Origin of the sequence: Microbacterium azadirachtae (assembly GCF_025583665.1) — a bacterium.
In the GTDB taxonomy this organism is placed as follows: Bacteria; Actinomycetota; Actinomycetes; order Actinomycetales; family Microbacteriaceae; genus Microbacterium; species Microbacterium azadirachtae.
Genome location: NZ_CP099706.1, coordinates 2428108 through 2543450 on the forward strand (window position 1 = coordinate 2428108; position 115343 = coordinate 2543450).

General features: G+C 71.7%; 100 protein-coding genes, 1 tRNA gene and 1 pseudogene (1 of these 102 running past the window's edge). 43 read left to right on the plus strand and 59 right to left on the minus strand.

All coding sequences use genetic code 11. From position 1 onward, the window contains the following. The 3 genes in view from NFX31_RS11545 to NFX31_RS11555 are tightly spaced (at most 12 nt apart) and all read left to right on the plus strand, a layout consistent with a single transcriptional unit that may run on beyond the window. A protein-coding gene (locus tag NFX31_RS11545) for a Gfo/Idh/MocA family protein (RefSeq protein ID WP_082072365.1) crosses the window boundary here: on the plus strand, positions 1–267 show its end. 696 nt of this gene lie to the left of the window's left edge; 267 of the gene's 963 nt are visible here — the last part of the coding sequence; its start codon lies beyond the left edge, outside the window; its stop codon occupies positions 265–267. Continuing rightward, a complete protein-coding gene (locus tag NFX31_RS11550; protein ID WP_052674377.1) occupies positions 264–686 on the plus strand; it encodes a GtrA family protein in 423 nt (140 codons plus the stop codon). The genes NFX31_RS11545 and NFX31_RS11550 overlap by 4 nt, the downstream gene beginning before the upstream one ends. Before the next feature lie 12 nt (positions 687–698). After that, positions 699–1655 carry a glycosyltransferase family 2 protein gene (locus tag NFX31_RS11555; RefSeq protein ID WP_045251174.1) on the plus strand — a complete coding sequence of 319 codons (957 nt, stop codon included), beginning with the start codon at positions 699–701 and terminating at the stop codon, positions 1653–1655. Between the two features lie 42 nt (positions 1656–1697). Here the strand turns inward: NFX31_RS11555 and NFX31_RS11560 are convergent, their stop codons facing one another. Both NFX31_RS11560 and NFX31_RS11565 read right to left on the minus strand, forming a co-directional pair. After that, positions 1698–3278 (minus strand): DUF2142 domain-containing protein, encoded by a 1581-nt coding sequence (locus NFX31_RS11560; RefSeq protein WP_262955787.1) that lies wholly within the window; start codon positions 3276–3278, stop codon positions 1698–1700. A 42-nt stretch (positions 3279–3320) separates the two neighbouring features. Next, positions 3321–4877 carry a DUF2142 domain-containing protein gene (locus tag NFX31_RS11565; protein ID WP_262955788.1) on the minus strand — a complete coding sequence of 519 codons (1557 nt, stop codon included), beginning with the start codon at positions 4875–4877 and terminating at the stop codon, positions 3321–3323. Between the two features lie 85 nt (positions 4878–4962). On the opposite strand from NFX31_RS11565, the gene rfbB reads away from it, so the two are divergent. Continuing rightward, complete coding sequence (gene rfbB, locus NFX31_RS11570; protein ID WP_262955789.1) at positions 4963–5961, plus strand: dTDP-glucose 4,6-dehydratase; 999 nt, start codon at positions 4963–4965, stop codon at positions 5959–5961. Positions 5962–5969: 8 nt separating this feature from the next. Then, positions 5970–6518: pseudogene (locus NFX31_RS11575) on the plus strand (dTDP-4-dehydrorhamnose 3,5-epimerase family protein); the annotation flags it as partial. 48 nt (positions 6519–6566) lie between these two features. On the opposite strand, the gene NFX31_RS11580 reads toward NFX31_RS11575, so the two are convergent. From NFX31_RS11580 to NFX31_RS11625, 10 genes are all read right to left on the minus strand, one after another. Then, positions 6567–8996, minus strand: a complete 2430-nt coding sequence (locus NFX31_RS11580) for an FG-GAP repeat domain-containing protein (RefSeq protein ID WP_262955790.1) — start codon at positions 8994–8996, stop codon at positions 6567–6569. A gap of 87 nt (positions 8997–9083) precedes the next feature. After that, positions 9084–10154 (minus strand): glycosyltransferase, encoded by a 1071-nt coding sequence (locus NFX31_RS11585; RefSeq protein ID WP_262955791.1) that lies wholly within the window; start codon positions 10152–10154, stop codon positions 9084–9086. 59 nt (positions 10155–10213) lie between these two features. After that, positions 10214–11662, minus strand: a complete 1449-nt coding sequence (locus tag NFX31_RS11590) for an LCP family protein (protein WP_045251278.1) — start codon at positions 11660–11662, stop codon at positions 10214–10216. Positions 11663–11667: 5 nt separating this feature from the next. After that, entirely contained in the window at positions 11668–12135 is a 468-nt protein-coding gene (gene purE, locus NFX31_RS11595) for a 5-(carboxyamino)imidazole ribonucleotide mutase (protein ID WP_045251178.1), read from the minus strand. A gap of 167 nt (positions 12136–12302) precedes the next feature. Beyond that, positions 12303–13427 (minus strand): 5-(carboxyamino)imidazole ribonucleotide synthase, encoded by a 1125-nt coding sequence (locus NFX31_RS11600; protein ID WP_091479099.1) that lies wholly within the window; start codon positions 13425–13427, stop codon positions 12303–12305. Positions 13428–13603: 176 nt separating this feature from the next. Beyond that, positions 13604–14161, minus strand: coding sequence for a PH domain-containing protein (locus NFX31_RS11605; RefSeq protein ID WP_052674386.1), 558 nt, complete (start codon positions 14159–14161; stop codon positions 13604–13606). A 95-nt stretch (positions 14162–14256) separates the two neighbouring features. Then, the gene (locus NFX31_RS11610; RefSeq protein WP_045251180.1) at positions 14257–14925 is read right to left on the minus strand and encodes an O-methyltransferase; all 669 of its coding nucleotides are present in this window, start codon (positions 14923–14925) and stop codon (positions 14257–14259) included. A gap of 31 nt (positions 14926–14956) precedes the next feature. Continuing rightward, positions 14957–16027, minus strand: coding sequence for a CPBP family intramembrane glutamic endopeptidase (locus tag NFX31_RS11615; RefSeq protein ID WP_262955793.1), 1071 nt, complete (start codon positions 16025–16027; stop codon positions 14957–14959). Then, complete coding sequence (locus NFX31_RS11620) at positions 16024–17088, minus strand: DUF1648 domain-containing protein (protein ID WP_045251181.1); 1065 nt, start codon at positions 17086–17088, stop codon at positions 16024–16026. The genes NFX31_RS11615 and NFX31_RS11620 overlap by 4 nt, the downstream gene beginning before the upstream one ends. Positions 17089–17092: 4 nt before the next feature. Then, positions 17093–17503, minus strand: a complete 411-nt coding sequence (locus NFX31_RS11625; RefSeq protein WP_045251182.1) for a GntR family transcriptional regulator — start codon at positions 17501–17503, stop codon at positions 17093–17095. Between the two features lie 155 nt (positions 17504–17658). Between NFX31_RS11625 and NFX31_RS11630 the strand changes: the two genes are divergently transcribed. Next, positions 17659–18129 carry a DUF4442 domain-containing protein gene (locus NFX31_RS11630; RefSeq protein ID WP_045251183.1) on the plus strand — a complete coding sequence of 157 codons (471 nt, stop codon included), beginning with the start codon at positions 17659–17661 and terminating at the stop codon, positions 18127–18129. On the opposite strand, the gene NFX31_RS11635 is transcribed toward NFX31_RS11630, so the two are convergent. After that, positions 18110–19111, minus strand: coding sequence for a LacI family DNA-binding transcriptional regulator (locus NFX31_RS11635; RefSeq protein ID WP_045251184.1), 1002 nt, complete (start codon positions 19109–19111; stop codon positions 18110–18112). The genes NFX31_RS11630 and NFX31_RS11635 overlap by 20 nt on opposite strands. Positions 19112–19184: 73 nt before the next feature. Between NFX31_RS11635 and NFX31_RS11640 the strand changes: the two genes are divergently transcribed. Genes NFX31_RS11640 through NFX31_RS11660 form a run of 5 tightly spaced genes read left to right on the plus strand, consistent with a single transcriptional unit; the run spans position 19185 to position 25422 of the window. Continuing rightward, entirely contained in the window at positions 19185–20186 is a 1002-nt protein-coding gene (locus NFX31_RS11640; protein ID WP_262955796.1) for an alpha/beta hydrolase, read from the plus strand. Beyond that, complete coding sequence (locus NFX31_RS11645) at positions 20183–21199, plus strand: alpha/beta hydrolase (RefSeq protein ID WP_262955797.1); 1017 nt, start codon at positions 20183–20185, stop codon at positions 21197–21199. Before NFX31_RS11640 ends, NFX31_RS11645 begins: the two co-directional genes overlap by 4 nt. Next, positions 21199–22491, plus strand: a complete 1293-nt coding sequence (locus tag NFX31_RS11650; protein WP_262955798.1) for an MFS transporter — start codon at positions 21199–21201, stop codon at positions 22489–22491. Before NFX31_RS11645 ends, NFX31_RS11650 begins: the two co-directional genes overlap by 1 nt. Beyond that, a complete protein-coding gene (locus tag NFX31_RS11655; RefSeq protein WP_262955800.1) occupies positions 22488–24152 on the plus strand; it encodes a CocE/NonD family hydrolase in 1665 nt (554 codons plus the stop codon). The genes NFX31_RS11650 and NFX31_RS11655 overlap by 4 nt, the downstream gene beginning before the upstream one ends. A gap of 4 nt (positions 24153–24156) precedes the next feature. Beyond that, on the plus strand, positions 24157–25422 hold the full coding sequence (locus NFX31_RS11660) for an APC family permease (protein ID WP_045251187.1): 1266 nt from the start codon (positions 24157–24159) through the stop codon (positions 25420–25422). On the opposite strand, the gene NFX31_RS11665 is transcribed toward NFX31_RS11660, so the two are convergent. Beyond that, positions 25376–26164, minus strand: a complete 789-nt coding sequence (locus NFX31_RS11665; RefSeq protein WP_262955802.1) for a helix-turn-helix domain-containing protein — start codon at positions 26162–26164, stop codon at positions 25376–25378. The two genes, NFX31_RS11660 and NFX31_RS11665, sit on opposite strands and share 47 nt — an antisense overlap. 110 nt (positions 26165–26274) lie before the next feature. On the opposite strand from NFX31_RS11665, the gene NFX31_RS11670 reads away from it, so the two are divergent. Beyond that, the gene (locus NFX31_RS11670; RefSeq protein WP_091479112.1) at positions 26275–26799 is read left to right on the plus strand and encodes a VOC family protein; all 525 of its coding nucleotides are present in this window, start codon (positions 26275–26277) and stop codon (positions 26797–26799) included. Positions 26800–26801: 2 nt separating this feature from the next. On the opposite strand, the gene NFX31_RS11675 is transcribed toward NFX31_RS11670, so the two are convergent. The 4 genes from NFX31_RS11675 to nhaA form a co-directional block, all read right to left on the minus strand. Further along, positions 26802–27782, minus strand: coding sequence for an SGNH/GDSL hydrolase family protein (locus NFX31_RS11675; protein ID WP_262955803.1), 981 nt, complete (start codon positions 27780–27782; stop codon positions 26802–26804). Positions 27783–27852: 70 nt separating this feature from the next. Further along, entirely contained in the window at positions 27853–29136 is a 1284-nt protein-coding gene (locus NFX31_RS11680; RefSeq protein ID WP_262957208.1) for a histidine--tRNA ligase, read from the minus strand. A gap of 118 nt (positions 29137–29254) precedes the next feature. Continuing rightward, entirely contained in the window at positions 29255–29929 is a 675-nt protein-coding gene (locus NFX31_RS11685; RefSeq protein ID WP_248700471.1) for a MazG family protein, read from the minus strand. Positions 29930–29978: 49 nt separating this feature from the next. Then, the gene (nhaA, locus tag NFX31_RS11690) at positions 29979–31202 is read right to left on the minus strand and encodes a Na+/H+ antiporter NhaA (protein WP_262955804.1); all 1224 of its coding nucleotides are present in this window, start codon (positions 31200–31202) and stop codon (positions 29979–29981) included. A 123-nt stretch (positions 31203–31325) separates the two neighbouring features. Here nhaA and NFX31_RS11695 point away from each other — a divergent pair, with 123 nt between their 5' ends. Together NFX31_RS11695 and gdhA are read left to right on the plus strand one after the other, a co-directional pair. Beyond that, positions 31326–34055 (plus strand): phosphoenolpyruvate carboxylase, encoded by a 2730-nt coding sequence (locus NFX31_RS11695; protein ID WP_420847411.1) that lies wholly within the window; start codon positions 31326–31328, stop codon positions 34053–34055. Positions 34056–34209: 154 nt separating this feature from the next. Continuing rightward, positions 34210–35592, plus strand: coding sequence for an NADP-specific glutamate dehydrogenase (gene gdhA, locus NFX31_RS11700; protein ID WP_045251193.1), 1383 nt, complete (start codon positions 34210–34212; stop codon positions 35590–35592). Between the two features lie 19 nt (positions 35593–35611). Here the strand turns inward: gdhA and NFX31_RS11705 are convergent, their stop codons facing one another. Further along, on the minus strand, positions 35612–36466 hold the full coding sequence (locus NFX31_RS11705) for a helix-turn-helix transcriptional regulator (protein WP_262955805.1): 855 nt from the start codon (positions 36464–36466) through the stop codon (positions 35612–35614). A gap of 100 nt (positions 36467–36566) precedes the next feature. On the opposite strand from NFX31_RS11705, the gene NFX31_RS11710 reads away from it, so the two are divergent. Next, positions 36567–37328, plus strand: a complete 762-nt coding sequence (locus NFX31_RS11710) for an SDR family oxidoreductase (protein WP_045251195.1) — start codon at positions 36567–36569, stop codon at positions 37326–37328. A gap of 44 nt (positions 37329–37372) precedes the next feature. On the opposite strand, the gene NFX31_RS11715 is transcribed toward NFX31_RS11710, so the two are convergent. From NFX31_RS11715 to NFX31_RS11725, 3 genes are read right to left on the minus strand one after another with little or no spacing between them, the layout of a single operon-like run. Beyond that, complete coding sequence (locus tag NFX31_RS11715) at positions 37373–40348, minus strand: aminotransferase (RefSeq protein WP_262955806.1); 2976 nt, start codon at positions 40346–40348, stop codon at positions 37373–37375. A gap of 41 nt (positions 40349–40389) precedes the next feature. Next, complete coding sequence (locus NFX31_RS11720) at positions 40390–40986, minus strand: gamma carbonic anhydrase family protein (RefSeq protein WP_045251197.1); 597 nt, start codon at positions 40984–40986, stop codon at positions 40390–40392. A gap of 23 nt (positions 40987–41009) precedes the next feature. Continuing rightward, entirely contained in the window at positions 41010–41168 is a 159-nt protein-coding gene (locus NFX31_RS11725) for a hypothetical protein (protein ID WP_045251285.1), read from the minus strand. A gap of 206 nt (positions 41169–41374) precedes the next feature. Here NFX31_RS11725 and NFX31_RS11730 point away from each other — a divergent pair, with 206 nt between their 5' ends. Both NFX31_RS11730 and NFX31_RS11735 read left to right on the plus strand, forming a co-directional pair. Continuing rightward, positions 41375–42286 (plus strand): SDR family oxidoreductase, encoded by a 912-nt coding sequence (locus NFX31_RS11730; RefSeq protein ID WP_262955807.1) that lies wholly within the window; start codon positions 41375–41377, stop codon positions 42284–42286. Then, the gene (locus NFX31_RS11735; RefSeq protein ID WP_262955808.1) at positions 42283–43161 is read left to right on the plus strand and encodes an alpha/beta hydrolase; all 879 of its coding nucleotides are present in this window, start codon (positions 42283–42285) and stop codon (positions 43159–43161) included. Before NFX31_RS11730 ends, NFX31_RS11735 begins: the two co-directional genes overlap by 4 nt. Before the next feature lie 9 nt (positions 43162–43170). Here the strand turns inward: NFX31_RS11735 and NFX31_RS11740 are convergent, their stop codons facing one another. The 4 genes from NFX31_RS11740 to NFX31_RS11755 form a co-directional block, all read right to left on the minus strand. Next, the gene (locus NFX31_RS11740; protein WP_248700467.1) at positions 43171–43896 is read right to left on the minus strand and encodes an NUDIX hydrolase; all 726 of its coding nucleotides are present in this window, start codon (positions 43894–43896) and stop codon (positions 43171–43173) included. Next, positions 43893–47471 (minus strand): transcription-repair coupling factor, encoded by a 3579-nt coding sequence (gene mfd, locus NFX31_RS11745; RefSeq protein ID WP_262955809.1) that lies wholly within the window; start codon positions 47469–47471, stop codon positions 43893–43895. The genes NFX31_RS11740 and mfd overlap by 4 nt, the downstream gene beginning before the upstream one ends. Positions 47472–47567: 96 nt before the next feature. Then, positions 47568–48821, minus strand: coding sequence for a threonine ammonia-lyase (ilvA, locus tag NFX31_RS11750; RefSeq protein WP_045251200.1), 1254 nt, complete (start codon positions 48819–48821; stop codon positions 47568–47570). Further along, the gene (locus NFX31_RS11755; protein ID WP_045251201.1) at positions 48818–50014 is read right to left on the minus strand and encodes an AI-2E family transporter; all 1197 of its coding nucleotides are present in this window, start codon (positions 50012–50014) and stop codon (positions 48818–48820) included. Before NFX31_RS11755 ends, ilvA begins: the two co-directional genes overlap by 4 nt. Before the next feature lie 70 nt (positions 50015–50084). Between NFX31_RS11755 and NFX31_RS11760 the strand changes: the two genes are divergently transcribed. Beyond that, complete coding sequence (locus NFX31_RS11760) at positions 50085–51401, plus strand: winged helix-turn-helix domain-containing protein (RefSeq protein ID WP_262955810.1); 1317 nt, start codon at positions 50085–50087, stop codon at positions 51399–51401. A 13-nt stretch (positions 51402–51414) separates the two neighbouring features. On the opposite strand, the gene NFX31_RS11765 is transcribed toward NFX31_RS11760, so the two are convergent. The 3 genes from NFX31_RS11765 to NFX31_RS11775 all read right to left on the minus strand — a co-directional run bounded on the left by NFX31_RS11765 (position 51415) and on the right by NFX31_RS11775 (position 54634). Then, positions 51415–51993 carry a LemA family protein gene (locus NFX31_RS11765; protein WP_045251202.1) on the minus strand — a complete coding sequence of 193 codons (579 nt, stop codon included), beginning with the start codon at positions 51991–51993 and terminating at the stop codon, positions 51415–51417. Positions 51994–52073: 80 nt separating this feature from the next. After that, a complete protein-coding gene (locus NFX31_RS11770; RefSeq protein ID WP_262955811.1) occupies positions 52074–53387 on the minus strand; it encodes a D-arabinono-1,4-lactone oxidase in 1314 nt (437 codons plus the stop codon). Continuing rightward, the gene (locus tag NFX31_RS11775) at positions 53384–54634 is read right to left on the minus strand and encodes an alanine racemase (protein ID WP_374700567.1); all 1251 of its coding nucleotides are present in this window, start codon (positions 54632–54634) and stop codon (positions 53384–53386) included. The genes NFX31_RS11770 and NFX31_RS11775 overlap by 4 nt, the downstream gene beginning before the upstream one ends. Before the next feature lie 65 nt (positions 54635–54699). Here NFX31_RS11775 and NFX31_RS11780 point away from each other — a divergent pair. Next, positions 54700–54772, plus strand: a tRNA-Leu gene (locus tag NFX31_RS11780). A gap of 5 nt (positions 54773–54777) precedes the next feature. Here NFX31_RS11780 and NFX31_RS11785 read toward each other — a convergent pair. From NFX31_RS11785 to mgrA, 12 genes are all read right to left on the minus strand, one after another. Beyond that, entirely contained in the window at positions 54778–55071 is a 294-nt protein-coding gene (locus NFX31_RS11785; RefSeq protein WP_045251205.1) for a YciI family protein, read from the minus strand. 126 nt (positions 55072–55197) lie between these two features. After that, the gene (locus tag NFX31_RS11790; RefSeq protein ID WP_262955812.1) at positions 55198–56670 is read right to left on the minus strand and encodes an NAD(P)/FAD-dependent oxidoreductase; all 1473 of its coding nucleotides are present in this window, start codon (positions 56668–56670) and stop codon (positions 55198–55200) included. Between the two features lie 13 nt (positions 56671–56683). After that, entirely contained in the window at positions 56684–57991 is a 1308-nt protein-coding gene (locus NFX31_RS11795) for a S8 family serine peptidase (protein WP_045251206.1), read from the minus strand. Between the two features lie 10 nt (positions 57992–58001). After that, a complete protein-coding gene (locus NFX31_RS11800; protein ID WP_045251207.1) occupies positions 58002–58523 on the minus strand; it encodes a DUF501 domain-containing protein in 522 nt (173 codons plus the stop codon). A 34-nt stretch (positions 58524–58557) separates the two neighbouring features. After that, positions 58558–58992 carry an FtsB family cell division protein gene (locus tag NFX31_RS11805; protein WP_045251208.1) on the minus strand — a complete coding sequence of 145 codons (435 nt, stop codon included), beginning with the start codon at positions 58990–58992 and terminating at the stop codon, positions 58558–58560. Between the two features lie 127 nt (positions 58993–59119). Then, complete coding sequence (gene eno / locus NFX31_RS11810; RefSeq protein ID WP_045251209.1) at positions 59120–60400, minus strand: phosphopyruvate hydratase; 1281 nt, start codon at positions 60398–60400, stop codon at positions 59120–59122. A gap of 162 nt (positions 60401–60562) precedes the next feature. Beyond that, complete coding sequence (locus NFX31_RS11815; RefSeq protein ID WP_045251210.1) at positions 60563–61678, minus strand: substrate-binding domain-containing protein; 1116 nt, start codon at positions 61676–61678, stop codon at positions 60563–60565. A 75-nt stretch (positions 61679–61753) separates the two neighbouring features. After that, positions 61754–63070 (minus strand): multiple monosaccharide ABC transporter permease, encoded by a 1317-nt coding sequence (mmsB, locus tag NFX31_RS11820; protein WP_045251289.1) that lies wholly within the window; start codon positions 63068–63070, stop codon positions 61754–61756. A 5-nt stretch (positions 63071–63075) separates the two neighbouring features. Then, positions 63076–64596 (minus strand): multiple monosaccharide ABC transporter ATP-binding protein, encoded by a 1521-nt coding sequence (mmsA, locus tag NFX31_RS11825; protein WP_045251290.1) that lies wholly within the window; start codon positions 64594–64596, stop codon positions 63076–63078. A gap of 164 nt (positions 64597–64760) precedes the next feature. Continuing rightward, a complete protein-coding gene (locus NFX31_RS11830; protein WP_045251211.1) occupies positions 64761–65774 on the minus strand; it encodes a LacI family DNA-binding transcriptional regulator in 1014 nt (337 codons plus the stop codon). Positions 65775–65852: 78 nt separating this feature from the next. Next, entirely contained in the window at positions 65853–66833 is a 981-nt protein-coding gene (locus NFX31_RS11835; RefSeq protein WP_091479132.1) for a 4-(cytidine 5'-diphospho)-2-C-methyl-D-erythritol kinase, read from the minus strand. Positions 66834–66837: 4 nt separating this feature from the next. Beyond that, a complete protein-coding gene (mgrA, locus tag NFX31_RS11840; RefSeq protein ID WP_045251213.1) occupies positions 66838–67905 on the minus strand; it encodes an L-glyceraldehyde 3-phosphate reductase in 1068 nt (355 codons plus the stop codon). A gap of 228 nt (positions 67906–68133) precedes the next feature. On the opposite strand from mgrA, the gene NFX31_RS11845 reads away from it, so the two are divergent. Beyond that, entirely contained in the window at positions 68134–68799 is a 666-nt protein-coding gene (locus tag NFX31_RS11845) for a hypothetical protein (RefSeq protein WP_045251214.1), read from the plus strand. A gap of 153 nt (positions 68800–68952) precedes the next feature. On the opposite strand, the gene rsmA is transcribed toward NFX31_RS11845, so the two are convergent. Further along, positions 68953–69801 carry a 16S rRNA (adenine(1518)-N(6)/adenine(1519)-N(6))-dimethyltransferase RsmA gene (gene rsmA, locus NFX31_RS11850; RefSeq protein WP_045251215.1) on the minus strand — a complete coding sequence of 283 codons (849 nt, stop codon included), beginning with the start codon at positions 69799–69801 and terminating at the stop codon, positions 68953–68955. A gap of 36 nt (positions 69802–69837) precedes the next feature. Here rsmA and NFX31_RS11855 point away from each other — a divergent pair, with 36 nt between their 5' ends. Then, positions 69838–71166, plus strand: a complete 1329-nt coding sequence (locus tag NFX31_RS11855) for an MFS transporter (RefSeq protein ID WP_262955813.1) — start codon at positions 69838–69840, stop codon at positions 71164–71166. Here the strand turns inward: NFX31_RS11855 and NFX31_RS11860 are convergent. From NFX31_RS11860 to rsmI, 4 genes are all read right to left on the minus strand, one after another. After that, entirely contained in the window at positions 71148–72035 is an 888-nt protein-coding gene (locus tag NFX31_RS11860; protein WP_045251217.1) for a TatD family hydrolase, read from the minus strand. The genes NFX31_RS11855 and NFX31_RS11860 overlap by 19 nt on opposite strands. A gap of 10 nt (positions 72036–72045) precedes the next feature. Continuing rightward, positions 72046–73623, minus strand: coding sequence for a methionine--tRNA ligase (metG, locus tag NFX31_RS11865; RefSeq protein ID WP_045251218.1), 1578 nt, complete (start codon positions 73621–73623; stop codon positions 72046–72048). A 78-nt stretch (positions 73624–73701) separates the two neighbouring features. Next, a complete protein-coding gene (locus NFX31_RS11870) occupies positions 73702–74325 on the minus strand; it encodes a class I SAM-dependent methyltransferase (RefSeq protein ID WP_262955814.1) in 624 nt (207 codons plus the stop codon). A gap of 141 nt (positions 74326–74466) precedes the next feature. Further along, positions 74467–75282: a 16S rRNA (cytidine(1402)-2'-O)-methyltransferase gene (gene rsmI, locus NFX31_RS11875; protein ID WP_045251291.1), complete on the minus strand. Its 816-nt coding sequence runs from the start codon at positions 75280–75282 to the stop codon at positions 74467–74469. 23 nt (positions 75283–75305) lie between these two features. Here rsmI and NFX31_RS11880 point away from each other — a divergent pair, with 23 nt between their 5' ends. From NFX31_RS11880 to NFX31_RS11890, 3 genes are read left to right on the plus strand one after another with little or no spacing between them, the layout of a single operon-like run. Further along, a complete protein-coding gene (locus tag NFX31_RS11880; RefSeq protein WP_262955815.1) occupies positions 75306–76880 on the plus strand; it encodes a dolichyl-phosphate-mannose--protein mannosyltransferase in 1575 nt (524 codons plus the stop codon). Position 76881: 1 nt separating this feature from the next. Then, positions 76882–77844: a magnesium/cobalt transporter CorA gene (gene corA, locus NFX31_RS11885; RefSeq protein ID WP_045251220.1), complete on the plus strand. Its 963-nt coding sequence runs from the start codon at positions 76882–76884 to the stop codon at positions 77842–77844. 4 nt (positions 77845–77848) lie between these two features. After that, entirely contained in the window at positions 77849–78067 is a 219-nt protein-coding gene (locus NFX31_RS11890) for a hypothetical protein (protein WP_045251221.1), read from the plus strand. 24 nt (positions 78068–78091) lie between these two features. On the opposite strand, the gene NFX31_RS11895 is transcribed toward NFX31_RS11890, so the two are convergent. The 6 genes from NFX31_RS11895 to NFX31_RS11920 form a co-directional block, all read right to left on the minus strand. Next, positions 78092–78565: an Lrp/AsnC family transcriptional regulator gene (locus NFX31_RS11895; protein WP_045251222.1), complete on the minus strand. Its 474-nt coding sequence runs from the start codon at positions 78563–78565 to the stop codon at positions 78092–78094. A 1-nt stretch (position 78566) separates the two neighbouring features. Continuing rightward, positions 78567–79982, minus strand: a complete 1416-nt coding sequence (locus NFX31_RS11900; protein ID WP_091479146.1) for an amino acid permease — start codon at positions 79980–79982, stop codon at positions 78567–78569. Beyond that, a complete protein-coding gene (locus tag NFX31_RS11905; RefSeq protein ID WP_262955816.1) occupies positions 79979–81142 on the minus strand; it encodes a histidinol-phosphate transaminase in 1164 nt (387 codons plus the stop codon). The genes NFX31_RS11900 and NFX31_RS11905 overlap by 4 nt, the downstream gene beginning before the upstream one ends. Positions 81143–81356: 214 nt before the next feature. After that, complete coding sequence (locus NFX31_RS11910; protein ID WP_262955817.1) at positions 81357–83126, minus strand: thioredoxin domain-containing protein; 1770 nt, start codon at positions 83124–83126, stop codon at positions 81357–81359. A gap of 74 nt (positions 83127–83200) precedes the next feature. Next, complete coding sequence (locus tag NFX31_RS11915) at positions 83201–84040, minus strand: aldo/keto reductase (protein WP_262955818.1); 840 nt, start codon at positions 84038–84040, stop codon at positions 83201–83203. Between the two features lie 83 nt (positions 84041–84123). After that, a complete protein-coding gene (locus NFX31_RS11920; protein WP_262955819.1) occupies positions 84124–84753 on the minus strand; it encodes a TetR/AcrR family transcriptional regulator in 630 nt (209 codons plus the stop codon). Between the two features lie 104 nt (positions 84754–84857). On the opposite strand from NFX31_RS11920, the gene NFX31_RS11925 reads away from it, so the two are divergent. The 10 genes from NFX31_RS11925 (at position 84858) to NFX31_RS11970 (ending at position 100263) form a co-directional block, all read left to right on the plus strand. Beyond that, positions 84858–85643, plus strand: a complete 786-nt coding sequence (locus NFX31_RS11925) for an SDR family NAD(P)-dependent oxidoreductase (RefSeq protein WP_045251227.1) — start codon at positions 84858–84860, stop codon at positions 85641–85643. Positions 85644–85770: 127 nt separating this feature from the next. After that, a complete protein-coding gene (gene hrpA, locus NFX31_RS11930; RefSeq protein ID WP_420847412.1) occupies positions 85771–89820 on the plus strand; it encodes an ATP-dependent RNA helicase HrpA in 4050 nt (1349 codons plus the stop codon). Between the two features lie 79 nt (positions 89821–89899). After that, positions 89900–90847, plus strand: a complete 948-nt coding sequence (locus NFX31_RS11935; protein WP_262955820.1) for a quinone oxidoreductase family protein — start codon at positions 89900–89902, stop codon at positions 90845–90847. Between the two features lie 82 nt (positions 90848–90929). Next, on the plus strand, positions 90930–92291 hold the full coding sequence (locus tag NFX31_RS11940; protein WP_258955411.1) for an O-acetylhomoserine aminocarboxypropyltransferase/cysteine synthase family protein: 1362 nt from the start codon (positions 90930–90932) through the stop codon (positions 92289–92291). Between the two features lie 43 nt (positions 92292–92334). Then, a complete protein-coding gene (locus NFX31_RS11945) occupies positions 92335–93153 on the plus strand; it encodes a shikimate 5-dehydrogenase (RefSeq protein WP_258955412.1) in 819 nt (272 codons plus the stop codon). 142 nt (positions 93154–93295) lie between these two features. Continuing rightward, complete coding sequence (locus tag NFX31_RS11950) at positions 93296–94819, plus strand: Mur ligase family protein (protein ID WP_052674398.1); 1524 nt, start codon at positions 93296–93298, stop codon at positions 94817–94819. Between the two features lie 90 nt (positions 94820–94909). Continuing rightward, the gene (locus tag NFX31_RS11955) at positions 94910–95545 is read left to right on the plus strand and encodes an RNA polymerase sigma factor (RefSeq protein ID WP_156156797.1); all 636 of its coding nucleotides are present in this window, start codon (positions 94910–94912) and stop codon (positions 95543–95545) included. Beyond that, on the plus strand, positions 95535–96005 hold the full coding sequence (locus NFX31_RS11960; RefSeq protein ID WP_091479151.1) for a hypothetical protein: 471 nt from the start codon (positions 95535–95537) through the stop codon (positions 96003–96005). The genes NFX31_RS11955 and NFX31_RS11960 overlap by 11 nt, the downstream gene beginning before the upstream one ends. A gap of 31 nt (positions 96006–96036) precedes the next feature. Continuing rightward, the gene (locus NFX31_RS11965; protein WP_262955821.1) at positions 96037–97752 is read left to right on the plus strand and encodes a S8 family peptidase; all 1716 of its coding nucleotides are present in this window, start codon (positions 96037–96039) and stop codon (positions 97750–97752) included. Positions 97753–97794: 42 nt separating this feature from the next. Beyond that, complete coding sequence (locus NFX31_RS11970) at positions 97795–100263, plus strand: CHAT domain-containing protein (RefSeq protein ID WP_262955822.1); 2469 nt, start codon at positions 97795–97797, stop codon at positions 100261–100263. Positions 100264–100456: 193 nt separating this feature from the next. Here the strand turns inward: NFX31_RS11970 and NFX31_RS11975 are convergent, their stop codons facing one another. Beyond that, positions 100457–101314, minus strand: coding sequence for a sulfurtransferase (locus NFX31_RS11975; protein ID WP_262955823.1), 858 nt, complete (start codon positions 101312–101314; stop codon positions 100457–100459). A gap of 80 nt (positions 101315–101394) precedes the next feature. Here NFX31_RS11975 and NFX31_RS11980 point away from each other — a divergent pair, with 80 nt between their 5' ends. The 4 genes from NFX31_RS11980 to NFX31_RS11995 all read left to right on the plus strand — a co-directional run bounded on the left by NFX31_RS11980 (position 101395) and on the right by NFX31_RS11995 (position 104924). After that, entirely contained in the window at positions 101395–102417 is a 1023-nt protein-coding gene (locus tag NFX31_RS11980; protein WP_262955824.1) for a Gfo/Idh/MocA family protein, read from the plus strand. Positions 102418–102437: 20 nt separating this feature from the next. Next, the gene (locus tag NFX31_RS11985) at positions 102438–103352 is read left to right on the plus strand and encodes an NYN domain-containing protein (protein ID WP_262955825.1); all 915 of its coding nucleotides are present in this window, start codon (positions 102438–102440) and stop codon (positions 103350–103352) included. 57 nt (positions 103353–103409) lie between these two features. Beyond that, positions 103410–103808, plus strand: coding sequence for a hypothetical protein (locus NFX31_RS11990; RefSeq protein WP_262955826.1), 399 nt, complete (start codon positions 103410–103412; stop codon positions 103806–103808). A gap of 138 nt (positions 103809–103946) precedes the next feature. Continuing rightward, a complete protein-coding gene (locus NFX31_RS11995; protein WP_262955827.1) occupies positions 103947–104924 on the plus strand; it encodes an epimerase in 978 nt (325 codons plus the stop codon). 4 nt (positions 104925–104928) lie between these two features. Here NFX31_RS11995 and NFX31_RS12000 read toward each other — a convergent pair whose 3' ends face one another. The 4 genes from NFX31_RS12000 to NFX31_RS12015 are packed head-to-tail and all read right to left on the minus strand — an operon-like array spanning position 104929 to position 108674. Then, the gene (locus NFX31_RS12000) at positions 104929–105918 is read right to left on the minus strand and encodes an epimerase (RefSeq protein WP_091479159.1); all 990 of its coding nucleotides are present in this window, start codon (positions 105916–105918) and stop codon (positions 104929–104931) included. Beyond that, entirely contained in the window at positions 105915–106286 is a 372-nt protein-coding gene (locus tag NFX31_RS12005; RefSeq protein WP_262955828.1) for a PLD nuclease N-terminal domain-containing protein, read from the minus strand. Before NFX31_RS12005 ends, NFX31_RS12000 begins: the two co-directional genes overlap by 4 nt. A 43-nt stretch (positions 106287–106329) precedes the next feature. Continuing rightward, positions 106330–107259, minus strand: coding sequence for an aldo/keto reductase (locus NFX31_RS12010; RefSeq protein ID WP_045251239.1), 930 nt, complete (start codon positions 107257–107259; stop codon positions 106330–106332). After that, positions 107256–108674 carry a DUF2252 domain-containing protein gene (locus tag NFX31_RS12015; RefSeq protein ID WP_262955829.1) on the minus strand — a complete coding sequence of 473 codons (1419 nt, stop codon included), beginning with the start codon at positions 108672–108674 and terminating at the stop codon, positions 107256–107258. The genes NFX31_RS12010 and NFX31_RS12015 overlap by 4 nt, the downstream gene beginning before the upstream one ends. 226 nt (positions 108675–108900) lie before the next feature. Here NFX31_RS12015 and NFX31_RS12020 point away from each other — a divergent pair, with 226 nt between their 5' ends. The 4 genes from NFX31_RS12020 to NFX31_RS12035 all read left to right on the plus strand — a co-directional run bounded on the left by NFX31_RS12020 (position 108901) and on the right by NFX31_RS12035 (position 112946). After that, positions 108901–110391 (plus strand): amino acid permease, encoded by a 1491-nt coding sequence (locus NFX31_RS12020; protein ID WP_248700474.1) that lies wholly within the window; start codon positions 108901–108903, stop codon positions 110389–110391. A 105-nt stretch (positions 110392–110496) separates the two neighbouring features. Then, entirely contained in the window at positions 110497–110877 is a 381-nt protein-coding gene (locus tag NFX31_RS12025) for a VOC family protein (RefSeq protein WP_045251241.1), read from the plus strand. 94 nt (positions 110878–110971) lie between these two features. Next, complete coding sequence (pgi, locus tag NFX31_RS12030) at positions 110972–112651, plus strand: glucose-6-phosphate isomerase (RefSeq protein ID WP_262955830.1); 1680 nt, start codon at positions 110972–110974, stop codon at positions 112649–112651. 10 nt (positions 112652–112661) lie between these two features. Then, on the plus strand, positions 112662–112946 hold the full coding sequence (locus NFX31_RS12035; protein WP_262955831.1) for a hypothetical protein: 285 nt from the start codon (positions 112662–112664) through the stop codon (positions 112944–112946). Between the two features lie 55 nt (positions 112947–113001). Here the strand turns inward: NFX31_RS12035 and NFX31_RS12040 are convergent, their stop codons facing one another. After that, complete coding sequence (locus NFX31_RS12040; RefSeq protein ID WP_045251244.1) at positions 113002–113208, minus strand: DUF6458 family protein; 207 nt, start codon at positions 113206–113208, stop codon at positions 113002–113004. A gap of 178 nt (positions 113209–113386) precedes the next feature. Between NFX31_RS12040 and NFX31_RS12045 the strand changes: the two genes are divergently transcribed. Beyond that, positions 113387–114487 carry a serine hydrolase domain-containing protein gene (locus NFX31_RS12045; protein WP_262955832.1) on the plus strand — a complete coding sequence of 367 codons (1101 nt, stop codon included), beginning with the start codon at positions 113387–113389 and terminating at the stop codon, positions 114485–114487. 9 nt (positions 114488–114496) lie between these two features. On the opposite strand, the gene NFX31_RS12050 is transcribed toward NFX31_RS12045, so the two are convergent. Next, on the minus strand, positions 114497–115255 hold the full coding sequence (locus NFX31_RS12050) for a patatin-like phospholipase family protein (protein WP_262955833.1): 759 nt from the start codon (positions 115253–115255) through the stop codon (positions 114497–114499). Positions 115256–115343 lie beyond the last annotated feature (88 nt).

Consider the following 115343-nt stretch of genomic DNA (forward strand, 5'->3'; position numbering starts at 1 on the left):
CGCCTCATCGAGGTCGACCTCCTGCGCCGCAACCTCACGATCTACCGCCACGTCTCCGAGGCGTCCGTCGACGATGGTCCGAGCTACCGTCAGCAGACGATCATCGAGATCCCGGAGATCCCACCGGCACCGGAGCCGCTGACCGCGCAGTTCGCGCGTTTCCTCGAGGTGATCGACGGGCGCGTGGATGCCGCCGCCGAACGGCGCAGCATCCTGCCCTCGCACCAGGTGATCGACCACGTCATCGCGGAGCGGGCATCGGCATGACGGCCGCCCCGCCTCCGCGGACAGGTGCGTGGATCTCGTCCAGCCGTCGCAGCGCGATCCGATACCTCGTCGCCGGCGGTCTCGCCTTCCTCGTCGACCTCGGCCTGCTGGCCCTGTTCCATCAGGTGTTCGGATGGCCGACCTGGCTCGCAGCAGGGAGCGCCTTCGTCCTGAGCTTCGCGTTCACCTACACGATCCAGCGCTACTTCACATTCGAGTCGAACGCCCCGCATGGGCGCACGCTCCTGAAGTACACCGCGCTCGTCGTGTTCAACACGCTCGCCACGGCGGCGATCGTCGCGTTGATCGACATGACCCCGGCCGGCTGGGCCGTGGGCAAGGTCGTCGCGACAGCTGCAACCACCATCTGGAACTACTTCGCGTACCGGTACTGGGTCTTCGCCGACCGCAGCCGCTGAAAGAGAGTCAACGTGTATCAGGGAGCACGCATCGCTGCCGTCGTCCCGGCGTACAAGGAAGAGAAGATGATCTCGACGGTCATCTCGACCATGCCGGAGTTCGTCGATCACATCGTCATCGTCGATGACCACAGCCCCGACCGCACGAGCGAGGTCGTGACAGAGATCGCAGACCCGCGCGTGACTCTGATCCGGCATGAGGTCAACCAGGGCGTCGGAGGCGCGATCGTGACGGGCCACAAGGCCGCGATGGACCTCGGCGCCGACGTCAACGTGATCATGGCAGGAGACGCGCAGATGGATCCGGTGTATCTGCCGGACCTTCTGGATCGCGTGACCAAGGACGGTTACGGCTTCGCGAAGGCGAACCGGTTCTTCTCCCCGGAGTCCTTCGAGGGGATGCCGGGCTACCGGATCTTCGGCAACATCGTGCTGTCGTTCATGACCAAGCTCGCCTCCGGGTACTGGAACCTCTTCGACCCGCAGAACGGCTACACGGCTGTCCGCACCGAGGTCCTCAAGCGGGTTCCCCTCGACCGTGTGTCGCCCCGGTACAGCTTCGAGAACGATCTGCTGATCCACCTCAACATCCTCCAGGTCGGCGCGGTCGACGTTCCGATCCCCGCCGTGTACGGCGAGGAGGTGTCGAGCATCCGGCTGTCGAAGGTCATCCCCGAGCTGATGAACCTGCTCGTCCGCGGATTCTGGCGGCGGATCTGGTACCGCTACGTGCTGTGGTCGTTCTCGCCCGTGGCGCTGCTGCTGTTCGTGGGCATCCTGCTCTCTCTGGTGGGCGTGGTCATCTCGATCTGGGTCTGCTTCCAGATCGCCAGCTCGGTCGTGGCCACGGCCGCCACGGTGATGCTGGCCGCGTTCCCGCTCATGATCGGCATACAGATGCTGATCAGCGCCCTCCAGCTCGACATCCAGGCCAGCCCGTCCCGGCCCGAGTACGAGCCGTTCCACTGACCTCCGATCGTCCGCCCCGCCGGAGTCGTGCGGGGTGGACGATCAGGAGGCGCCGGCCTGCGCGACGCGGGCCTGCGTGCCTCTCTCCTCAGCCTCATCGACCAGCTGAGCCTGCTGTCCTCGCTGTGTGGTGAGGAGGTGGTGGGTGAGGAGTGCGAGGGCCGCGGTGAAGGCGATGATCCCGCCGGCGAACACGATCGACGGCTGGGGGACGCCGGAGCCCCACCACCAGCTCCCGGGGCCGCTGAGCGACACTCCCGGGGCCCCGCCGAGCGTGTAGCGGCGGATGTTGCTGTACAGGGACACCGCATTGGCAGCAGACAGGACGGCCACGACCAGCCATGCCTGCAGAGGAGTCACCCGCACCCACCGGGTACCGATCGGGAACAGCACGAACCCGACGAACATGATGAGCAGCGGAAGCAGATAGCGCGGGTGCACCAGCCCGCCGACCTCGGTCAGGCTGCGCTGCAGCAGATACAGCGGCAGCGAGACGAGCGCGATCACGGTCGCCCCCACCACGAGAGCCTTGCGACAGCTCATCGTCGCGAGCCCGGTGAAGACCGCCGCCGCGAACACGAACAGCGTGCCCACCCACACCACCGGCGGAATCGTCACATCATTCCACCCCAGCGGCCAGGAGCCCAGGGAGCCGAACACGAGCGTCGGGACGTTGAGGAGGTTGTGCAGCAGCAGGCTCCAGCCGTGCCGCGCCGTTCCCCCGCTGCCCGGAGCGACGCCGTTCTGCCACACACCGACCTGCTGCGCGGTGAGGAAGAGCACGAAGCAGACCAGCGACAGCACGACCGGAAGGATGACGGACACCCAGAACCGCCTGCCCCCTCCGCCCCGCATCGCGAGGAACACCGCAGCGACCATCCCGATCACCGCATACACCGCCATATCCGAACGCGCCCCCGCGCCCATCACCGCGGTGACCACCGCCAGGACTCCGAGCACCACACGACGCCACCCCGCGCTCTCCAAGAACCCGAGAACCGCCAGCCACACCGTCCCGCCCGCCAGGACCGCCCAGCCGCTCGGATTGACCGACGCGATCAGGAACACGCCCCACGGCACCACCGTGACCGCCAAGGACACGACCAGCAGAGGACGCCGCCGAGCCGGGAGCACCCAGAACAGCACCGACACGATCACCACGAACAGCAGCGAATTGACGATCCGGATCGCGATCACCGACGCCCCGACATCCGCCGACGCGAAAGGACTGAGCACCGCGTAATACAACGGCGAGTAGTAATGCGCGACCGAGTTCACATGCTGCGTCGTCACAAGACGATTCGGATCCGCGCCCAGCGCCTTCACCTGACACGTCGCCGCGACCTCGGGCTGGAAGTGGTAGCACTCGTGCGAGGCGATGGTCGCCCACGGCACCCGCTCACCCGCACCACCCGAGGCACTCTCACACAACCCGGGACGCTCCCCCGCACCACACCAGATGCTCGCCAAGTGATAGTTGTCGTCGGGCGAGCTCCCCGCAGGCGAAGAGACCGTCCAGGAGGAGAGCGCGACCAGCAGCAGCAGCGGCACCAGAAGAAGGAGAGACGGGAGGCGTCGCGCAGTGCGCTCCGCGGGGGCCTTGCTGTTGCCTGTTTCTACCACCCGGCGAGTATATAAGGGGCCCGCCGGCCGATCCGCGCCGCCTCAGACCGATGCGACCGGGACGCCGGATCCCCGCCGCACGGAGTCGGGTACGGCGCGTTGTGTGGTGAGGAGGTGGTGGGTGAGGAGTGCGAGGGCCGCGGTGAAGGCGATGATCCCGCCGGCGAACACGATCGACGGCTGGGGGACGCCGGAGCCCCACCACCAGCTCCCGGGGCCGCTGAGCGACACTCCCGGGGCCCCGCCGAGCGTGTAGCGGCGGATGTTGCTGTACAGGGACACCGCATTGGCAGCAGACAGGACGGCCACGACCAGCCATGCCTGCAGAGGAGTCACCCGCACCCACCGGGTACCGATCGGGAACAGCACGAACCCGACGAACATGATGAGCAGCGGAAGCAGATAGCGCGGGTGCACCAGCCCGCCGACCTCGGTCAGGCTGCGCTGCAGCAGATACAGCGGCAGCGAGACGAGCGCGATCACGGTCGCCCCCACCACGAGAGCCTTGCGCCAGCTCATCGTCGCGAGCCCGGTGAAGACCGCCGCCGCGAACACGAACAGCGTGCCCACCCACACCACCGGCGGAATCGTCACATCGTTCCATCCCAGCGAAGACGTTCCGAGCGAGCCCACGATCAATGTCGGGACGTTGAGGAGGTTGTGCAGCAGCAGGCTCCAGCCGTGCCGCGCCGTTCCCCCGCTGCCCGGAGCGACGCCGTTCTGCCACACACCGACCTGCTGCGCGGTGAGGAAGAGCACGAAGCAGACCAGCGACAGCACGACCGGAAGGATGACGGACACCCAGAACCGCCTGCCCCCTCCGCCCCGCATCGCGAGGAACACCGCAGCGACCATCCCGATCACCGCATACACCGCCATATCCGAACGCGCCCCCGCGCCCATCACCGCGGTGACCACCGCCAGGACTCCGAGCACCACACGACGCCACCCCGCGCTCTCCAAGAACCCGAGAACCGCCAGCCACACCGTCCCGCCCGCCAGGACCGCCCAGCCGCTCGGATTGACCGACGCGATCAGGAACACGCCCCACGGCACCACCGTGACCGCCAAGGACACGACCAGCAGAGGACGCCGCCGAGCCGGGAGCACCCAGAACAGCACCGACACGATCACCACGAACAGCAGCGAATTGACGATCCGGATCGCGATCACCGACGCCCCGACATCCGCCGACGCGAAAGGACTGAGCACCGCGTAATACAACGGCGAGTAGTAATGCGCGACCGAGTTCACATGCTGCGTCGTCACAAGACGATTCGGATCCGCGCCCAGCGCCTTCACCTGACACGTCGCCGCGACCTCCGGATGGAATGCATAGCACTGCGAGGCGATGGTCGCCCACGGCACCCGCTCACCCGCACCACCCGAGGCACTCTCACACAACCCGGGACGCTCCCCCGCACCACACCAGATGCTCGCCAAGTGATAGTTCTCATCCGGCGATCCGCCGACGGGCGTCGCCACGGCCCAGGCGCTCAGCGCGACCAGCAGCAGCAGCGGCACCAGAAGAAGGAGCCGCACTCCCCCGCGTCGTCCAGGGCGATCGAGAGGTGCGGTGCCATCCGGGGTAACTGCCACCCGGCGAGTATATGTGAGCGAGGAGCGGCTCCTGGGTGCCCCACCGGCACAGGGTCGGCTCATGAGCGCCCGGTATCATTGCGGGATGCGCAGACTGCTTGTCACGGGCGGAGCCGGCTTCATCGGCTCCAATTTCGTTCACTACGTTCTCGAGAACACGGATGACAGTGTCACAGTCCTCGACAAGCTGACGTACGCGGGAAACGTCGCGTCGCTGCAGGGCCTCCCCTCCGATCGGTTCCGGTTCGTCGAGGGCGACATCTGCGATGCGGAGCTGGTGGGCGGCCTCTTCGACGAGCACGATGCCGTCGTGCACTACGCGGCGGAATCGCACAACGACAACTCCCTCAGCGGACCGGCACCCTTCGTGCAGACCAACCTCATCGGCACCTTCACTCTTCTCGAAGCCGCTCGTCGCAGCGGGATCCGGTTCCACCACATCTCCACGGACGAGGTCTACGGAGACCTCGAGCTCGACGACCCGGCGCGCTTCACCGAGCAGACGCCCTACAACCCCTCGAGCCCCTACTCGTCGACCAAGGCCGGCTCCGACCTGCTCGTGCGCGCCTGGGTCCGCTCCTTCGGAGTCCAGGCGACGATCAGCAACTGCTCCAACAACTACGGCCCGCGCCAGCACGTCGAGAAGTTCATCCCGCGGCAGATCACCAACCTGATCGACGGCGTCCGCCCGAGGCTCTACGGCGACGGACTGAATGTGCGCGACTGGATCCACGCCGACGACCACTCGTCTGCGGTGCTCCGCATCCTCGACGCGGGAACGATCGGCGAGACCTACCTCATCGGCGCGGACGGCGAGAAGACCAACCGACAGGTCATCGAGCTGATCCTCCAGGAGATGGGACGATCCGCCGACGACTACGACCTCGTCACGGACCGCGCCGGTCATGATCGCCGCTACGCCATCGATTGGACGCGTCTGCGCGACGAGCTCGGCTGGACGCCGCAGTTCTCCGACTTCTCGGCGGGCATCGTCGACACCGTCCGCTGGTATCGCGAGAACGAGGACTGGTGGCGACCGCAGAAGTCCGCGACCGAGCGCAAGTACGCGGAGACCGGCCAGTGAGCGGCGGGATCCGCTTCGGGCTGCCGCTCGCCCTGCACACGTCGCCCATCGACGGTCTCGTGGTCCTCGACCTCCCCGTGCACGGGGACAACCGCGGATGGTTCAAAGAGAACTGGCAGCGGGAGAAGATGACCTCTCTGGGGCTTCCGGATCTCGGGCCGGTGCAGAACAACATCTCTTTCAACAAGACCCGCGGAACCACGCGCGGAATCCATGCCGAACCCTGGGACAAGTACATCTCGGTCGCGACAGGCAGCGTTTTCGGCGCATGGGTCGACCTCCGCGAGGGCGACGGGTTCGGCACGGTGTTCACGACCGTGATCGACCCCTCGGTCGCCGTGTTCGTCCCCCGCGGAGTGGGCAACGCCTTCCAGACGCTCGAAGACTCGACCGCGTACACGTATCTCGTCAACGAGCACTGGTCGCCCGAGGCCGAGTACACGTTCCTCAATCTCGCCGACGAGACGGTCGCCATCGAGTGGCCGGTTCCCCTCGAGCAGGCGGAGCTGTCCGCGAAGGACCTGGGACACCCGCGGCTCGCCGACGTCGCGCCGATGCGCTTCTGAACCCGACTCCTCCACGGCTCCGCGGAGAACCGCCGGTGTTCAGCCGATCTGGCTGAACACCGACCAGCCGGACCCGATGATGGTGCTGCCCTTCCAACCGCCTGCACCGTCGCCGCGATACAGCATGAGGCCGCCATCGGGAAGACGCGCGATCACGTCCGCGGCGCCGTCACCGTCGAAGTCACCGGTGGAGAAGACCGCGGTCATGATGGACCAGCCTGTTCCGATCTGCTTCGCGGACACCCAGGATCCCGCACCATCGGTTCCATAGAGCCAGAGGGAGCCGTCCGCCCGACGCGCGATCAGGTCGCCCCGACGGTCGCCGTCGAAGTCGCCCGCGTAGAAGACGGCGTCGAACACGCCCCACCCGGACCCGATCCTCTCGCCACGGCCCGTGATCCAGCCCCCGGCGCCGTTGCCACGATACAGAAGCAGATCGCCCGCACTGTTGCGCATCAGGACATCGGTGTTGCCGTCGCCGTCGAAGTCCATGCTCCCGACGATCACCTGTTTGGGATCCCATCCGGAGCCGATGACGATCGGATCCGCGAAGCCGCCGGCTCCATCGCCCTTCCACAGACGGAACGTCCCCGAGGCGTCGACGCTGCCGACGTCGCGGAACCCGTCGCCGGTGAAGTCGCCGAGCGGGATCAGCCGCGCCTGACCGGCCCAGTCGGTGCGCGCGTAGGAGACCGCGCCCCACCCGCCGGTCCCGTTGCCGCGATACACGGTCAGAGCGCCGGCGGACGTCAGCGCCACGACATCGGCGGCACCGTCCCCGTTCAGGTCTCCGGCACCAGCCGGAAGAGCTCGCGCCTTGGTCGCGGGAGCTCCCGGTCCGCTCAGAGAGGTCATCACATCCCAGCCGCCGCCGACGATCGTGCCACTGGAGAACGCGCCCCCACCGAGGCCGGCGTAGAGGAGCAGCCGGCCCTGCCCGTCACGGGCGAGAAGGTCGGCGGTGCCGTCGGCGCCGAAGTCGCCGGGGCTGAAGATCGCGCTCATCCCGTTCCAGCCGGAGCCGACCACGCGTTGCCCCGCCCAGCCTCCGCGCCCGTTGCCGAAATAGACGACGAGGCTTCCGCCGGACGTGCGACCAATGAGATCCGGCACCCCGTCGCCCGAGAAGTCCACTCCTCCGACCAGCGCCGTGAAGCCCTGCCAGCCCGACCCGACCGGAATGCCCTCGCGGAGTCCGCCCTGGGCGGTTCCCCGCCACAACAGGAGCGTCCCGTCCGCGCGCGTCGTGAACATGTCGGGGATCCCATCCCCGTCGAAGTCGCCTGCGGGCGCGATCAACGCGGCTCCCGACCAGTTCACGGGAAGGGTCCTGACGGCGTCGTATCCGGTGCCGGTTCCGGAGATGACGTCGACGGTGCCGTCGGAGCGGACGTCGATCGCGTCCCTGTTGCCGTCCCCGGTGAGATCGCCGACGCCGAACACCTTGCGGCCCGCGAATCCGGATCCCACCTGGATCGGCGCACCCCACGTGACGTTCTTGAACGGGTAGGCGAGCAGTTGCCCGGCCGCATTGACAGCGAGCACATGCCCCGACGTGTTGATGGGCTGGAGGGTGACCGGCGGCTGGGCGGGCGTCGACGTCTGGGTCGACCCGAACCAGTCGGTGAAGTAGTTGTAGAAGTTCCTGTTGCCGTAGGCGGAGCAGGAGTCGCCCTCGCCGTAGCCGGCTCGCAGGGCGGCGGCGTTGGGCTGGTACGGCGTGTAGTAGTACAGGGCCGCCGTGGCCTTGTTCGCGATGTAGACCGGGCCGGAGCCGCACCCCTGGTTGGGGTTGTACAGGATGTTCCAGGTGTTGCCCGGGGCGTACCAGGTGAACCAGCGACCCTCCATGTAGATCTGCATCTGACGGGCCGCGCCGTAGATCTGCTGGAAGAAGCCGACGTACGTGGGGTCGCACGGCGCATCATCGGGACAGCCCTGTCCGAGAGCGCTGTCGTAGCGCCAGCTGCTCGGCCAGGTGTGCGTGACGAGACCCTGCTCCTTCTGCAGCATCACGATCAGCACCTGCGGGTTGATGTTGCAGGACTGGGAGACGCGGTAGATGATGCTCGCGGCGCTCTCGTTGGCCGTGCCCGAATAGCCACGGCAGTATGCATCCGCCGGACGGTCCTGCGAGGTGACACGGAAGTCCTTGAGGCAGGTGTACCCCGCTTGGCAGGACACGACCTTGGCATTGAAGAAGCTCTGGATCTGGTCCGCGCTCATGGTCGTCTTGTTCGTGAAGACCGCATCGCTGATGATGTTCCCGGCATTCCACCCGTCGAGCGTCATCGGGCGGACCGAGGTCGTCGCGGAGGATGCCAGGGAGGTCTGGACGGCCGATGCCGGTGGACCTCCGGCGATCGCCGGCGCGAGCACGGAGAGAAGGACGGCGGCGATGACGAGCATGCCGATCATCCTGCGTCGGGGCACGGCGGCGCGCACAGGACCCGGGGCATGTCCAGTCATGCTGATATTCTGCGGGACGCCACCCCGGATGACGCCGCGGACACGCACGAAGCTGCCGAACAGCGCGACTCACGCGTCGTCGATGCGTCAGAGCTCCGCGTGCAGCGTCCAGACCCGCTCGGCCGAACCGGTCCAGGAATAGGCGCGCGAGCGATCCGCGGCGAGCACCGACAGGCGCCGCGCGCCCTCCCCCGCCGCATTCCGAACCGCGTCGGCGAACCCGTCCGGCCCCACCAGCAGGCCTCCCTCGGCCAGCACGTCCCGGTGCACGCCGCTGTCCGCGGCGATCACCGGAACCCCGAGCGCGAGCGCCTCGATCATGCGCCACGGCCATGCCGGCGCCGGGTCGGCGGCGGCGAGCGCGAGCGCACCCGCGAGCAGAGCGGCACGATCCGGCGCGTCGAGCCGCCCGATCACGTGCACCCGCGGCGCGGGCAGCCCGGCGGCCGCGGCGGCCCCCGCGATCGCCGAGGCCGCGGCGTCGGGGGCGTCGAGGACGAAGACATCGGCGTCGACGGCGAACGCGGCGGCGAACACCGGCTCGAGCACGGCGGCCCCGCCCGTGGCGACCAGGTACCGCGCCGGGGCGCCGAGAGCGATGCGACGCTCTGCCGCGTCGGGCGGGATCGTGAAGCCCTCGGCCGCGGCTCCCGGGATCACGCGGATCCGGTCCCCGAAGCGGCCCAGGTCCGCGAGCTGCTCGGCCATGGCGTGCGTCGGCACGACGATCGCGTCGGCGTGCTTGACGGCGCGCTTGAGCATGCCGCGGTGCCACAGCACGCTCGCGCGGGACAGCTGCTCGGGTGCCACCCAGGGACTCAGATCCCACACCGTGACCACGGTCTGGTCGTAGTCGTTGGCCCGGTCGTGCTTCACGAGCGGGGCGAGGAGACCGGGGGCATGGATCATGCCGCCGCCGACGCCCGCGACCACGCCCAGCTGCCACGCCCCGGCGAGCTCGCGACGGGCGAGCCCGAGGCGATGCACCGTGTCAGCGCCCGCGACCGTGCTCTCGCCGCCGGCCGGCACGATCGCCTCGATCTCGCACTTCGGCGGCGCGGTCGCCGCGAGCGCCCGGACGAGGGAGAGCGCCGCATCGGCCTGATCGGGCTCCACGACGTCGTTCACCTGATCGAGCACCACCCGCAGCACAGCCATGCGACGAGCCTATCCAGCGCCGGGGCATCCGCCGCTGAGGCGCTCCCGGCCTCTCGCGATCAGCCGGTCGGCGTCGGCGAGGGCGTCGGATGCAGGGCGGCCTTGACCTTCGCGTGGATGTCGTTCCAGTCGGGCTCGAACTCGTCCACGCCGTTCGCCGGGGTGAGATCGATCGTCGTGAGCCCCTGCTGCTTCGCCTTCACCATGAGGTCGAAGAACTCCGGCAGCTTGTCCTGCGGCAGGTCGGTGTCCACCGCCGACGTGCCCGCCGCCGCGATCTCGTTGAAGTGCGTGAGCACGTTCTGCGGCGTGAACTGCTTGAGCAGCGCGTCCTGCAGCTCGCGCTGGCGGCGCATCCGGTCGAAGTCGCTCGTGGTGTACCGCGAGCGGGCGTACCACTGCGCGGTGTCGCCGTTCATGTGCTGCTTGCCGGGCTCGATCCAGCCCGTCGCCCACTCCTCGGCGTTGTCGGGGCCGCCCCACTCCGGCACGTTGCCCTCGGGGAGCCGCTCCTTGACCGTGATGTCGACGCCGCCGAGCGCATCGATGAGCTTCGCGAAGTCGTTCATGTCGAGGAACACGTAGTACGGAATCTTGATCCCGAGCACGCCCTCCGCCGCGTCCTTGGTGGCCTCGACCGCGGGGCGGGATCCGTGCTTGGTCGCCTCCGGGTAGAGGGATGGACCGGTGTGGCACGTCTCGACCGCGTTGGTGAGCTGGTTGATCCCGCTCCCCCAGCCGCATTCGGCGTCGTCGTGCGCCTGCAGGCCGTCGGGGTACAGGTCGTGCATCGGTCCCGGCGCGAACGGCACATGCGGCATGTCGCGCGGGATGCCGAAGATCGTGGTCTTGCCGGTCTCGGCGTTGACCGAGACGACGGAGATGCTGTCATAGCGCATCGAGTCGCGTCCGAGCCCGCTGTCGGCGCCCAGCAGGAGCACGTTGTAGTAGCCGTCGCTCGGCGGCAGGCTCGGCCCGCCCGAGCCGAACAGCGTGCTGATCGCGTTGCGGCTGGATCCGACGATGTTCGCAGCCGACGCCGTGGCGCTCCCGCACAGGCCCAGCACCAGCACGGCTACGAGCGGGATCGCGATCTTCGCGTAGTCCCTGGTGCGGACCAGGCGCACCAGGCGCAGCGTGTCGAAGGTGAGCACGATCCACAGCACGATGTACGCGAAGCACAGGACCTGGATGAGGCTCAGCACGAGCCAGCTCACCCAGCCGCCGCCGACCGTGAGCCACAGCAGCGCCTGGTGCCAGAGCAGCGCGGTCACGCCGCCCACGACCACCAGGGTCCACATCAGCAGCGTCGCGCCGAGCCCGAAGCGGCCGAGGCGCCGGTTGCCGGCCAGCACCTGCGCGGAGCCGGGCACCAGCACGTTGAGCACCACGAGCCACCAGCCGCGGCGCGTCATCACCTGCGGCGAGCCGAAGTCCGGGTCGCGCATCGGGCGCGTGCGGATGAGCCCCGCACTCGATGCGGAGACCGCTCCGGGCCTGGTGAGCATCTGGGTCACAGGCTGTCCTTCAGCCGCCGGTTCTTCTCCTCGACCTGCGCCTCGAGGTCGCGCGCATAGGACTCGATCCGATCGGCCAGGGCGGGATCCGCCGTGCCGAGGATCCGCGCCGCGAGGATGCCCGCGTTGCGTGCTCCGCCGATCGACACCGTGGCGACCGGGATCCCCGCCGGCATCTGCACGATCGAGAGCAGCGAGTCCATGCCGTCCAGGTAGGCGAGCGGAACCGGAACGCCGATCACCGGCAGCGCGGTGACGGAGGCCAGCATTCCCGGCAGATGGGCGGCTCCGCCGGCGCCGGCGATGATCGCCTTCAGGCCGCGCTCGCGCGCCTCGGTGCCGTAGCGGTGCAGCTTCTCGGGCGTGCGATGGGCGGAGACCACCTCGACCTCGTGCGGGATGCCGAACTCGGTCAGCGCCTCGGAGGCGGCGCTCATCACGCGCCAGTCGGAGTCGGATCCCATCACGACGCCGACGAGGGGCGCGGCGGATGCGTGCAGTGTCCCAGTCACCCGTACAGGCTACGGGCGACGCCTGGGAGAACCCCGCTGCGGCGCGCCCCCGGAGCCGAGAACGACCATCCGGCCGCCCGCTTCGCGGGGCTCGCGCCGGGCGTCCGTCGAGGCGGGCGTCAGGCGAACGCCGCCGCAGCGGCGCGCGCCTCGGCGAGCACGGCCTCGAGGTCGGATCCACTCGCGTTCACGTGCCCGACCTTGCGCCCGGGGCGCGGTGCCTTGCCGTAGGTGTGCACCTTCGCGTTCGGGCTCGCGGCGAGAGCGGCGGGCACGCGATCCAGCATCCCGGCGTCGGCGGGGCCGCCGAGGATGTTGATCATCACCGACCACTCGGCATGCGGGGCGGTGTCGCCGAGCGGCAGGTCGGCCACCGCACGCAGGTGCTGCTCGAACTGGCCGGTCACGGCGCCGTCCTGGCTCCAGTGCCCGCTGTTGTGCGGGCGCATCGCGAGCTCGTTGACCAGGATCCGCCCGTCCTCGGTCTGGAACATCTCCACGGCGAGCATGCCGGTGACGTCGAGCCCCTCGGCGATCCCGCGGCCGATGCGCGCCGCCTCCTCGAGGTGTGCGGCGTCGACCCCCGGGGCGGGAGCGATCACCTCGGCGCACACGCCGTCCTTCTGCACCGTCTCCACGACGGGATACGAGACCGATTCGCCGCCGGGGCGCCGGGCGACCTGCTGGGCGAGCTCGCGCACGAACGGCACCAGCTCCTCGACGAGCAGCGCGTCGCCGGCGCCGAGCGCGGCGAACCAGTCGGCCGCCTCCTCCGCGCCCGCGACCACGCGCACGCCCTTGCCGTCGTAGCCGCCGCGGGGGGTCTTGACCACGCCGCGCCCGCCGTGCGCATCGAGGAACGTCTGAAGCTCGGCGACGTCGGCGACACGGGCCCAGTCGGGCTGCGGGGCGCCGAGCTCGGCGAGGCGGGCGCGCATGTCGAGCTTGTCCTGCGCGAACCGCAGCGCGTCGGGTCCGGGGTGCACGGCCACGCCGTCCGCCACGAGCGCGCGCAGCACCTCCTGCGGCACATGCTCGTGGTCGAACGTGATCACGTCGACGTCGGCCGCGAACCGGCGCACCGTGTCGAGGTCGCGGTAGTCCCCCACCGCGGTCGCGGCGAGCTGCGCGGACATCCCCTCGTCCTCCGCGAGCACGCGGATGTCCAGCCCCAGCTCGACCGCCGGAGCGATCATCATCCGCGCCAGCTGTCCGCCGCCGATCACACCCACACGCAACGCCATCGGATCTCCGTTCCTCAGCGTCCATTCTTCCGTACGCGAGGAGTCGGATCCTGCGCCGCCCGGATCCGGCGTTCCTTTCCCTCCCCCGGCTGCGTTTCCCTCCCCGCGCACGCACAAGCACGGGGAGGGAAACACGGCGAGGGGAGGGAAACGTGCCTCCGTGCCCCGTCTTCGGCTCAGGCGCCGAAGCTCGCGGCCTGCGCGTCGCGGTGCGCGAGGATCTGCCCGACCTCGACCTGATCGGCCAGGGTCTCCTGCACGAGCACCACATTCGGGACGTCGCGCAGCCGCAGCGGCGCGTCCACGCCGTTGGAGAGCAGGATCGTCCCGGCGCCCACCATGCGCTGCAGCGGCCCGCGGCGCACCGTGATCGTGTAGCCCCGGGCGTGCGACATCTCGGTGCTGCTGCGGGATCCGATGCCGTCGCGCACGATCACACGGCGCGTCGTGATCGTGAACCGGCGGGAGATCCAGGTCACGAACGGCACCACCACGAGCAGGAGCACCACCGCTCCCGCCGCTGCCCACAGCATCCAGTCCTTCGCCCATCCCGCGATCGGCGCAGGGAGGTTGCCGGTGAAGTACCCGGTGGCGCCGGCGACCGCGATGAGCACGAGCGCCGACCAGACCAGGTGGCGGGCGTGCGGATGGAACCGGGCGACGAGGCGCTCCTCCGCCGGCACGCCGGGCGGCGGCGTCAGGGGCCGCCCGCTCAGACTCACCGGTTGCGTCACGCGTCCATTGTGACCCGTGCCGTGGACAACCGCACGGCCCGGCGCGGGTGTGTCCGGATGCGGTCGGCCCGGCGGGCGGATCCGGGCGGGTCCGCTCAGACGACGAGTGCGATCGCGACGCCGTCCCAGCCCTTGACGCCGACGGTCTGCAGGGCCGTCGCATCGAAGCGCGGGTCCCGTCCGAGCATCTCGAGGCCGGCACGCGTCCCGGCGACCTTCGGATCCGTGGAGGCCGGATCGACGATGTCGCCGTCACGGCCGATGTTGTCCAGGACGACCACGGTGCCGGGCCGCCCGAGGCGCGCGGCCCAGTCGAGGTAGATCGTGTTGGACTCCTTGTCCGCGTCGATGAAGACGAGGTCGAACGGTCCCGGATCGGCGAGCGTCGGCAGCACGTCCGCCGCCCGTCCGACGAGGATCTCCACGCGGTCCCCCACGCCCGCGGCGTCGATGCTCGCCCGCGCGACGGCCGCGTTCGCCGGCTCCGCCTCGATCGTGACGACGCGGCCGCCGTCGCCCACGGCGCCCGCCATCCAGATCGTGGAGTAGCCGCCGAGCGTGCCGATCTCCAGCACCCGCCGCGCACCGGAGATCCGAACCAGCAGGCTCAGCAGCTTGCCGCTCACCGGCGCGACCTCGATCGCGGGCATCCCCGCGGCCCGCTGCGCCGTCAGCGCCGCCTCGAGGGCCGGGTCGTGCCCGACCAGCGTCTCGGCGAGGAAGTCGTCAGCGGCGCGCCAGTGGGCGGGAGTCGGTTCAGCCATGGGCCCAGCTTCACGGCTTCGGACGCCGGGATCAAGTGCCCGTCGGCGTCGACGGCTCCCCGGATCCGCCCCGGGTCGGAGGAGCCGGCGCGGAGGGATCTGCTCCGACCGGCGGCAGGGTCGACGGCAGCGTGCGCGGACGGTCCGCGGCGAGCGCCGGCTGCCGGCGGAACTGGCCGGTGGCGATCAGCACGACGATCACGACCGCGCCGACGATCCAGCCGGCCACGCCGAGAGGAAGGACGAGGGCCGGATCCGGATCCGATCCCGCCGCGTAGAACCAGAGGTACATCGCCGCCGAGGCGTTGAAGGCGCCGTGCGCGAACACCGCGGGCCAGATCGACGCGGAGCGCAGCCGCAGCCAGCCGAAGAGCACCCCCAGCACGACGCAGCCACCGGTCATCAGCAGCACTCCGCCCAGGTCGGCGCGGCCGAAGTTGTAGCCCAGCAGGATGATCGGCGCGTGCCACAGCCCCCAGATCGCACCGCTGACGAGCAGGGCGGGCCAGGTGCCCCAGCGGCGCAGGGCGGGGACGAGGAATCCTCGCCAGCCGAGCTCCTCCCCGAAGGCGGCGACGGCGTTGACCGTCGCGCCGGCGACGGGGATGCTCGCCGCCTGCGCGGCGATGAGCACGCCGGCCGGCGGCAGCGGCGTGCCCGCGGGCACCTTCGCCGCGAGCAGCTCGGCGAATCCGGAGAAGCCGACGAGATCCACCCTCAGCCACCCGCACAGGACCGCCACCGCCGTCGAGGCGAGCACCAGCAGCGGCGGCACCAGCAGTCCGATCACCGACATCCCCACCACGCGCCGCACCGGGCGCAGCGGCCACAGTCCGAGGAACCGCAGCCGTGCGCCGCGCGGGATCGGCCGCAGCACGACGAGCACCAGGAGCACGGCGATCGCCGGGGTGTACATCATCACCGACATCAGCGGCACGGCGTATGGCTCGCGCAGCCCGGCGCCGAGCCACAGGGGCAGCACCACCAGCCAGGCGAGGCCGAAGGCCAGCACCAGGTAGGTGAGGACCGCGCCCGCGCCGATCCGCGGTGCTTCCGCCGCCGGAGCGGCCGTGCCGGCATCCGGGTTCCTGTTCTCGGTCATGCGGCGCCTCCCTCGGGATCGGCCGGCGCCTGCGCGCTGTCCAGATAGGCCTGCAGGACCGCCGCGCCGACGGCCGCGCCGTCGACCGTGACCACGAGCGGACGCCTGTCGCGGCGCTCGACCTCGATCGCGGGCCCCTTGCGCAGCACGATGCCGGTGCGCCCGTCGAGGCCGAGCCGCCAGCCGAAGCCGCCGAACTCGCCGAACGGGTTGCACTCGACCGCGCGCACCGAGACGACGTCGGCGAGCGGCACGTGCACGCGCGGAAACCCGATCATCGAGCGCACCAGGAGCCCGTCCGGCCCCACGCGCACCCGGAAGGACGCGGAGCTCGCGAAGGCCACGCCGACCAGCAGCAGCGTCAGCGCCGGGATCCACATCCGATCGGTGAACCGGATCGCCATCACGGCGGTGACGCCGACGATGACCACGATGAGCAGCGAGACGAGGATCACGGCGGCGCGGGACATGCTCGCCGTCGCCAGCCACACCACCCGCTGGCCCCGCCCGATGGCGTCGACGTGCACCGGCTGCAGGGGCGCGGCCGGCGCGGGCCGGACGTGCGGCTGCACCAACCAGCCGAGGCCGATCAGGGCGACGAACACGGCGAAAGCGGCGACCATCTGCCCGCCGATGTCGGAGACGTGAGAGGCGTCGGCGACGCCTCGCTGCAGGCTCACCCCGCTGAGGGCCACGACGGCGCTGAGCCCCGAGATCCCGAGAGCCATCGCCGCGAGGAGCCGCGCGGCGCCGCCCCAGTGGTCGCGCACGCCCAGCAGCGTGCCGACCGTCATCACCGCGGGCAGCACGAAGCCGAGCAGGACCGCCATCCACGCGAACGTCTCGGGAGGCCCGAAGCCGTCGGCACCGGACGGCCCCCAGTGCGTGACCGCGGGAGACGGCAGTTCGGGCAGCCACGACAGGACGAGCCCGAGCACCACTGCGGAGAGGACGAGCGGCACCGCCACCCCGACGATCAGCGCGATCAGCCGGGCGCGACGCAGCTCCTGCGGCGGGATGGCCGTCACGTGCTGCGCCGTGGAATCCGTGCGGTCGTTCATGATGTCACCTTTCCTGCCCGGCATCCGGGCCGTCGACAGCCCCGGGACCTCGTCGATCCCCTGTCGCGGACTCGTGCGCGGCGATCAGGGCGGCGAGCGTCGCCGGTGTGACGCCGAGGGCGGCGCCGCGGCGGACGAGGACCGCGATGTCCTCTCCGATCTCCGCGAGCGGGGCGGCCGCAGCCGCGAGCACGGCCCCCCTGCCCCGGCGCAGATCCACCAGCCCCTCGTCGCGCAGGTCCTGATAGGCCCGCAGCACGGTGTGCACGTTCACGTCGATCGCCGAGGCCAGCTCGCGCGCGGCGGGCAGCCGGTCTCCGGGGCGCAGGCGTCCCGCCAGCACCTCCGCGCGCACCGAGGCCGCGATCTGCTCGAACAGCGGACGTGCGCTGTCGGTGTCGATCCGGATCAGCATCGCGCACCTCCCGTCGTGGTTCACCTGCACGATTATTCTATGACAACTAGATCAATTGTGGAAGGGATCCCGTCGATTCCCGCATCGGCGGGAGCAATTGTGGAAGGGATCCCGTCGATTGCCGATCCGGGCGCGACAGCGGCGACACTGGGCGCATGCGCATCACTCCCCGCCGCCTCGCCGTCGGCATGAGTCTGTGGATCCCCAACCTCTTCAGCGGCATCCGCGTCCGCCGGTTCAGCGCCGACTGGACGCACGCCACCGTCGAGCTGCACGTGAACGTCTTCACCCGCAACTACGTGAAGACCGCCTTCGGCGGATCCATGCAGGCCATGACGGATCCGTACTTCTTCATGCTCGTCATGCACCAGCTCGGCCGCGACTACGTCGTGTGGGACACCCGCGGCGAGATCGAGTTCCTCAAGCCCGGCCGCGGCGTGCTCACCGCGCAGTTCGACGTGCCGACGCACCGGGTCGACGACATCCGCGCCCGCGCCGAAGGCGGCGCGAAGGTGCTCGAGTGGTTCGAGACCGAGATCACCGATCGCTCGGGCGACGTCGTGGCGCGCGTGCGCCGCGAGGTCTACGTCCGGGAGAAGAAGCGGGTCACCGCCGCCCGGGTGTGACCCCGCGCAGGCTCGAGGCGCGCTCGACCAGCGTCGGCGCGAGGCGCACAGTGTCCCGTGAGCCCGACGTGCCCGCGACCAGGCCGAGCGCGAGCTCCAGCGCCGTGCGACCGCTCTCCTCGAACGGCTGCCGCACGGTGGTGAGGCCGAGCCCCTCGGCCAGCTCGCCGTCGTCGTAGCCGATCACCGGCAGTCTCTCGCTCTCCGGTCGGGAGCGCTGCAGCTCGAGGACGGCGGCCGCGAACCGGTCGTGATTCGCGACGACGGCGGTGGCCCCGGCATCGCGCGCGGCCTGCAGCACCCGCTGGTCGATCTCGGCCGGCCCGTCCACCGCCGTCGGCACCACCGAGACGTGCCGCTGCAGCCCCTCGATGCGCAGCATCCCGGCCGACACATAGGCCGGCGAGCGCTGCGGCTCGTGCACGAACAGCGCCGTGCGGTGCCCGAGCTCGACGAGGTGGCGGCCGATCTGCTCGCCTCCGTCCCGATCGTCGACCAGGACGACGGGGCCGCCGACGGCGCCCTTCGCCGGCACGACGTCCACGTAGACGACAGGGATCCTCGCCGCCCTGCTCGCGCGACGGGCGGCGCCTCCGAGAGGCACGCCCATGACGATGAGCCCCGACGCGTCGGTGCGCGCCGGCAGCACGTCCAGCAGCGGCTCGTCGGCCGCGGCCGCCGAATCCAGGTCGTAGGGGATGATGTCCACCGCGACGTCGCGCGCCCGCCGCAGCATCCCCGAGAGCCGGCGCAGGTAGGAGGGGTAGCTCGTGAAGGGGGCGGCGACCGCGATCCGGGATGCGCCGATACGGCGCCCCTGCGTCATCCGGTAGCCGAGCGCGGTGGCGGCCGCGACGATCCGCTCGCGCGTCTCCGGGCGCACCCGATGCGGCGCGCTCACCGCCAGCGAGACCGTCGAGATGCTCACCCCGGCACGCGCGGCGACGTCGTAGATCGTGACCCTTCCTGGACGTGCGCGCATCGCTCGGATCCCCTCTTCATCGAAGTTCTTCGATTGCTCAGACTAGTCCGCAGCCCGTCGAAGGAGATGACCGATGCCGAGAGGCTCCCGCTACCGCCGCCCGATGCTCGACCGCGCCGTCGCGGCGCATGAGGCGAAGACCGCCGCCCTTCTCGCGCCCGAGCCGAAGGATCCTGCGGGGCGGCGCCGCGTCGCCGGCGAGAACGACACCGCGGTCAGCGCGGCCCTGGGAGTCTCGCCCCTTCACACCGCCACCGCCGAGCACACCGTGCCCGTCGCCGGCCATCCGGACGTGCGGGTGCGCGTCTACTGGCCCGGCCCCGAACCGGCCCCGCGGGACGCGGGACTCCCGATCCTCGTGTACTTCTACGGCGGAGGCTTCACGATCGCCGGCATCGACTGGGTCTCGTGGGATGCGCGGTTCCGCGAGCGGGCGCGCGACGCGGGGATCATCATCGTCGCCGCAGACTACGCACACGCGCCGGAACGGCGATTCCCCACCCAGCCGGAGCAGTGCTGGAGCGCCTGGGAATGGACGCATGCCCGCGCGGAGGAGCTGGGCGGATCCCGCGACCGGCTCGCCGTGGGCGGCGCGTCCTCCGGGGGCGACCTGGCCGCGGCGGTAACGCTCATGAACCGCGACCGCGCCGCGCATCCGATCGCCCTGCAGCTGCTGGAGAACCCGGCGCTCGACCTCACCATCGGGCACGCCGACGCGCGCGGCGTCAGCGCGAGGATGCCCGGCGTCATCGTGCGCAAGGCCGGCCGGATGCTGGTGCGGCAGTACGTCGGCGACGACACGAAGGCGGCCCGAGACCCGTACGCCTCGCCGCTGCTCGCCGACTCCCACGCCGGCCTCCCTCCGGCGCTCATCATCACCTCCGAGCTGGATCCCCTCCGCGGCGACGGCGAGGCGTACGCCAGGGCGCTCTCCGACGCCGGAGTCGATGTCACGGCCGTGCGGTTCATCGGTCAGACGCACGGGTCCCTCGGTGCGACCGGCTTCGTCCCGGCCGCCGACGTCGCCCACCGCCTGATCGTGACCGAGCTGCGCCGGCTGCGGGCGGACTCATGAGCACCGCCGACACGCTCGCACTCGACGCGCCGGTGCGGGCCTGGCTCCGCCGGATCGGGGAGATCGTCGTCGATCTGCCGGACTACGACTCGCCCGATCCCGCCGCGCATCGTCGGGCGGCCAGGATCCTGAGCGATCGGCTGGCCGCCGAGTTCACGGAACCGACTCCCCTGGGCGTGGAGGCCGAGGAGCTGCGGCTCACCGGCGCCGCCGGATCTCTCCGCGCCCGGCGGTTCCGCCCTGCGGGCTCGTCCGGCCCTCTCCCGACCATGCTGTGGCTGCACGGCGGAGGCTGGATCGCGGGCACGATCGACGAGGTCCTCAACGAGAGCACCACGGCGGACCGCGCCCTGCGCTCCGCGGTGCAGATCGTGTCGCTCGAGTACCGCCTCGCGCCGGAGCACCCCTTCCCCGCCCCCGTCGACGACGCCGTCGCGGCCCTCGCCGACCTGCGCACGCGGGCGGGCGAGCTGGGCATCGACCCGGACCGCCTCGGCATCGGAGGCAACTCCGCCGGAGCCACGATCGCGGCCTCCGCCGCCCTCCGGGAGAGGGATGCCGGCCGCCTGCTGCACCATCAGGCGCTCGAGGTGCTGCCCGCCACCCTGCGCCCTCTCGACGGCCTGTCCGAGCAGCGACGCCGCGCCTCCGGCATGGACGGCGCCGAACTGCTCGCCGGCCTCTACCGCGCGGGCGCCCCGCTCGCGGAGTGCTCACCGCTCGACGCCGCCGATCATCGAGGCCTCGCTCCGGCGCTCATCCTCGCCGCCGAGTTCGATCCGCTGCGCGACGGCGCCGTCGCCTACGCCCGCGCCCTGCAGGACGCGGACGTGCCCGTGATCCTCCGCATCGGCGCGGGTCACGTGCACGGCTCCCCGGGACTCACCGCCTGGCAGGGCGCCCGCGACTGGCGCGACGTGTTCGTCGGCGAGCTCGCCGCCGCCTACGCATCCGGACCCCCGCACCCGCACCCGCACCCGCACCCAGCCACCGACCCGAGAGGGAGACGATGATGTCCACCCATGCCGCAGATCCCGTGATCCCCCTGCCGTCCGCACCCGGCGACGACGGCGTGCCCGGCGAGCGCCAGACCCGGTGGTTCTGGATCGCGTTCGTCCTCACCTGGCTCGCGACCGGCATCGCCCAGGGCGTGGCGGGCGTCGCCGTGCCGCAGCTCCTCAAGGAGTGGGATCCCGGCCAGGCGACGGGCAACCTCAGCATCGTGCTCACGGCGGGCGGCGCGGCGATCCTCGTCACCACGCCGATCTTCGGGCGTCTCAGCGACCGGTCGCTCTCGCGTCTCGGCATCCGCCGCCCGTGGATCGCGGCGGGCGTGCTCATCGCCGCGATCGGCTATCTCCTGCAGGCGTTCGCCCCCTCCCTCCTCGTACTCGGAGCGGGCGTCGTGCTCGTGCTGATCGGATGGGGAGCGGTGTCGATGACGATCCACACCCTCTTCGCGGATCAGATCCGCCGCCGCATCCGCGCGATCATGTCCGCCGTCACAGGCGCCGCGTCGACCATCGGCATCTTCGGCGGCGTCGCGCTGGCCGGCGCGGTCGCGGGCACGGGACAGGTCGGAATGTTCCTCATCCCGGGCGGAATCGCCGTCGTGCTCGCACTCACGCTCTTCTTCGCCCTGCGCGACCTGCACCGCACGGTCCCCGCTCCTCCGCTCGACTGGCGCGGGGTGCTCGAGACGTTCTGGCTGAGTCCGCGCCGCTACCCCGACTTCGCGTGGGCCTGGATCTGCCGCTTCTTCATGACCGCCTCGATCGTGTCCGTGACGAGCTACCTCTACCTCACGATCTCCAGCCGCTTCGGCATCGATGACCCGGCGCGGATCGCCGGCATCCAGACCCAGGCCACCGCGGCGTTCACGATCATGAACCTCGTGCTGGCGTTCGTCTTCGGCGTCATCTCCGACCGCACCGGGCGGCGCAAGCCGACCGTGGTGATCGGAGCGCTCACGAGCGCGGTCGGACTCGTCGTCGCCGTCGCGGTCGGCGACATCACCTTCTTCCTGATCGGGATCGGCATCGTCGGCGCCGGGCAGGGCGCCTACATCGCCGCCGACGTCGCGCTCATGACCGAGTGCCTGCCCTCGACCGAGGACGCCGGCAAGGACCTCGGCATCGTGGCGCTCGCCTACCTGCTCCCGGGCATCCTGGTGCCGGTGTTCGCCTTCTTCGTGACGCGCATCGGCTCGCCCACGGGGGAGAACTTCGTGGCGCTCTACGCGGGTGCGGTCGTGATGGCGCTGTTCGCGGCCTTCGCCGTCACCCGGGTCAAGGCCGTGCGATGAGCAGGGACGATCGGCTCCCCTGGACGGCGCGCGCCGAGTACCGCCGGCTGCGCTCCGCTCCCGGCATGCCGCCGCAGACCCACACGGGTGTGCGCCGGACCTCCGGCATCGCGGTGCCCGCGGACGACGGCGTCGCGCTGCTCACCGACCACTGGGCGGCCGAGGACGCGGGCCCGCACACGGTGCTCATCCGCACGCCCTACGACCGGAACGGCGTCGCCGCCGTGGCGCGCTTCCTCGCCGAACGCGGACATCATGTGGTGGTGCAGAGCTGCCGGGGCACCTTCGGCTCCGGCGGCGACTTCCGGCCTCTGCACGACGAGGCCGCCGACGGGCAGGCGACGCTGCGGTGGCTGCGCGCACAGCCGTGGGCGACGGGTCTCGTGCATTCCTGGGGCGGCAGCTACTTCGGGGTGACGCAGTGGGCGTACTGCGACGGCGCGCTCCGGCCCGACGCGATGGGCATCGCGGTGTCGGCGCGGCGCTTCGACGAGGCGATCCTCTACCTCGGACGCGGCTTCTCGATCGACACGCCGCTCGCGTGGGCGTACGCGCTCGGCGTGCAGGAGCGCCGGCTGCCGGCCCGTCTGTGGAGGCTGCTGGGCGCACGCGGGGCCCTCGCACGGGGAGCGCGGACGGTGCCGCCGTCCGAGGCCGTGCCCGCGGCGCTGGGCGACGACCCGCAGTTCTTCCGCGACTGGGTCGAACACAGCGATCCGGGCGATCCCTGGTGGGATCCGCTGCACTTCGCCTCCGATCCCGCAGCGGTGCCGCCCGTCGCGCTGATGGCGGGGTGGCAGGACCTCTTCCTCGTCGGCCAGCTGCAGGACCACGCCGCGCTGCAGGGCGCCGGGGTGCGGACGCGCCTGATCGTGGGCGACTGGATCCACGGGGCTCCCGAGATCACGGTGATCGGCGTGCGGGAGGCACTGCAGGCCCTCGAGGGCGAGCCCGAGGCCGCCCCGGTGCGCGTCGAGATCAGCGGGGGCGGTGGCTGGCGGGATCTGGCCGCCTGGCCGCCGCCGAGCACTCCGCATCCGTGGGAGCTGACCGCGGACGGCCGTCTCGTCGCGCCGGGGACCGCCCGCGCGGAGGGCGCGCTCACGTCGCGCTACGACCCCGCCGATCCCACTCCCGATGCCGGCGGCCGAACGCTCAACCCGTTCAGCGCCGGGCGCCGCGATCAGCGCCGTCGCGAGAGCCGCGAGGACGTGCTGCTGTTCACGGGCGAGCCGCTCCCGGATCCGCTGCTGGTCATGGGCTCGGCGGAGATCGGACTCACGCTCGCCTCCACGAATCCCCGGGTCGATGTCTTCGTGCGCCTGTGCGAAGTGGACGCGCGGGGGATCTCCCGCACCGTCACCGACGGCTATCTGCGGCTCTCCCCGGAGGCCGCGCCCGGCGAGCCGCGCTCGGTCCGGGTCGTGCTCGCACCGATCGCGCACCGCTTCGCCCCGGGCAGCCGCCTCCGCGTGCAGGTGTCGTGGGGCGCGCACCCCCTGCACCTGCGCAATCCGGGCACGGCGGATCCGGTGCGCGACCACTCGCGCCTGGTGGCCAGCACGCAGACGCTCCTCCTCGGCGGTGCGACGCCCGCGGTGCTCTCGCTGCCCGTTCCGACGGACGCGGCACCCGCCGTTCACCCGGGCGTGCCACGATGACGGGATGCCCCTCGCCCGCCGACTGACCCTCGCCGACGCCGTCGCGATCGGCCTCGGATCCATGATCGGCGCCGGCGTCTTCACCGTCTGGGGCCCGGCGCTCGGAGCCGCCGGATCCGGCGTGTTCGTCGCGCTGCTGCTGGCCGGGATCGTGGCGTTCTGCAACGCGACCTCCTCGGCGCGCCTCGCCGCCGCGCACCCCGTCTCGGGAGGCGCCTACGCCTACGGTCGTGCCGAGCTGGGGCCGTGGTGGGGCTTCATCGCCGGGTGGTGCTTCGTGATCGGCAAGCTCGCCAGCTGCGCGGCGATGGCCATGACGGTCGCCGCCTACGTCGCACCGCCCGCGTGGCAGAGGCCGGTCGCGATCGGCGTGGTCGCTCTGCTCACCGCGGTCACCTGCTTCGGCGTCACGCGCACCGCGCGCCTCACCCAGGCGCTCGTGGCGGTGACGCTGCTGGGCCTCGCCGTCGTGCTCGCCGCGGCGGGCACGGCGCTGTCGTCCTCCTCACCCGTTCCGCTCCCGGACGGCACCGCATACGGCGTCCTGCAGGCCGCGGGCCTGCTCTTCTTCGCGTTCGCCGGCTACGCGCGCATCGCGACCATGGGCGAGGAGGTGCGCGATCCGGCGCGCACGATCCCGCGCGCCATCGGGATCGCGCTCTCGGCCGTGCTGATCGTGTACATCGTCGTCGGTGCGGCCGTCGTGCTGACCCTGGGCGGCGCGGCGACGACCACGACCGCACCGCTCGTCGGCGTCGTCGAGGCCGCCGGATGGTCCCCCGCAGCGCCCGCGATCCGGGTCGCCGCAGCGGCCGCAGCGACCGGCGCGCTGCTGGCCCTGCTGTCGGGGATCGGGCGCACCTCGCTCGCGATGGCGAGGGAGCGCGATCTTCCCCCGGCCCTGGCCGAGATCGACCGCCGCCACCACGTCCCGCGCCGCGCGCAGCTGGCGGCGGGGATCGTCGTCGTGGCGGTGGTCGCCGTGTCCGATCTGCGCGGCGCGATCGGCTTCTCCTCCTTCGGCGTGCTGCTGTACTACCTGGTCGCGAACCTCAGCGCGTTCGCGCGCTCGCGCAACGCGCTCCGTGAGACGCGTCGGCGCGTGCCGTGGCTCGTCCCGGTCGCGGGCGCGATCGGCTGCGTCGTCCTCGCGGCGACGCTCCCGCCGCTCTCCGTCCTGATCGGCGCCGCCGTGGTCGCGGTCGGGGTCGCCCTCCGCGCGCTCAGGATCGCCCGGGATCGGCGCCCGCGCGATACGACGACGCCGTGATGCCCAGCACCGCGCGGAAGTCGTTCGCCAGGTGGGCCTGGTCGGCGTAGCCGAGCTCGGCCGCGACGGTGGCCAGATCCGTGTCCGGATCGGTGCGGATCCGCTCGGCGGCCTCCTGCAGCCGGCGACGGCGGATGATGGCAGCCGGCGAGAGCCCGACGTGCCGATGGGCCATCCGCTGCAGGGTGCGCACCGACACGGCCAGCCGGGCCGCCGCGTGCTCGGGGGTGCGCACGGAGGGATCCGACATGAGCAGCCGCGCCATCGCGTTCGCGTGGCGCTGCGGCGCCGTCACCTCGCCCACGCGGTCGCGCAGCCAGGCGCACAGCACCGCGACGGCCCGCTCGCGATGCCCCTCCCCCGGCGCCATCGCGTGGGCGACCGCCTCCGGCAGACCCGGCGCGTCGAACGGCTCGACGCGGTCGAGCAGCGCGATCGGCGTCTCCGTCAGCGCCGCGACGGCGGCCGGCCGCAGCAGCGCGCCGACGGCCCACCCGCGCCCGGTCAGATCCCGGGAGCTCGCCCGCGTCGTGGCGCCGGACAGCACCGTGCCGCTCCCCTCGACCACGAGGTTGAGCGCCGGGAACGAGACGAGCTCCTGCCGGGAGGAGCGACCAGGCTCGATGACCCACTCCGGGATCCAGCACCACTCCACGAGCTCCGCAGCATCGGCCGGCGGCGGCAGCCGATGGAACTGCGGCAGGCGCGCCGGATAGAGCACACCCCGCGTCGGCTCGACCATGCCTCGAGCGTAGGAGACGGCGCCGACATCCGGGCAGCCGCCGGAACGACCGCGCACATGTGGCGCGAATCTCCAAGCGCCGCCGCGCGAGCGCGACCTAGCCTCGAGACATGAGCGAAGAAACCCCCACGACAGGCACCACCGGCGTCACCGGCCGGTACACCACGAACGGCCGCCCCAACTCGGCCACCTCCCTCACCCCGTTCCTCGCGATCCCCGACTCCCGCCGTGCGATCGAGTTCTACCGCGACGTCTTCGGCGCCCGCGTGGTCGACATCACGGAGTTCGGCGGGGTCGTCGCGCACGCCGACCTCGACTTCGGTCTGGGCGTGCTGCAGCTCGGCGACCCCAACCCGGAGTACGGGCTGATCGCCGCGCCGGGCGGCGACGCGGACTGCTATTCGATGGGTCTCTACGTCCCCGATGTCGACGCCGTCGTCGAGCACGCGGTCGCCGCCGGGGCGACCGTGCGCGAGGCCCCGTCCACCTTCGTGTCCGGCGACCGCTACGCGAGCATCCGGGATCCGTTCGGCGTGCGCTGGTCGATCATGACGCGCGTCGAGGACCTCTCGGAGTCCGAGAGCGCGGCGCGCGTCGCGGAGTGGGCGGCGTCCTTCGGCGGCTCGGAGAGCTGAGCTCAGCGCGTCGGCGCGCCGAGCGGTTCGGCGGTCACGGTGGTTCGGCGATCCGTCGCGGCCGCCGAACCCTCGGCCAGCGCGTCCTCCGACAGAGCCTCCTCGGCCGCCGCGGAGACCGCGGGCAGCAGCGCCTCGGCGGTGCGGCGGTAGCCGAGGGCGCTCGGGTGGAACCGGTCGAGGCTGAACATCTCCTCCGGCTCGTCGAAGAACATCGTCCCGACCGCCCGGCGCAGATCCACCGCCGTCGCGCCGTGCTCGATCGCCGCCTGCGCCTGCGCCGCAGCCAGCCGCCGCGACATCCGCGAGGCGATCGCGCGCAGCGGCTGCGGCACGGGCCGCAGCGCCCCGAGGTCGGGACACGTGCCGACCACGACACCGGCGCCGAGCGCATGCAGCCACCCGATCGCGTCCTCCAGGTGCTGCACCGAGAGGGACACCGGGATCCGGTGCGTCACGTCGTTGCCGCCGACCACGATCACCGCGACGTGGGGCAGATAGTCCGTCTCGAGGGAGGCCAGCTGCGTGTCCAGATCCGTGGACTCGGATCCGACGATCGCCACGGTCCGCAGGCGCACCGGGCGGTGCAGACGGCGGGCGAGCCCCTTCGCGAGCCGTCCGCCCAGGGTGTCCTTGCGCCGCTGGGCGCCCAGACCCGCCGCCAGCGAGTCGCCGAGGAGCAGCAGCTCCACGGGGTCGCCGTCCAGGCGCGGCCGCCACACCCGATCCGCGGGGACCGCGTCCTCGCCGAGCGGCTTCCCGATCCGGCGGCGGGCGATGCGCGCCTGACGCCCGATGGCGAGACGCACCGCCAGCGCGGTGCCCGCGACAGCGATGCCGGCAGTGCCCAGCACGCCCGCCCACGGCACACCCGGCCACTCGCCGGCGTCCCGCGGACCCCGGTCGCCGGGACGGCCCGGCCGCCGACGGACGGGAGCAGGAATGCTCGAGGATCGGGTCTGACCGCGGTCGGCAGCGTCCATACGCCGATCAGACCGCATCGACATGAACGGCGCGTGTCCGGCAGCGGACCGACCGGCGACGTGCGCGTCGTCAGGCGAGCGGCTTGACCTCGAGGGCGTCCGATGCGTCGCCCGCGCGCACGGCCGCGAAAGCCGTGTAGCCGTCGGCCGCGGCACGCTCCAGCAGCGCCTTCAGGTTCTTGGTGCGGCGTTCCAGTCGCACGCGCGCCCCGTCGGCGATGAGCGCGGCCTTGTGCGCCACGAGCTCGGCGACGGGCACGTCGGCATCGTGCACGAGCACGACGGCCTGCCCGGCCGCGTCGTCGGCCCACTCGAGCAGATCCACGATCCGCTCGAAGCCGATCGAGAACCCGACCGCCGGCACCTGCTGCCCGAGGAAGCGCCCGATCATGCCGTCGTAGCGCCCGCCCCCGCCCAGCGAGTAGGCGACTGAGGGGTGCGCGAGCTCCATGATCGTGCCCGTGTAGTAGCCCATGCCGCGCACGAGGAACGGGTCGAACTGCAGCGGGATCGGGTCGATGACATGCTCGGTCTCTGCGCCTGTCGACGGGCGGGCCGCGGCGACCGCCTCGCCGAGGCCGACGAGGTGGGCGACGAGCTCGTCGGGCGCGTTCTCGGGCAGCGCCTTCCGGATCTGCTTCTCGCCGTACGGGTTGTACTCGAGGGTCTGCGGGCGGTGGAGGAAGGCCGCGAACGCGTCGACGGCGGAGGCCGTGGCCCCGCGCTCGCGGAGCTCTGCGACGATGCCGTCGGACCCGATCTTGTCGAGCTTGTCGATCGTGATGAGCACGCCGGGGCGCTCGCCCTCCGCGAATCCGAAGGAGTCGAGCATCCAGTCCAGCGCACGGCGGTCGTTCACGCGCACCATGCCGCCGGTGAGGCCGAGCGCATCGATCGTGTCGAGCGAGGCGACGATCAGCTCGGCCTCGGCGCGCGCCGAGTCGTCGCCGATGATGTCGATGTCGCACTGCACGAACTGGCGGTAGCGGCCCTTCTGCGGCCGCTCGGCGCGCCAGACCGGGCCGATCTGGATGGAGCGGAACACCCCGGGGAGCTGACCGCGGTTCGTCGCGTAGAACCGGGCCAGCGGCACGGTCAGGTCGTAGCGGAGCCCGAGGTCGCTGAGGGCGGCGGGATCCTCGGCGGCGGCGCTGATCGCCTCGGCGTCGAGTCCGCGGCGCAGGATGTTGAACGACAGCTTCTCGTTGTCGCCGCCGATCCCGGCGTGCAGCCGGTCGTACTCCTCCACCACGGGCGTCTCGATCTCGTCGAACCCGTGCGCGCGGTAGCGCTCGCGGATGACGGAGAGCACGCGCTCACGACGCGCCTTGTCGGCGGGGAGGAAGTCGCGCATCCCGCGCGGAGGATTGACCGTTGCCACGTGACCATTGTTCCAGGTCCGTCACGCCCGCCTGTGCGGCGGTCGAGGAGCGGTGTCCGCTCCGATCCGCAGCGAACATCGCGCCTCGACGTCAGTTCCCCGCCTCGGCGGCGCGCACCTCGTCCTCCAGGATCCGCACCCGCTCACGCAGCGCGCGCTCGGCGTCCCAGCCGTGCGCGCGGGCCGTCGCGACCAGCTCGAGCAGGCGCTCGCCCAGCGCGGACTCGTCGACCGGCGCGTCATCGAGCGCGGGCGCCGGCGTCGGTCCGACGATCGCGGGCGGCGGCTCCTCCTCCGACGCGGAGGCGTCCGCGGCCGGGGATCCGCTGATCCCGGCACCGACCTTGGCGGCCCGGCCCAGGATCTTCTGCGCGCGGGCGAGCGCGGGCATCCCCGGCGGGATCCCGTCCAGCACGCTGCGGCGCTCGCGCTTCTCCGCCGCCTTCGCGGCGTTCCAGTGGACGAGCACCTCCTCGGGCGTGCGGGCGACCGCATCGCCGAAGACGTGCGGGTGGCGCCGGGTCATCTTCTCGGTGAGCGTGCGGGCGACGTCGTCGATGTCGAACGGGTCGTCCGGATCCTGCGCCGCGATGGCGGCGTGGAAGAGCACCTGCCAGAGCAGGTCTCCGAGCTCTTCGCGCAGCTCCGCACGGTCCTCGCGCTCCACGGCGTCGATGAGCTCGGCCGACTCCTCCACCAGGTACGGCACGAGCTCCCGGTGCGTCATGGCCTGCGACCACACGCACTTCTCGCGCACCTGCCGCATGACCTCGGCGGCCGCGCGGAGCGGATCCGGCCGCGACGGAGGCTCGGGTTCAGCGCTCACTCCAGGGCTCCTCTTCCTCGTCGTCCTCGTCCGGCTCGGACTCTCCCTCGGCATCGCCGGCGGCGCGGTGCGCCCTGGCGCGCCAGGAGACCAGGATCGCGGCGACCACGAGCGCGATCACGGATCCGAGCAGCACCGCGAGGATGGCCTCGTCGCGCACGTCGGGGTGGGCGGCGAACGCGAGGTTCGCCAGCAGCAGCGACACCGTGAAGCCGATGCCGCCGAGCGCGCCTGCCGCGAGCAGGTCCGGGAAGCGGATCGCGGGCGGCGTCCCGGCCGGGCGGATCCGCTGCGCGACCAGGCCGAACAGCGAGATGCCGAGCAGCTTGCCCACGGGCAGGGACACCAGGATCGCGAAGAACGCCGGGGAGAGCGCCGAGACCGGCACCTGCGGGATCACCACGAAGGCGGCGACGAACGCGAACAGCGGCAGCACCAGCCCGTTGACCCAGGGCTCGAGCACGTGGCGCGTGCGATCGGCGGCCCGCGGCGCCATCACGAGCCCCAGCATCACGCCGGCGATCGTCGCGTGCACGCCGGAGGCGGCGAACAGCCCCCAGGCCACGACCCCGACGATCACCATGAGCACGATCAGCACCGGGCGCGACCAGCCGTCGCGCCGCACCAGACGGCTCAGCACCGCGAACACGACCACGGCCACCAGGCCGAGGGCGAGCAGCACCAGATCCAGCCCGTGCGCGAACAGCACCGCGATGAACACGATCCCCACGATGTCGTCGAGGATGGCGAGCGCGAGCAGGAACGCCCGCACGGCCGACGGCAGCCCCCGCCCGAAGACCGCCAGCACGCCCAGGGCGAAGGCGATGTCGGTGGCGGTCGGGATCGGCCAGCCCGTCGCACTCGGACCGCTCCCCGCGATGAGCAGGTAGAGCGCGATCGGGACGAGGATCCCGCCGGCCGCGGCGATCGCGGGCTGGATCGCGGCGCGGACGCTGTTCAGCTCGCCGCGCGTGAGCTCGTACTGCAGTTCGAGCGCGACGACGAAGAAGAAGATCGCGAGCACGCCGTCGGAGACCCAGTGCGCGATCGAGAGATCCAGGCCCGTGCCGGGCACGGCCAGGTGCGCGTCGAGGATCCCGGCGACGGCGTCGTGCGCAGGCAGGTTGGCCAGCAGCAGACCGAGCCCTGCGGCCGCGAGCAGCAGGATCGCGGGGAACTGGGCGGATCTCAGAAGGCGGCTCGGACGACTCATCCCCTCCACCGTATCGCGCGGTCGCACGCGGCCACGAGGGCGGGCGGGGCACGAATGGCATACCGTGGCGCGCACGCCGTCACGCTGGTCATCGGGCGCGCGGCGTCGGTTTACGCTCGAACCGTGACCCCCGACACGACCCATACCGAAGCCATCCGCATCGTCGGCCGGTTCGAGGCAGGGCGCGAGCTGCCCGAGGCGATGCGCGCGGACGTGCGCATGCTCGGCGCACTGCTCGGCCAGGTTCTGCGCGAATCCGGCGGCGACGATCTGTTCGACGACGTCGAGCGCCTGCGCCAGGCCACGATCGAGGCCTACACCGACGAGTCCTCGGAGGCGTTCGATCGCGCCACCCGCATCGCCGAGGAGTTCTCCGTGCAGCGGGCGGACGAGGTGGCCCGCGCATTCACCGCCTACTTCCACCTCGTGAACCTCGCGGAGGAGCACCAGCGCGTGCGCGTGCTGCGTGAGCGTCCGGAGCCTTCGACCGGCACCGGGAGCGAGAGCAGGACGGACACCGTCGCCGGCGCCTACGCGCAGCTGATCGCCGAGGTCGGCGAGGAGGAGGCCCGTCGCCGGCTGAGCGGCCTGCGCTTCCACCCCGTCTTCACCGCGCACCCGACCGAGGCGCGCCGCCGTGCCGTGTCCTCGAGCATCCGGCGCCTCGCCGAGCTGCTCAGCGCTCACGACGAGGCGACCCCGGGCGGCGCCGAGGCGCACCGCGCCCGACGTCGCATGCTCGAAGAGGTCGACACCCTCTGGCGCACCGCGCCGCTGCGCGCGCAGAAGCCCGAGCCCACCGACGAGGTGCGCACCGTGATGAGCGTGTTCGACGAGACGCTCTTCACCACCGTGCCGCACGTGTACCGCCGCATCGACGACGTCCTCCGCGGCGAGGAGTCGGGATCCTCGGCACCCATCGTGCCCGCCTTCGTGCGCATCGGCACCTGGGTCGGCGGCGACCGCGACGGCAACCCCTTCGTGACGGCCGCGGTGACGCGGGAGGCGGCCTCGATCGCCGCAGACCACGTGCTGCGCGGGCTCGAGCGCGCCCTGGAGCGCATCGGCCGCACGCTCACGCTCGACGCCGAGGGCACGCCCCCGTCGGCGGAGGCGACGCGGCTGTGGGAGTCGCTGCAGGCCGCGCACCCCGAGGTGGCGGGCGAGGTCGCCAAGCGCTCCCCGGGAGAGCCGCATCGCCGTATCCTGCTGCTGCTCGCCCACCGCGTGGACGCCACCCGCCGCGGCGACGAGGGCGGCTACACGGATCCGGAGCAGCTGCTCGCCGATCTGCGCGTGGTGCAGTCCTCGCTCGATGCGGCGGGCGCGCACCGTCATGCCTTCGGCGGCGTGCAGCACCTCATCTGGCAGGTGGAGACGTACGGCTTCCACCTCGCCGAGCTCGAGGTGCGCCAGCACTCCCAGGTGCACGCCAAGGCCCTGGCCGAGCTCGGGGCCCGCCCGGACGGATCCGGCGACGGCGGGACGGTGAGCGCGCAGACCGAGGAGGTGCTGGCGGTCTTCCGCACCATCCGGGAGATCCAGCGCACCTACGGGCCGCGTGCCGCCGGCCGCTACGTCGTGTCGTTCACCCAGTCGGCGCAGGATCTCGCGAACGTGCACGCCCTGGCCGCGCACGCCTGCGGCGACGACCTGCCGGTGCTCGACGTGGTGCCGCTGTTCGAGACGTTCGCCGACCTGCAGGCGGCCCCCGGCATCCTCGCCGAGATCGTGGAGCACCCCGCGTTCGCCGCGCGGCTGGCCGCGACCGGCCGGCGCCTGGAGGTCATGCTCGGCTACTCCGACTCGTCGAAAGACGTCGGCCCGGTCGCCGCGAACCTGGCGCTCTACGAGGCGCAGGCGAAGATCGCCGCCTGGGCGCAGCGGGAGGGCATCGAGCTCACCCTCTTCCACGGTCGCGGCGGAGCGCTGGGACGCGGGGGCGGGCCGGCGAACTCGGCCATCCTCGCCCAGCCACCGCACTCGGTCGACGGCCGGTTCAAGCTCACCGAGCAGGGCGAGGTCATCTTCGCCCGCTACGGCGAGCCCGCGATCGCGATGCGGCACATCGACCAGGTGACCGCCGCGACGCTGCTCGCCTCCTCCCCCGGCGTCGAGCAGCGCAACAGCGCCGCGGCCGCCCGCTTCGCCGAGGTGGCCTCGACCATGGACCGCGCCTCCCGGGAGCGCTTCTTCGCCCTCGTGAAGGCTCCGGGCTTCGCGCCGTGGTTCGCGACCGTCACCCCGATGGAGGAGATCGGCCTGCTCGCCCTGGGCTCGCGCCCCGCGCGCCGCGGTCTCTCCGTGGAGTCGCTCGAGGACCTCAGGGCCATCCCGTGGGTCTTCGCCTGGACGCAGGCGCGCATCAACCTCGCCGGCTGGTTCGGTCTCGGCAGCGCCCTGGAGGCCGTGGGCGACGAGCAGCTGCTGCGCACCGCCTACCAGGAGTGGCCGCTGCTGCGCACCATGGTCGACAACGTCGCGATGAGCCTCGCGAAGACGGATCCGCGCATCGCGCGCCGGTACCTCGAGCTGGGCGACCGCGACGATCTCGCCGCCCTGGTGCTCGAGGAGATGGAGCTCACGCGCTCGTGGGTGATCCGCCTCACCGGCGGCGAGCGCCTGCTGGAGAACAAGCCGATCCTGCAGCGCGCGGTGGCGATGCGCAGCCCCTACGTGGATGCGCTCTCGCTCCTGCAGCTGCGCGCGCTGCGCGGTCTCCGTGATGCGGATGCGGCAGCTCCGGAAGGGTCCTCAGCGGCTCTGGAAGGACCGGCACCCGATCCCGATCTGCAGCGGCTGCTGCTGCTGTCGGTGAGCGGCGTGGCCGCAGGCCTTCAGAACACGGGCTGATCAGAAGCCTTTTTTGCGGATTCCTCATTCCCGTCATGACCACGGGGGTGAGGAATCCGCTGTATTAGAGTGAGGTTTCCGCCGTACCCGGCCGTCTGCGCACGACACGATCACCCGCGCCCCACTCCGCATCCCCCTCCGAAGGCATCCCCGCGTGACCGACACCCTCAGCGACCCCTCCCTCACCGACTTCCATCCGCTCTCCCCGCTCGCCCAGCCGGTCTTCGACCGCGTCCTCGCACGGGATCCGTACGAGCCCGAATTCCACCAGGCCGTGCACGAAGTGCTGCACTCGATCGGTCCCGTGCTCGAGCGCCATCCCGAATACGTCGAGGCCGGAGTGCTGGAGCGCATCGTCGAGCCCGAACGGCAGGTGATCTTCCGCGTGCCGTGGGTCGACGACCAGGGCAGGCTCCAGGTGAACCGCGGCTACCGCGTGCAGTACTCCTCGGTGCTCGGACCGTACAAGGGCGGCCTGCGCTTCCACCCCTCGGTGAACATCTCGATCGTCAAGTTCCTCGGCTTCGAGCAGATCTTCAAGAACGCGCTCACCGGCCAGGGCATCGGCGGCGGCAAGGGCGGATCGGACTTCGACCCGCACGGCCGCAGCGACGGCGAGATCATGCGCTTCTGCCAGTCGTTCATGAACGAGCTGTACCGGCATCTCGGCGAGCACACCGACGTCCCCGCGGGCGATATCGGCGTGGGCGGCCGCGAGATCGGCTACCTGTTCGGCCAGTACCGCAAGATCACCAACCGCCACGAGTCCGGCATGTTCACCGGCAAGGGCGTCGGCTGGGGCGGCGCCCAGGTGCGCACAGAGGCGACCGGCTACGGCGCGGTGTTCTTCGCCCAGGAGATGCTCGCAGTGCACGGCGACTCGCTCGACGGCAAGCGGGTGGGCGTCTCCGGATCCGGCAACGTGGCGATCTACGCGATCCAGAAGGCCGCGCAGCTCGGCGCCTCCGCGGTGACCGCGTCCGACTCCTCCGGCTACGTCGTGGACGACGCCGGCATCGACGTGGATCTGCTCCGCCGGATCAAGGAGGTCGAGCGCGGCCGCATCGTCGAGTACGCGCGGCGCCGGCCCGGCGCGCGCTTCGTCGAAGGCGGCTCGGTCTGGGAGGTGCCGGTGGACATCGCCGTGCCCTCGGCCACGCAGAACGAGCTGGACCGGGACAGCGCGGCGGCGCTCATCGCGAACGGCGTGCGCGCCGTCTCCGAGGGCGCCAACATGCCCAGCACCCCCGAGGCCGTGGCGGCGTTCCAGCACGCGGGCGTGCTGTTCGCCCCGGGCAAGGCCGCCAACGCCGGCGGCGTGGCCACGTCCGCTCTGGAGATGAGCCAGAACGCCGCCCGCCAGCGCTGGGGCTTCGACGACAGCGAGCAGAAGCTGCGCGACATCATGGCCGACATCCATCGGGCCGCGTTCGACGCCGCCGAGCGCTACGGCGTGCCGGGCGACTACGTGGCGGGCGCCAACATCGCCGGCTTCGAGCGGGTCGCGAACGCCATGCTCGCGCAGGGCGTGATCTGAGGCGCTCCGCACGCCGGGCTCAGGCGCCGGTCCTCCCGTCGAGGGCCGGCGCCTCGGTGTGCGCGGGGCCGGTGGCCGCCCACGAGCCGAGCGTGCGCAGCGCGTCCCCGGTGCGCTCGTCGGCGGCCGTGTACGTGACCAGCATCTGTGCGGGCTCGTCGGGGAGCGTGAGCGTCTCGTAGTCGAGGGAGAGCCGACCCACCTCCGGGTGGTGGACGAGCTTGTGCCCGTGCGTCTTCACGACGACCTCCTGCCGCGCCCAGATCCGGACGAAGTCGGCGCTGGAGATCGTGAGCTCGCCGATGAGCGCGGTGATCGCCCGATCGCCGGGCAGCAGCGCCACCATCCGGCGCAGGTGCGCCGCCGTCTCCCTGGCGACCTTCTCCCATTCCGGGTAGTAGTCGGCCGAGGTCGGATCCAGGAAGACGTGACGGGCCATGTTGCGCGGACCCGCGGGCAGGGCGATCAACGCCTCGCCGAGCAGGTTCGTCGCGAGCACGTCCATCCCCGCCCCGAGCACGAAGGCGGGGACCTGCAGCATCGCTTCCAGCAGGGCGATCAGCCCCGAACGCGGGGCGGCCGGGTCCGGCGCGGCGGTCGCCGGCGCCGGGCGGGCGAGCAGCCGCAGATGACCGCGCTCGACGTCGTCCAGGGCGAGCACGCGCGCGATCGCATCGAGCACCTGGTCGGATGCGGCGCGCGCCCTGCCCTGCTCCAGGCGCACGTAGTAGTCGGGACTGATCCCGGCCAGCAGGGCGACCTCCTCGCGGCGCAGCCCCGGCACACGGCGCTGGCCGCCGGCCGGCAGGCCCCGCTCCTCGGGCGCGATGCGCTCCCGCTTGGCGCGGAGGAAGTCGCCGATCTCGGATGTCATGCTCCCAGTATCACCGGGCACCGTCGCACGAGGGTGGTCCTGCCGGACCCAGGTTCACCGGGGCGTTCCGCGAGCCCGAGGGCGCCGGGAGGCTGGCCCCATGAACACCGAATCCTCCCTTCCCCTCTCCGGACGCATCGCCCTGGTCACCGGTGCCGGCAGCGGCATGGGCGCGGCGATCGCCGCCCACCTCGCGGCCCTCGGCGCCTCCGTCGCCGTCGTCGGCCGGCGCGAGGACCGCCTCCAGGCCGTCGCCGAGTCCGCTGTCGCGTCCGCCGGGCGGATCCTGCCCGTGCCCGCCGACGTCACCTCCGACGCCGATGTCTCCGCAGCGCTCGACCGCGTCCACGCGGAGCTCGGCCGCGTCGACCTCCTCGTCAACGCCGCCGGCGTGATGCTGCCGAACCCTCTCGCCGACGGCCGCGCCGACGAATGGGAGCGCATGATCGACACCAACCTCACCGGGCTGCTCCGCGTCACCCGCGCGGTGCTTCCGGATCTCCTGGACGGCACGGGCGTCCGCGACATCGTCAACGTCTCCTCGATCGCTGCCCACGCGGTGTTCCCCGACTACGCCGTCTACGCGGCGACGAAGGCCGCCGTCACGGCGCTGTCGGCCATGCAGCGCACCGAGCTCGCGCGGCGCGGCGTGCGCGTCACCAACGTCGAACCGGGTCTGACCGCGACCGAGCTGGGCACGCACATCGGGAACGAGCGCCTCGCCGCCGAGCTCGCCGCGATGTTCGCCGCGATCGAGGCCGTCTCCGCCGACGACATCGCCGACCTGGTCGATTTCGTCGTGACGCGCCCCGCGCACGTCAACCTGCGACAGGTCGTGATCCTGCCGACCCAGCAGGCGTGAGACCGCCCTGTCCGGGCTCCGTGCTGCGGAGCCCGGACAGGCGTTCACCAGCCCTCGGAGAGCACCCGGTCCAGGGCAGCGACGACGAAGTCCGCGCTCGCGGCCGTGAGGCACAGCGGCGGCTTGATCTTCAGCACGTTCGAGCGCTCGGAGGTGGTGAGCACGATGACGCCCAGCTCCCGGAGCCGCTCGCAGATCGCCGCCGCCTCGCTCGCGGCCGGCTCCATGCTCTCCCGGTCGCGGACGAGCTCGACCCCGAGGTAGAGCCCCTCGCCGTGCACCGGTCCGATCAGCGGATGGCGCTCGGCGAGAGCGCGGAAGCCTTCCGCCAGACGTCCGCCGACGACACGAGCGTTCTCCTGCAGCCCCTCGGCCGCCATCGCGTCGAGCACCGCGATGCCGACGCGGCAGCTGAGCGGGTTGCCCCCGGCCGAGGAGAAGAACTGCCCCTGGCCGGCCAGAGCGTCGGCGATCCGCTGCGAGGTGATGACGCCGCCGATCGGGAAGCCGTTGCCCATCGGCTTCGCGATCGTGATCAAATCGGGAACGACCCCGGACTGCTCGAAGCCCCAGAACGAGGATCCCATCCGACCGAACCCGACCTGCACCTCGTCGGCGATGCAGAGGCCTCTCGCCGCGCGCACGCGGGCGTACGCGTCGGCGAGATAGCCGTCGGGCAGCAGCACGCCGCCCGCGTTGCCCAGCACCGACTCGCAGATGAATGCCGCGATGGGCCGCCCCTCCTCGGCGAGCCGGTCGAGGTCCGCGCCGAGATCGGCGGCGTACCTCACGCCGGCGCCCTCGCCGCGGTAGGTGCCGCGGAACCGGTTGGGCACGTCCGCGACGTGCACCCAGTCCGGGCGCGTGGCGAGCGCATCGGGGTTGTCGTAGGCGCTGGTGGTCACCGCGTCGCTGGCCATCGTCCAGCCGTGGTAGGCCTCGCGCAGCGACACCACGGTCTGCCGTCCGGTGGCGGCCTGCGCCACCCGCAGGGCCAGATCCACGGCCTCGGATCCGCTGTTCACGAGCAGGACCGTGTCCAGGGCGTCGCGATCGGCGCTGCCCTCGCGGGCGTCGTCCGGCAGCAGAGCGAGCAGGCGCTCGCTGTACTCGGCGAGCTCGCGGTACAGGAACCGGGAGTTGGTGTTCAGGATCCGGATCTGCCGGTTCACCGCATCCGCGACGCCCGGATGCCCGTGCCCGAGCCCCGTGACGTTGTTGACCATGTCGACGTAGGCGCGCCCCGTCGTGTCGACGAGGTGGTGCCGCCAGCCGCGCTCGATCTGCGGCGGACGCTCGTAGTACCGCTCCTGCGCGCTCGCGAAGATGCGCTCTCTGCGGGCGAGCTCGGCGGGAGCCTCGTCGGCCTGGGCAAGCGCCGGGAGTCCGAGCCAGGGCGCCGGGTCGGCACTGAACCGGCGCCACGCGGGGACGACGTCGGGCAGCACGAGCGGCGCGTCGTCGACCGTCGGCACCTTCCCCGGGGCGTCGCGGCGGAGGATCGAGACCACGAGGGTCCGTTCGGTCTCGCTCTCCGGGAGCCAGCTGACGCCGTCGCCCGTCTCGACCTCCGTGCCGAGGTCGGGGGCGGACTCGGCGCCGTGGATCTCGCACACCCAGCCGTCGCCGAACGAGATCCGTACCATGCCGTACCCGGATCCCTCGATCCGCCCGGCGACCGGGGCGGTGATCAGCAGGCGCCCGCCCGCGGGGAGGTGGATCGCGGTCGCGAGCGGCCAGGTCGGCACCGCGTCCGCACTGTCCACGCGCGTGCGGGTGAGCCGGTAGACGCCGTACGGCATGACCGCGGCGGCCGCTCCCCCGGCGAACGCCGCGCGCACGAGCGCCCGCTCGGCATCGGGCTCGAGCCAGGCCCCCGCCGCCAGGTCCTCGGACTCCACGCCGGGGTCGAGGATCGCGACCTCGCCCTCCAGCCCGGGAAGCAGCGCGGCCAGAGGGGCACCTGCGGACGTCGGCGCGGGCGGTGCGGCGGCCGCGAAGCCCAGCCGGTCCAGGACGAGCTCGGTCGCCTCGGCGAGCGGCACCGCCGTGGCCGCGTCGAAGATCGCCTGCTCGCCCGCGATCCGCTCCCGGGCGTAGTCGTTGCCGCCGTCGATCTCGAGCTGGCGCCAGCCGCTCGCCACGAGCAGGGCCGCGCGCAGCACGATCAGCGCCCAGACCGCGCGCGCCTCGGACTCGCTGAGCGGTGCGTCGGCGTGGAAGGCGACGATCGTCTCGAGCACCCGCAGCGGGCGCTCCGGTTCGTGATGGAGCATCGACGACGCGCACACCGCGAGCTCCGCCACCCGCCAGCCGAGCGCGAGATCACCGAGGTCCAGGACCGTGCGCGGGTGCAGGCGGGCGTCGTCGCCGTGCTCGCCCATGACGTTGTCGTCGGTGAGATCGCCGTGGACGGCCTGCACGGGAAGCTGCGCGGCGACGGCGGCGAGCAGCCGCTCCGCCTGCACGATCGTCCCTTCCACCCGCCGGCGCAGCGCGGAGTCCTCGATCGACGGCAGCAGCCCGCGCGCCTCGTCCGCCGCGACCCGCATGTCCCACATGTGGGCGCGGTCGAGTCCGGGATGCGCGAGCGCCGACAGCGCGTTCACCGAGGCGGCGGCCAGCGTCCCGAACTCCCTCAGCACGACCGGCGCGAAGTAGCCGGCGTCGACCATGGGCTCGCCCTCGGCGAAGGCGCTGCGCCGCACGGAGAGCCCCCGCCAGCGCTGGGTGAGGGACCCGTCCCGGCCCGGGAAGGCGGCCGGCACCGCGACTCCGGCGCGGCGGTAGGCGTCGAGCGCGGCGTGCTGTGCATCGCGCGCGCTGTCGGGGAAGACGGGATTGTCCACGCGGAGCACGCTGCGGGTGCCGTCTGCCTCGGTCAGCAGGAAGTTGCGGTCCTGGTTGCTGCCCAGCTCGGACGCGGTGGCCGTGATGCCCCAGTGCTCGCGGGCGATGGCGACGGCGTCGGACACGGAGACGTCGGGGCGCACGAGACCCCCGGTCGGCTGTTCGGGCACAGCGATCCCTTCGTTCGGAGCGTAAGGTGCGGCGTCGGCGCTCAGAGCGCGCGGTCGTCGCTGTGGCGGGCGAGCGAGCGCGCGTAGCGCTCGGTCAGCTGCACCATGAGGTCGGGCGTCGAGCGGTCCACGCCGAACACGTAGCCGGGGAAATCGAGCTCGTGCTGGGCCTCCCAGATCTCCTCGTGCCTCTCGGGCGAGAGGATCCGCACCGGATCGCCGACCGCCACCCAGCCGATCGGCACGACGGACTCCGGAGGGAGCGTGGTGCGCAGATGCACGACCGCGTTGATCCGCACCTCGCTGCGCTCGCCGATCACGGCGCCGTTGAAGATCCTGGTGCCGGTAGCGAGGAAGACCTCCTCGGCGATCGTCGCTCCGGAGATGCTCGCCATGGGTCCGACCAGCACGTGGTCGGAGATGTGCACGGGGTTCGCGGCGGTGGCGCGGATGAGCGCGTTCTCCATGACGATCACGTGCTCCCCGAGGGTGATCGGACCGCCCTCGGCAGTGATCACCGCACCGTGCAGCACCTGGCAGTTCGGTCCGACCGTGACGTCGCCCGAGATCACGGCGGACGGTGCCACGACGGCCGTGTCGTGGATGCGGGGCCGAGCCCCGAGGTGCTCGTAGATCATGCCGCCAGACTAGCGGCGCTTGCTCAGGTGCGGTTGCGGGCGCCGCGGATCAGCCCGATCACGAGGGTCGCGAGGAAGAGCACGATCCCGAGCACGGCGAGCCAGACCAGGCCCTTGACGACGAAGCCGAGGATCGAGAGCCCGAGCCAGACGATGAGCAGGATGATCAGCAGTGTCCACATGCGATCAGCCTCGCGCGCGCGGCGCAGGGCGGCCACCCCATTGACGCACGGCATCGGGTGCGGTACGGCGCCCGGCGCTTGCCGTTCCCGATCCGCTCTGGCAGGGTGGGCCGCATGCAATGCCGATGACCCGGATCCTCTCCCCGCCGCCGCCGCTGACATGCGCGACCGTGACGCGGCCTCCCTCCGATCGGAAAGTCATCGCCATGCCCTCTTCTGCCTCTGCCCCCTCGTCCGCCGCGGAGACGCGCCCGCTCACCGGCCGGACCGCGTTGATCACGGGCGTCTCCCGAAGGCGCGGAATCGGCTACGGCGTCGCGACCGCTCTCGCGGCGCTCGGCGCCGACGTGTTCCTTCACCACTACCGTCCGCACGACCTCGCCCAGCCGACCGGGGCCGATGATCTGGATGCGGTGCGCGCGGGCGTCCGCGCCGTGCAGGTGCCGGGCGCCCGGCTCGGAGACCGGTCGGCGGATCTTCGCGACCCCGACACGATCGAACCCCTGCTCGACGCGGCCACCGCCCTCACCGGACACCTGGACATCCTCGTATGCAACCAGGCGATGAGCGGCACGGACGGGAGCATCTACGACATGACACCGCACCGGCTGGACGCGCACTGGCAGGCCAACGCGCGCGCTTCCCTGCTGCTCACCGCGGGATTCGCGCGGCGCCGCAGACGGGAGCTCGGAGGCGACGGTGCCGTCGCAGCCCGGCCCGGGGACCGCGGCGGAAGCCTCGGACCCTTCTCGGCGCCGACCGGTCACGTGATCTGGATGACCTCGGGTCAGGCGCACGGTGCGATGCGCGGCGAGGTCGCCTACGCGACGAGCAAGGCCGCGCTCGCGGGCATCACCCGCACGGTCGCCGCCGAGCTGCTCGAGGTGGGCCTCGTCCTGAACACGGTCGATCCCGGTCCGGTGAACACCGGTTACCTCGATCCCGAGACGACCGATCGCGACCTCTCGGAGCACCTCGCCTGGGTGCCGACCACGCCCTTCGGCCGCGTGGGCCGCATCGAGGATCCCGCCCAGCTGATCGCCTGGCTCTGCAGCGATGCCGGATCCTGGGTCGTGGGCCAGGTGCTCACGACCGATGGCGGCTTCTCGCTGGGATGACGGGACGCGACGAGAAGAAGAGACCGATGAATCCCCCAGCCCATGAGTTCGTCCCCTTCCGCCCGCTCCCTCTGCCCGACGCCGAGCTGCGCTATGCCCACGGCCCCGGCTCGCATCCCCATCAGGAAGTGCCGGCAGGCGAGATCTTCGCCTTCGACATCCAAGACAGCCTCATCTACCCGGGGACGACGCGCCGGATCTGGGTGCACAACGCCGCCGATCATGACGCCGGGACCGCGGCACCCGTCATGATCTTCAACGACGGATGGTGGTACCTGGATCCGAACGGCGAGGTTCGAGCCGGCATCGTGCTCGACAACCTGATCGCGCAGGAACGCCTGCCTCGTGTCGTTTCCGTTTTCGTCGCCCCTGGAGTCTTCCCCGATCGCCTCGACTCGAAGAACCGCAATGCGGAGTACGACGCGGACGATGCCCGCTATGCGGACTTCCTGCAGCAGGAGGTACTGCCCCGGGTCGCGACCCGTCGAATGCTCACCGACGATCCCGGGCAGATCGGGATCTGCGGAGGCAGCTCAGGCGGGAACGCGGCTTTCACTGCGGCATGGCGACGCCCTGACTTTGTAAGACGCGTCATCGCTTTCAACTCGAGTTTCGCCCAGATGCCCGGCGGGAATCCCTACCCGGCTCGCATCGCGAACGAGGAGCGTCGGCCACTTCGGGTGTTCCTGCATGCCGCACATCGGGACCTGCACTGGAACGAGCCCGAAGAGAATTGGTTCGCCGAATCGCTGGAGACGGCGGCGGCACTCGTGCGCCGAGGTTACGACCTGCGACTCGTCGTGGGAGACGGTGGACACAGCCCCAACCACGGCGGCGTTCTGCTGCCCGACGCGTTGAGCTGGCTCTGGTGCTGACCGCCGCGATCAGGCGCCGATGGGCGGGAGCAGCCCCTTCACCGCCGCCATCGTGCGGGCGATGAGCAGGGTGGGATCCGTGATCTCGCCCTCGACGAGCAGCTGATCGAAGTCGACGCGCGGGATCCGTGCCAGTTCGACCCTCTCGCTCGGATCGTCGATCGGGGCGCGGCCCGGGCGCACCCCGGTCGCGAAGAACAGGTGCGTGGCCCAGACGCTGCGGCCCGGGTTGGCGAAGAATCGGTGCAGCGGGATGAGCTCGGTCGCGACGAGGCCGAGCTCCTCCTCGAGCTCGCGACGCGCCGCCTGCTCCGGAACCTCGCCGAATTCCGCGGCACCGCCCGGAAGATCCAGGATCCAGCGATCGATCGGATAGCGGTACTGCCGGGCGAGCAGCAGATCGGCGCCGTCCTGCACCAGCACCGCGACCGTGAACGGCACGCTGCGGTCGACCTCGAACGTGGTGCGCTCGCCGGTCGGGAGCTGCACCTCGTCCACATCGATGCGCACCCGCCCGCGATGCGTCTCGCGGGTCGAGATCCAGCGCCACCGGGGATCCGCCGCCGGCTCCGGGCGCACCCGCGAGCGCCGCGACGGATCGGGCGCCGCGGAGCGACTCTCCGGGTGCAGCGCCGCGCGACGGCTCTGCGACAGCTGCTCCGCCACGAACGCGCGTCCCTCGGCCGCGGACAGCGCGCGGCCGCGCCGCCGTGCCGCGGCGAGCTCGGCGCTCACGACGCCGCTCCCGCGGCGACGGGCGCCTCGGCCGGCGCCGGCTCGGGGAAGAGCGCGGTGAGGAGCTGGCCGGTCCACTCGACCGGATCCGCCCTGTCCGCCCCGGGCATCGGCACGACGAGCGCCTCTCCCCCGGCGACGAGCTTCGCCTGCGGATACAGCCGCTGCAGGCGCACCTTCATCGAGTCCTCCAGGCGCGCCGGCGCCACCCGCAGGTTCGACCCCATCGCGACGACGTCGGTGAGCCCGGCCCGGGCGGCGCGACGGCGCAGCCGCGCGATCGCGATCAGTCCCTCCACCTCGGCGGGAGGCGTGCCGTAGCGGTCCGTCAGCTCCTCGACGACGTGGTCGATGGCCTCGTCGGGCGCGGTCGCGGTCGCCGCGCTGGACAGCTTCTGATACGCCTCCAGGCGCAGTCGCTCGCTGTCGATGTACGCCTCGGGGATCCGCGCGTCGACCGGCAGCTCGAGCCGCAGCTCCGCCCCGGTCTCGGTCTCCTCGCCGCGGAACGTCGCGACGGCCTCGCCGATCATGCGCAGGTACAGGTCGAAGCCCACGCCGGCGATGTGACCGGCCTGCTCCGCGCCCAGCAGGTTGCCGGCGCCGCGCAGCTCCAGATCCTTGAGCGCGACCTGCATCCCGGATCCCAGGTCGTTGTTCACCGCGATGGTCTGCAGCCGGTCGGCGGCGGTCTCGCTCAGCGGCTTGCTGTCGTCGTAGAGGAAGTAGGCGTAGGCGCGCTCGCGGCCGCGGCCCACGCGTCCGCGGAGCTGATGCAGCTGACTCAGGCCGTAGCGGTCGGCGCGGTCGATGATGATCGTGTTCGCGTTCGAGATGTCGAGGCCGGTCTCGATGATCGTCGTCGAGACGAGCACGTCGTACTTGCGCTCCCAGAAGTCGTCGACGACCTGCTCCAGCTGGTGCTCGCCCATCTTGCCGTGCGCGACCGCGATCCGCGCTTCGGGCACCAGCTCCGCGAGCTCGGCGGCCACGCGCTGGATCGACTGCACCCGGTTGTGCACGTAGAAGACCTGTCCTTCGCGGAGGATCTCCCGACGGATCGCGGCGGCCACCTGCTTGTCGCTCTTCGGGCCCACGAACGAGAGGATCGGGTGCCGGTCCTCGGGCGGCGTCTGCAGGGTCGACATCTCGCGGATGCCCGTCACCGCCATCTCCAGCGTGCGCGGGATCGGCGTCGCACTCATCGCGAGGATGTCGACGTTCGTCTTCATCTTCTTCAGCGCGTCCTTGTGCTCGACGCCGAAGCGCTGCTCCTCGTCGATGATCATGAGACCCAGGTCCTTGAACATCACCTGGTCGGTGAGGATCCGGTGCGTGCCGATCACCATGTCGACGGATCCTTCGAGCAGGCCGTCCAGCGTGAGCCGCGCCTCCTTGTCGGTCTGGAACCGCGACAGCGGCCGCACCTTGACCGGGAAGCCGGCGAAGCGCTCGGTGAAGGTCTCCAGGTGCTGCTTGACGAGCAGCGTCGTCGGAACGAGCATCGCGACCTGCTTGCCGTCCTGGATGGCCTTGAACGCGGCGCGCACGGCGACCTCGGTCTTGCCGAAGCCGACGTCGCCGCTGAGCAGGCGGTCCATCGGGATCGGCCGCTCCATGTCGGACTTGATCTCGTCGATGGTCTGCAGCTGATCGGGCGTCTCCGCGAACGGGAACGCCTCCTCCAGCTCGCGCTGCCACGGCGTGTCCTTGCCGAAGGCGTATCCCTTCGCCGCCATGCGCGCGGAGTACAGCTTGACGAGCTCGACGGCGATGTCGCGCACCGCCTTGCGCGCCTTGCCCTTGGCGGCGGCCCAGTCGCTGCCGCCCATCTTCGACAGCGTGGGAGCCTCGCCGCCGACGTACTTGGAGAGCAGGTCGAGCTGATCGGTCGGCACGTAGAGCTTGTCGCCCGGGTAGCCCCGCTTGGTCGGCGCGTACTCGAGCACGAGGTAGTCGCGCGTGGTCTTGACGGCATGGCGGCCGCCCGAGGACACCTCGCGCTGGGTCATCTCCACGAAGCGCGCGATGCCGTGCGTCTGGTGCACGACGAAGTCCCCGGCCTTGAGCTGCATCGGATCCACGACGTTCTTCCGTCGCGACGCAAGCTTCTTCACGACCCGGGTGTCCCCGCCGATCGTGCGTCCGTAGAACTCGTTCTCGGTGATGACCGCGATCTTCGCGTCCGCGATCTGGAAGCCGGACTCGATCGCGCCGGTCACGAGCGTCGCGATCCCCGGATCCGGGCTCTCCGGCAGAGACGCGACCACGCGCGCCGCGATGCCGCGATCGGCGAGCACGTCGCGGGCGCGGTCGACCAGGCCCGCCCCGGAAGAGACCAGCACCACCCGCCACCCGTCCGAGACGCGGCCCGCGGTGAACTCGATCGCGCCGTCGACGTTGCCGTGGAACGACGGGATGGGCGCGGCGCGCACCCCGTCGGCGCCGTGGTCGAAGGCCGCATCGTCGGCGCCCGCGTCGAAGGCGCTGAGCCGCCACCACACGCCGTCACGATCGTGCACGGCGGTGCGCAGCTCCGAGATCGAGAGGAAGTCGCCGGTCTGCAGGTCGATCGGCGCGGAGGCGCCCGCGGTCGCGGCGCTCCAGGCCGCGTCGAGGAACTCGCGGTTCGTCTCGCCGAGGCTCGCGGCCCGGGCTCCGCTGCGCTCGGGATCGACGAGGGCGACGGCTGCGCCGTTCGGGAGGTAGCCGACGAGGGGCACCACCGGGCCGGCCACCACGGGCAGCAGCGACTCCATGCCCTCGACCGGGATGCCCTCCGCCATCTTCTGGAGCATGCCGGCGATGCCGGGGAAGGCCTCGACGAGGGACCCCGCGCGCTCGCGGACCTCGGCGGTCAGCAGCAGCTCGCGGCTCGCGGGCAACGCGACCGCGGTGGGTGCCGCAGGCAAGGAGCGCTGGTCAGCCACCGAGAACAGACGGATCTGGTCGACCTCGTCGCCGAAGAACTCGACGCGCGAGGGGTGCTCCGCGGTCGGAGGGAAGACGTCGAGGATGCCGCCGCGCACCGCGAACTCGCCGCGCCGCGACACCATGTCCACCCGGGAGTACGCGCGCTCGACCAGGGAGGCCGCCACGCCGTCGAGGTCGTAGCCGCGCCCGCCGACGGCGAGCTCGAGCGGCTCCACATCGCCCAGTCCGGCGGCGACCGGCTGCAGGGCCGCCCGCACCGACGCGACGACCACGAGCGGACGCTCGCCCGACCAGATCCGCATCCGGCGCAGCACCTCGAGGCGCCGACCGACCGTGTCGGGGCTCGGGCTCAGGCGCTCATGAGGGAGGGTCTCCCAGGCTGGGAACGAGAGGATCTCGGCCTCCGGCAGGTACGATCCCAGCGCTGCCGCCAGGGACTCCGCCCGCCGGCCGGTCGGGGCGACCACGAGCAGGGCGGCCGGCCGGTCCGCGGCGGCACGGCGCTCGAGGAGCCCGGCCAGCATCGGCGCGTCCATGCCGGCGCTCGCGAGCAGGTCGGCATCGGTCTGCGCCCAGGTCAGGGCGTCGCGGAATCCGGACGCCTCCTCTTCCAGAGCGCGGATGATCCCCTGCACAGTCACCGGAAGAGTCTACGTGGAGTCTCGGACACTGCGGGGCTCGGCCTCCGTCCTCGCGCTCCCCGGCCCCGGTCCCGTCCGGATCGCGGCGGACGCGCCTCAGTCCTGCACGACCACCGGCTCGAAGCCCGCGGCGCGCAGCGTGTCCAGTGTGAGCTGCGAGTGCTCCGGACCGCGCGTCTCCACGCTGAGCTCGAGGATGACGTCGTTGATCTGCAGGCCGTGCCCGTGCCGTGTGTGCATCGCCTCGATGACGTTCGCACCGGCGTGCGCGATGAGCTCCGACACCCGGGCCAGCTGGCCGGGGCGGTCCGGGAGGGGGATGCGCAGAGTGAGGTAGCGGCCCGACGCCGCGAGCCCGTGCGAGACCACGCGCTGCAGCAGCAGAGGGTCGATGTTGCCGCCCGAGAGCACCGCGAGCGTGTTGCCCGTGTCGTGCACCTTCCCCGCGAGGATCGCCGCGACGCCGACCGCGCCGGCCGGTTCCACCACGACCTTGGCCTGCTCGAGCAGCAGCAGCAGTGCGCGTGCGATGTCATCGTCACTCACCGTCACGACCTCGTCGACGAGCTCCTGGATCATGGCGAACGGCACGTCGCCGGGACGCGCCACCAGGATGCCGTCGGCGATCGTCGGCTGCGTGACGATCTCGACCGGGTGCCCCGCGTCGAGCGACGGCCCCATCGCGGCCGCGTTCTCCGCCTGCACGCCGATGACGCGCACCGTGCGCCCCTGCTCCGCGGCCCGCGCCTTCACCGCTGCGGCGACTCCCGCGATGAGACCGCCGCCGCCGATGCCGACCAGGATCGTGTCGACGTCGGGCACGTCCTCCATGAGCTCGAGGCCCAGCGTAGCCTGACCGGTGACGATGTCGCGATGATCGAACGGCGGGATGAAGACCGCGCCGGTGCGCTCGGCGAACTCCGCCGCGAGACGCAGCGAGGTCGCGACCGTCTCGCCCTCGAGCACGACCTCGGCACCGTACCCGCGCGTGGCGAGCAGCTTCGGCACCGGCACGCCCATGGGCATGAAGATCGTCGCGGGGATGCCCAGCGCCTGCGCCGCGAGCGCGACGCCCTGCGCGTGGTTCCCGGCGGAGGCGGCCACGACGCCCCGCGCGCGCTCCTCGGCGGTGAGCTTGGAGAGGCGGTGCACCGCGCCGCGGATCTTGAACGAGCCGGTGCGCTGCAGATTCTCCAGCTTGAGCGACACGGGCGACCCCAGCACCTTGGTCAGCGCGACCGAGGGCAGCGTCGGGGTGCGCACGATGACGCCGTCCAGGCTGTCCGCCACCCGCTGGATCTCGGCCAGCGTGGGGATCCCGGCGAGGGTGGTCGTCGTCTCGTTCGTCATCGCCTGCTCCTTCTCCGCGCCCGCGGCACGGTCCGCCAGATGTAGTCGCCGTCGGGGTCGGCGCCGGTGCGCCAGGCACCGGAGTTGATGGTCACGGCCGCCACGTTCACGAACGCGGCGAGCGGCACGGCGAACAGCGCCCCGGGGATGCCCGCGATGAGTGCGCCGCCGGCCACCACGAGGACGACCGCGAGCGGGTGCACCTTGACCGCCGACCCCATCAGGATCGGCTGCAGGATGTGCCCCTCGATCTGCTGGACGGCGAGCACGACGACCAGCATCCACAGCGCGATCCAGGGGCCGTTGTACACGAGCGCGAGGAACACCGCGAGGGTTCCGGTCACCACCGCCCCGACGATCGGGATGAACGAGCCCAGGAACACCAGCACGGCGACGGGGACGGCCAGGGGCACGCCCAGCAGGAACGCGCCGAGGCCGATGCCCAGCGCGTCGATGAACGCGACGAGCATCTGCGTGCGGGCGTAGTTGATCACGGTCGCCCAGCCGTTCTGCGCCGCGGCGTCCACCGCGGGGCGCGAGGCCTTCGGGAAGAGCTTGAGGGTCCAGGCCCAGATGCCGCCGCCGTCGGCGAGCAGGCAGAGCAGGATGAAGAGCGTCAGCACGGCGCCGGTGGCGACGTGGCCGAAGGTGGAGCCGACGGCGATCGCGCCCGACTTCAGCAGCTCGCCCTGCTCGCTGAGGAAGGTGCCGGCCTGGTCGAGCAGATCCGTGATCTGCGTCGGGGTGAGGTGCAGGGGCCCCTCGATGAGGAACTGCTGCAGCTCCCCCCACACCGCCACGGTGCGCGCCTGGACGCCGCCCCACTGCTGGGTGATCTGCCAGATCGCAAGCCACAGCAGGCCCCCGACGATCGCGACGGTGCCGAGGAGGGCGACGACGATCGCGAGCCAGCGCGGCCAGCGGGCGCGCAGCATGACGCTGAACGCGGGCCAGAGCAGAGCCGTGAGCAGGATCGCGATCATCAGCGGGATGACCAGGATCTTGAACAGCATCACCAGCCAGATCACGACGCCCAGGGCGGCCGCGATCACGAGCAGCCGCCAGGAGTACGCGGTGGCGATGCGCAAGCCGGACGGCAGTGCGCGCTGCACGTCGTCGCGCACGTCGACGCGGCCGGTGACGGATCGCTGCCGGAGGAGATCGCGCAGCCGGGGTGTGCTGTCCTCGCTCATCGATCCAGTCTACGGGGGCGCCGGAGCGCCCCCGGCGCCGGTGTCGGCGGCGGTCGTTACGCTGACGGACGTGACAGGATCTCCGCCCGCCCCCTCCCCCGTCGACACGCTGAGCGCCGGTGAGGCGCGGCGGGTCGCGCTCGCGGCGCAGGGGTTCTCCCGCCGCCGTCCCGCGTCGCCGGGCGTGCGGCACCTGCACGCGGCCATGGCGCGCATGGGCGTGCTGCAGATCGACTCGGTGAACGTCTTCGCGCGCTCGCACTACCTGCCGCTGTTCTCCCGGCTGGGCGCCTACGATCCTGCGGTGCTCGAGCGCGCGTTCCTGTCCCGGCCCAGCGCGGCGCGCACCGGCCGCTACACCGAGTACCTCGCGCACGAGGCCACCTTCCTGCCGGTCGAGGACTGGCCGCTGTGGGGCTTCCGTCGCGAGGCCTTCCGCGCCAAGCGCGGCGCGTTCTGGGGGCAGAGCTCGTCGGCGCGCACGCTGGACTGGGTGCGCGCCGAGCTGCGCGACCGCGGCCCCTCCCGCCCGGCCGACATCCGCGGCGACGCGCCGGGCGGCCGGGGCGGCTGGTGGGAGTGGGACGAGGTCAAGCACGCCCTCGAGTACCTGTGGCGGATCGGCGATGTCGCGATCGCCGGACGTGACGGCTTCGAGCGCCGCTACGCCCTGGCCGAGGATGTCGTGCCCGCGGACCTGCTCGGCCGCGACCGGGACCGCGCGGCCGCGATCGGCGAGCTCGTGCGCCGGGCAGCCCGGGCGCACGGCGTGGCGACGGCCGCCGACATCGCGGACTACTACCGCATCAAGGACCGGGCGCTGGTGCTGTCGGCGATCGCGGATCTCGTCGACCAGGGCGAGCTGGCGCCGGTGCGCGTGCGCGGGTGGGAGCGCGGCGGGCGTCCCGTGCCCGCGTGGCGGCACACCGAGGCGGTCCTGCCCCGGCGCATCGACGCGACCGCGATCCTCACCCCCTTCGATCCGGTGGTCTGGTTCCGCGACCGCGCACTGCGGACGTTCGCGCTGGACTACCGGATCGAGATCTACACGCCGGCTGCGAAGCGGCGATACGGCTACTACTCGCTGCCGGTGCTCGTCGGCGACCGCATCTCCGCGCGCGTGGACCTGAAGGCGGATCGCGCGACGGGAACCCTGCGCGTGCAGTCGGCCTGGTGGGAGCCGCAGGCCAGGCCCGCCGCCGATGTGGAGCGCATCGCGGCAGAGCTTCGCACCGCCGCGGCCTGGCAAGGACTGGAGCACGTCTCCGTGTCCTCATGGGGCGATGCATCCGACGATCTCGCCGCCGCGCTCGACGCCCACCCCGAGCGGGCCAGGCGTCACGACGCCGGCCGGATGGATCAGATTCCGCTGGGGACGGGCGGCTGAGCGGGATCCCGTGTCAGAACTGGACGCGGGGAGGTTCGGCGATGGCCGCGCCGTCGGCGACCTCGAAGAACTCGCGCTCGGTGAAGCCGAGGTTGCGGGCGAACAGGTTGTTCGGGAACACCTTGATCTTGGTGTTGAGCTCGCGCACGCCGCCGTTGTAGAACCGGCGCGACGCCTGGATCTTGTCCTCCGTGTCGACGAGCGCGGACTGCAGCTGCAGGAAGTTCTGGCTCGCCTGCAGCTGCGGATAGGCCTCGGCCACCGCGAACAGGCTCTTCAGGGCCTGCTGCAGATGTCCCTCGGCCGCGCCCGCCTCACCCGGAGTGGAGGCGGACAGCGTCTCCGCCCGGGCGCGCGTGACGTTCTCGAACACGGCCTTCTCGTGGGCCGCATAGCCCTTGACCGTGTCGATGAGATTCGGGATCAGATCCGCTCGTCGCTTGAGCTGGACCGTGATGTCGCTCCACGCCTCGTCGACGCGGACCCCCAGCTGCACGAGCGAGTTGTACGTGGCCCACAGATAGATGCCGACGGCAGCGATCAGAACGACGATCACTCCGACGACGACGAGCACTGGAACAAGAACATCCACGGACGACGACCCCCTTGCAGACGCGATTGCGCCCATCCTATCCCGGCATGCTCCGTGTTCGCCGGGCTGCCAGGGAACGGTCAGGCGCCGAGCACGCGCTCCAGATAGCGGTTGGAGAAGCGGCGCTCCGGATCCAGCCTGTCCCGCAGGGCGAGGAAGTCGTCGAAGCGGGGATAGCGCTCCCGCAGCTGCTCCGCGTCGAGCGAGTGCAGCTTGCCCCAGTGCGGGCGCCCGCCGTGGGCGAGGCAGATCGCCTCGACCGCGTCGAAGTACTCGCGCGGATCGTGCCGCCAGTAGCGGTGCACGGCGATGTACGCCGACTCCCGGCCGTGCGCCGTGGACAGCCAGCGGTCGTCGGCCGCGGCGAACCGCACCTCGATCGGGAACTCGATCCGCCATCCGCGCTGGGCGATGAGCGCCTGCACGGCGCGGAACACGGGCACCACCTGATCCTGCGGCACGGCGTACTCCATCTCCCGGAACCGCACCGTGCGGCTCTGCGTCAGCACGCGGTGGGAGAGGTCGGTGTACTCGCGGTCACCCGTGAGCTTCACGGCGAGCCTGCTGAAGGACGGCGTGATCGCGGGCACGACGACGCCGGCCGCGCACACCGCGCGGTAGACGCCGTTGGAGAGGAGCGTCTCGTCGATCCACTTCCCCACCTTCGGCAGGGGGCGCCGCACCGCCGACTCCGGCAGCCGCTCGGTGGTCTTGGTCAGGGCGACGTCGGTGTGGGGGAACCAGTAGAACTCGAAGTGGTCCGCGGCGCCGACGCGCTCGTGCACGGAGTCCAGCACCTCGTCCAGCGGGGCAGGCGCGTCGACCGCGTGCATCACGAAGGCGGGCACGCACTGCAGGGTGACCTCGACGAGGATCCCGAGGGCGCCGAGTCCGAGCGCGAGCGCGGGCAGCAGCTCGGCGTTCTGCGTCTCGTCCACCCGCAGGAACTCCCCCGCGGCGGTGATCAGGGTGACGCCGACGACCTGCGCGGCGATGCCGCGGAATCCGGCGCCGGTGCCGTGGGTGCCGGTCGAGATGGCGCCGGAGATCGACTGCCGGTCGATGTCGCCCAGGTTCTCCATCGCGAGTCCGTAGGGCGCGAGGAGCGCCGGGATGCGGTGCAGCCGGGTGCCCGCGAGCAGCGTGACCCGCCCGCGCGCCTCGTCGGCGGACGCCAGCCCCTGCAGATCGTCGAGCTCGAGCAGCACGTCGGGAGCCACGGCCACGCCGGTGAAGCTGTGGCCGGCGCCGACCGCCTTGACCCGCAGGTTCTGGGCGGCAGCGGCGCGCACGGCCCGCTGCACGCCTTCGGGCGAGCGCGGCCGCTCCACGCGGATCGGCCGGATCGCGGCGGAGCGGCCCCAGTTCTGCCAGGTTCCTCCGGGTCGTGTCACAGGAAGGCCTTCCCCTCGCCGCGGTACGTGGGCAGTTCGCCGACGACGCGATCACCGTCGACGAGGTGGTAGCTCAGGATCCGCTCCGCCGGCTCGCCGCTCTTCGCATGGCGCAGCCAGACGCGGTCCCCGATCCGCAGGGTGCGGGCGGCTTCCCCGCGCAGCGGTGTCTGCACCTCTCCGGCGGCTTCGCGCGGCGCCGTCTGCAGACCCTGCGGCCACACCGGCCGCGGCTGCCGCGACGAGACGGGCGGCCCGGACGCGATCCACCCGCCGCCCAGGATCGTCGCGATGTCGGCGGCGGGACGGCGCACGACGTCGAAGGCGAACGCGCTGGCCGGCGCGAGGTCGAAGGAGCGGTAGCCGTCGAACAGGTGTCCCGCGAGCAGGCCGCTGCCCGCGGTGATCTCGGTGAGGGCCGGATCGGATCCGGTGTACTCGAGAGAGCCGGTGCCGCCGCCGGTGACGAAGTCCAGCGGCACGAGCGCGCGCACGGCTTCGGCGATGCGCGCCCGGCGCTCCCGCAGCTCCAGACGCGACTGCGCCTGCACCGTGCGGATCAGGGTGTCGCCGCTGCCGGTGTCGTCGCCCTGGCCGGCGATCTGCGCCTCGTACATCTGCAGGCCGACGAGGCGGAAGCCGTCGCGCTCCGCGGCGCGCCGGGCGAAGCGCGCGACCTCCTCGGGGGCGTGCAGCGGCGAGCGGAACACCCCGATGTGGCCGAGTCCCGGAGCACGCCACGAGGCGTCGGCATCGATCGCGATGCGCACGCGCGGACGCTTCCCGGGCGCGGTGATCGCGTCGATGAAGTCCAGCTGCGATTCGTCGTCGACCATCAGGGTGATCCGCGCACACGCCTGCTCGTCGCCGAGCAGGCGCTGCAGCGACGCTCGATCGGCCGTGGGGTACGCGAGCACGATGTCGTCATGGTCCTCGGCGAGCCAGAGCGCCTCCGCCAGCGTGAAGGCGAGCAGGCCCCGGTAGCCGGGCACCCGCAGCGCCGCGTCGATGACCTCCCGCACGCGTACCGACTTCGTCGCGATCCGGATCGGCAGCCCCCCGGCCCGCACCACCATGTCCATCGCGTTGTAGCGCAGCGCCTCGAGGTCGATCACGGCGACGGGCGCGGGAAGGTGCGCGGTCGCCTCGGTCAGCCGCGGCCACCATCGGGCGGGATCCTGCCAGGGCTGGGCGCGGTGACGGGTCGGGGCGGCGACACGGCCCTGATCGGCGATGAGCTCGAGCACGACTCCACCCTATTGGCTCGGAGTCAACATCGCGCAGGGTGCCGCGCTCGCTAGGCTCGGAGCAGGCCCCCGTAGCCCAACGGCAGAGGCAGGCGACTTAAAATCGCTTCAGTCTGGGTTCGAATCCCAGCGGGGGCACCCGGTCACGCGCCGGGGCGGCCGTCGAGCCACACCGCGTTCCAGTCCAGGATCCGCGCGTCCGCGAGCCCCTCGGTCACGAACGGGTCGTCCGCGATGAAGCGCTCTGCGGCCTCCCGCGTCGCGAAGACCCCCATGGATCCGGCGGCCGCGTCGGCCGTCGCGAAAGGACCGAGCGCGATCAGCTCTCCCCCGGCCTCGTGGAAGGCCCGGTAGTAGGCCTGATGACGCGGGAACACCTCGCCCACGCGGGCGCGGTCCACGCCCTCGCGCAGACGGTAGAGCACGACGAAGTCCACAGACGGATCGTAGCGTCCGGCACAGGATCCGCGGCCCCTCCGGCACATCCGGAGGCGATCGGATCCGGGAATGCGGAACGCCCCCGATCGGCTCCGTCGAGCGGGATCGGGGGCGTTCCGAGGGCGTTACTTGGCCGCGGCCTCTGCGGGCTTCTTGGCGGCGGGGCGCTCAGCGGCAGGCTTGGCCGTGTCGGCCTTGGCCGCCGGAGCCGCGGCGGCCGGCGCCGCCGGAGCCGCCTCGACCGCCGGACGCGGGCGCGCGGCGAACTCCTCGAAGACGGCGCGCGGCGTCTGCACGGCCTCGAGGCCGACGATGTCGCGACCGAGCCACAGGTTGTTCCACCAGCCCCACAGCACGCGCCACTTGCGCTCCCACGACGGCATGGCCAGGCCGTGGTAGCCGCGGTGCGCGAGCCAGGCGATGAAGCCCTTCAGCGCGATCTTGCCCGACTGGAACACGCCGTTGTAGAGGCCGAGACCGGCCACGGCGCCCAGGTTCTTGTGGACGTAGTCCTTCGGCGTCTCGCCGCGCAGCACCGCGACCAGGTTCTTCGCGAGCAGCTTCGCCTGACGCACCGCGTGCTGCGCGTTCGGCACGCACATGCCGCCCACGCCGCCGCCCGAGAGGTCGGGAACGGCCGAGACGTCACCGGCAGCCCAGGCGCCCTCGACGAAGGCGTCGGCCGTGCCCACGCGCAGGTCGGCGCGGGTCTGGATGCGACCGCGCTCCTCGACCGGCAGGTCGCCGCCGCGCACGACGGTCGGGTTGGCCATGACACCGGCGGTCCACACGATCAGGTCGGACGGGATGACCTCGCCCGTGGAGAGCTCGACGTTGCCGTCGACGGCGCCCTTGACCTGCGTGTCGAGGTGCACGTTCGCGCCGCGCTTGGCCAGGTCCTTCAGCACCCACTCGCTCGTCTTGAGCGAGACCTCGGGCATGATCCGGCCCATCGCCTCGATGAGGTGGAAGTGGGTGTCGTCGAAGGACAGCTGCGGGTACTTGGCGATCAGCGCCGACGCGAAGGAGCGCAGCTCGGCGAACGCCTCGATGCCGGCGAATCCGCCGCCGACCACGACGACCGTGAGCAGGCGGTCGCGCTCGGGGCCGGCCGGGATCGACGCCGCCTTGTCGAAGTTCGACAGCAGCCTGTCGCGCACGGCGACGGCCTCTTCGATGGTCTTCAGTCCGATCGCGTTGTCGGCGATGCCCGGGATCGGGAACGTGCGAGAGACGGCACCGGCGGTGACCACGATCTGGTCGTACGCGAACTCGTACGGCTCGCCCACCGAGGGCGTGATGGTCGCGACCTTCTCGGCGTGGTTGATGCCGGTGACCTTCGCGGTGACCACGTTGGTGCGCGAGAGGTGGCGACGGTGCGCGACCACCGCGTGGCGCGCCTCGATCGATCCGGCGGCGACCTCGGGGAGGAACGGCTGGTACGTCATGTACGGCAGCGGGTCGACCATGGTCACCTCTGCCTCGCCCTTGCGGAGGTGCTTCTCGAGCTTCCATGCGGTGTAGAAGCCGGCATAGCCACCGCCCACGATCAGGATCTTGGGCGCGACGGCGCTCTTTGCCACGGTGCTCTCAGTCACGGAGGCTTACTCCTCAGTCATCGGGATTTTGGCGTGCAGATGCGCGCGCCGAACGGATGCGCCGGGCAGCAGCAGTGACGCCAAGCGCTATCAGGATACCAGGCAGCGTGAGCGCGACGAGCGGCAGGGTACCGTACAGCAGTGAATCGGGGCTGGGGATCAGCGGCGAGACCGCTTTCGCCGGCGCATCGGCCTTCGGCAGAGGGGGGATCGGGACCGGCGTGGACGTCGCCGGGGTCGGCGCGGGAGCCTGGGCGCGGCGGTGCAGACGCACCCAGTCAGCGAGGTCGCCCAAGGGGTTCTGGTCGACCGGGGGCTGCACGGTGCTGACGGCGGCGGCCGCGTCGACCAGCCCGTACCCGTACAGCGGGTCGGGATGCGCGGTCGCCTGCGGCGCGCGACGGGCGGTCTGGATGATCTGGTTGATCACGTTGTTCGCGTCCATGTCCGGATGCGCGGCGCGCACCAGCGCGACGACGCCCGCGACGATCGGCGCCGCACCGCTCGTGCCGTTCCAGGTCTCGACCGTGCCGTCGGCGTCGACCCCGAGCAGCGACTCGCTCGGCGCGGACACGGCGATCGAGATCCCCTGCGTCGACGCCGCCTTGCTCGCGACGCCCCGCTGATCCACTCCCCCGACGGCGAGCACGCCGGGGATGGTGGCCGGCGCGCCGACCATCGCGGTGCCGCTGCCGCGGTTCCCGGCGGCCACGACCACCACGACGTCGTGCTCGAAGGCGTAGAGGAACGCGTCGTCCCAGCTGCGGTCCCAGTCCAGTGTGTTCGTCGTGAAGGACAGGTTGATGACGTTCGCGCCGTGGTCCACCGCCCACCGCATCGCGTCCGCGACCTGCTTCGTGAACGGCACAGGGGCCGTGGTGCCGAAGCCCAGCGAGATCGAGAGCAGCTTGGCCTCCGGAGCGACCCCGATCATGCCCGTGCCATCGGCGTTCGGCCGCCCCGCGGCGAGCGACGCGACCCGGGAGCCGTGGTCGCTGTCCAGCGGACCCAGCGGGGTGCGGCCGTCCTCGGATCCGATTCCGGACACGTCGGTGCCGTCGGAGACCGCACCCTGGAAGGCGTTCGGTCCGTTCGCGATGCCGGTGTCGATCACGGCGATCGTCACGCCCGCGCCGCGCGTGGTCTTCCAGGCGGCGTCGATGTGCGCGCCCTCGATCCAGTATTCGGCGGCGCGCACGGGATCGGGCGTCGGCGTCGGGGTCGCCCCGATCGCCAACGGAGCGACGAGCGCGAGGGCCAGCAGCGCGACGGCGGCGCGGAGCCGCCGGGCGCGGGGGGAAAGGGCGCGAGGCGCGGTCATCGGACTCGGTTCACCGTCCCAGTGCGGCTCCCGGCTCGACGCACTCGCAGCGCTCGGCCGACCACCGCGAGCGACGCAGGGCCTCGTCTCCGATGGGGTTGACGCCCTCGCCCGCGGCCAGCGCATGGCCGGCCAGGGCGTGCAGGCACTTCACCCTGGTGGGCATGCCGCCGGCGGAGACCCCGGCGATCTCGGGGACGTCGCCGAATTGCGCACGGTCGGCGAGGTACGCCTGGTGCGCGCGCAGATACGCGGCGGCGACGTCCTCGTCGTCGAGCAGCAGCGCGAGCTCCGGCATCACGTGGTCGGCCTCGAGGGTCGACATCGCGGCCGCCGCGGCGGGGTGCGTGAGGTAGTAGAACGTGGGGAACGGCGAGCCGTCGGACAGCCGCGGCAGGGTCGCCACGACCGTGGGGTTGCCGCAGACGCAGCGCGCGGCGATGCCGACGACTCCGCGTGCCTCGCGGCCGAGCTGTGCGGAGACGACCGCGAGCTCGGCGTCGGTGGGCGGGGCGAAGGGCGGCGTGGTCACCCCTCCAGGGTACGGGGTCGAGCCGCGGGGATCCTCAGCGCCCGGCCGAGCCGGCCGCCGTCTTGGCGAGTCCCGCCTCGGTCACGCTGCGCAGCAGCTGGCCGGCCCAGTCCGAGGACTTCTCCTGGACCGTGTCGCTGATCTTCGCCTGCTCGAGGGGACGGGCCGCGGGATCGATGTCGTTGTCGATGAGGTAGACGACCTCCCCCGGCTTCACGTAGAACAGCCGCTGCCTGGCCTGGGCCGTGATGTAGGCGGGGTCGTTCCAGCGCTCGCGCTCGGCCTTGAGGCCGTCGATCTGCTTCTGGGTGACCGCGACCGACTGCTCGAGTGCGGCGATGCGCTGGCGCTGATCCAGATAGGTGCCGAGCGTGGGCACGAGCACCCAGGCGCCGAGCACGACGAGCGACAGCATGATGACCATGAACCCGCTGAGCCGGATCCCGCCGACCCAGCCCCGCACGTCCACCGCGCGAGCCGACCCGGGCCGCGCGGCTCGCGTCTCGGCGCGAGCGTCCGTGCTCGCTCGCCGAGACGACGAAGGAGGAGTCCGCCGTTCGGTCATGACTCCTCCTTCGATTCAGCGGATGCGCTGATCAGCCCTTGAAACGCGGGAAGGCGGAGCGCCCGGCGAAGACCGCGGCATCACCCAGCTCCTCCTCGATGCGCAGAAGCTGATTGTACTTGGCGACGCGCTCCGACCGAGCGGGCGCGCCGCTCTTGATCTGGCCCGAGTTCACGGCGACGACGAGGTCGGCGATGGTGGTGTCCTCGGTCTCGCCCGAGCGGTGCGAGAGCATCGTGGTGTAGCCGGAGCGGTGCGCCAGGCTGATCGCGTCGAGGGTCTCGGACAGCGTGCCGATCTGGTTCACCTTGACCAGCAGCGAGTTGGCGACGCCGAGGTCGATGCCCTTCTGCAGGCGCTCCGGGTTGGTGACGAACAGGTCGTCGCCGACGAGCTGGATCGAGGATCCCAGCTTCTCGGTGAGGGCCTTCCAGCCGTCCCAGTCGTCCTCGGCCAGCGCGTCCTCGATCGTGACGATCGGGAAGTCCTTGACCAGGCCCACGTAGTAGTCGGTGAGCGAGGCGGCGTCCCAGTCCTTGTCGTCGAGGCGGTACACGCCGTCGTTGTAGAACTCGGTCGCGGCGGCGTCCAGGCCGAGCGCGATGTCGGTGCCCGGCGTGAAGCCGGCCTTCTCGATCGCCTTGACCAGGAACTCCAGCCCCTCGCGGTTGCTGGGCAGGTCGGGGGCGAAGCCGCCCTCGTCGCCGAGGCCGGTCGCGAAGCCCGCGGCCTTCAGCTCGCCCTTGAGCACGTGGTAGACCTCCGTGCCCCAGCGCAGCGCCTCGGAGAAGCTGTCGGCGCCGATCGGGGCCAGGAAGAACTCCTGCATGTCGATGCCGTTGTCGGCGTGCGAGCCGCCGTTGATGACGTTGAACAGCGGAACGGGGAGCAGGTGCGCGTTCGGTCCGCCGAGGTAGCGGAACAGCGGCAGGTCGGCCGAGTCCGCGGCGGCCTTCGCGACGGCGAGGCTCACGCCGAGGATCGCGTTCGCGCCGACGCGGCTCTTGTTGTCGGTGCCGTCGACCTCGATCAGGATCTCGTCGATGATGCGCTGCTCGCTGGCCTCGACGCCCTCGATCGCGGGCCCGAGCTCGTCGATGACCGCCTCGACGGCCTTCAGGACGCCCTTGCCCCCGTAACGGCTCTTGTCGCCGTCACGCAGCTCGTACGCCTCGAAGGCGCCGGTGGACGCACCGGAGGGGACGGCGGCGCGCTGCACGATGCCGTCGTCGAGGAGCACCTCCACCTCGACGGTCGGGTTGCCGCGGGAGTCGAGAATCTCGCGTGCGCCTACAGCCTCGATCAGTGCCACAGGGTGCTCCTTGTTCAAGAGGGAAGTGGGTTGGTGGAGCGACGTCGATCCGCCGCCCAGTCTAGTCGGAGCCGCCCTCGGCCCGCTGAGGATGACGCACCGCTCCCGGGGACGGCGAGGGGCCGCGCGATGCTGTCCGCGCGGCCCCTCGTGGTGCGGGTGTTACTTGTTGTACGACTTCACGACGTCGAGCAGGTTCGGGACGTTGGCGTACGCCTCGGCGGCGTTCTCCTTGGTCACGATGACCGGCGCGAGCAGGAACGACGGCACGACCTTCACACCGTTGTTGTAGGACTTGGTGTCGTTGACGTCGACCTTGTCGCCCTTCTGCAGCTCCTGCGCCATCTTGATCGCCTGGGCGACCAGCAGCGTGGTGTCCTTGTTGATCGTGGAGTACTGCACGCCCTCCATGATCGACTTCACCGACTCGACCTCGGAGTCCTGACCGGTGACCACCGGGACCGGCTTGCCGGCCTGCTGCACCGAGGTGATGATGGCGCGGGCGAGGGTGTCGTTCGGGCTCAGCACGCCGTCGATCGTGGCGGAGCTGTAGTTGGCGGTGAGCAGGGCGTCCATGCGGCGCTGCGCGTTCTCCGCCTTCCAGCCGTCCGTCGCGGTCTGGGTGATCTCGGTCTGGCCCGAGACGACCTTGAGCGTGCCGTCCTTGATCTTCGGCTCGAGCACGTCCATCGCGCCCTTGAAGAAGACCGCCGAGTTCGCGTCGTCCGCCGAGCCGGAGAACAGCTCGATGTTGTACGGCGCCGGGTGGCCGGCGCGCTTGGCGAGACCGTCGAGCAGGGCCTGGCCCTGCAGCTGGCCGACCTTGAAGTTGTCGAACGCGACGTAGTAGTCGACCGCGTCGGTGTTCTCGATCAGACGGTCGTAGGCGATGACGGTCGCGCCGGCGTCGTGCGCCGCCTTGACCTGGGTCGACAGCTGCTTGCCGTCCTTCGCACCGATGATGATGACCTTCGCACCGCCGGTGACCATCGCCTGGATCTGGTTCTGCTGCTCGGCGACCGTGTTGCTGGCCGGCGCGTACTGCACGTCGGGCTTGAAGCCCGCCTTGGTCAGCCCGTCGGTGAACAGCTTGCCCGCCAGCACCCAGTTCTCACTGGTCTTGTCCGGCAGGGCGACACCGATCTTCGCATCGGCCGCGAAGCCCTTGGCGCTGCCGCCGCTCGCAGCGGGCGTGCCGCCGCGCTCGGACGAGCACCCGGTCAGGGCGAAGGCACCCGCGACGACGATCGCTGTCGCCGAAAGGAGGATCTTCTTCATTGGGATCTCTTTCTCTCTTGGTGTTGCATCTCAGGTGAATGCAGGATCGTGCCGCACGCGCGGCCCGGACCTCTTTTACTTGCCGCTCGCGCTGCCGGCGGCGGTGGGGAACGGCTCTTCCGAACGGGAGAACCGGCGCGTGATGAAACCGGTGAGGGACGGACGGCCCTGCTGCTTGTTCCAGACGTCGACCGCGACCGCGAGCAGGAGCACGAGGCCCTTGACCATCGAGACGACGTCGGCGCCGAAGCCGAGCAGCGCCATGCCGTTGTTGAGGAACGCCATGACCAGACCACCGATGATCGAGCCGATCACGGTGCCGATGCCGCCCGAGACCGCCGCGCCGCCGATGAACACCGCGGCGATCGCGTCGAGCTCCCAGCCGTTGCCGTCCTGCGGGCCGGAGGCCGTGGCGCGGGCCACGTAGATCATGGCCGCGACCGAGGCGAGCACCGACATGTTCATCATCACGAAGAAGTCGGTCCAGCGGTCCTTCACGCCGCTCAGGCGCGCGGCCTGACGGTTGCCGCCGACCGCGTAGAGGTGGCGGCCGAACACGGTGTTGCGGGTGACGAACGTGTAGACGATCACGAGCAGCAGCAGGATCACGCCGGAGATCGGGAAGCTCGTGCCCGGACGACCGGTGGCGAACAGCCAGCCCGCGACGAGGATCAGCGCGGACAGGATGACGACCTTGACGACGCTCACCCAGACCGGTGCGACCTCGGTGCCGGCCTTGCGCTGCGAGCGGCGCAGGAACACCTCGAAGACGACGACCCAGACCACCGCGAGCACGGCGAGCACCATCGTGAGCACGTTGAAGGCGAGGGGCACGGCGAGCTCGGGCAGGTAGCCGGCGCCGATCCACTGGAAGTCCGCGGGCACGGCGACGGAGGTCGACTGACCGAACCACTGGTTGGCACCGCGGAAGAACAGCATGCCCGCCAGCGTCACGATGAACGCGGGCACGCGCACGAACGCGACCCAGAAGCCCTGCCAGGCGCCGACGAGGGCGCCGAGCGCCAGGCCGAGGAGGATCGCCGCCCACCACGGGAAGTGCCAGTTCGCCATCGACTGCGCCACGATGATGCCGACGAACGCGGCGACCGAGCCGACCGACAGATCGATGTGGCCCATGATGATGACCATCACCATGCCGATCGCGAGGATCAGGATGTAGGAGTACTGGCTGACGACGTTGATCAGGTTGCCGGGCGAGAGCGTCAGCCCGCCCGTCCAGATCTGGAAGATGATGATGATCACGACGAGGGATCCGAGGATGCCGAACTGACGGCTGGTGGACTGGCCGCCGCCCATCATCTTGCCGAGGTCGCGGAAGCGGAAGCCCTCCTCGGGCGCCGGCGTCGTCGACGGCGGGGTCTGAGTGGTCATGGTGCTCATGCGGACGCCTTCTGAGTCAGGGAGGTCATGCTGCGCATGAGCGCCTCCGGGGTGGCTTCGGATGCAGGGAGGCAGTCGGTGACGCGCCCCTCGAAAACGGTGTAGATGCGGTCGGACATGCCCAGGAGCTCCGGGAGCTCGCTGGAGATCACGATCACGCCCTTGCCCTGGGCGGCGAGCTCGTTGATGATGCCGTAGATCTCGTACTTCGCGCCGACGTCGATGCCGCGGGTGGGCTCGTCCAGGATCAGCAGATCCGGATCCGTGAACATCCACTTCGCCAGCACGACCTTCTGCTGGTTGCCGCCGGAGAGCGTGCCCACGCCCTGCTCGACGGTCGGCGTCTTGATGCGCAGCGACTTGCGGTAGCGCTCCGCGACCTGCGCCTCCTCGACGTCGTTCACGACGCCGTTGCGGGAGATCTTGGACAGCTTGGCCGACACGATCGACCGCTTGATCGTGTCGAGCAGGTTGAGCCCGAGCACCTTGCGGTCCTCGCTCACGTACGCGAGTCCGTGCCGGATCGCGCTGCGCACGTCGGGCAGCGCGATCTCCTGGCCGTCCTTGATGATCGTGCCGGACAGGTACTGACCGTAGGAGCGGCCGAAGATACTCATCGCGAACTCGGTGCGGCCGGCGCCCATGAGGCCCGCGATGCCGACGACCTCGCCGCGGCGCACCTCGATGCTGGAGCCCTTCACGACCATGCGCTCGGACACGCTGGGGTGACGCACCCACCAGTCCTTGACCTGGAAGAACACCTCCCCGATCTCCGGCGTGCGGTCGGGGTAGCGGCTCTCGAGCGAGCGCCCGACCATGCCGCGGATGATGCGGTCCTCGTTGATCTCGCCGCGGCCCACGTCGAGCGTCTCGACCGTGCGGCCGTCGCGGATGATCGTGATCTCGTCCGCGATCTGCTCGATCTCGTTGAGCTTGTGGCTGATGATGATCGACGTGATCCCCTTGGCCTTGAGGCCGAGGATCAGGTCGAGCAGATGCTGGGAGTCGTTCTCGTTCAGCGCGGCGGTCGGCTCGTCGAGGATGAGCAGCTTGACGTCCTTGTTGAGCGCCTTCGCGATCTCGATGAGCTGCTGCTTGCCCACGCCGAGGTGCTTGACCGCGACGTCGGGATCCTCCCGGAGGCCGACGCGGGCGAGCAGCTCGACGGTGCGCTGCTTCTGCGCGGTCCAGTCGATGCGCGCGCCGCGGCGGATCTCGTTGCCGAGGAAGATGTTCTCGGTGATCGAGAGCTCCGGGATGAGCGCGAGCTCCTGGTGGATGATCGCGATGCCGGCGTGCTCGCTGGCCGCGATGTCCCGGAAGCGCTGCTCCTGCCCGTAGAGCAGGATCTCGCCGTCGTAGCTGCCGTACGGGTACACGCCCGACAGCACCTTCATCAGGGTCGACTTCCCCGCGCCGTTCTCACCGCAGATCGCGTGCACCTCGCCGGTGCGCACGGTGATCGACACATCCGAGAGGGCCTTCACGCCCGGGAACTCCTTCGTGATGCTGCGCATCTCGAGGATCGGTCCGGCCACGGTGGGCAACGCCGTCGTCTCGCTCACGGATCTCCTTCGATACCAGGTCCGGTGATGTTCCGGTCAATGTTACCGTTCACATCGGGTTACATGGTGCAACGCCTGAACGGACAGTGTCAAGTCGCACCGACCATTTCGTGTCCCTACCGTGACGCGGCGGACTCTCTCCCGCACAGCACCGGGACGACGGGCCCGAACTCCGGCACGGCCTCGCCGCGCAGCTGAGCGAGCAGGATGCGCACGGCGCGCCGGCCCAGCTCGGCGAAGTCCTGGTGCACGGTCGTCAGGGGCGGGGCGACGTGCGCGGCGACCGGGATGTCGTCGAAGCCGACCACACTGACATCGATCGGCACCCGCAGCCCCGCATCGCGGAAACCGTGCATCAGGCCGATCGCCATCAGGTCGTTCGCCGCGAACACGGCCGTGAAGTCGCGGCGGCGGGCCAGCTCCTGCCCCGCGAACCAGCCGAAGTCCGCCGTCCAGTCGCCGCGGATCGGCGGAATGGTCGGCAGATCGGCGTCGCGCATCGCGTCGAGGTAACCGCGCATGCGCGACTCCGCCTCGATCCAGTCCTGCGGTCCCGCCAGATGCAGGATGTCGCTATGCCCCAGCCGGATCAGGTACTCGGTGATCATCCGCGCGCCGGCCAGCTGGTCGGCGGAGTGGCTGAACCCGTCGGAGCCGGAGGCGGTCTGCAGGCTGACGAACGGCACGGACACCGCCATCCCCCGCAGCACGTTGAAGACGCGCACCTGCGGGGCGAGCACGACGATGCCGTCGACGGCCTCCCGCACGAGCTGCCGCACCGCCGCGCCGATCACCTCGGGCGTCGTGTCGGGCAGGTTCAGCGTGCTCACGGAGTAGCCCTCGGCGCGCGCCGCATCCTCGATCGCGGCGATCGAGGAGGTCGGCCCGAACTCCCCCGTGGTCGCCGACAGGATGCCCAGCATGTTCGACCGGCTCGTGGCGAGCGCGCGCGCCGCGACGTTCGGCCGGTAGTCGAGCACGCGGATCGCGTCGAGCACGCGCTCCTTGGTCTCCGGGCGGATGCTGGGGTGATCGTTGAGCACGCGCGAGACAGTCTGGTGCGAGACCCCGGCCAGTCGCGCGACGTCGCGGATGCTCGGCATGCGGGCGCGATCGGAGGAGGTGGACATGCAGAGCCTCCTCGATGTGCACGGTCACATGGATCTACCCCATTATGCGGGCCGAGTCCGGGCCGCGCACGTCGGGCGTCAGGATTCGGTCGACACCACGTGCGCGCCGCGCACCGGTCCGTGCGCACGCAGCGCCGTGCGCCCCTGCTCGCGCAGGCGCTCGGCGACGGCGTCCGCCCCCGTCGCGCTCTCGCAGAGGAACGCCACGGTCGGACCGGATCCCGAGACGATGCCGCCCACCACGGCCGTCGAGTCGCGCACCCGGTCGATGAGCTCCTCGAGCTGCGGCCTCAGCCGGAACGACCCCGCCTGCAGCTGATTGCGCAGGCTCTGGCCGAGTGCGAACGGGTCGCCCGACAGCAGCGCCTCGAAGAACGAGGGCGGCACCTGCACCGGATCCGCGCTGCGCCGCTGCGCATGCCCGGCGGGATCGGCCTGCAGATCCTCGGCCATCACCAGGTCGAACGCGCGGTACACGGAAGGCGTGGAGAGCCCCTCGTCGTCGAGCACCAGCACCCATTCGTACCGGCCGCGGGACAGCGCGGGAGTGAGCACATCGCCCCGCCCCGAGCCGACCGCGGTGCCGCCCATGAGGGCGAAGGGCACGTCGGCGCCGAGTCGCGCGGCGAGCTCGTGCAGCCGTCCGTGGTCGACGCCCGTGCGCCACAGCTCGTTGCACGCCACGAGCGCGGCTGCGGCGTCAGCGGAGCCTCCGCCCATGCCCCCCGCGACCGGCACGCTCTTGCGCACGTCGAGATGCACGCCGCCGTCGTATCCGGTGGCCGCGGCGAGCACCTTGGCCGCGCGCATCGCGAGGTTGCGGTCGTCGAGCGGCACCGCGTCGGGATCGGCCACGCCGGAGACGGCGATCGTGAAGTCGTCGGCCGGGGTGGCGATCACGTCCTCGTACAGCGAGACGGCCTGGAACACGGTCGACAACTCGTGATAGCCGTCCTCGTCGAGGTCGCCGACACCGAGGAAGAGGTTGATCTTGCCCGGTGCGCGCACGTGCACGCGCCGCACGTGCTCGTCGCCCGGCCGCTCCTCCGCGATGCTCATCCGGTCACAGCTCCGAGGAGACCGACCACAGGTCCACATCGAGTCCGGCGCCGGCGATGCGATCGATGCGCGCGATCTCCTCCGCGGTGAGCGCGGGGGCGTCGAGCGCTGCGAGGTTCTCGTCGAGCTGCGCCGGCCGGGAGGCGCCGATGAGCGCCGAGGCGACCACGCCGTCGCGGAGCACCCACTGCAGCGCGAGCTGGGCGAGGCTCTGCCCGCGCTCGCGGGCGAGGTCGTTCAGCGCCCGGAGGATCGCGAGGCCCTCGTCGCTGAGCGGCTTGTCCGGCAGGGATCCGCGCTTCTGGGCGCGCTGCGCGGTGCCGTCGCCGAGGTACTTGTCGGTGAGGAGTCCCTGCGCGAGCGGCGTGAAGGCGATCGCCCCCATGCCCTCCTCGCGGAGCGTCTCGGTGAGGCCGTCCTCCACCCAGCGGTTCAGGATGGAGTAGGACGGCTGGTGGATGACGAGGGGCGTGCCGAGCTCCCGGGCCACGTCCGCCGCCGCCTCCGTGCGCTCCGCGCTGTACGACGAGATCCCGACGTACAGCGCCTTGCCCTGGCGGACCAGCGTGTCGAGCGCCCCGACGGTCTCCTCGACGGGCGTCTCCGGATCCACCCGGTGCGAGTAGAAGATGTCGACGTAGTCCAGCCCCATCCGCGTCAGCGACTGCTCCGCACTGGCCAGGATGTACTTGCGGCTGCCGAGGTCTCCGTACGGCCCGGGCCACATGTCCCAGCCGGCCTTGGACGAGATGATCAGCTCGTCCCGGTAGGGCCGGAGATCCTCGGCGAAGATGCGTCCGAAGTTCTTCTCGGCCGAGCCGTAGGGCGGGCCGTAGTTGTTGGCCAGGTCGAAGTGAGTGATCCCCCGGTCGAAGGCGTGCCGCAGCAGCGCGCGCTGCTGGTCGAGCGGGATGTTGTCGCCGAAGTTCCACCACAGCCCCAGCGAGATCGCCGGCAGGTAGAGGCCCGAGGAGCCCACCTGCCGGAAATGGGCCCCCTCGTACCGGTCCGCCGCGGCGGTGTAGGGGCGGTGGATGTCGAGGACGTCTGGGCGGAAGCGCGGCTCGGTCACCGTCCCAGGTTAGCGGCGCAGCGCGACATCGCCTCCCCCTCTTCGGCGGTTTCCGGGGGCGGTCCGCACCTGTCGCAGACACCGGGGCGCTCGCCGATATCTCGGGAACTCGCTAGGATGATCGGCCAACCGCGGACCGAGCCCGATCCGCGTCCGATCACGCTCACCCCAGTGCGGATCACCACCCGAACAGTGCATTCGCCCGAGCGTGCGGCGACAGGAACTGTCATGCACTGGCCCCGGCGTACCCCTCTCGTCCTCCTCGCGGCGGGCGTGCTCTGCGTCTGCATCTCCGCTGCAGCGCTGACCACCTCCGACCCGCGATGGTGGCTGTCCTGCTTCAGCCGGCTCGGCGCGATGCAGGACGGATCGAGTGCGCTCTTCAACGGCGGGATGATGCTCGCCGGCGCCGTCATCGCCCTGAGCGCGTGGCCCGTCCGCCGGGGCCTCAAGGCCGCTTCCGCCGCGGGATTACCGGCGAACGGCGCCGTCCCCGTCGTCGTCCCCCTGCTCATCGTCGGCCTCGGACTGAGCCTGGCCCTGGTCGGCGTGCTGCCCCTGTCGTTCAACGTGTTCGCCCACGAGCGCGCGGCGAACGGGGCGCTCGCATCGTCGGCCGGGCTCCTGCTCATGCACCGGCTGCACCTGCGCGGCCTGTCGCGAACCCTCGACCGCCTGTCCCTCGGGGCGATCGTCGTCCTCGTCGTGGGGATGACGGCGCTGATCGCCGGACTGATCACGCTCACCGTGTTCGAGGCGCTCGCCTTCGGGTCGGTGATCGCGTGGCTGCAGACGCTCCAGAGCCGCGTGGAGCACCTCCGTCCCGTCGCCTCGCGCCCTTTCTCGGCAAACTCTCAGCATTTGACCTTGTCCCCCATTTGGGGGACAAGGTGATCCGGTGTTATTGTCAAGATCTCAGCTGAGGATGTCGATCGAGATCTGGGGACTCGGTCGACGTGAAGGTACCTCCAGTCGAAGTGACTGTGCCCTCTCGGGAACCCGAAACCCGAGGGGGCACAACTTCGTGGAGACGCGGATCCGGTCCGCTCAGTCCTGTCGCGCGGCCCGCGCGATGCGCTGGTAGTCGTCGACCGTGAGATCCTCTCCGCGCGCGGTCGGCGCGACTCCGGCGGCCTCGAGCACGGCCGATGCCTCCGCCGAGCTGCCGAACAGACCGGACAGCGCCTGACGCAGCATCTTGCGACGCTGGTTGAACGCGGCGTCCACGATCTCGAAGGTGCGGATCCGCTCCTCCTCGGTGCCCCGCGGCTCCGGGTCCCGCCGGAAGCCCACCAGCAGGCTGTCCACGTTCGGCACCGGCCAGAACACCTGCCGGGAGACCGTGCCGCACAGGCGCCACGGGCCGTACCAGGCGGCCTTCACGCTCGGTGCGCCGTAGATCTTCGATCCGGGCTTCGCCGCCAGACGCTCCGCGACCTCGGCCTGCACCATCACCACGCCCCGGGCGAGGTACGGGAAGGTCTCCAGGAAGTGCAGCAGCACGGGCACCGAGACGTTGTACGGGAGGTTCGCGACGAGCACCGTCGGCTCCCCCGGCAGCGATGTCACGCGCATCGCATCGGCGTCCACCACGGTCAGCGCGCCCTCCGGCACCCCCCGGTCCACGACGGTCTGCGGGAGCCGCGCGGCCAGGCGGTGATCGATCTCGACCGCCGTCACGCTCGCCCCGGTCTCCAGGATCGCGAGGGTGAGGGATCCGAGGCCCGGGCCGACCTCGACGACGCGCTCCGAGGGCTGCACCTCCGCCGCCTGCACGATCTTGCGCACCGTGTTGGCGTCGACGACGAAGTTCTGGCCGAGCTTCTTGGTGGGCGTCACGTCGAGTTCGGACGCGAGCCGGCGAATGTCGGCGGCGCCGAGCAGGGAGACGGTCATCTGACCATTGTCCCCCACGCTCGATAGTCTTCTCGGATGCCCTCGATCGGTGAACTCGTCGCGCCACGGCGCATGGGCAGGGACTTCCGCTGGCTCCTCGCCTCCAGCTGGACCAGCAACGTCGGCGACGGCGTCGCCCTCGCCGCCGCTCCCCTGCTCATCGCGTCGATGACGTCGTCGCCGATCCTCGTCGCCGCAGGCGCCATCCTGCAGTTCCTGCCCTGGCTCGTGTTCGGCCTCCATGCCGGGGCGATCGCCGACCGCTTCGACCGCCGCCGGCTCGTGATGGCGGCCAACGCCGCGCGCGCCGTCGTGCTGCTCGCCCTGTGCGCCTTCCTCGTGACCGGCACGGCGAACATCTGGATCGTGCTGGCCTCCGCGTTCCTCTACGGCACCGCCGAGGTGTTCGTCGACACCGCCGGATCCACGCTGCTTCCCATGCTCCTGAAGCCCGCGGATCTCGGTCTCGGCAACGCCCGGCTGCAGGCGGGCTTCCTGGTCGCGAACCAGTTCGCCGGCCCTCCGCTCGGCGCGTTCCTGTTCGCCGCGGGGCACGCCTGGCCGTTCCTGCTCGAGGCGGTCTGCGTGAGCCTGGCGGTCGTGCTCATCTCCCGGATCGCGCGGACGCCGGTACCTCCGCGCTCCACGGCCGGGTCCGGCGACGACCTCGGCGGCGCGGAGGCGGGCACGCGCGGGTCCGGCGCGAAGGTGCACACCGACACTTCGACAGGCTCAGTGCATCGCATCGCCGAGGGGCTGCGCTGGCTGTGGCGCAACCCGCCGGTGCGGACGCTCGTGCTCATCATCCTGCTGTTCAACGTGACCTGGGCGGCGCCGTGGGGCGTGCTGGTGCTGTACGCGACCGAGCACCTCCACATGGGCGCCGTCGGCTACGGCATGCTCACCACGGCGTCCGCCGCGGGCGGCCTGCTGGCCACCCTGAGCTTCGGCTGGCTGGAGCGCCACGTGTCGTTCGCGACCATGATGCGGGTCTGCCTCTCCCTCGAGGTCGTCATGCACCTCGCGTTCGCCCTGACCACGCAGGGCTGGATCGCCCTGACCATCATGTTCGTGTTCGGCTTCTACGCGTTCATCTGGGGCACGATCTCGACGACCGTGCGACAGCGGCTCGTCCCGCACGAGCTGCAGGGACGCGTGTCCTCCGTGAACTCGGTCGGAGTGTTCGGCGGCATGGTGATCGGGCAGGCGCTCGGCGGCGTGATCGCGCAGACGTGGGGGCTCACCGCGCCATGGTGGTTCGCCTTCGCCGGCGCGGCCGTCACCCTGCTCTTCGTCTGGCGGCCGATCTCGCAGATCGTCTCCGCCCGGCCCGTGGTCGACGAGGTTCAGGCGAACGAGCCGTAGACCTCGAGCGTGTTCGCGGCGATCTGCGCGCCGAGCTCGTCCGGCTCGACACCGAGCTCCGCGGCCATGAACCGCACCGTGAGCGGAACGAGGTACGGCGCGTTGGGACGCCCGCGCAGAGGCACCGGCGTGAGGAACGGCGCGTCCGTCTCGACGAGGATCCGCTCCCTCGGCGTGACCTCGAGCGCATCGCGGAGGTTCTGCGCGTTCTTGAACGTGACGTTGCCGGCGAACGACAGGTAGTAACCGGCGTCGGCGCAGATCCGTGCCATCGCAGCGTCGCCGGAGAAGCAGTGGAACACCGTCCGCTCGGGCGCGCCGACGCGCTGCAGCGTCTCCAGCACGTCGTCGTGCGCATCGCGGTCATGGATCTGCATCGCGATGCGGTGCTTCTTCGCGAGGGCGATGTGCGCTTCGAAGGACGCGTGCTGGGCGGCGCGTCCCGGCTCCTCGGTGCGGAAGTAGTCGAGCCCGGTCTCCCCGATCGCGCGGGTGCGCGGGTGCGCCGCGAGCTCGTCGATCACGGAGAGCGCCTCGTCGAGCCGCCCCGCCTCGGCGTAGGCCGGCGCGTCGTTGGGATGGATCGCGACGGCCGCCAGCACCCGCGGATCCGCCTCGGCCGCCGCCACCGCCCATCGCGACGAGTCGATGTCGCCCGAGGCCTGCACGACGCCGAGGATGCCGACCGCCTGCGCGCGGTCGAGCTGCTCGGTGAGCGTGAGCGACTCGTCGCCGTCCGCGATCTCGAGGTGGCAGTGATTGTCGTACACCGGCACCGTGAGAGGCTCGGGCAGCGGCGGATACCGCAGGTCCTTCCGCCCGTCCGCGGCGCGTTCGCGCACGTACGTCTCGGGAATGGCGTCGCTCATGCGGATCGGCTCAGGCCGTCGCCTCGATGCGCGGGAACAGCGGGGCGAGGGCCTGCACCTGCGTGCCCGCGGGCAGCTGCCCCCAGCGCCCCGCGTCGCGCAGCGGCTGCGCCGTGAGCGCGCCGAGGCCCGCGGAGGCGCCCAGGGCGTCCCACAGCTTCGCGGTCGACTGCGGCATGACCGGGGAGAGCAGCACGGCGAGCGCGCGCAGCCCCTCGGCGCACGTGTACAGGACCGTGCCGAGGCGCTCCTTCTGCTCCTCGTCCTTGGCGAGCGACCACGGCTCGTTCTCCGTGATGTACCCGTTGAGCGCGTCCACGATGGTCCACACGTCGGCGATGGCCTCGTCGATCCGGAACCGCTCGACGGCGGCATCGGCGTCGGCGGCGGCCTTGGCCACGATCTGCTGCACGGCGAGATCCTGCGCGGCGTACTCGCCGGCTGCCGGCACGACCCCGCCGAAGTAGCGCTCGATCATGGCGATCGTGCGCGACGCCAGGTTGCCGAACCCGTTCGCCAGCTCGGCCTGATAGCGCGCCGACAGGTCCTCCCAGGAGAAGGATCCGTCCTGCCCGAAGGCGATCGCGGAGAGGAAGTAGAACCGGTAGGCGTCGGATCCGAACACGTCGGTGATCTCGGTCGGCGCGATACCGGTGAGCTTCGACTTCGACATCTTCTCGCCGCCCACGAGGAGCCAGCCGTGCGCGAACACGCCCTTGGGGACCTCCAGGCCCGCCGCCATCAGCATGGCCGGCCAGATGACCGCGTGGAAGCGCAGGATGTCCTTGCCGACCACGTGGTAGGCCGGCCAGCGGCGGGCGAAGAGCTCCTCGTCGGAGCCGTAGCCGACGGCGGTCGCGTAGTTGAGCAGCGCGTCCACCCACACGTAGATGACGTGCGACGTGTCCCACGGCAGCGGGATGCCCCAGTCGAACGTCGAGCGCGAGATCGACAGATCCTTCAGCCCCTGCGAGACGAACGAGACGACCTCGTTGCGCGCCGAGTCGGGACGCACGAAGTCGGGCTCCGTCTTGTACAGCTCGAGCAGGCGGTCCTGGAACTCGCTGAGCTTGAAGAAGTAGTTCTTCTCCTGCAGCAGCTCGAGCGGCTTCGAGTGGATCGCGCACACCTTGAGGCCCTCGAACGGACCGGTGCCGTCGACGATCTCCGACTCGGGCTTGAACTCCTCACAGCCCACGCAGTACAGCGCCTCGTACTCGCCGGCGTAGATGTAGCCCGCGTCGTAGAGCTTCTGGAAGAACACCTGCACGTTGCGCTCGTGCCGCTCCTGCGTGGTGCGGATGAAGTCGTCGTTGGCGACGTCGAGCGTCGTGAGCAGCGGGAACCAGCTCTCGCTGACGAGCTTATCCACCCACTCCTGCGGCGTGACGCCGTTCGCGGCCGCGGCGCGCAGCATCTTCTGGCCGTGCTCGTCGGTGCCGGTGAGCATCCAGGTGTCATCGCCCGACTGGCGGTGCCAGCGCGCGAGGGTGTCCACGGCGACGCTGGTGTAGCCGTGCCCGATGTGGGGCACGTCCGACGGGTAGTAGATCGGCGTGGTGATGTAGAAGGACTCGCCTGCGGGCATGCGTTCGATTCTAGGCGGGATGCGCGGGCCGGTTCGGACGATGACGACGGGCAGGCCTGCAGCCCCCACGCCTCCGGCTCAGACGCTCGCCCTTCGTTCGGCGATCACGGCGCCGTGCGGACGGACGCTCCCCGCGGCACCGGGCTCGCGCTCGCGACGTTCGGCGTGCACGACCGCGAGCCCCGCGTCGCCGAGCAGGACGGTGAGCGCGTCGGCCGACCAGTAGTGCGCCGTCGTGATCGCGTGCGCGAAGGGCTCGCCCGGCGGGCCGTCGAAGAATCCGATCAGCATCCGTCCGCCGGGGGCGAGCACGCGCCCGAGCTCGGCGATCACCGCGGGGAGCTCGTCCGGAGGCAGGTGGATCAGCGAGTACCAGGCGAGGACCCCGCCGAAGGCCTCGTCCGCGAACGGCAGGTCGCGGACCGAGGCAGCCTCGAACCGGAGAGCCGGATGGCGCTCCCGGGCCGCGGCGAGGAACTCCGCGGACACGTCGAGGCCGATGACGTCCCGCCCGGCCCCGGCGAGGAACGCGGTCCACAGCCCTGGCCCGCAGCCGGCATCCAGCAGCGAGCCCGGGGTCTCGTCCCGCCAGCGCGCGATGAGCGCCACGTCGGCGCGCTCCATCTGGTCGAGGCTCCCGATCAGCGCGATGTACTCGGCCGCACGCGCGTCGTACGCGGCCGCCACCTGCTCGTCCCGCATCCCCACAGCGTGCCCCGCGCCCCGGACGCTCGGCCTGCGCCCCGCCGTCAACACGGCGTTCGCGCGGTCGAAACCTGCTGACGCGTCGCAATACGGCGCAGCGCCGACAGGAATGAGCAGCGCGAGCGGACGCACCGCGAGTCAGCGGGCGGCGAGCGCCGCCTGGTACAGGTCCCGGGAGCCGAGCCCGGTGGCGGCGGCGACCTCCGCGCACGCCTCCTTGAGGCGCACCCCCGAGGCGACCAGCGCCTGCACCTGCGCCAGGGCATCCTCCGCCGACACCTCCCGCGGAGCGGCTCCTTCCACGACCACGACGATCTCGCCCTTCACGCCGTGCTCCGCCCACGCGGCGAGCTCGGCGGCGCCGCCGCGGCGCACCTCCTCGTAGAGCTTGGTGAGTTCGCGGCACACCGCCGCGCGCCGGTCGTCGCCGAACACCGCGGCCATGTCGCCCAGGGTCGCCGCCAGACGCGACGGCGACTCGAAGAAGACCATCGTGCGGGGTTCCGTCGCCAGTGCGGTCAGGGCCGAGCGCCGCTCGCCCGGCTTGCGCGGCAGGAAGCCCTCGAAGGTGAACCGGTCGGTGGGCAGCCCGGACACGGCGAGCGCGGTGACGACGGCGCTGGGCCCGGGGATCGCCGTCACCGTCACCCCGCGCTCGGCCGCCGCGGCGACCAGCCCGTAGCCGGGATCGCTCACGGTGGGCATGCCGGCGTCGCTGAGCACGACGAGATCCTGCGACTCGGCGAGCTCGGCGAGCTCGCCGGCCTTGGCCTTCTCGTTGTGGTCGTGCAGGGCGATCAGACGCGGCCGGTTCGCGATGCCGAGGGCCTGGAGCAGCCGCTGCGTGGTGCGGGTGTCCTCCGCGGCGATGACCGTCGCGTTCTCCAGCACCTCGACGAGGCGGCGGGACGCGTCGCCCAGATTTCCGATCGGAGTGGCCGCGAGGATGATCACCCGCCCCAGCATAGGCTGAGCGGGTGACCGCGCCCCTGCTGCCGGCCCTCGACGGCCGGCACGACGACCGCCCGACCGCCTGGGAACGGCTGCGCGACGCGTGGCTGGAGGATCCGGCGCGGCTCCGCCTGATCAGCTGGCTCGCGCCCGTCCTCGTCACGCTGCTCGCGGCCGTGCTGCGGATCGCGGGGATCGCGCATCCGCACACGATCGTCTTCGACGAGACCTACTACGTCAAGGACGCCTGGTCGCTCTGGGTGCACGGCTACGAGGCCACCTGGGGCGACAAGGCGAACGAGCTGTTCGCGACCGGCGACACCGGTGCCCTGCAGACCGCCGGCGCCTTCGTGGTGCACCCTCCGCTCGGCAAGTGGCTGATCGCCCTCGGCATCGCGGCGTTCGGTCCCGGTTCCAGCTTCGGCTGGCGCATCTCCACGGCGGTCATCGGCACGCTCACGGTGCTGGTGGTCTACCTGCTGGCCAAGGCGCTGACCCGGTCGGTCGCGGCGGCCACGCTCGCGGGTCTCCTCCTCGCCGTCGACGGGCTGGGCATCGTGCTCAGCCGGATCGGCCTGCTCGACGGGATCCTCACCTTATTCGTCGTGCTCGGGATCCTCTTCCTCGTCTACGACAGGCAGCGGGTGATGCCACGGCTCGAGGAGCGCGCCTCGCATGAGCGCGGCGACGCCCCGACGCTGTGGGGCAGGGTGTTCTGGCGCCGTCCCTGGGTCGTGATGGCGGGCATCGCGCTCGGTGCCGCGACCAGCGTGAAGTGGTCGGGCGCCTATGTGCTGGCCGCCGCCGGCATCTACCTCGTGATCACGGACGCCCTCGCGCGTCGCCGCGCCGGTGTCGCCCTCTGGCCGACCGACGCGGTGCTGCGCCAGGGACCGGCGAGCTTCCTGCTTCTCGTGCCGGCCGCCGCGGCCGTGTACCTCGCGTCCTGGAGCGGATGGTTCCTCACCGGAGGCGGCTACGATCGCAACGCGGTGGCCGGCAACGCGCTCGCCTCCTGGGCCAAGTACCACTCCGACATCCTGGCGTTCCATGTCGGGCTCACGTCGTCGCATCCCTATGCGAGCCCCGCCTGGCAGTGGCCGCTGCTGATCCGTCCGACCGCGTTCTGGGTGGGCGGGCAGGACGCCCCGTGCTTCGGCACCGACCACTGCATCGGCACGATCACCTCGATCCCGAATCCGCTCATCTGGTACCTCGGCGTCGCGGCCGCGGTGTACCTGCTGGTGCGGTTCGTGCGCGGGCTCGTGCGGCGATCGCCCATGCCGTGGAGCTACGCGATCCCGCTCGTGGGTCTCGCCGCGACGTACCTGCCGTGGCTGGCCTTCCCCGAGCGCACGATCTTCCAGTTCTACACGGTGGTGATGGCGCCGTTCCTGATCCTCGCGCTCGTGCTGGCGCTGCGCGACATCGCCGGGATCCGGAGCGCGCCGCGCCATCGCCGGCAGGCCGGCCAGCGCACGGTCGTCGTGATCGTGGTGCTGATCGTGCTGCTCAGCGCGTTCTACTACCCGCTCTGGATCGGTCTGCCCGTGCCCTGGTGGTTCTGGCAGGCCCACAACTGGATGATCACCTGGATCTGACATGCGCATCCTCGACACCGTCGACGAGACCCTGATCGCCCAGCTGCGCGCGCAGGGCGAGTTCTTCTGGCTCGACCTCGTCTCGCCCTCCGCCGCGGAGGTGCAGCAGCTCGGCCAGCTGCTCGGCTGGCATCCGCTCTCGATCGAGGACACCCAGCGGATGGGCCAGCGGCCCAAGCTCGACGTCTACGGCGAGGGCGCACTGCTCGTGCTTCAGGCCGCCGTCGAGGTGCATCCGGAGGACGAGAACGACCACCCGCTCGAAGAGGTGCACTGCCACCTCAGCGGCGAGTTCATCGTGACGGTGCACGGCGAGCGCTTCCAGGATCTGCGTCAGGTGCGCACCCTCCTGGAGCGCTCGACGGCGCCGAAGACCGAGCGCTACTACGTCTACAAGATCATCGACGTGATCGTGGACAGCTATTTCCCCGTGCTCGCCGACCTCGACGAGGAGATCAACGACCTCGAGGACGCGATCGTCGCCGGAGCCGGCCGGCACGAGCTCGAGGAGACCTTCCGCCTGAAGCGGCTGCTGCTCAAGCTGCGCCGCGCCGTCGTGCCGATGCGCGACCTGTTCGCTCGGCAGGCCGAGGTCATCACGGATCTGGCGGGGCTCGAGGCCGACAGCCACGACTACTTCCGCGACATCTACGACCACCTCATCCGGATCACCGACGAGCTCGACGGCTACCACGAGATGGTCGCCGGATGCACCGACCTGTATCTGTCCACGGTCGCGAACCGTCAGGGCGAGACGTCCAAGCAGCTGGCGATCGTCGCCTCGATCTTCCTGCCCCTGAGCTTCCTCACCGGTTTCTTCGGCATGAACTTCGACTGGGCGATCGCACACGTGCTGAGCGGGCCGTGGTCGTTCTTCCTGCTCGGCCTCGGATCGATGGCGCTGTCGGCCGGCCTGATGTGGTGGTGGTTCCGCCGCAAGGGCTGGACCGGGAACGACGAGTAGCCCGATGGCGGCACCGTCCGGATTCTCGTACTCCCTCCGCGGCGACGACGTCGTGATCGCGCATCGCGGCGTCACCGCGGCGGTCCTGCGCGGACGCCGCGCCGTCGAGTTCCTGGATCAGGTGCAGACGGAGGAGCCTCAGTTGCTCATGGCCCGCATCACCGGGAACTACCGGCGCGGCAACGAACGCGCCGCCCGGCGGCATCCGCGCAACGCGGGCTGAGCCCGTCCGGGCGGCGCCCCGCCGTCACCCCCGCGCCGCGTGCTCGACGAGGGGCAGCACGCGCCCGCTGAGGTGCGTGCGCATCGCGATCGAGCTCGCCGTGCGCGCGACGCCGGGCACGAGCGCGATCCGGTCCAGCACCTCCTGCAACTGCTCCGCGCTGTGGGCGACGAGGCGCAGCTGCATGTCGCTCGCCCCGGTCACCGTGTACATGTCGACCACCTCCGGGATCGCCGAGGCGAGCGCTTCCGCGACGTCGTCGTGGCCGACTTTCTGATCGATCTCCACCTGGCAGAAGGCGGTCAGCGCGTAGCCGAAGCCGCGCGGGTCGATGCGCGGCACGATGCCCTCGATCACGCCGTTCTCGTGCAGACGCGCGAGCCGGCTGGTGACCGTGCCGCGCGCCACGCCGAGCCGGCGGGCGCACTCCAGCACGGGCAGCTGCGGCTCATCGGTGAGCAGCCGGATCAGGGCCGCGTCGAGGGCATCGATGCGCATGTCAGCTCCGGAACACGTCGTCGGCGGAGTCCTTGAGCACGCCGGGCCGCGACAGCCCGCGGGTGAGCCGCGCCACCACGAGCAGCACGACCGTGAGAGCGATCGTGAGGAGCAGCTGGGTGCGCGCGCCCGCATCGAACATCGTCAGCACGATCACCGCGCCGAGCAGCACGAGCGTCACGATCGACAGGCCGGGGAAGCCCCACATCCGCATCGGCAGGACGATGCCTGCGGCATCCGCACGCCGACGCAGGATGAACTGCGCGAGCGCCGTCGCGGTCCACATGATCAGCAGCGTGGATCCGACCACGTTCAGCAGCGCCGGGAGCACCTGCTCGGGCCAGATCCAGTTGAGGATCACCGTGGCGAATCCGAACGCGACCGAGCTCAGCACGGCGACGCGCGGCACGCCGGCGACGCTCGTGCGGGTGAGGGCGAGCGGGGCCAGACCGCGCTCGCCGAGCGAGAACGCCATGCGGGAGGCGCCGTAGATGTTCGCGTTCATCGCCGAGAGCAGCGCGATGATCACGATGAGGTCCATCACGAGCCCGACGCCGGGAACCTTCAGCGTGTCCAGCACGGCCGAGAAGGGCCCCGCCAGCACGTCCTTCGAGTTCCACGGCAGCACCGCGACGATCACGAAGATGGATCCGACGTAGAAGACCAGGATCCGCACCATCACCTGGCGGACGATCCGGCTGATGTTGCGCGACGGGTCGTCCGACTCGGCGGCGGCGATCGCGACGACCTCGGTGCCGCCGAACGCGAACACCACGATCAGCAGGGCGCCCGCGATGCCGGCGATCCCGGTGGGCGCGAAGCCGCCGTGGTCGGTGAGGTTGCCGATGCCGGTGGCCGGCGTCCCGGGGATGAGCCCGACGATCGCGAGCACGCCGACGACGAGGAACGCGATGATCGCGGCGACCTTGATCGCGGCGAACCAGAACTCGAACCGCCCGTAGTTGCGCACGCCGAGCAGGTTCACGACGGTGAGCGCGAGCATGAACAGCAGCACCCACGCCCACTCCGGCAGCCCGGGGAAGCGGTGGGCGACGATGCCCGCGGCGCCGGTCGCCTCGGCCGCGATCACGACGACGAGCTGGATCCAGTACAGCCAGCCCACCGCGCTGCCGACGCTGCGTCCCATGGCCTTCTGCGCGTACGAGCTGAAGGCGCCGGAGGACGGGTTGGCCGCGACCATCTCGGCGAGCATCGCCATGACGAGCACGACGATGGTGCCGGCGACGAGGTACGAGACGATGACGGCGGGGCCGGCGATGCCGATGGCCTGTCCCGAGCCGACGAACAGGCCGGCCCCGATCGCGCCGCCGAGGCCCATCATCGAGATCTGGCGGCGGGTGAGCCCGGGATGCAGGCCCTTGGTCGTGGTGGTGGTCAGGGGCACTTCGGTGGTCATGCGGTCGCCTCCTCGCGAACGGCTGCGGTGTCGGGGATCTGGTCGATGACGGGGACCGCGCGGAGCGCGGCCGCGACGCGGTCCACGTCCTCCGCGGAGCCGGCCGAGATGCGGACGCCCTCGCCGGAGAAGGTGCGGGCGACGACGCCGCCGGTGTGCAGGAGCTCGTCGAGCTCGACCGAGCGCTCCCCCGCCGGCACCCAGACGAAGTTCGCCCGGGAGGCGACGGCGGGCCAGCCCGCGTCGACGAGGATCCGCTGCAGGCGGTCGCGCTGCGCGGTGACCTCCGCGATACGCAGCGCGAGCTCGTGCTGCGCATCGAGGGATGCGACCGCGGCGGCCTGGGCGAGGTCGGTGACCCCGAACGGCACCGCGACCTTGCGCTGCGCGGCGGCGATCGCCGCCGGCGCGATCGCGTAGCCGATGCGGAGGCCGGCGAGCCCGTAGGCCTTGGAGAAGGTGTGCAGCACGGCCACGTGCGGGTAGCGGCGGAACAGTTCCAGCCCGGCACCGCGCCCGGGATCCGTCGCCGTCGTCGCGGGCCCGAAGTACGCCGAGTCATCGAAGTGCACGTACGCCTCGTCGATCACCACGAGCACGTCCCGCGGCACGGCGTCCACGAAGCGCTCCAGCTCCTCGGGTCCCACGACCGTGCCGGTGGGGTTGTTCGGGTTGCACACGAAGATCAGCCGCGTGCGGTCGGTGATCGCCGCGAGCATGGCGTCGAGGTCGTGGCGGTGCTCACGGTCGAGCGGCACCATCACGGGGGTCGCGCCGGCCACGCGCACGAGCGAGGGATACGCCTCGAACGAGCGCCAGGCGAACATGACCTCGTCGCCCTCGCCGGCCGTGGCGTGGATGAGCTGGGCGGCGAGCTCGACCGAGCCCGCCCCCACCGTCACCAGATCCGGGGCGACGCCGTAGCGCTCGGCGAGGCGGCCGATGATCTCGGGGGCGGTCATCTGCGGATAGCGGTGGAGGGATCCGAGGCGGTCGGCGATCGCCGCGACGACCGACGGCAGCGGCGGGTGCGGCGACTCGTTGGAGGAGAGCTTCGAGGCTCCGGCCGGAGCGGAGCGGCCCTGCCTGTAGGCGGGCACCGCGTCGAGACGCGGATGCGGCGACGGCGTGGTCGAGGTCGGGGACACGGGAGAGGTCATCGTCGAGAGTGCGTCCTTGCTGCGTTCGGTCGTGCCTGCGGAGGGCGCACGTCGGGCGGCAGGGCCGAGCGGCGACGTCGCCGGGGGTCGGGCCACTGTATCCACAGTCCGACGTGCTGGACAAACGGTGCAGCCGGATCTGCGCAGTGCGCACAGTCTGTCCGCCACATCTCGGGATCATCTGAGCAGACTGTCCAGCCCGCGCGTGCGAACCTCAGCGCTCCACAGGCACCAGCGCCGGATCCGAGACAGGCAGCCGGCATACGAAGCCTCGGCAGTCGTGCACCACCTCGGCGACCTCGTCTCGCTGCTCGAACAGGGTGAAGCCGGCCGCGGCGAAAGCCCGCACCTGGGCCGGGGCGAGCACCGCCACGACGTCGGCGTCGGCGCGCCGTGCGGCGGCGGCGAGCGCGCCGCGGCCATCGGCGGTGACCGCGACGACCTGACGCGGCTGCCGGGCGAGGCCGGCCGCCACGCGCAGCAGCGCTCCATACCCGAACGGCTGCTGGAGGGCGCGCTGCGCCCTCGCCTCGACGAGCGCGACGGCCCGCTCCCGGTGCCGCTCCCCCGCGCCCAGCCGCCAGGCGGTGAGCTCGGCCGCGGCGAGCGCGGCCGCACCGGACGGCAGATCGCCGTCGCCGTCCTCGGCGGAGACCGGGATGGCGTGACCGGCGAGCACGGGATCGGCCTGCGCCGGTGCCGCGAGCACGTCGAGGGCCTGCACGGCCCATCCGGCGTCGCCCGTGGCCAGCGCGAGCGCGAACAGCCCCTGGGCGAGGAGCCCGAGGTCGGCCTCGGTGGCGACGGCCGCAGAGGCGGTCCCGTCGAGGGACGTGCGCACCAGGCGCCCCGCGGCGTCGCGGTTGACGGCGAGGACGACGTCGGCGGCGCGCGCGGCCGCCGCGACCCAGGACGGTTCGCCGAGGGCGTCGCCGGCGCGCGCGAGCGCCGCGATCGCGAGTCCGTTCCAGCCGGTGATCACCTTGCCGTCGACCGCCGGGGGCTGCAGCCCGGCGCGCTCGGCGACGGGGCGCCGGTAGTAGCCGCCCTCGCTGCGCTCGCCGTCGATCCAGGACTCCGAGTCCTGTGCGGCGCCGAAGCCGCCCTCGGGGCGCTGCAGCACGGTGAGCAGGAACTGCGCCGCACCGCGGGCGACGTCTTCGCGGCCCGCGTCGAGAGCGGTGTCGAGCAGCTGGGCGTTGTCGGCGAGCATGCGCTCGTAGTGCGGCACCGACCAGTCCTGCTGCGTCGCGTAGCGGAAGAAGCCGCCGTCCTCGTCGCGCAGCTCGGACGCCGCCATGGCGTCGAGCGCGCGATCCACGACGTCGCCGCGTCCGACCGCCTGCAGGAAGCGCAGCGTGGTGGCGACGGGGAACTTCGGCGCCGTGCCGAAGCCGCCGTGGCGCCGGTCCTCGCGCGCGGCGATCGCCGCGGCGGCCGCGGACAGCTCGGCCTCGCCGGGCAGCGCGGTCGGCTCCGCATGCACGAGCGACGCGAGCGCGTCGGCGACCGCGCCGGCCTGCGCCTCCACCTCCTCACGGCGATCGGTCCACGCCTCGCGGACGGCGGCCAGCACGGTGCGGAACGCCGGGATCGGGCCCCGTGGGACGGGCGGGAAGTAGGTGCCCGCGTGGAACGCGCGCCCGGTCGGTGTCGTGAAGACGGTGAGGGGCCAGCCCAGGTCCCGGGTGAAGGCCGACGCGGCCGCCAGGTACGCGGCGTCGACGTCCGGGTGCTCCTCGCGGTCTACCTTGATCGCCACGAACCCTCGGTTGAGCTCCTCCGCCGTCGCCGGATCCTGGAACGACTCCCGCGCCATGACGTGGCACCAGTGGCAGGTGCTGTAGCCGATGGAGATCAGCACCGGCACGTCCCGACGCCGCGCCTGCGCGAACGCCTCCTCGCCCCAGGGATACCAGTCCACGGGGTTGTCGGCATGCGCACGCAGGTAGGGGCTCCCTGTGTCCGCGAGGCGGTTGCTCATGCCTCCACGCTACGCCGCGCGGATCCCTGAGGCCCGTCCAGCGAGGGGCGCATCGACGGGACGAGGCGCGGGCGTCAGTTGACCTCGTCCGGGTGGGACGCGACGCGACCGGATCCGTCACCGGGATCGAGCGCGGAGATCGCGGCGAACTCGACGTCGCTCAGCGCGAAGTCGAACACGTCCAGGTTCTCGCGCAGGCGCTCGGCGCGCACCGACTTCGGGAACACGATGTTCCCCTTCTGCAGGTGCCAGCGCAGCACGACCTGCGCCGGGGACTTGCCGTGCGCCGCCGCCGCGTCCGCCACGGCGGGCACGCCGAACAGGTCGTACTTGCCCTGGCCGAGCGGTCCCCAGGCCTCGATCTTCACGTCGTGGTCTCGGGCCCAGGAGGCGACGTCGCGCTGCTGGTACGCCGGGTGGAGCTCGATCTGGTCCACCGCGGGAACCACGCCGGTCTCGGCGACGATGCGCTCGAGGTGGGGCACGAGGAAGTTCGAGACGCCGGCGGAACGAGCAAGGCCCCGGTCGCGGATCCCGACGACCTTCTCCCAGGCGTGCACGTAGTTGTCGCGCGCCGGGGTGGGCCAGTGCACGAGGTAGAGGTCGACGTGGTCGAGGCCGAGACGGTCCAGGCTCTCCTGGATCGCGGCGTCGGGCTCGTCGCCGTCGTGGCGGTCGTTCCAGAGCTTGGTCGTCACGAACAGCTCGTCGCGCGGGATGCCGCTCTTCGCGATGGCGGTGCCGACGCCCTCCTCGTTGCCGTAGATGGCGGCGGTGTCGATGTGCCGGTAGCCGATCTCGAGCGCCTCGCTCACCGTGCGCTCGGTGTCGGCCGGGTCGACCTTGAAGACGCCGTAGCCGAGCTGAGGGATGGTGTTGCCGTCGTTGAGCAGGATTCCGGGAATCGTCGTCATGCCCCCAGCCTAGGATCCCTCCGCGGCGCGAAGGGCCGGGTCGCCGGACGTCGCCGTGCCGACCGCCTCCTTGCAGGGCGGCCTCAGTGGGCGGCGTGCGTCTCGGTCGCCTCTCCGAGCGACGGAGCGAGCGCCGCATAGGCACGCGTGGCGAGGGCCGCGGGCGATCCCGCGCCGTGCACGCCGGCGGTGGATCGCGCCCATTCCTCGAGGCCGATGCGGATCGCCTCGGTCGCCGCCGCGGCGAGGATCCGCGCCTCGAGCCGGTCGTGGCCGCCGCGCTCGGAGATGAGGGCGACGAGCCGCTCCTCGGACTCGTGGTTCACCCGGTGCCACACCGCGCGGAGCTCGCGGTCGTCGTCGAGCGCGCGCAGCAGCGGGCGCATGCGGGCGAGGGCGTCGGCGTCCTCCGGCGAGCCGGGTGTCAGCTGCGCAGCGAGCACGCCCGGGATCGCCGTCGCCGGATCCTCCTCCGCCGCGCGGAGGGCCGCCTGCCAGCGCGCCGCGCCGATCTCGAGGAACGGGGCGACCGCGTCCTCCTTCGTCGCGAAGTAGCGGTAGAACGTGCGCAGCGACACGCCGGCGGCCTCGGCGATCTCCGCCGCCGTGACGCCGGCCACGCCCCGGTCGGCGAACAGCCGGGCGGCCTCGGCCGCGATCTCGTTCGCGGTCTCGGCCTTGCGGCGGGACATGAGACCGGGAGGCGTCTGCATGGTCCGAGCGTACGGGAATACCTTCCGTTTCATGGTGTTGTGTGTCAATATGACACGTTGTGCCATTTAGGCACGACGAGACTCCAGAGGAAGAAGGATTCGACATGAACCGCTACGAGGGACGCCGCGCACTGGTCACCGGCGGCGGATCCGGCATCGGACAGGCCACGGTGCTGCGCATGCTCGCCGAAGGCGGGCGTGTGGTCGCCGCCGACGTCAGCGCCGCCGGACTCGCGGACACCGTCGCCAAGGCCGGGGATGCCGCGGATCGCCTGACGACCGTCGAGGTGAACATCGGCGACGAGGCGTCCGTGCGCGCCGGGGTGGCCGCCGCGGTCGAGGCGCTCGGCGGGCTCGACGTGCTCGTGAACGCCGCGGGCATCCTGCGCTCCTCGCACACTGCGGAGACGACGCTCGAGCAGTTCCAGCAGGTGATCCAGGTCAACCTGGTCGGCACGTTCCTGATGATCCGCGAAGCCATCCCCGCGCTCCTGGAGGGCACGGACGCCGCCGTCGTGAACTTCAGCTCGACCTCGGCGATGTTCGCGCATCCGTACATGGCCGCCTACGCGGCGAGCAAGGGCGGAGTCCAGTCGATGACGCACGCCCTGGCGGCGGAGTACGCGAAGCAGGGCATCCGCTTCACCGCCGTGCAGCCCGGGTCGATCTCCTCCGGCATGACCGACGGATCCGGCCAGAGCAAGCAGAGCCAGGGTCCCGGCCTGCCCGAGGACGCCGACATGAGCCTGTTCATGAAGCTCGCCCCGGCCATCGGTCAGGGGTTCGCGGGCCCCGAGTCGGTCGCCGGCGTGGTCGCGATGCTCGCCAGCGCCGACGGCGCCTTCATCACCGGCACCGAGGTGCGCATCGACGGCGGCACCCACTTCTGACCCGGGCTCTCGACGCTCGCTCGGGGGACGGGTCCCCCTCGGTCCCCCGGGCGGGCGCAGCGAGACGACGGGCGCTCGCGAGACCGGATCCGACTCTCACCCGTGCGGCGCGTTAGGCTGGAGGGCTATGTCCGCGCCCGTCATCTCCTATCCGCCGGAACTTCCGGTCAGTGCGGCGCGCGACGAGATCGCCGCGGCCGTCCGCGACCACCAGGTTGTCGTCGTCGCGGGCGCGACCGGATCCGGCAAGACCACCCAGCTGCCGAAGATCCTGCTCGAGCTGGGCCGCGAGCGCATCGCGCACACGCAGCCGCGCCGTCTCGCCGCGCGGACGATCGCCGAGCGGATCGCGGAGGAGCTGCGGGTGCCCCTCGGCGGACTCGTCGGATACAAGGTGCGCTTCACCGACCAGGTGTCGGACGAGACCCGGATCGCGCTCATGACGGACGGGATCCTGCTCAACGAGATCCACCGCGACCGGCTGCTGCGCCGCTACGACACGATCATCATCGACGAGGCGCACGAGCGCTCCCTCAACGTCGACTTCCTGCTCGGCTACCTGCACCGGATCCTGCCCGAGCGCCCCGACCTCACGGTGATCATCACCTCGGCGACGATCGACCCGCACAGCTTCGCGAAGCACTTCGCGGACGCCGAGGGCGAGCCCGCGCCGGTGATCGAGGTCTCCGGCCGCACCTATCCGGTCGAGATCCGCTACCGTCCGCTGGTCGACGACGCCCCCGCCTCGGAACACGACGCAGGAGATTCCGGGCCCGGATCCCCCTCGACCGGGCGAAACAGCCCGGCTCTCCTGCGTTCTGCGCGGGGGAAGCGGGAGGCCGAGCCCGAGGACGAGGTCACCGCGATCGTGCGCGCCCTGCAGGAGCTCGACCGCGAGGAGCGCGGCGACGTGCTCGTGTTCCTCCCCGGCGAGGCGGAGATCCGCGACGCCGCCGACGCGATCCGCGGGGCCTACCGCTCGCAGACGGCGCCGGTCGAGGTGCTGCCCCTGTACGGGCGCCTCTCGGCCGCGGAGCAGCACCGGGTGTTCGAGCCGTCCACGGTGGCCGGCCTGAGGCGCCGCGTCGTGCTTGCCACGAACGTGGCCGAGACGAGTCTCACCGTGCCGGGGATCAAGTACGTGATCGACACCGGCACGGCCCGCATCTCGCGGTACAGCAGCCGTTCCAAGGTGCAGCAGCTGCCGATCGAGGCCGTGTCGCAGGCGTCCGCGAACCAGCGCTCCGGCCGCGCCGGACGCACCAGCCCCGGCATCGCGATCCGTCTCTACGGCGAGGACGACTTCGACAGGCGCCCCGAGTTCACCGAGCCGGAGATCCTGCGCACCTCGCTCGCCGCCGTCGTGCTGCAGATGCTGAGCCTCGGCTTCGGCGACATCGCGGATTTCCCGTTCCTCACACCCCCGGAGTCCCGCGACGTGCGCTCCGCGTTCGACCTGCTCGTCGAGCTCGGAGCCGTGCGCGTCGGACGCGGCTCCGACGAGCCGCCGCGGCTCACCCGGATCGGGCGCGACATCGCCCGCATGCCGATCGATCCCCGTTTCGCGCGCATGCTCGTCGAAGCGGTGCGGACGGACGTGACCGCACCCGTGCTCGCGATCGTCGCCGGGCTGTCGATCCAGGACGTGCGCGAGCGCCCCTCCGCCGACGCACCACAGGGGGTGCGCGACGAGGCGGAGCGGATGCACGCCCGGTTCGCGGATCCGACCAGCGACTTCCTCTCGATCCTGAACCTGTGGAACCACCTGCGCGAGCAGCAGCGCGAGCTCGGATCCAGTGCGTTCCGCCGACTCTGCCGCGCCGAGCACCTGAACTACGTCCGGGTGCGCGAGTGGTTCGACGTGCACCGCCAGCTGCGCACCCTCGTGAAGGCCGGGCGCGAGGCCGACACCGGCGCCGCCGCTCCCGAGGCGGTGCATCGCGCGCTGCTCGCCGGACTGCTCAGCCACATCGGGATCCTGGACGAGCGCACCCTCACCAAGGGGCCGCCGGCCAAGGGCGGGCAGAAGGACCAGAAGCGTCGGGTCGCCGAGTACCGCGGCGCGCGCGGGATCCGGTTCTCGCTGTTCCCCGGGTCGGCCCTGCGCCGTTCGGGACGCCTCAAGGACCAAGCCTCGGGGACCGGGGCGCCGCGCGCGGTCATGGCGGCCGAGATCGTGGAGACGTCGCGCACGTTCGCGCGCACCGCGGCCGCGATCGACCCGGCCTGGGCCGAGGCCCTCGCCGGCGATCTCGCCAAGCGGCAGATCTCAGAGCCGCACTGGTCGAAGGAGGCGGGCGCCGCCGTCGCGTTCGAGAAGGTGACCCTGTTCGGCGTGGAGCTCGTCGCCCGCCGCCGGGTGCAGTTCGCCCGGATCGACCGGCCGGCCGCCCGCGAGCTGTTCGTGCGCCACGCGCTCGTCGAGGGCGAATGGGATCCGAGCCGGATCGACAAGCGCGTCTCGGCGTTCTGGCGCAGCAACGCCGAGCTGCGCCGCCGCCTGGAGAAGCTCGAGGAGCGCGAGCGGCGGCGTGACATCCTCGTCGGCGACGAGGCGGTGTTCCGCTTCTACGACGAGCGGATCCCGGCCGAGGTCTTCGACGTGCGCTCGTTCGAGGCATGGTGGCGCGAGGCGCTCGCCACCACCCCGAAGCTGCTCATGATGCGCGAGAGCGATCTGCTCGACGACGACGAGCGCGCCGACCAGCGCGACTTCCCCACCCGCTGGACGCAGGCGGACCAGGTCCTGGGGCTCGCCTACCGGTTCGAGCCGGGCGCGCCCGACGACGGCGTCAGCGTGGTCGTCCCCCTCGCCCTGCTGCAGCAGGTGAAGGACGCGGGTTTCGACTGGCAGGTGCCGGGACTGCGCGCCGAGCTCGTGACCGCCCTGCTCCGCGCCCTTCCCAAGGCGATCCGTCGGCACGTCGTCCCCGCTGCGGACTGGGCCGAGAGATTCGGCGCGGAGCTCGCCCCCGACGCCCCCGAGGCGCATTCCGGCCTGCCGCCGCGGAGCCTGCGCGAGGCGCTCGCACGGCTCATCCAGCCTCTCGCGAACCAGCCGATGTCGGCCGCCGACTTCGATCTGGAGCGCGTGCCCGCGCACCTGCGGATGAACTTCCGCGCCGTCGACGAACGCGGCCGCGTCGTGGGATCCGGCCGGGAGCTGGTCGCGCTCCAGCGCGACCTCGCCGATCGCTCCCGGGCGAGCGTCGCCCGCACGATCGAGCGCGGCCCGGACGCCGGCCGCCCCGCACGGGGCAGAGCCGCCGCGGACGTCGCCCGTGCCGCCGATCCTCCCGCCCCCGCGGCGCGCGACGGCCTCACCGCCTGGGACGTCGGAGACCTCCCGGAGGTGCTCGACACCCGGGTGGCCGGCGGCGTGGTGCGCGGCTACCCGGCCCTCGTCGATCAGGGGAAGACCGTGTCGCTGCGCGTCGAGGCGACCGCCGAGGCAGCCCGGGCCGCGACCCGCGGCGGCGTGCTGCGCCTGGTGCTGCTCGGCATCCCCTCCCCCGCCTCCTACGTCCAGGATCACCTGACCAGTCCGGAGAAGCTCGCGCTCGCCGCTTCGCCCTATCCGAACGTCGCCGCCCTCGTCGAGGATGCGCGCGCCGCGGTCGCCCGGGCGGCGATCGACCGGCTCACCGGCGGATCCGGGATCGTGCGCACCGAGGCGGAGTTCACCCGGGTGCGCGACGGCGTCTCCGCGATCGTCGTGGACGAGCTTTTCGCGCTCGTGTCGCTCGTGGCCCGGATCCTGACGAAGGCGCGCGAGGTCGAGCGGGCGATGAAGGGGCAGAACTCCCTCGCCCTGCTCGGAACGCTGAACGACATCCGCGGCCAGCTCGCCGGCCTCCTCCCGAACGGCTTCATCTCGAGCGCGGGAGCCGAGCGCCTCGCCCACTACCCGCGCTATCTGGACGGGATCCTCGATCGCCTGCGCACGCTGGCCGACGCGCCGGGCAAGGACCGCACCCGGCTCACCGAGTACGAGCGCATGGCGCAGCAGTTCGCGGACGCCGGCGGCACGATCCCGCTCGCGGCGGACGCGGAGCCCCGGCTGACCGAGGTGCGCTGGCTTCTCGAGGAGTATCGGGTCAGCCTGTTCGCGCAGCGCCTCGGCACCGCGCAGCCCGTCTCACCGCAGCGGATCGTGAAGGCGCTCGCCGAGCGCTGACCCCGCCGTCCCCGCCGCGACCGTTGCGCCCGATGACGGACACGGCCCCGCCGCATCGGGCCCGTCGTAGCCTGGATCCATGGCTCAGGCGATCGTGCAGACCGAGATCGGCGGACTCGAGGTCCTCACCCTGGTGGAGGTGCCGGATCCGGTTCCCGCGCCCGACGGAGTCGTGGTGCGCATCGAGGCGGCGGGCGTCAACCCCATCGACGTCAAGCAGCGCAGCGGGCTGCGACCGCTGCCGCCGATCACCGAGCCGCGCCATCTCGGGTTCGACGGAGCGGGCGTGGTGACCGCGGTCGGCGCCGACGTGACCGACGTCGCGGTCGGCGCGAGGGTCGCCGTCCGCGACACCCGCGGCACCTACGCGACGGCGCTCGCCGTGCCCGCCGCGCACCTCACCGCGCTGCCGGACGCGGTGACCGCCGCCCAGGGCGCCTCGCTGGGCATCCCTGCGGGCACCGCCTACCAGTCGCTGCGCTCCCTCGACGTCGGTGCCGGCGACCTGCTGCTCCTGCACGCGGGATCCGGCGCCGTGGGCCAGGCCGCGATCCAGTTCGCGGTGGCCTGGGGCGCGTCGGTCATCGCGACGGGCGGCCGGGCGTCGCAGGAGCGCCTGCGGGAGCTCGGCGCGATCCCGGTCGAGTACGGCCCCGGTCTGGAGGACCGGATCCGCGCGGCGGCCGACGGGCGGGAGATCACCGTGTCGCTCGACGGCGCGGGCACCGACGAGGCCGTCGCCGCGTCGCTCGCGCTCGTCGGCGACCGGCAGCGGATCGCGACGATCGTGCGCGGCCCCGACGCCGCGGACCTGGGCATCCGCGCGTTCAGCGGCGGCAGCCCCGTCCCGCTGAGCGCGCAGGAGCTCGCCTGGCGCGCGGAGGCCGTCCCCGTCGCCGTCGCGCTGATCGCGGAAGGACGGTTCTCGATCGAGTTCGGCCCGGAACTGCCGCTCGCGGACGCCGCCGAGGCGCATCGTCTCATCGAGGACCACACCGCGCACGGCAAGATCATCCTGCGTCCCTGACGCGCGGAACGTCTGGGACGATCGCCGCGCAACAGTCGGAAACATGCCTGCGCAGCACGGCGGTGCGCCGCAGGATGGGTCCGTGACCGATCCCGCCGCCTCCGCCCCCGACACCCGTTTCGCGACGAAGCAGGTGCAGGCGGCGTACATCCCCGGCACACCGCAGAACACCGCGGTGCCGCCGCTGTACCAGTCCGCGGCGTACCAGTTCGCGAATCTCGCCGAGGCGCGGGACCTGTTCGCCCTGCGCCGGGCGGGCAACATCTACAGCCGCAACGCCAGCCCCACGCAGCAGGTGCTCGAGGAGCGCGTGGCCGCGCTCGAGGGCGGCGTCTCCGCGATCGCGGTGGCGAGCGGCCAGGCCGCTGTGGCGGTCACGATCCTGGCGCTCGCCGGACGCGGCGGCCACGTGGTCGCCGCCGACCGCCTCTACGGCGGCACAGTGGACCTGCTCCAGGACACGCTCGACGACTTCGGCATCGCGGTCACCTTCGTCGACCAGGACGATCCGCAGGCGTGGCGCTCGGCCGTGACCGCGCGGACGCGCCTGTTCTTCGCGGAGTCGGTCGCGAACCCGGTGGCCCAGGTGCTCGACGTGCGCCAGGTCGCCGACATCGCGCATGCCGCGGGAGTCCCCCTCGTGATCGACAGCACCGTGACCACGCCGTACCTGCAGCGTCCCGGCGAGCACGGCGCCGACTTCGTCGTCCACTCGGCGACGAAGTACCTGAGCGGCCACGGCGGATCTCTCGGCGGCGTCGCGGTCGACCTCGGATCCTTCGACTTCGGCGCGGACCCCTCCCGCTGGCCGCAGCTCACGGCTCAGCACGACCGGTTCGGGCCCGTCTCGCTGTGGGAGCGATTCGGCCAGGGCTTCGCCTTCGGCGCGCTCGTCAAGGCGAAGTACGTGCACGACCTGGGGCCGTCGTTGTCCCCCTTCAACGCCCACCAGATCCTGCAGGGCATCGAGACGCTCGACCTGCGCGTCGCCCGGCAGAGCTCGTCCGCGCTGGCGATCGCCGAGGCGCTCGCCGACCACCCCGCCGTCGCCCGGGTGCATCACCCGGGGCTCGCGGGGAACCCGTGGCATCCTCTGGTCGCGCGCTACCTTCCGCACGGCGCGCCCGCGGTCTTCTCGATCGACCTGGTCTCCACCGGCGACGAGGAGCGCGACCAGGAGCGGGTGGAGCGCTTCGTGGACGGGCTGCGCGTCGTCCGGCTCGTGGCGAACATCGGCGACGCGCGCTCCCTGGTCGCGCACCCGGCGTCGATGACCCACTCGCACCTGAACGCCGCGCAGCGGGCCGCCGCCGGCATCAGCGCGACGACCGTGCGCCTGTCGATCGGCATCGAGGATCCGGCCGACATCCTCGCCGACCTCGATCAGGCGCTCGTGCGCGCCGTCGGCGAGACGGTCGCCGAGCCGGCCCTCGCGTCGGCCTGACCTCCCCCCGCCGCGGCCCGCGCGCGCTCGGTACTCTGGGTCGGTGCCGATCCTGAACAAAGACATGACCCTGTGCATCTCACTGTCCGCGCGACCGAGCAACAACGGCACCCGGTTCCACAACCACCTCTACGAGGCGCTCGGGCTGAACTGGATCTACAAGGCGTTCGCGCCGACCGACCTCGCACAGGCGATCGCGGGCGTCCGGGGCCTCGGGATCCGCGGCTGCGCGATCTCCATGCCGTACAAGGAGGACGTGATCGCGCTCGTGGACCGGATGGATCCGTCCGCCACGGCCATCGACTCGGTCAACACGATCGTGAACGACGACGGCGTGCTCACGGCGTACAACACGGACTATTCGGCGATCGCGCAGCTCATCGCACGCAACGCCCTGGATCCGGCGTCGTCGGTGCTGCTGCGGGGGTCCGGCGGGATGGCGAAGGCGACCGCCGCAGCCTTCCGCGACGCGGGCTTCGCCGACGTCACGGTCGTCGCGCGCAATGAGGAGGCGGGGCGCGCCCTCGCCGGCCTCTACGGCTTCGGCTGGACGGCCGACGTCGACGGCCGCACCGCGGACATCCTCGTCAACGTCACGCCGATCGGCATGGCCGGCGGCGCGGAGGCGGACGCGCTGTCGTTCCCGGAGATGGCGATCCAGGCCGCGACCGCGGTGTTCGACGTCGTCGCCCTCCCTGCGGAGACCCCGCTCGTGCGAGCAGGGCTCGCCGCCGGCAAGACCGTCATCAACGGCGCCTCGGTCGCCACGCTGCAGGCGCTCGAGCAGTTCGTGCTGTACACCGGCATCCGTCCGACCGACGAGCAGGTGCGCGCCGCCGAGGAGTTCATGCGCGCCCCGTGACGCGCCGCGGCGCCTCCTGTTCCGAACCCGGCCTTCTCCGAACACGACGCAGGAGAATCCGCCGCTTCTGGGCTCCTCCGTGGCCCACCAGCCGGGATCTCCTGCGTTGTGCGCACCGGCGCCCCGGTAGACTCGGACGGTCATGCCCTCCGTGTCGAACTATCCCGCCCCGCGCCTGGATTCCCGCCCTGTCGAGACGTTCCGCGCGACTCTCGGCGACCTCGCCGCGCACCTCTCCGCGCCGGCGCCGGAGCGGGCCGACACGGTGTTCACGGGCGCTGCGCTGTCGACGGATCACGTCCGTCCCGGCGACCTGTTCCTCGGCATCCCCGGGGCGAACGCGCACGGAGCCCGGTTCGCCGCCAAGGCGGTCGAGGCCGGCGCGACCGCGGTGCTCACCGATGCCGACGGCGCCGCACTCGTCCCCGACGGCGTCCCGACCCTGATGGTGGAGAGCCCGCGCCTCGCCGCCGGACCCGCGTCGGCGTTCCTCTACCGGGACCCCGCGTCGTCGATGACGTCGATCGGCATCACGGGCACCCAGGGCAAGACCACCACCGCCTTCTACGTGGCCGCGGCCGCCGGGATGTCCCGCTCGGGCACGATCGGATCCATCGGCACGACCGTCGGCGACGACTTCTTCCCGCCGGTGCTGACCACCCCCGAGGCGCCCGAGCTGCAGGCCCTGTTCGCCGTGATGCGCGAGCAGAGGCTCGAGACGGTCGCCGTCGAGGCGTCCAGCCACGCGCTCACGCTCGGCCGCGTGGACGGCTTCGCCTTCGACGCGGGCGTCTTCCTCAACCTCGGGCACGACCACCGCGACTACCACCCCACGCAGGCCGACTACTTCGCCGCCAAGGCCCTGCTGCTCACGCCGGAGCACGCCAGGATCGGCATCGTCGACATCGACTCGCACTGGGGCCGCGTGCTCGCGGCGCAGGCGACGGTGCCCGTGCGCACGACGTCGGCGAGCGGATCCGAGGCGGCCGACTGGCGCGCCGAGGACGTCGAGCTGCGTGCGCACGGATCCTCGTTCACCGTGCGCGCCCCCGACGGCGAGCGCGTGCGCTTCACGACGCAGCTCACCGGCGCCTTCAACGTGAACAACATCCTCGCCGCAGTCGCCGCCCTCGCGGAGACGGGCAGGGATCTCGCGGAGCTCGCCCCCGGCATCGCCGCCCTGCCCAGCGTCGAGGGCCGGCTGCAGCGGTTCGACTTCGGACAGCCGTTCACCGCGATCGTCGACTCGGCGCACAAGCCAGAGGCGATCAACGCTGCCCTCCGCGCGATCCGCACCACGACTCCGGAGGGGCGGCTCATCGCCGTGCTCGGCGCGAACGGCCACCGCGACACGGCCAAGCGCCGCATGATGGGCCGTTTCGCGGCGATGTTCGCCGACGTTCTCGTCATCACCGACGACAACCCCTACGACGACGATCCCGCCGAGATCCGCGCCTCGTTGATCGACGGAGCCCGCTCCAGCGTCGTCGAGATCGTCGAGATCGCCGACCGCCGGGAGGCGATGGCGGCGGCCGTGCGGATGGCCCGCCCGGAGGACACGGTCGTGGTCCTCGGCAAGGGGCACGAGCGCTATCACGCCCTCGCGGACGGCGAGATCCCCTGGTACGACCCCGACGTGCTCCGCGAGGTCATCGCCGCTCTCTGACCCGCTGGCGGCGATCTCAGGATCCGTGCACGGATCTTGTATCAGGAAGCCACTATCGCTCTCCTGCCCCGTGTGGAGACAATGGGCGCCATGACGGCCATCGACCGAACGCAGCCGTTCGGGGAGCGCGACGACGCGGCGGGCACGGAGTCGCCGCGCTGGGAGCGCGCAGCGGCGCTCTTCGTGCGCTGGCGCGGCGGAGAGACGCGCGCCATGGACGACCTCGTCCGCCTGATGACACCGGTGCTGTGGCATGTCGCGCGTGCCTACGGGCTGGACCGAGCGCTCGCCGAGGACGTCGTCCAGTCGACATGGATGGCGCTCGTGCGCCGGCACGCGGCCATCGAGGAGCCGCGGGCGATCTCCGGCTGGCTGACGCTGTGCGCCCGGCGCGAGGCGTGGCGCGTGAGCCGGCTGCAGCGCAGGGCGGATCCCATCGACGCCGAGCTTCTCGAGCCGCTCCTGCCGCGCGGGGAGTCGGCGGAGCGCCAGGCGCAGCGCGGCACGGAGTCGGGGGCGCTGTGGCTGGCGGTCGGCGCGCTGAACCCGCGCTGCCAGAGGCTGCTGCGGGTCGTCGCGTTCGACGAGAGACCCGACTACGCCCGCATCGCCCAGGATCTGGCGATGCCGATCGGCTCGATCGGGCCGACCCGGCAGCGATGCCTGGGCAAGCTCCGGGCGCTGCTGCAGCAGGACGGATGGGAGGAGGACGAGGATGACCGTTGAGGACGACGCCGCCGACGCGGCGCTGCTCGCACGGCTGCGCGCGATGTGGGAGACACAGGACCAGGTGCCCGCGGGGCTCGAGGACCGGATGGTCGCGGCCGTCGCCGTGGAGGACCTCGGCCGCGAGTACGCCCTGCTGACGCTCGTGGAGCAGGAGGGGCTCGCCGCCGTGCGGGGCGAGGCCGACACGGCGACGCTGCAGTTCAGCGACGGGCGCACGGGGATCGTGCTCCACATCTCCGCGAGCGATGCGGGGCTGCGGCGGGTCGACGGCTGGGTCGACGGCGAGGCTCTCGCGATCCGGCTGGCACAGGGAGATCGTGAGTGGGGCGCCGAGGTCGCCGCGCCGGGACGGTTCGCGTTCGAGGGGATCCCGGCCGGGCTCTCCTCGCTGCGGCTGGTGCTCCGCGGGCCGGACGGCGAGCCGACCGAGTTCCGCACCCCGCGGTTCGAGGTGTGATGCAGGCTGACGGTTCGATCAGGAGGCGCAGATGGCACGCGACGGCGACGAGCGACGAGGGGGCGGCGGTCGGACCGGCCGACCCGATTGGCGCGAGCGGGAGCGCGCGGCGCGCGTGCGGGGGGCGGTGCTGGACGTGAGCCTGCAGCCCGCTCAGGGGCCCCGCGCGCACACCACCGTGTACGAGCCGGATGTGCTGCTGGTGCGCCCCGACTTCTTCGCAGTGGACGAGACCGGGCGGCGCGGCGACGAGCGCCTCGCCGAGCTCGCCCAGGCTCTCGGCTGGAGCGTCTCCCCGGAGCGGCTGGAGGATGCGGTGGGCGCGCGGCCGGGCGCGCGTCCTGCTCCGCCCCAACAAGCACAGGGCGAGCGCCCGGAAGCGCCCCGGGGTCCCGCGCGCGCGGGGATCGCGGACTCGTCCCGCATGCGCATCACCGTCGCCGCCGGCGCCGCGCGCGACGGGCGACCTGTGCACGCTCCGGACGCCTGGCGGCTGCTCGTGGCGGCCCGCGACGACGGGATCCGCGGCCTCGCGCTGAACCACGTGCTCGGGATCCATCCGTTCACGGGAAACCCCTTCACCGGAAACCCCTTCACGGGAAACCCCTTCACCGGGAACCCTTTCACCGGGAACCCTTTCACCGGCAACCCGTTCACCGGCAACCCCTTCACCGGGAACCCCGCAGGGCTCGCCAGCTACGCCTACCCCGGCTTCGGCGGACGCACCCCGGTGGCGTGGACCGGACCCGCTCCCCTGCGTACGCCGCTCCCCGCCGGAGCACGGCGACCGGTGATCGCCGTGCTGGACACCGGCTGCGGTGCGCATCCGTGGTTCGGGAACCTGCCCGGAGCGGCGCCGGGCGCGGACCCCGTGCTGATCCACCGCACCACCCACAGCGGCGAGCCGCTCGGGCTGGACGATCCCGCGACCGATCCCGAGACGCACCCCTCGCTGACCGACCCGCTCGACGGACGGCTGGATCCCGTCGCCGGGCACGGCACCTTCATCGCAGGGCTCGTCCTGCAGGCGTGTCCCGAGGCGCAGATCCTTCCGGTCCGCGTGTCGGACGGCAACGGCACGATCATGGAGAACGACCTGCTCGGGGCGCTCGGCCGCATCGTCGAGCTGCTCGAGAGCGGGGCGCTGCACCTCGACGTCATGACCCTGTCGTTCGGGTTCTTCCACGAGTCCCCCGGCGCCGAGGAGACGCTGAGCGAGCTGTACGGCCTGCTCCGGCGCGTGCGCGGCGCGGGATGCGTGGTCGTGTGCTCGGCCGGCAACGACGCCACCGACCGGCCGTCGTCCCCCGCGGCACTGTTCGCCTGGGGTGCGGAGTCGGGCATCGATCCGGAGGACGAGAAGGATCTCGCCCCGCAGGTCTCGGTCGGGGCGCTGAACCCGTCCGGGCGCTCGGTGGCGCTGTTCTCGAACATCGGGCCCTGGGTGCGCACGTACGCCGTAGGCGTCTCCGTGCTCTCCACCCTGCCGGTGGCGTTCGACGGCGGGACGCAGGCCGGCACGCGCGAGGACGCGGAGGACCGGCGGCGCGAGACGCTCGACCTCGACGACTTCGCCGGAGGGTTCGCCGTGTGGAGCGGCACCTCCTTCGCCGCCCCCGTCGTGGCCGGACGCATCGCGCGGGAGCTGGGATCCGGCGCTCCCGCCGTCCGCACCCCGTCGACGATCGCGGACGCCGTGCGCACCGTGCTCGACCGCTGCGCCAGGGAGGATGCGTCGCGCACGTAGAAAGCACTCCCGCGGCGCGCGCCCGCGCGCCATGCTGTGAGGGTGACGCTGACAGCGGAGGAGCTGTACCGGCGCGGACGCGCGCAGCTGAACGCCGGCCGCAACGCGGCGGCCCGGCAGGCGCTGCTCCGCGCGCGGACCCGCACCGAGGATCCCAACCTCCGCGCGCGGATCGCCGGATCCCTCGCGGCGATCACGATCCGCCAGGGCGACCGCGCCTCGGCGGAGGCGATCTGCCTCGAGGCGCTGGCGTGGACCGGGCTCTCCCCCGCGACCACGGCGATGCTGTGCGGCCAGCTAGGGCTCGTGGCGCTGGAGCGCGGGGACCTCGACAAGGCGATGTCGCTGCTGGACCGCGGCATCGCGGGCATCGGCGACGAGGTGGAGCACCGCGCGCCGATGCTGCTCAACCGCAGCGTCGTGCACATGCAGGCAGGGCGCCTGGCGGCGGCGATCGCCGATCTGGACCGCGCCGTGCCCGACTACGCCGCGACCGGCGACGAGGTCTCCCGGGCGATGGCCGTGCACAACCGCGGCTACGCGGCGCTGCTCGCCGGCGATCTCGTGCCCGCTCTGGAGAGCATGGGGGAAGCGCGCACCGTCCTCAGCACGGCGTCGGCGGTGAACGCCGCGATCTGCGACCGGGATCGCGCGGAAGTGCTGCGGGACGCCGGTCTCACGCGCGATGCCGAGCACGCCCTGGAACGCGCGATCCGGGTGTTCGGCGCGCATCGGATGCGGCAGGCGCGCGCCGAGGCGGAGTTCCAGCTCGCGCGGTCGCTGCTGAGCCACGACCCCGAGCGCGCGGCGCCGATCGCCGCGGCCGCCGCGCGACGGTTCCGCGCCGTCGGCAGCGAGTCCTGGAGCGTGCGGGCGGAAGCCGTGCGGCTGCGGGCGCTGCTGACCGTGGAGGCCGACGGCCGGGCCACCTCGGTGACCCCGCCGTCCGACGGCGCCGTGGACCGGGTCGAGACGCAGCTGCGGGCGCACCGGCTGCGCGCCGAGGCGGCGTCGCTGCGGCTCACCTGGCAGCGCCGCCGCGCGCAGACCGGCCCCGCGGACCCGGAACGGGAGTCCCGCATCCGCGTTCCCGCCGACGCGCCGCTGCCGGTCCGCCTCCTCGCGCAGGAGGTGCGCGCCGCGCGCGCTGCCGCATCCGGGGATGACGCGAGGGCCCGGCGGATCGCCGCCGCCGGGCTCGACGAGCTCGCGGGGTGGCAGGCATCGTTCGGGAGCCTCGACCTCGCCACCGCTCTCGTGATGCACGGCGCGGGGCTGTTGTACGCCGGGCTCGGCGCCGCGGTGCGTTCGGGACGGCCGGAAGTCGTGTTCGACTGGTCGGAGCGAGCCCGCCACCTCAGCCAGCAGACCGTGCCGCTGCGTCCTCCCCCGGATCCGGCCCTCGCCGCCGATCTCACGGAGCTGCGGATGCTGCGTGCCGAGGCGGTCTCCGGCGACTGGCTCGCCGAGCCGCGCGCCGCGGCGCTGAGCGAGCAGGTGCGGGAGCGCGAGTGGTCGTCGATCGGCCGCGCGGGCGGCCGTCGGCGCCTCACGCTCGCCGAGCTGCAGGCCGACCTGGACGGAGACACCGCGTTCGTCGCGTACGCGTTCCAGCGAGACGGCCTCGTCGCGGTCGCCGTCACGGCCGACGACGCCCGGATCGTCGACATCCCGCGCTGGCCCGTGGTACGTCGCGCGCTGGAGGGTCTGCGGGCCGACCTCGACGTCGCCGCGACGGTGCGCAGCGGCCCGATGGGCGATGTCGTGCGCCGGTCCCTCGACGAGCGCCTCGACGCCCTCTCGGAGGCTCTCCTCGCCCCGGTGCTCCCGATCGTCGGGGATCGACGGCTCGCCCTCGCCGCCGCGGCGATCCTCAACGGCGTGCCCTGGGCGATGCTGCCCGCGATGCGCGGGCGGGTCTTCACCGTGACCGACTCCGCGACGCAATGGCGGGAGCCGCGCGAGCCCGCCCCCTTCCGCGGCGTGGGCTTCGCCGTCGGGCCGCGCGTGCCCCGCGGCCCGGAGGAGGCGGCGCGGGGTGCCTCCGCCTGGCCCGGAGCGAGGGTCCTGGAGGGCGACGAGGCGACCGTCGGCGCGGTGACGGAGCTGACAGCGCGGGTGAGCGTGCTGCACCTCGCCGCGCACGGCAGGCATGCCGATGGGAACCCGATGTTCTCCGGCCTGGAGCTCGCGGACGGGGCGCTGTTCGGATACGACGTGGACCGGGTGACGCCCGTCCCCGACACCGTGGTGCTGTCGGCCTGCGAGGTCGGCCGCTCCTCGGTGCGCTGGGGGTGGGAGGCGATCGGCATGACGCGGGTCTGGCTGCACGCCGGCACAGGATCCGTGATCGCGACGCCGGTGATCGTCGCCGACGACGACGCGTGCGAGCTGCTCGGATCCGTCCACACCGGCCTCGCCGCGGGGCTCCCGCCGGCGCTCGCGCTGGCGCGCGCCGAGGAGCGCACCGGGCTGCGCTCCTCGTTCCAGGTGCACGGGCGCGGATTCTGAGACCGATGTATCAGCGCGGCCGCTGCGCGCTCTTCTTCTCCGGATCGACATGGTGTGGCCGACGTGAGCGCCGGCCGCTGGGGCGCCGTGGTGCTGGGGATGTGCGCAGTCGGGTTGACGCACAGCGATCCGGGTACAGGGGGTGTCGCCGAGGGGACCGGCGGCACCCCCTCCTCACGGTCCGACGCGGTGCTCAGTCCTCCAGCGGATCCTCCTCCGCGGGGACCGCTCCGGTCTCGACGGGGAGCCCCGGCGTGTTCGACCAGGCACTCCAGGATCCGGGATACACCGTGACCTCGCGTCCGATGAGGGCCCCGGCGAGCGCGAGCTGCGCGGCGGTGACGCCGGATCCGCAGTAGGCCGCGATCGGGACCTCCTCCCCTGCGCCGACGGCCTCGAACGCGGCCTCGATCTCGGACGGGCTGCGGAAGCGTCCGTCCGCCGTCAGGACCTCCGCGATCGGCAGGTTGCGAGCGCCGGGGATGTGCCCCGCGACAGGGTCGATCGGCTCGGTCTCGCCGCGGAACCGCTCCGGCGCACGGGCGTCCAGGAGCACTCCGGTCCACGCCGCCACCGCGTCCGCGTCCAGCACGCCGGTCGATCCAGGACGGGTCAGCACGACGTCGCCCGGCGGGGGCACGACCTCGTCCCGCTCGACCGCGCCTCCGGCGTCCCGCCAGGCGGCGAGTCCGCCGTCCAGGACGCGCACGTCGGCGACCCCGGCCCGGTGCAGCGCCCACCACGCCCGCGATGCGGGCAGCGAGCGCGCGTCGTCGTAGACCACGACGGTCTGATCCCGGCGGATGCCCCAGCGGCGCGCGGCCCGTTCGAGGTCATCGTCGGCGGGCAGCGGATGGCGTCCGTCCGAGGGCGCGCCGTGCGCCGCCAGTTCCTCCTCGAGGTCGGCGAACACCGCGCCCGGAAGGTGCCCGTCGAGATACCTGTCACGTCCGTCCGTGAAGCCGAGGCGGTATCTCACGTCCAGGATGCGCGGATCGCCGCCCTCCTCGATCAGGGTGCGGAGCTCGGCGGCGGTGATCAGATCGGCCATGGCCCCATCATGCCAACCCGCGCCGACAGGGGCGCCCCCGGATCGCCCGCCGTCCGAGCGGTTGCCCGTACGCTGGAGGCATGACCGCCCCCTCTCGCCCCTCAGCGCTGCGCTGGGGCATCCTCGCCACGGGTGGCATCGCCGCCGCCTTCGCCGCCGACCTGCGTACCGCGGGCCTCGACCTGGTCGCCGTCGGCTCCCGGTCGCAGGAGTCGGCCGACGCCTTCGCCGCCCGCTACGGGATCACCCGGGCGCACGGCTCCTACGAGGCCCTCGCGGCGGATCCCGAGGTCGACATCGTCTACGTCGCGACGCCGCATCCGATGCATCACGCCGACGCGCGCCTCGCGCTCGAGCACGGCAAGCACGTGCTCGTCGAGAAGGCGTTCACCCTGAACCGGGCCGAGGCGCAGGATCTCGCGGATCTGGGGCGCGAGAAGGGCCTGCTGGTCATGGAGGCGATGTGGACGCGCTATCTGCCGCACATGGTCCGCCTGCGCGAGATCATCGCGGCGGGAGTCCTGGGCGAGATCCGGGCCGTGTCCGCCGACCACACCCAGTCGCTGCCGACCGATCCGGCGCACCGCCTCAACGCCCTCGAGCTCGGCGGAGGGGCCCTGCTGGACCTCGGCATCTACCCGATCTCGTTCGTCTACGACGTGCTCGGCGCGCCCCTCACCGTGCAGGCGACCGGTCGTCTCGCCGAGACCGGAGCCGACGCCGAGGTCGCGACGATCATGACGCACACCGGCGGCGCGGTCTCCACCACGCTGTCCTCGTCGCGCGCGGCCGGGCCCAACACCGCCGTGGTGCTCGGAACGCGGGCGCGCATCGAGATCGACCGCGTCTGGTACTCGCCGACGACGTTCCGCGTGGTCGCGGCCGACGGCACCGTCCAGGAGGAGTTCGACGGCCGCACCACCGCCGACGGGCGCGGCGGTGGCCGCGGGATGCAGTACCAGGCCCTCGCCGCCGAACGGTACGTCGCCGACGGCACGCTCGACAGCGACCTGCTCCCCGTCGCCGAGTCGGTCGCGATCATGGGCCTTCTCGACGACATCCGTGCGCAGATCGGCGTCCGCTACCCCGGCGAAGCCGCCTGACCGATTCCGGAGGACAACCCATGGCCGAACCGCAGGACACCCGCGTCGCCGTCTATCTCGACTTCGACAACATCGTCATCTCCTGGTACGACCGGGTGCACGGACGCAACGCGTACAGCAAGGACCGCCAGCGCATCCAGGACGACCCGTCCGACGCCGAGGTGGCGGAGCGTCTCAAGGCGGCGATGATCGACGTGGGCGCGATCATCGACTACGCGTCGTCGTTCGGCACCCTGGTGCTCACGCGGGCGTACGCCGACTGGTCCTCGCCGGTGAACGCCGAGTACCGCTCGCAGCTCGTGGCCCGCGCGGTCGACCTCGTCCAGCTCTTCCCCGCTGCGGCGTACGCGAAGAACGGAGCCGACATCCGCCTCGCCGTGGACGCCGTCGAGGACATGTTCCGCCTCCCCGACCTCACCCACGTGGTCATCGTCGCGGGTGACAGCGACTACGTCCCGCTGGCCCAGCGCTGCAAGCGGCTCGGCCGCTACGTGATCGGCGTGGGCGTCGCCGGATCCACCGCGAAGTCGCTGGCGGCCGCCTGCGACGAGTTCGAGGCGTACGACTCGCTGCCCGGCGTCGAGCGCGCCCCCGCGCCCGTCGAGGCCGCGCCGAAGAAGCCCGCCGCCAAGCAGACCCAGAGCGCGCGCAAGCAGTCCCGCGCGACCGTGGAGAAGGAAGAGCCCACCACCACCGACCAGGAGCAGGCCACGGCGACGCTGGCGCGCGCGCTGCGGCTCGGCCACGACAAGAGCGACGGCGACGAGTGGCTGCACAGCTCCGCCGTGAAGACGCAGATGCGCCGCATGGACCCCTCGTTCAGCGAGAAGGCCCTCGGCTACCGGTCCTTCAACGCGTTCCTGAAGTCGCGCTCCGACATCGCCGAGCTGGAGGAGTCCGGCCACGAGCGTCTCGTGCGCCTGATCGAGAGCTGACCGCGGTCGGCTGACCGTTCGCGGACGATATCGGCAGACGCCCGCTAGGGTTTGCGGATGAACCACGATACCCCTCGCGTCGTCACCGTCCGCGACGGTCGTGTGCAGCCGAGCGGATCCTGGCTCTATGTCTGGATCGACGTCGTCACCGCGGAGATCGCGTACGTGGGCGGCACGGGGTTCGATCCGGAGTTGCGCGCACATCTGCATCTCGCGAGTGAGGATCCTCTGCTTGGCCGCGTGCGAGCAGAAGTGTCGGGCTACGACGCGCGGGACTTCGACGTGCTCGCGTTCGAGATACCCGATGTTGTCGACCGGGTGGCCGCGAAACAGGCACTCGTCACGCGCCTCGCCGAAGACGGAGCGCCCGGTGAATTGTCTGAGCTCATCGAGCCGATCGTTCGCGCGATCGATGGTCACCGCCGGAGCGCGAGCCGGCGCGCAGCCGCACCCTGAGTCCTCGACCCCGCATCAGGTCGGCGCGAGAGCCTCCCCGTCAGCCGACCGTCGCCCGGACCGAAACTCACCTGTTCGCTTTTTTTGAACATGTTCGATACTCTCGGGAACGTTCCGCTACGGGATCGAGGAGGAGCCATGACGCAGGGAGTCGACGGCCGGGTGGTGCTGGGCGGATCCACGGGCTTCATCGGGCAGGATCTCGCGCGACGATGGCGGGCCGCCGGACGGGAGGTCATCACCGTTTCCCGGCACGACGCCGACCTGCGCTGGGACGACCAGGCCGGCATCGACGCCGCCGTCGACGGAGCCGGGCTGGTGGTCGGCCTCGCCGGCAAGAGCGTGAACTGCCGCTACACGCCCGCGAACCGGGCCGAGATCCTCCGCTCGCGCACGACGACCACCACCGCGCTGCGCACGGCGGTCGCGCGCGCCGCGACGCCGCCTCCTCTCTGGATCAACTCCTCCACGGCGACGATCTACCGACATGCCGAGGACGGGCCGCAGACGGAGACCCGGGGAGAGCTCGGCACCGGCTTCTCGGTCGACGTGGCGAAGGCCTGGGAGCGGGAGCTGTTCGCCGGCGACCTCCCCGGCACGCGGCGCGTGGCACTGCGCACGGCGATCGTGCTCGGCGACGGCGGCGTGCTCGACACGCTGCGCACGCTCTCCCGCCTCGGCCTCGGCGGAACCCAGCACGACGGGCATTGGCCCCTCGGGCGCGCCCGTCGCGCCGCGGGCACGGCGCACGGGTTCCGGGCCCGCGGAGGACGGCAGCGGTTCAGCTGGGTGCACGTGGACGACCTGGCGGGGATCATCGCCTTCCTGGAGCGGCACCCGGAAGTGGACGGCCCGGTGAACGCGGTGGCGCCGCGGGCGAGCGACAATCGCACCCTCATGGCGACGGTGCGGCACGCGCTCGGCGTCCCGTTCGGTCTGCCGTCGGCCCGCTGGATGCTCGAACTCGGCGCGATCGCACTCGGCACGGAGACCGAGCTCATCCTGAAGAGCCGGTGGGTCGAGCCGGAGAAGCTCCTCGACGCGGGCTACGCATTCGCGCACCCCGACCTCGACGAGGCCGTCCGCACGTCGTTCGCCGCTCCCGCCGCGCACTGACGCGTCAGCGGCCGACGATCGCCCGCACCGCGCCGTCCAGCTCAGGGAACCGGAAAACGTAGCCGGCGTCCTCGAGCACCTGCGGCAGCACCCAACGACTCTTCAGGATGAGCTCCGACTCCGTGCGCAGCACCGCCATCCCGGGCTCGAGCACGAACCGCGGCGCCGGCAGGCCGAAGGGCGCATGCACGGCGCGCCGCAGGGTGCGCATGAGGTCGATGTTGGTGACGGCGTGCGGCGAGGCCATGTTCACCGGACCCGCGACCTCGTCGTGATCGCGGAGGAATCGCACCGCCTGCACGAAGTCCTGCTCGTGCATCCAGCTCAGGCGCTGACGACCGCGCGAGTGCTCGTAGTCGGGCCGGTCGGGGTCGGTCGGGTGCGCGCCGATCCCCCGGTAGCGCCGGTGCGGGAACCACCAGCCGTCGTACTGCGGCCCGCCGAGCCCGAGCCGGGCCAAGCGCAGCAGCATCTCCATCACGGGCGCGCCGCGCCCGAGCACGAGCGAGGTGCGCAGGGCGATCCGCCGCGTTCCCGGGGTCTCGCCGGTGAAGAGCGCCGCCTCCCACTCCCGGGTCACATCGGGCGAGAAGCCCTTCTCCTCGAGCGGATCCGCTTCGGTGCGCGGCGTGTCGAGGGAGTAGCGGTAGGCCGTCGCGGAGCTTCCGTTCATCCACACCGCCGGCGGTGTCGCCGCGGCGGTGACCGCGCGGTGCAGGGCCGCAGTGGTGCGCACCCTGGAGCGCAGGATCTCCTCGCGGTTGCGATCGGTGTAGCGGCAGTCGATGCGCCGCCCCGCAAGGCCGATCAGGAGATCCGCCCCGTCGACGAGGCGCAGGATCCCGGCGGGATCGTCCCATCGGGCGTCGGCGCCGCTGCGGCCGATCGTGCGCACGTCGAAGCCGTCGATACGCAGGGCGTCGCGCAGCGCGGTGCCGAGATAGCCGCTGCCGCCGCCGATCACGGCGCGACGCAGACGCGGTGCCGCGCTCATCGGGCCCCCTCCTCGCCCTGCTGCTTCTTGCGCTTCTCGATCTCCGCGCGCAGCCGCCACTCCTCGATCTCGCGGTCGAGGTCGGCGATCTGCTGCTCGGTGCTGCGCGTGTCGGACGGCGGCGGGGGCGTCGCCGTGGCGGGCCGATCGGCGCGGCGCTCGCGCGGTCGCGGCAGTCGGATCCCCTCCCCGTCGTACTCGCGGCCGACGAGGAACCAGATCAGGGATCCGGCCAGCGGCAGGATGATCACGAGGATGACCCAGAACACCTTGGGCAGGTGCTTCACCTGGTCGTCGCGGCGCGTGATGATGTCGATGAGCGCGCCGATCATCAGCACCAGCACGAGGATCGAGAACACCAGGCCCATGACGACAGCCTGCCAGACCGGAGCGGATCCCGGGTCCGCCGCGCTAGGGCAGGGTGTGCCCCGCGGCCCGGAACAGCTCGTACCACTCCGCGCGGCTGAGCTCGACGTCCGCACCGTCGGCGGCCTCCTGGACGCGCGCGGGCGTGGTCGTGCCGAGCACCACCTGCATCCCTGCGGGATGCCGGGTGATCCAGGCGGTCGCGATGCCGATCGGGGTGACCCCGTGCACGGCGGCGATCCGTTCGATCGCCGCGTTGAGCTCCGGGTAGGCGGGGTTGTCCAGGAAGACGCCCGTGAAGAAGCCCGCCTGGTAGGGCGACCATGCCTGGATCGTGATGCCGTTGATCCGGCAGTAGTCCACGATCCCGCCGCCGTCGCGCACGACGCTCTGCTCCAGCGCGGCCATGTTCGCCGCGATCGGCTGAGCGATGATCGGCGCGTGCGTGATCGACAGCTGCAGCTGGTTCGCGACGAGCGGCTGCGTGACGGCGGTCTTCAGCAGGTCGATCTGTCCCGGGGTGTGGTTGGAGACGCCGAAGGAGCGCACCTTGCCGGAGGCGTGCAGCTCGTCGAAGGCGCGGGCGACCTCCTCCGGCTCGACGAGAGCGTCGGGCCGGTGCAGCAGCAGCACGTCGATCCGGTCGGTGCGCAGCGCCTTCAGGGATCCCTCGACCTGGCGCATGATGTGCGCGTACGAGAAGTCGAACATGCCCTCCGCCGGGACGATCCCGCACTTGGTCTGCAGCGTGATCTCGTCGCGCTCCGCAGCCGACAGGCCCAGCGCCGCGCCGAACCGGTCCTCGCACACGTGCATCGCGCCGCCGTAGATGTCGGCGTGGTCGAAGAAGTCGATGCCGCTCGCGCGCGCGGTGTCGTACAGCTCGCGGATCTGGGCGTCCGTGCGGCCGTCGATGCGCATCATCCCGGCGACGACGGCGGGGGCGGATCCGGATCCGAATCGCACCTGCTTCATGATCTGCTCTCCTTCTGCGCAGCCTCCTGCGCGGTGCTCGGTGCGGCCTCCGCCGCGGCGTGGACGCCCGCTCGCGCCGTGAACGCGCGGTAGTCCGCGGCGGCCAGGTCGGCGTAGGCGTTGGCCCAGCCCACCAGCGTATCGGCGAGCCGTGCGCCCTTGCCCGCATAACCGGCGATCTGCGCCGCGGCGGGGGCCTGCGCGTGCGCGCGGGCGAGTGTGATCGCGCAGGCGACCGCGTACTCGCGGTACCCCTCGTCCTCGATCTCGTCGGTGTCGATCGACCCCTTCATGTCGTGGAACTGGCGCACGTAGTAGTCGTCGGCGGCGCCCTTGATGTGCCCGAGGAACGGATCCGAGAACGCCTGCAACACTCGCTGCACGCCCACGACCCTGGCCCCCTCGCCGCCGTCGGCGATCCGCTGCTGCAGGTCGTCCGGCTGAGCGATCCCGCCGTACTCCACGAGCACGCTGCGCCCGGCCTCCTTCACCTGGAGCAGCAGCGGCTCCGCGTCGGCCGTGCCGAGCACCGCCAGATAGCAGCGCGTGCCGACGCTGCCGACTCCGACCACACGGCGGGCCACATCCCGCACCCGGTACTGACGCAGCAGGAGCTGGATGTCGACGTTCGCCGTCGCCGTGTACTCCGCGAAGGCGGTGTCGCTCACCTCGCGGATCTCCGGGTCGGCGTGCGTCATGACCGGCGGCTGCTCGATGAACCGCAGATGGCCGTCGTCGCCCTGCACCGTGAGCTTGCGCGCCGCGCGCGCCCCGGTACGCTTCTCCGCCGCGGAGATCGCCTTCTGCAGGGTGCGCTGCGAATCGACGTCGAGCCCCGTCCTGCTGGCCTCCGCGTCGAAGTGCGCGAAGTAGCGCTGCAGCGGATCCGCCCGCACCGCCGCGGTCAGCGCCCGCACGTAGGCCAGGACGCTCTGCCGCGCCGCCGTATCGGCGAGCTCCTGCCCCCGGGTCTCGCGCGCGCCGATCACGACGCTGGCGACGAGTCGCTTCAGATCCCACTCCCACGGCGCCCATGCCGCCTCGTCGAAGTCGTTCAGGTCGAACAGCAGCGTGCGTTGCGGCGATGCGAAGAATCCGAAGTTGCCGATGTGCGCGTCACCGCAGGACGGCACGAGGATCCCGGTGTGCGGCTCCCGGGCGAAGTCCGCGGCCATGATCGCCGCCGTGCCGCGGAAGAAGGCGAACGGGCTGGCCGCCATGCGCTCGGTGCGCAGCGGGATCAGCTCCGGCACGCGCGTGCGGTTCTGATGGTCGAGGATCGCGAGCGGATCTCGTCCGTCCGTGGTCAGGGCCGCCAGCTCCGCACGCGGGACGCGCGTGCGCGCCGCGCGCCCCGCGGCGAGCCCTTCGGCCCGGGTGAGCATGCTGTCGCCGACGACGCTGGTTTCGGTCATGGCTCATTGTCGCGCGGACGCCTCGGTCGCCGGAACGGCGCCGCGCCGGTTCGTTCGTTGCCCTGCGCACGGGATCGGGGGGAAGATCGCGGATGCACCAGTGAACGGCTGTCGTCCCGGGGCGGCCACGACGAAAGGCATCGCAATGAGCGATCAGATCCCGGGTCGACCCCGCGATCCCGAGGACGCCCTCGAGAACGAGCGCGAACTGACGGGCGACCGCCTCATGGCCGTCGAGGACTTCTCCAGCGAGGAGGCCGGCTACCACAAGGCGCTCAAGCCCCGGCAGATCCAGATGATCGCGATCGGCGGCGCCATCGGCACGGGCCTGTTCATGGGGGCGGGCGGCCGCCTCGCCTCGAGCGGGCCGGCCCTGATCCTCGTCTACGCGCTGTGCGGGTTCTTCGCCTTCCTCATCCTGCGCGCGCTCGGCGAGCTGGTGCTGCACCGCCCCTCCTCCGGATCCTTCGTCTCCTACGCCCGCGAGTTCTACGGCGAGAAGGTCGCCTTCGTGAGCGGCTGGCTGTACTTCCTGAACTGGGCGATGACCTCGATCGTCGACGTGACCGCCGCCGCCCTGTACGTGAAGTTCTGGGCGCACTACTGGCCTCCGCTGCAGGCCGTGCCGCAGTGGCTCATCGCCCTCATCGCACTGGTCGTGGTGCTCTCGCTCAACCTCGTCAGCGTGAAGGTGTTCGGCGAGATGGAGTTCTGGTTCGCGATGATCAAGGTCGTGGCGCTCGTGGCGTTCCTCGTCGTCGGCACGGTCATCCTCATCCTGCGGGCGCCGACCGACGTGGGCCCGACCGGCTTCTCGATCCTCGCCGAGCACGGAGGGCTCTTCCCGATGGGTCTGTTCGCGCCCCTCATCGCCATCTCCGGCGTGGTGTTCGCGTACGCCTCGATCGAGCTCATCGGCACGGCCGCGGGCGAGACGGCCGAACCCGCGAAGGTCATGCCCCGCGCGATCAACACGGTCGTCATCCGGATCGCGATCTTCTACGTCGGCTCCATCCTGCTGCTGTCGCTGCTGCTGCCCTTCAGCACCTACAAGGCCGGCGAGTCGCCGTTCGTCACGTTCTTCTCGCACCTGGGCGGCGCCGAGACCGGCGCGGTCGCCGGCTCCGTGATGAACTTCGTCGTGCTCACGGCCGCACTGTCCAGCCTCAACGCGGGCCTGTACTCGACGGGACGGATCCTGCGCTCGATGTCGGTCAACGGCTCGGCGCCCCGCTTCACCGCCCGGATGAGCCGCAACGGCGTGCCGTACGGCGGGATCCTGCTCACCTCGGTCATCACGCTCGCCGGTGTGGTGCTCAACGCGGTCGTCCCGTCGCAGGCGTTCGAGATCGTGCTCGAGGTCTCCGCGCTCGGCATCATCGGAGGCTGGGCGACGATCATCCTCTGCCAGCTCCGCCTGCACGCCCTGGCGAAGAAGGGCGTGCTGGAGCGTCCGTCGTTCCGGATGTTCGGCGCCCCGTACACCGGCTACCTCACGCTCGCGTTCCTGGTCTTCGTGCTCGTCACGATGGGATTCACCGAGACCGGGCGCTGGGTGCTGCTCTCGCTCGTGGCGATCATCCCCGCGCTCATCGTGGGCTGGATCGCCGCGCGCAAGCGCATTCTCGCCGCCGCCGGCGAGCGCGAGGGCTACACCGGCATGCACCCCGTCCTGCCGCATCGCCAGGCGACCGAGGCCCTGCGCGACGGGGACTGAGGCTTTCACCGTCCTGCTCCCGCCGCGATGTCGGAGGCCCGGCGTAGCGTCGACCCCGACGGCGGATCCGCCGCCACGATTTCCCCACTCGAAGGAGCGTGCAGCATGGACTGGAAGATCGAGCTCATCTTCGTGCCGGTCACCGACGTCGACCGTTCGAAGGAGTTCTACGAGCGCATCGGCTTCAACCCGGATCACGACCAGACGCCTTTCGACGGGCTGCGGTTCGTGCAGATGACGCCTCCCGGCTCGGCCTGCTCGATCGCGTTCGGCACCAACCTCGGGATCGACCTCGAGCCGGGCAAGCAGAACACGATCCAGGTCGTCGTGCCCGACGCGGATGAGGCGCTCGCGCACCTGCGCGGACTCGGGGTGGAGGCGGAAGGCGTGGACGAGCTCGCGTGGGGTCGCTTTGTCACCTTCGCGGATCCCGACGGCAACCGCTGGACGCTTCAGCAGCTGCCGGATCGCAGCCAACAGGCCTGAGTTCCGAGGCGGGCCGGGCACGCGCGCAGGTCCGCCTCGGAACCCTCCGCACGGCACCGCGCACAGAGGCGGCGGTCGGCGCTAGCGTTAGGACATGACCTCCCCGATCGACGCCTCTTCGACCTCCGCCTGGACCGAGCTCACCGCGCTGCGGGATGCGTTCTCCCCTGATCTGCGCGGCTGGTTCGCCGACGATGCGCAGCGCGTGGAGAGCCTGACGTTCGATCTGGCCGATCTGCGCGTCGATCTGTCCAAGAACCTCATCACCCCTGAGGTGCGCGCCGCCCTGGTGCGGCTCGCGGAGCAGACGGGTGTCGCCGAGCGCTTCGCCGCGATGCTCGAGGGCGTGCACATCAACACGACCGAGGACCGCGCGGTGCTGCACACCGCCCTTCGCCGTCCCGCAGGAGCGTCTCCGGAGCTGGTCGTCGACGGCCAGCACGTGGACCACGACGTGCACGAGGTGCTCGACGCGCTCGGCGCCTTCGCCGACCGGGTGCGCTCGGGCGAATGGCGCGGCGTGACCGGCAAGAAGGTCACCCACGTCGTGAACATCGGCATCGGCGGATCCGACCTCGGGCCGGTCATGGTCTACGAGGCGCTCAAGCCCTACGGCAGCGGGATCCAGGCACGGTTCGTGTCGAACATCGACCCGACGGACATGGCGGAGAAGACGGCGGACCTGGATCCGGAGACGACGCTGTTCATCGTCGCGTCGAAGACGTTCACCACCCTCGAGACGCTGACCAATGCGCGACTGGCGCGCGACTGGCTCTGGGAGCGGCTCGGCGCCGCGGGCGTGGACGTGAGCACCGACGAGGCCCGCGGCACCGCGGTCGCGCATCACTTCGTCGCGGTCTCCACGGCGCTCGACCGGGTCGCCGCCTTCGGCATCGATCCCGCCAACGCGTTCGGCTTCTGGGACTGGGTCGGAGGCCGCTACTCGGTGGACAGCGCGATCGGGCTGTCGCTCGCGATCGCGTTCGGCCCCGAGGTGTTCCGCGACCTCCTCGCCGGATTCCACGCCGTCGACGAGCACGTGCGGACCACCCCCCTGGAGCGCAACGTGCCGGTGCTCATGGGCCTGCTGAACGTCTGGTACACGAACTTCCTCGGCGCGCAGTCGCACGCCGTGCTGCCTTATGCGCAGCAGCTGAGCCGATTCCCCGCCTACCTGCAGCAGCTCACGATGGAGTCGAACGGAAAGTCGGTGCGCTGGGACGGCTCGCCGGTCACGACCGACACCGGAGAGGTGTTCTGGGGCGAACCGGGCACGAACGGGCAGCACGCGTTCTACCAGCTCATCCACCAGGGCACGCGGCTGATCCCGGCCGATTTCATCGCCTTCGTGAACCCCGCCTATCCGCTCTCCGATGACGGTCGCGACGTGCACGGGCTGTTCCTGGCCAACTTCCTCGCGCAGACCAAGGCGCTCGCCTTCGGCAAGACCGCGGCCGAGGTGGAGGCCGAGGGCACTACGGGCGCGCTGGTGGCCGCCCGGACCTTCCCCGGAAACCGGCCGACGACCTCGATCTTCGCGGACGCGCTCACGCCCGCGGTGCTGGGTCAGCTGATCGCACTGTACGAGCACATCACCTTCACGCAGGGGGCGGTCTGGGGCATCAACTCCTTCGACCAGTGGGGCGTCGAGCTGGGCAAGCAGCTCGCCCTGCAGATCGCGCCCGCCATCGAGGGCGACCAGGATGCGATCGCGGCGCAGGATCCCTCCACTCGCGCCCTGCTCGCCTACTACCACGAGCACCGGAAGGCCTGAGGGCGCGGCGGTGGGCGACGACGTCGAGATCGGCGCGCTCGCACTGAACGTCGCGATCCCGCCGGCGCTGCGGTGGGAGGACGAGCGGCGTGGTGAGCGCTTCGAGCTGCAGTCCCTGACCGTGAGGCTGCTCCCCGACGGGACGCTGGCGGCGAAGGCGTACGGTCGCCCCGTCGCCGGCGGACGCGGCGCCTACGTGTCGTTCCCGGTGCGGCGCTCCCCCGAGATCGACGCCCTCATCACGAGCGCGGCGACCGGGGCGGGTCGGCGCTGGGCCGCGCACCGCGGCCTGTGACGACGCGGGATCGCATCCCTCGCCGCTGCGTCGCCCCGCCCGCTCCGCCGGCTCCTCAGAGCAGTTCCTCGTCGTTCACCGGCCCGGTGCGACGACCGCGTCGCACGAGCAGCAGGATGAGGCTCAGCAGGAAGACGACCGCACCGGCGATCATCAGGATGTAGCCGACCAGATGCACGTCGATCCAGGTGACGTCGATGCGCAGCGCGAACTCCAGGATCGCGCCGATGACGAAGAGGACGATGCCCACTCCCATACCCATGAGGTTCTAGCCTCCGTTCCGCGGCCGGGTGCCGTCGACCCCTCACGCTAGGCGCGACCCGATGCGCACGGCAGGGGCTTGACAACGGCACGACAGGTCTGGATCCGCCCCCTCCGCAAGAGCCCGCGATCCGCGGCGTCATAGGGTGGGCGGCAGGCCGGCGCGAGGGAGGACGAGGATGACGTCACAGGTGCAGGAGATCATCGAGCGGCACGTCGCGCAGGGCACGGCGCCCGGGATCGTGGTCGCCGACGGCGACGCCTCAGGGCGCCTCGACGTGGTCTCCGCCGGAGACTTCGGCGACGATGCCATCGTGCGCATCCAGTCGATGACGAAGCCGGTGCTCGCGGTGGCGACGCTGCGTCTCGTGCAGGACGGACGACTCGACCTCGACGCGCCGGTCGAGCGCTGGATGCCCGAGCTGGCGGATCGGAGGGTGCTGCGCACACCCGACTCGGCGCTGGACGATGTCGTTCCCGCGACCTCGCCCATCACCGTGCGGCACCTGCTGACGAACACCTCCGGGTACGGCATGACCACGACGCCGGGCCCTCTGCGCGACGCGATGGTCGCCAATCGCACGCAGGCGAGCCAGGACGCCGTCGCCCTGGGCGCGCAGGACTGGCTCGACGCCCTGGCCGCGCTCCCGCTCATGTTCTCGCCGGGCGAGGGCTGGCGGTACCACCACTCCTTCGGCGTCCTGGGGATCCTCCTCGGCCGCGTGGTGGGGCGGTCGCTGGAGGAGCACCTCGCCGAGGACCTCTTCGAGCCCCTCGGCATGGTCGACACGGGATACACGGTCCCCCGACCGCAGGCGCACCGCCTCCCTGCCGCGTTCCGCCACGGCGAAGACGGCCCCCTGATCCCGATCGAGCCCGCCGGGGACGGCTTCTACATGGCGCCGGCACCGTTCGACCTGAGCCACGCGGAGCTGGTCTCGACGGCGTCCGACTACGCCGCGTTCGCCCGCATGCTGGCTGCGGGCGGTCGCTTCGGGGACCGCCTCGTCGTCGAGCCACGCCTCCTCGACGAGATGCGGACCGACCGCATCCCTCCGCGCCTCAAGACGCCGGACAGCTTCTTCCCGGGTTTCTGGGACGGCATGGGGTGGGGATACGGCGTCGCCGTGCAGACGGAGGGCCCGCACCGGGGGCGCTACGGATGGTCGGGCGGCCTCGGCACCGACGTGTACATCGATCCGGACGGATCGTTCCGGGTGATCCTGACCCAGATCGAGATGGGTCCGCAGGCGATGCGGCTCTTCACCGACCTCGCCTGACCCCCGCGACTATCCGATCGCGAGCAGTCGCCCGTCGCGATCCGCGGCGTCGAGCGCCGACTCGGCCGCGCGACGACCCTCCGCGATGAGCCGCGGCACGTCCTTCGTCACCCACTGCGCCATCCGCTCCATCTCGGGCTGGATGAGGATCACCGTGGGATCGGCGACGAGGTCCGCGGTGGCAGTGACCGTGCGCATCATGCGGACGTTCTCCCACTTCGCATGGAGCCGCACCACGATCGTGCGCTCCGCGCCGAGAGCGCGTGTCACCCTCTCCGGCACGTTGTCGATCATCCCGCCGTCGGCGAGCACGGCGCCGTCGCGTCGGACCGGGGGCAGCACGCCGGGCACGGCGATTGTCGAGCGCAGCGCCGTGCTGAGCGGTCCGCGGTCGAGGATCACGCCGCGCCGGGTGCGCAGATCGGTCGCATACGCCCCGAAGCGCCGCGGCAGCTCCTCGATCAGAGGATCGTGGCCGAGGATGCGGTGGATCGCGTCGGTCACCGCGTGGGTGTCGAGCAGTCCCCAGCGCGGCCGAAATGACCACCGGGCGATCGCGCTCCAGCGGAACCGGCGCACCGCGTGCTCGATCGCGTCGGCGCCGATCCCGGCGGCGTAGGCGGCGCCGAGCAGCGCTCCGGCGCTCGTGCCCGCGACGATGCCGGGGCGGATGCCGCGCTCGGCGAGCACCTGCAGCACTCCGGCCTGCGCAGCGCCGTAGGCGCCGCCGCCGCTGAGCGTGAGGCCGAGGGTCGGGTCGTCGGTCACGGTCCTCCCGTCGTGGGTGTTGCCGCGACGCTATCAGCAGGCACCTTCGCGCACGCTGGGACAGGAAGGGCCCGGATCCGCGCGCAGG

Bases quoted from the DNA above. Each gene is read 5' to 3' on its own strand.
- NFX31_RS11640 (WP_262955796.1), top strand. From the start codon at position 19,185: ATGCCGAGAGGCTCCCGCTACCGCCGCCCGATGCTCGACCGCGCCGTC.
- NFX31_RS11905 (WP_262955816.1), bottom strand. From the start codon at position 81,142: ATGACCTCTCCCGTGTCCCCGACCTCGACCACGCCGTCGCCGCATCCG.
- purE (WP_045251178.1), bottom strand. From the start codon at position 12,135: ATGGGATCCGACTCCGACTGGCGCGTGATGAGCGCCGCCTCCGAGGCG.
- NFX31_RS11950 (WP_052674398.1), top strand. From the start codon at position 93,296: ATGCCCTCCGTGTCGAACTATCCCGCCCCGCGCCTGGATTCCCGCCCT.
- NFX31_RS12015 (WP_262955829.1), bottom strand. From the start codon at position 108,674: ATGACCGAAACCAGCGTCGTCGGCGACAGCATGCTCACCCGGGCCGAA.
- pgi (WP_262955830.1), top strand. From the start codon at position 110,972: ATGACCTCCCCGATCGACGCCTCTTCGACCTCCGCCTGGACCGAGCTC.
- nhaA (WP_262955804.1), bottom strand. From the start codon at position 31,202: ATGAGTCGTCCGAGCCGCCTTCTGAGATCCGCCCAGTTCCCCGCGATC.
- NFX31_RS11615 (WP_262955793.1), bottom strand. From the start codon at position 16,027: ATGACCGAGAACAGGAACCCGGATGCCGGCACGGCCGCTCCGGCGGCG.
- NFX31_RS11860 (WP_045251217.1), bottom strand. From the start codon at position 72,035: ATGAGCGACGCCATTCCCGAGACGTACGTGCGCGAACGCGCCGCGGAC.
- rfbB (WP_262955789.1), top strand. From the start codon at position 4,963: ATGCGCAGACTGCTTGTCACGGGCGGAGCCGGCTTCATCGGCTCCAAT.
- NFX31_RS11975 (WP_262955823.1), bottom strand. From the start codon at position 101,314: ATGGCCGATCTGATCACCGCCGCCGAGCTCCGCACCCTGATCGAGGAG.
- NFX31_RS11960 (WP_091479151.1), top strand. From the start codon at position 95,535: ATGACCGTTGAGGACGACGCCGCCGACGCGGCGCTGCTCGCACGGCTG.
- NFX31_RS11590 (WP_045251278.1), bottom strand. From the start codon at position 11,662: ATGCTCACCAGGCCCGGAGCGGTCTCCGCATCGAGTGCGGGGCTCATC.
- NFX31_RS11855 (WP_262955813.1), top strand. From the start codon at position 69,838: ATGCCCTCGATCGGTGAACTCGTCGCGCCACGGCGCATGGGCAGGGAC.
- NFX31_RS11675 (WP_262955803.1), bottom strand. From the start codon at position 27,782: ATGGACGCTGCCGACCGCGGTCAGACCCGATCCTCGAGCATTCCTGCT.
- NFX31_RS11550 (WP_052674377.1), top strand. From the start codon at position 264: ATGACGGCCGCCCCGCCTCCGCGGACAGGTGCGTGGATCTCGTCCAGC.
- metG (WP_045251218.1), bottom strand. From the start codon at position 73,623: ATGCCCGCAGGCGAGTCCTTCTACATCACCACGCCGATCTACTACCCG.
- NFX31_RS11705 (WP_262955805.1), bottom strand. From the start codon at position 36,466: ATGACATCCGAGATCGGCGACTTCCTCCGCGCCAAGCGGGAGCGCATC.
- NFX31_RS11830 (WP_045251211.1), bottom strand. From the start codon at position 65,774: ATGTCCACCTCCTCCGATCGCGCCCGCATGCCGAGCATCCGCGACGTC.
- NFX31_RS11895 (WP_045251222.1), bottom strand. From the start codon at position 78,565: ATGCGCATCGATGCCCTCGACGCGGCCCTGATCCGGCTGCTCACCGAT.
- NFX31_RS11910 (WP_262955817.1), bottom strand. From the start codon at position 83,126: ATGAGCAACCGCCTCGCGGACACAGGGAGCCCCTACCTGCGTGCGCAT.
- mmsA (WP_045251290.1), bottom strand. From the start codon at position 64,596: ATGCGCAGCATCACGAAGGAGTTCCCGGGCGTGAAGGCCCTCTCGGAT.
- ilvA (WP_045251200.1), bottom strand. From the start codon at position 48,821: ATGACGAACGAGACGACGACCACCCTCGCCGGGATCCCCACGCTGGCC.
- NFX31_RS11955 (WP_156156797.1), top strand. From the start codon at position 94,910: ATGACGGCCATCGACCGAACGCAGCCGTTCGGGGAGCGCGACGACGCG.
- NFX31_RS11925 (WP_045251227.1), top strand. From the start codon at position 84,858: ATGAACCGCTACGAGGGACGCCGCGCACTGGTCACCGGCGGCGGATCC.
- NFX31_RS11585 (WP_262955791.1), bottom strand. From the start codon at position 10,154: ATGGCTGTGCTGCGGGTGGTGCTCGATCAGGTGAACGACGTCGTGGAG.
- hrpA (WP_420847412.1), top strand. From the start codon at position 85,771: ATGTCCGCGCCCGTCATCTCCTATCCGCCGGAACTTCCGGTCAGTGCG.
- NFX31_RS11600 (WP_091479099.1), bottom strand. From the start codon at position 13,427: ATGGCGTTGCGTGTGGGTGTGATCGGCGGCGGACAGCTGGCGCGGATG.
- NFX31_RS11965 (WP_262955821.1), top strand. From the start codon at position 96,037: ATGGCACGCGACGGCGACGAGCGACGAGGGGGCGGCGGTCGGACCGGC.
- NFX31_RS12045 (WP_262955832.1), top strand. From the start codon at position 113,387: ATGACGTCACAGGTGCAGGAGATCATCGAGCGGCACGTCGCGCAGGGC.
- NFX31_RS11685 (WP_248700471.1), bottom strand. From the start codon at position 29,929: ATGCGGCAGGTGCGCGAGAAGTGCGTGTGGTCGCAGGCCATGACGCAC.
- NFX31_RS11610 (WP_045251180.1), bottom strand. From the start codon at position 14,925: ATGGCTGAACCGACTCCCGCCCACTGGCGCGCCGCTGACGACTTCCTC.
- NFX31_RS11665 (WP_262955802.1), bottom strand. From the start codon at position 26,164: ATGGTCGAGCCGACGCGGGGTGTGCTCTATCCGGCGCGCCTGCCGCAG.
- NFX31_RS11795 (WP_045251206.1), bottom strand. From the start codon at position 57,991: ATGACCGCGCCTCGCGCCCTTTCCCCCCGCGCCCGGCGGCTCCGCGCC.
- NFX31_RS11625 (WP_045251182.1), bottom strand. From the start codon at position 17,503: ATGCTGATCCGGATCGACACCGACAGCGCACGTCCGCTGTTCGAGCAG.
- NFX31_RS12025 (WP_045251241.1), top strand. From the start codon at position 110,497: ATGGACTGGAAGATCGAGCTCATCTTCGTGCCGGTCACCGACGTCGAC.
- NFX31_RS11755 (WP_045251201.1), bottom strand. From the start codon at position 50,014: ATGAGCGAGGACAGCACACCCCGGCTGCGCGATCTCCTCCGGCAGCGA.
- NFX31_RS11870 (WP_262955814.1), bottom strand. From the start codon at position 74,325: ATGCGGGACGAGCAGGTGGCGGCCGCGTACGACGCGCGTGCGGCCGAG.
- NFX31_RS11815 (WP_045251210.1), bottom strand. From the start codon at position 61,678: ATGAAGAAGATCCTCCTTTCGGCGACAGCGATCGTCGTCGCGGGTGCC.
- NFX31_RS11890 (WP_045251221.1), top strand. From the start codon at position 77,849: ATGGCGGCACCGTCCGGATTCTCGTACTCCCTCCGCGGCGACGACGTC.
- NFX31_RS11635 (WP_045251184.1), bottom strand. From the start codon at position 19,111: ATGCGCGCACGTCCAGGAAGGGTCACGATCTACGACGTCGCCGCGCGT.
- NFX31_RS11900 (WP_091479146.1), bottom strand. From the start codon at position 79,982: ATGACCACCGAAGTGCCCCTGACCACCACCACGACCAAGGGCCTGCAT.
- NFX31_RS11835 (WP_091479132.1), bottom strand. From the start codon at position 66,833: ATGAGCATCGCGGAGGAGCGGCCGGGCGACGAGCACGTGCGGCGCGTG.
- NFX31_RS11580 (WP_262955790.1), bottom strand. From the start codon at position 8,996: ATGACTGGACATGCCCCGGGTCCTGTGCGCGCCGCCGTGCCCCGACGC.
- NFX31_RS11915 (WP_262955818.1), bottom strand. From the start codon at position 84,040: ATGACGACGATTCCCGGAATCCTGCTCAACGACGGCAACACCATCCCT.
- NFX31_RS11920 (WP_262955819.1), bottom strand. From the start codon at position 84,753: ATGCAGACGCCTCCCGGTCTCATGTCCCGCCGCAAGGCCGAGACCGCG.
- NFX31_RS11655 (WP_262955800.1), top strand. From the start codon at position 22,488: ATGAGCAGGGACGATCGGCTCCCCTGGACGGCGCGCGCCGAGTACCGC.
- NFX31_RS11845 (WP_045251214.1), top strand. From the start codon at position 68,134: ATGCACTGGCCCCGGCGTACCCCTCTCGTCCTCCTCGCGGCGGGCGTG.
- NFX31_RS12010 (WP_045251239.1), bottom strand. From the start codon at position 107,259: ATGAAGCAGGTGCGATTCGGATCCGGATCCGCCCCCGCCGTCGTCGCC.
- NFX31_RS11710 (WP_045251195.1), top strand. From the start codon at position 36,567: ATGAACACCGAATCCTCCCTTCCCCTCTCCGGACGCATCGCCCTGGTC.
- NFX31_RS11730 (WP_262955807.1), top strand. From the start codon at position 41,375: ATGCCCTCTTCTGCCTCTGCCCCCTCGTCCGCCGCGGAGACGCGCCCG.
- NFX31_RS11630 (WP_045251183.1), top strand. From the start codon at position 17,659: ATGCGCATCACTCCCCGCCGCCTCGCCGTCGGCATGAGTCTGTGGATC.
- NFX31_RS11645 (WP_262955797.1), top strand. From the start codon at position 20,183: ATGAGCACCGCCGACACGCTCGCACTCGACGCGCCGGTGCGGGCCTGG.
- NFX31_RS11725 (WP_045251285.1), bottom strand. From the start codon at position 41,168: ATGTGGACACTGCTGATCATCCTGCTCATCGTCTGGCTCGGGCTCTCG.
- NFX31_RS11680 (WP_262957208.1), bottom strand. From the start codon at position 29,136: ATGCGCGACTTCCTCCCCGCCGACAAGGCGCGTCGTGAGCGCGTGCTC.
- NFX31_RS11620 (WP_045251181.1), bottom strand. From the start codon at position 17,088: ATGAACGACCGCACGGATTCCACGGCGCAGCACGTGACGGCCATCCCG.
- NFX31_RS11980 (WP_262955824.1), top strand. From the start codon at position 101,395: ATGACCGCCCCCTCTCGCCCCTCAGCGCTGCGCTGGGGCATCCTCGCC.
- NFX31_RS11995 (WP_262955827.1), top strand. From the start codon at position 103,947: ATGACGCAGGGAGTCGACGGCCGGGTGGTGCTGGGCGGATCCACGGGC.
- NFX31_RS12005 (WP_262955828.1), bottom strand. From the start codon at position 106,286: ATGGGCCTGGTGTTCTCGATCCTCGTGCTGGTGCTGATGATCGGCGCG.
- NFX31_RS11935 (WP_262955820.1), top strand. From the start codon at position 89,900: ATGGCTCAGGCGATCGTGCAGACCGAGATCGGCGGACTCGAGGTCCTC.
- NFX31_RS11660 (WP_045251187.1), top strand. From the start codon at position 24,157: ATGCCCCTCGCCCGCCGACTGACCCTCGCCGACGCCGTCGCGATCGGC.
- NFX31_RS11735 (WP_262955808.1), top strand. From the start codon at position 42,283: ATGACGGGACGCGACGAGAAGAAGAGACCGATGAATCCCCCAGCCCAT.
- NFX31_RS11650 (WP_262955798.1), top strand. From the start codon at position 21,199: ATGTCCACCCATGCCGCAGATCCCGTGATCCCCCTGCCGTCCGCACCC.
- corA (WP_045251220.1), top strand. From the start codon at position 76,882: ATGCGCATCCTCGACACCGTCGACGAGACCCTGATCGCCCAGCTGCGC.
- NFX31_RS11990 (WP_262955826.1), top strand. From the start codon at position 103,410: ATGAACCACGATACCCCTCGCGTCGTCACCGTCCGCGACGGTCGTGTG.
- NFX31_RS11670 (WP_091479112.1), top strand. From the start codon at position 26,275: ATGAGCGAAGAAACCCCCACGACAGGCACCACCGGCGTCACCGGCCGG.
- rsmA (WP_045251215.1), bottom strand. From the start codon at position 69,801: ATGACCGTCTCCCTGCTCGGCGCCGCCGACATTCGCCGGCTCGCGTCC.
- NFX31_RS12000 (WP_091479159.1), bottom strand. From the start codon at position 105,918: ATGAGCGCGGCACCGCGTCTGCGTCGCGCCGTGATCGGCGGCGGCAGC.
- NFX31_RS12040 (WP_045251244.1), bottom strand. From the start codon at position 113,208: ATGGGTATGGGAGTGGGCATCGTCCTCTTCGTCATCGGCGCGATCCTG.
- mmsB (WP_045251289.1), bottom strand. From the start codon at position 63,070: ATGACCACTCAGACCCCGCCGTCGACGACGCCGGCGCCCGAGGAGGGC.
- NFX31_RS11985 (WP_262955825.1), top strand. From the start codon at position 102,438: ATGGCCGAACCGCAGGACACCCGCGTCGCCGTCTATCTCGACTTCGAC.
- NFX31_RS11720 (WP_045251197.1), bottom strand. From the start codon at position 40,986: ATGATCTACGAGCACCTCGGGGCTCGGCCCCGCATCCACGACACGGCC.
- NFX31_RS12020 (WP_248700474.1), top strand. From the start codon at position 108,901: ATGGCCGTCGAGGACTTCTCCAGCGAGGAGGCCGGCTACCACAAGGCG.